This window comes from Actinoplanes sp. G11-F43, from assembly GCF_050589265.1.
In the GTDB taxonomy this organism is placed as follows: domain Bacteria; phylum Actinomycetota; class Actinomycetes; order Mycobacteriales; family Micromonosporaceae; genus Actinoplanes.
This window is the reverse complement of record NZ_JBNZCE010000008.1, coordinates 1-113244: the sequence shown is the minus strand read 5'-3', so window position 1 is coordinate 113244 and position 113244 is coordinate 1. Positions and strand designations below refer to the sequence as shown.

At 71.2% G+C, this 113244-nt stretch carries 103 protein-coding genes, 5 pseudogenes and 1 riboswitch (1 of these 109 only partly in view); of the genes and pseudogenes, 68 read left to right on the top strand and 40 right to left on the bottom strand.

Annotation, left to right across the window (positions count from 1 at the left end; translation table 11 throughout):
• From ACQ0O7_RS09640 to ACQ0O7_RS09625, 4 genes are all read right to left on the bottom strand, one after another.
• Positions 1-71: the beginning of a cellulose binding domain-containing protein gene (locus ACQ0O7_RS09640; RefSeq protein WP_430781514.1), read on the bottom strand. It extends 2095 nt beyond the left edge of the window; 71 of the gene's 2166 nt are visible here — the first part of the coding sequence; it begins with the start codon at positions 69-71; the stop codon falls past the left edge of the window.
• Between the two features lie 10 nt (positions 72-81).
• Positions 82-1686, bottom strand: a complete 1605-nt coding sequence (locus ACQ0O7_RS09635; RefSeq protein WP_430781513.1) for a glycoside hydrolase family 27 protein — start codon at positions 1684-1686, stop codon at positions 82-84.
• Positions 1686-3071: a glycoside hydrolase family 43 protein gene (locus ACQ0O7_RS09630; protein ID WP_430781512.1), complete on the bottom strand. Its 1386-nt coding sequence runs from the start codon at positions 3069-3071 to the stop codon at positions 1686-1688. The genes ACQ0O7_RS09635 and ACQ0O7_RS09630 overlap by 1 nt, the downstream gene beginning before the upstream one ends.
• 100 nt (positions 3072-3171) lie before the next feature.
• Positions 3172-4065: a PaaX family transcriptional regulator gene (locus ACQ0O7_RS09625; protein WP_430781511.1), complete on the bottom strand. Its 894-nt coding sequence runs from the start codon at positions 4063-4065 to the stop codon at positions 3172-3174.
• Between the two features lie 159 nt (positions 4066-4224).
• Here ACQ0O7_RS09625 and ACQ0O7_RS09620 point away from each other — a divergent pair, with 159 nt between their 5' ends.
• From ACQ0O7_RS09620 to ACQ0O7_RS09610, 3 genes and pseudogenes are all read left to right on the top strand, one after another.
• On the top strand, positions 4225-5256 hold the full coding sequence (locus tag ACQ0O7_RS09620; protein ID WP_430781510.1) for an arabinan endo-1,5-alpha-L-arabinosidase: 1032 nt from the start codon (positions 4225-4227) through the stop codon (positions 5254-5256).
• A gap of 11 nt (positions 5257-5267) precedes the next feature.
• A pseudogene (locus tag ACQ0O7_RS09615) lies at positions 5268-5426 on the top strand (family 43 glycosylhydrolase); the annotation flags it as partial.
• Positions 5427-5847: 421 nt separating this feature from the next.
• Positions 5848-6057, top strand: a complete 210-nt coding sequence (locus ACQ0O7_RS09610) for a family 43 glycosylhydrolase (protein WP_430781508.1) — start codon at positions 5848-5850, stop codon at positions 6055-6057.
• Between the two features lie 218 nt (positions 6058-6275).
• Here the strand turns inward: ACQ0O7_RS09610 and ACQ0O7_RS09605 are convergent, their stop codons facing one another.
• Positions 6276-6722: a hypothetical protein gene (locus tag ACQ0O7_RS09605; protein ID WP_430781507.1), complete on the bottom strand. Its 447-nt coding sequence runs from the start codon at positions 6720-6722 to the stop codon at positions 6276-6278.
• A gap of 215 nt (positions 6723-6937) precedes the next feature.
• On the opposite strand from ACQ0O7_RS09605, the gene ACQ0O7_RS09600 reads away from it, so the two are divergent.
• The 3 genes from ACQ0O7_RS09600 (at position 6938) to ACQ0O7_RS09590 (ending at position 10242) form a co-directional block, all read left to right on the top strand.
• Positions 6938-7270, top strand: coding sequence for an ArsR/SmtB family transcription factor (locus ACQ0O7_RS09600; RefSeq protein ID WP_430781506.1), 333 nt, complete (start codon positions 6938-6940; stop codon positions 7268-7270).
• Positions 7271-7477: 207 nt separating this feature from the next.
• Positions 7478-8926 carry a Y4yA family PLP-dependent enzyme gene (locus ACQ0O7_RS09595; RefSeq protein WP_430781505.1) on the top strand — a complete coding sequence of 483 codons (1449 nt, stop codon included), beginning with the start codon at positions 7478-7480 and terminating at the stop codon, positions 8924-8926.
• On the top strand, positions 8923-10242 hold the full coding sequence (locus ACQ0O7_RS09590; RefSeq protein ID WP_430781504.1) for a pyridoxal-phosphate dependent enzyme: 1320 nt from the start codon (positions 8923-8925) through the stop codon (positions 10240-10242). The genes ACQ0O7_RS09595 and ACQ0O7_RS09590 overlap by 4 nt, the downstream gene beginning before the upstream one ends.
• A gap of 58 nt (positions 10243-10300) precedes the next feature.
• On the opposite strand, the gene ACQ0O7_RS09585 is transcribed toward ACQ0O7_RS09590, so the two are convergent.
• Positions 10301-10711 (bottom strand): Fur family transcriptional regulator, encoded by a 411-nt coding sequence (locus tag ACQ0O7_RS09585; protein ID WP_430781503.1) that lies wholly within the window; start codon positions 10709-10711, stop codon positions 10301-10303.
• 191 nt (positions 10712-10902) lie between these two features.
• Between ACQ0O7_RS09585 and ACQ0O7_RS09580 the strand changes: the two genes are divergently transcribed.
• The 3 genes from ACQ0O7_RS09580 (at position 10903) to rpmF (ending at position 12836) form a co-directional block, all read left to right on the top strand.
• Complete coding sequence (locus tag ACQ0O7_RS09580; protein ID WP_430781502.1) at positions 10903-11673, top strand: class I SAM-dependent methyltransferase; 771 nt, start codon at positions 10903-10905, stop codon at positions 11671-11673.
• 101 nt (positions 11674-11774) lie between these two features.
• Entirely contained in the window at positions 11775-12185 is a 411-nt protein-coding gene (locus ACQ0O7_RS09575; protein WP_430781500.1) for a Fur family transcriptional regulator, read from the top strand.
• Positions 12186-12647: 462 nt separating this feature from the next.
• Entirely contained in the window at positions 12648-12836 is a 189-nt protein-coding gene (gene rpmF, locus ACQ0O7_RS09570; RefSeq protein WP_430781498.1) for a 50S ribosomal protein L32, read from the top strand.
• A gap of 211 nt (positions 12837-13047) precedes the next feature.
• Here the strand turns inward: rpmF and ACQ0O7_RS09565 are convergent, their stop codons facing one another.
• The 6 genes from ACQ0O7_RS09565 to ACQ0O7_RS09540 are packed head-to-tail and all read right to left on the bottom strand — an operon-like array spanning position 13048 to position 21220.
• Positions 13048-14769, bottom strand: a complete 1722-nt coding sequence (locus ACQ0O7_RS09565; protein ID WP_430781496.1) for an ABC transporter ATP-binding protein — start codon at positions 14767-14769, stop codon at positions 13048-13050.
• Positions 14766-16409 (bottom strand): ABC transporter transmembrane domain-containing protein, encoded by a 1644-nt coding sequence (locus ACQ0O7_RS09560; RefSeq protein ID WP_430781495.1) that lies wholly within the window; start codon positions 16407-16409, stop codon positions 14766-14768. The genes ACQ0O7_RS09565 and ACQ0O7_RS09560 overlap by 4 nt, the downstream gene beginning before the upstream one ends.
• Entirely contained in the window at positions 16406-17440 is a 1035-nt protein-coding gene (locus tag ACQ0O7_RS09555; RefSeq protein ID WP_430781493.1) for a FecCD family ABC transporter permease, read from the bottom strand. Before ACQ0O7_RS09555 ends, ACQ0O7_RS09560 begins: the two co-directional genes overlap by 4 nt.
• Positions 17437-18435: a FecCD family ABC transporter permease gene (locus ACQ0O7_RS09550; protein WP_430781492.1), complete on the bottom strand. Its 999-nt coding sequence runs from the start codon at positions 18433-18435 to the stop codon at positions 17437-17439. The genes ACQ0O7_RS09555 and ACQ0O7_RS09550 overlap by 4 nt, the downstream gene beginning before the upstream one ends.
• A gap of 41 nt (positions 18436-18476) precedes the next feature.
• Positions 18477-19448, bottom strand: coding sequence for an ABC transporter substrate-binding protein (locus ACQ0O7_RS09545; protein ID WP_430781491.1), 972 nt, complete (start codon positions 19446-19448; stop codon positions 18477-18479).
• Positions 19445-21220 carry an SIP domain-containing protein gene (locus ACQ0O7_RS09540; RefSeq protein WP_430781490.1) on the bottom strand — a complete coding sequence of 592 codons (1776 nt, stop codon included), beginning with the start codon at positions 21218-21220 and terminating at the stop codon, positions 19445-19447. The genes ACQ0O7_RS09545 and ACQ0O7_RS09540 overlap by 4 nt, the downstream gene beginning before the upstream one ends.
• A gap of 125 nt (positions 21221-21345) precedes the next feature.
• On the opposite strand from ACQ0O7_RS09540, the gene ACQ0O7_RS09535 reads away from it, so the two are divergent.
• A complete protein-coding gene (locus ACQ0O7_RS09535) occupies positions 21346-22821 on the top strand; it encodes a helix-turn-helix domain-containing protein (protein WP_430781489.1) in 1476 nt (491 codons plus the stop codon).
• Here ACQ0O7_RS09535 and ACQ0O7_RS09530 read toward each other — a convergent pair whose 3' ends face one another.
• Positions 22822-23298: a hypothetical protein gene (locus ACQ0O7_RS09530; protein ID WP_430781488.1), complete on the bottom strand. Its 477-nt coding sequence runs from the start codon at positions 23296-23298 to the stop codon at positions 22822-22824.
• 344 nt (positions 23299-23642) lie between these two features.
• On the opposite strand from ACQ0O7_RS09530, the gene ACQ0O7_RS09525 reads away from it, so the two are divergent.
• A complete protein-coding gene (locus tag ACQ0O7_RS09525; RefSeq protein WP_430781487.1) occupies positions 23643-24155 on the top strand; it encodes a cyclophilin-like fold protein in 513 nt (170 codons plus the stop codon).
• Positions 24152-25396 (top strand): multidrug effflux MFS transporter, encoded by a 1245-nt coding sequence (locus tag ACQ0O7_RS09520; protein WP_430781486.1) that lies wholly within the window; start codon positions 24152-24154, stop codon positions 25394-25396. Before ACQ0O7_RS09525 ends, ACQ0O7_RS09520 begins: the two co-directional genes overlap by 4 nt.
• 35 nt (positions 25397-25431) lie before the next feature.
• Here ACQ0O7_RS09520 and ACQ0O7_RS09515 read toward each other — a convergent pair whose 3' ends face one another.
• The gene (locus tag ACQ0O7_RS09515; protein WP_430781485.1) at positions 25432-25662 is read right to left on the bottom strand and encodes a hypothetical protein; all 231 of its coding nucleotides are present in this window, start codon (positions 25660-25662) and stop codon (positions 25432-25434) included.
• Positions 25663-25766: 104 nt separating this feature from the next.
• Between ACQ0O7_RS09515 and ACQ0O7_RS09510 the strand changes: the two genes are divergently transcribed.
• A complete protein-coding gene (locus tag ACQ0O7_RS09510; RefSeq protein ID WP_430781484.1) occupies positions 25767-26894 on the top strand; it encodes a DUF3500 domain-containing protein in 1128 nt (375 codons plus the stop codon).
• Positions 26895-26940: 46 nt separating this feature from the next.
• Here ACQ0O7_RS09510 and ACQ0O7_RS09505 read toward each other — a convergent pair whose 3' ends face one another.
• Positions 26941-27768: an aldo/keto reductase gene (locus tag ACQ0O7_RS09505; protein WP_430781483.1), complete on the bottom strand. Its 828-nt coding sequence runs from the start codon at positions 27766-27768 to the stop codon at positions 26941-26943.
• A 108-nt stretch (positions 27769-27876) separates the two neighbouring features.
• Between ACQ0O7_RS09505 and ACQ0O7_RS09500 the strand changes: the two are divergent.
• The 3 genes and pseudogenes from ACQ0O7_RS09500 to ACQ0O7_RS09490 all read left to right on the top strand — a co-directional run.
• A pseudogene (locus ACQ0O7_RS09500) lies at positions 27877-28563 on the top strand (PA domain-containing protein); the annotation flags it as partial.
• Positions 28564-28632: 69 nt separating this feature from the next.
• Positions 28633-29295: pseudogene (locus ACQ0O7_RS09495) on the top strand (M28 family metallopeptidase); the annotation flags it as partial.
• Between the two features lie 47 nt (positions 29296-29342).
• Positions 29343-30350: a lysylphosphatidylglycerol synthase transmembrane domain-containing protein gene (locus ACQ0O7_RS09490; RefSeq protein ID WP_430781481.1), complete on the top strand. Its 1008-nt coding sequence runs from the start codon at positions 29343-29345 to the stop codon at positions 30348-30350.
• A gap of 210 nt (positions 30351-30560) precedes the next feature.
• Here the strand turns inward: ACQ0O7_RS09490 and ACQ0O7_RS09485 are convergent.
• Positions 30561-30710, bottom strand: a pseudogene (locus ACQ0O7_RS09485) (MarR family transcriptional regulator); the annotation flags it as partial.
• Between the two features lie 305 nt (positions 30711-31015).
• Positions 31016-31717, bottom strand: coding sequence for a hypothetical protein (locus ACQ0O7_RS09480; protein ID WP_430781480.1), 702 nt, complete (start codon positions 31715-31717; stop codon positions 31016-31018).
• Positions 31718-32255: 538 nt separating this feature from the next.
• On the opposite strand from ACQ0O7_RS09480, the gene ACQ0O7_RS09475 reads away from it, so the two are divergent.
• From ACQ0O7_RS09475 to ACQ0O7_RS09460, 4 genes are all read left to right on the top strand, one after another.
• A complete protein-coding gene (locus ACQ0O7_RS09475; protein ID WP_430781479.1) occupies positions 32256-33080 on the top strand; it encodes a helix-turn-helix domain-containing protein in 825 nt (274 codons plus the stop codon).
• Between the two features lie 111 nt (positions 33081-33191).
• The gene (locus ACQ0O7_RS09470; protein ID WP_430781478.1) at positions 33192-34049 is read left to right on the top strand and encodes an ABC transporter ATP-binding protein; all 858 of its coding nucleotides are present in this window, start codon (positions 33192-33194) and stop codon (positions 34047-34049) included.
• Positions 34046-35107: an ABC transporter substrate-binding protein gene (locus ACQ0O7_RS09465; protein ID WP_430781477.1), complete on the top strand. Its 1062-nt coding sequence runs from the start codon at positions 34046-34048 to the stop codon at positions 35105-35107. Before ACQ0O7_RS09470 ends, ACQ0O7_RS09465 begins: the two co-directional genes overlap by 4 nt.
• Complete coding sequence (locus tag ACQ0O7_RS09460) at positions 35104-37155, top strand: iron ABC transporter permease (RefSeq protein WP_430781476.1); 2052 nt, start codon at positions 35104-35106, stop codon at positions 37153-37155. Before ACQ0O7_RS09465 ends, ACQ0O7_RS09460 begins: the two co-directional genes overlap by 4 nt.
• Before the next feature lie 32 nt (positions 37156-37187).
• Here the strand turns inward: ACQ0O7_RS09460 and ACQ0O7_RS09455 are convergent, their stop codons facing one another.
• Complete coding sequence (locus ACQ0O7_RS09455; protein ID WP_430781474.1) at positions 37188-37337, bottom strand: hypothetical protein; 150 nt, start codon at positions 37335-37337, stop codon at positions 37188-37190.
• A gap of 174 nt (positions 37338-37511) precedes the next feature.
• Between ACQ0O7_RS09455 and ACQ0O7_RS09450 the strand changes: the two genes are divergently transcribed.
• The gene (locus tag ACQ0O7_RS09450; RefSeq protein WP_430781473.1) at positions 37512-37928 is read left to right on the top strand and encodes a PRC-barrel domain-containing protein; all 417 of its coding nucleotides are present in this window, start codon (positions 37512-37514) and stop codon (positions 37926-37928) included.
• Between the two features lie 72 nt (positions 37929-38000).
• Complete coding sequence (locus tag ACQ0O7_RS09445; protein ID WP_430781472.1) at positions 38001-38231, top strand: hypothetical protein; 231 nt, start codon at positions 38001-38003, stop codon at positions 38229-38231.
• On the opposite strand, the gene ACQ0O7_RS09440 is transcribed toward ACQ0O7_RS09445, so the two are convergent.
• A complete protein-coding gene (locus ACQ0O7_RS09440; protein WP_430781471.1) occupies positions 38228-39265 on the bottom strand; it encodes a LacI family DNA-binding transcriptional regulator in 1038 nt (345 codons plus the stop codon). The genes ACQ0O7_RS09445 and ACQ0O7_RS09440 overlap by 4 nt on opposite strands.
• A gap of 241 nt (positions 39266-39506) precedes the next feature.
• On the opposite strand from ACQ0O7_RS09440, the gene ACQ0O7_RS09435 reads away from it, so the two are divergent.
• From ACQ0O7_RS09435 to ACQ0O7_RS09395, 9 genes and pseudogenes are all read left to right on the top strand, one after another.
• Entirely contained in the window at positions 39507-40367 is an 861-nt protein-coding gene (locus tag ACQ0O7_RS09435; RefSeq protein ID WP_430781470.1) for a carbohydrate ABC transporter permease, read from the top strand.
• On the top strand, positions 40364-41185 hold the full coding sequence (locus ACQ0O7_RS09430) for a carbohydrate ABC transporter permease (protein WP_430781469.1): 822 nt from the start codon (positions 40364-40366) through the stop codon (positions 41183-41185). Before ACQ0O7_RS09435 ends, ACQ0O7_RS09430 begins: the two co-directional genes overlap by 4 nt.
• A 56-nt stretch (positions 41186-41241) precedes the next feature.
• Positions 41242-42501: an ABC transporter substrate-binding protein gene (locus ACQ0O7_RS09425; RefSeq protein WP_430781468.1), complete on the top strand. Its 1260-nt coding sequence runs from the start codon at positions 41242-41244 to the stop codon at positions 42499-42501.
• Complete coding sequence (locus ACQ0O7_RS09420) at positions 42498-45587, top strand: family 78 glycoside hydrolase catalytic domain (RefSeq protein ID WP_430781467.1); 3090 nt, start codon at positions 42498-42500, stop codon at positions 45585-45587. The genes ACQ0O7_RS09425 and ACQ0O7_RS09420 overlap by 4 nt, the downstream gene beginning before the upstream one ends.
• 25 nt (positions 45588-45612) lie before the next feature.
• Positions 45613-46218, top strand: a pseudogene (locus ACQ0O7_RS09415) (family 1 glycosylhydrolase); the annotation flags it as partial.
• A 224-nt stretch (positions 46219-46442) separates the two neighbouring features.
• Positions 46443-46778 carry a family 1 glycosylhydrolase gene (locus ACQ0O7_RS09410; protein ID WP_430781466.1) on the top strand — a complete coding sequence of 112 codons (336 nt, stop codon included), beginning with the start codon at positions 46443-46445 and terminating at the stop codon, positions 46776-46778.
• Between the two features lie 40 nt (positions 46779-46818).
• The gene (locus tag ACQ0O7_RS09405; protein ID WP_430781465.1) at positions 46819-47586 is read left to right on the top strand and encodes a FadR/GntR family transcriptional regulator; all 768 of its coding nucleotides are present in this window, start codon (positions 46819-46821) and stop codon (positions 47584-47586) included.
• 89 nt (positions 47587-47675) lie between these two features.
• Positions 47676-48902, top strand: coding sequence for a D-mannonate dehydratase ManD (gene manD / locus ACQ0O7_RS09400; RefSeq protein WP_430781464.1), 1227 nt, complete (start codon positions 47676-47678; stop codon positions 48900-48902).
• Positions 48903-49014: 112 nt separating this feature from the next.
• The gene (locus tag ACQ0O7_RS09395) at positions 49015-49875 is read left to right on the top strand and encodes an alpha/beta hydrolase family protein (RefSeq protein WP_430781462.1); all 861 of its coding nucleotides are present in this window, start codon (positions 49015-49017) and stop codon (positions 49873-49875) included.
• A 19-nt stretch (positions 49876-49894) separates the two neighbouring features.
• Here the strand turns inward: ACQ0O7_RS09395 and ACQ0O7_RS09390 are convergent, their stop codons facing one another.
• Positions 49895-50221, bottom strand: a complete 327-nt coding sequence (locus ACQ0O7_RS09390; protein ID WP_430781460.1) for a CU044_2847 family protein — start codon at positions 50219-50221, stop codon at positions 49895-49897.
• A gap of 30 nt (positions 50222-50251) precedes the next feature.
• Positions 50252-54307, bottom strand: a complete 4056-nt coding sequence (locus tag ACQ0O7_RS09385) for a trypsin-like peptidase domain-containing protein (protein ID WP_430781459.1) — start codon at positions 54305-54307, stop codon at positions 50252-50254.
• A gap of 111 nt (positions 54308-54418) precedes the next feature.
• On the opposite strand from ACQ0O7_RS09385, the gene ACQ0O7_RS09380 reads away from it, so the two are divergent.
• The 3 genes from ACQ0O7_RS09380 to ACQ0O7_RS09370 all read left to right on the top strand — a co-directional run bounded on the left by ACQ0O7_RS09380 (position 54419) and on the right by ACQ0O7_RS09370 (position 57571).
• Entirely contained in the window at positions 54419-55039 is a 621-nt protein-coding gene (locus tag ACQ0O7_RS09380; protein ID WP_430781458.1) for a pyridoxamine 5'-phosphate oxidase family protein, read from the top strand.
• 85 nt (positions 55040-55124) lie between these two features.
• Positions 55125-56201, top strand: a complete 1077-nt coding sequence (locus ACQ0O7_RS09375; RefSeq protein WP_430781456.1) for an FAD-dependent oxidoreductase — start codon at positions 55125-55127, stop codon at positions 56199-56201.
• A 140-nt stretch (positions 56202-56341) separates the two neighbouring features.
• A complete protein-coding gene (locus ACQ0O7_RS09370) occupies positions 56342-57571 on the top strand; it encodes a neutral zinc metallopeptidase (RefSeq protein ID WP_430781455.1) in 1230 nt (409 codons plus the stop codon).
• A gap of 328 nt (positions 57572-57899) precedes the next feature.
• Here ACQ0O7_RS09370 and ACQ0O7_RS09365 read toward each other — a convergent pair whose 3' ends face one another.
• Entirely contained in the window at positions 57900-58214 is a 315-nt protein-coding gene (locus ACQ0O7_RS09365) for a DMT family transporter (protein WP_430781454.1), read from the bottom strand.
• Positions 58215-58224: 10 nt separating this feature from the next.
• A riboswitch (guanidine-III (ykkC-III) riboswitch) is annotated at positions 58225-58291 on the bottom strand.
• Positions 58292-58639: 348 nt separating this feature from the next.
• On the opposite strand from ACQ0O7_RS09365, the gene ACQ0O7_RS09360 reads away from it, so the two are divergent.
• The 8 genes from ACQ0O7_RS09360 to ACQ0O7_RS09325 all read left to right on the top strand — a co-directional run bounded on the left by ACQ0O7_RS09360 (position 58640) and on the right by ACQ0O7_RS09325 (position 64249).
• Positions 58640-59293: a GntR family transcriptional regulator gene (locus ACQ0O7_RS09360; protein WP_430781453.1), complete on the top strand. Its 654-nt coding sequence runs from the start codon at positions 58640-58642 to the stop codon at positions 59291-59293.
• 67 nt (positions 59294-59360) lie between these two features.
• A complete protein-coding gene (gene rraA, locus ACQ0O7_RS09355; protein WP_430781452.1) occupies positions 59361-59828 on the top strand; it encodes a ribonuclease E activity regulator RraA in 468 nt (155 codons plus the stop codon).
• A 28-nt stretch (positions 59829-59856) separates the two neighbouring features.
• Complete coding sequence (locus ACQ0O7_RS09350; RefSeq protein WP_430781451.1) at positions 59857-60474, top strand: hypothetical protein; 618 nt, start codon at positions 59857-59859, stop codon at positions 60472-60474.
• Positions 60475-60494: 20 nt separating this feature from the next.
• A complete protein-coding gene (locus tag ACQ0O7_RS09345; RefSeq protein ID WP_430781450.1) occupies positions 60495-60833 on the top strand; it encodes an ArsR/SmtB family transcription factor in 339 nt (112 codons plus the stop codon).
• Complete coding sequence (locus tag ACQ0O7_RS09340; protein ID WP_430781449.1) at positions 60830-61495, top strand: SRPBCC domain-containing protein; 666 nt, start codon at positions 60830-60832, stop codon at positions 61493-61495. The genes ACQ0O7_RS09345 and ACQ0O7_RS09340 overlap by 4 nt, the downstream gene beginning before the upstream one ends.
• Complete coding sequence (locus ACQ0O7_RS09335) at positions 61488-61850, top strand: iron chaperone (protein ID WP_430781447.1); 363 nt, start codon at positions 61488-61490, stop codon at positions 61848-61850. Before ACQ0O7_RS09340 ends, ACQ0O7_RS09335 begins: the two co-directional genes overlap by 8 nt.
• A gap of 626 nt (positions 61851-62476) precedes the next feature.
• Positions 62477-62968 carry a hypothetical protein gene (locus tag ACQ0O7_RS09330; protein WP_430781446.1) on the top strand — a complete coding sequence of 164 codons (492 nt, stop codon included), beginning with the start codon at positions 62477-62479 and terminating at the stop codon, positions 62966-62968.
• 78 nt (positions 62969-63046) lie between these two features.
• Positions 63047-64249 (top strand): cytochrome P450, encoded by a 1203-nt coding sequence (locus ACQ0O7_RS09325; RefSeq protein WP_430781445.1) that lies wholly within the window; start codon positions 63047-63049, stop codon positions 64247-64249.
• Here ACQ0O7_RS09325 and ACQ0O7_RS09320 read toward each other — a convergent pair.
• Together ACQ0O7_RS09320 and ACQ0O7_RS09315 are read right to left on the bottom strand one after the other, a co-directional pair.
• A complete protein-coding gene (locus ACQ0O7_RS09320; protein WP_430781444.1) occupies positions 64239-65420 on the bottom strand; it encodes a glycosyltransferase in 1182 nt (393 codons plus the stop codon). The two genes, ACQ0O7_RS09325 and ACQ0O7_RS09320, sit on opposite strands and share 11 nt — an antisense overlap.
• 3 nt (positions 65421-65423) lie before the next feature.
• A complete protein-coding gene (locus tag ACQ0O7_RS09315) occupies positions 65424-66293 on the bottom strand; it encodes a TauD/TfdA dioxygenase family protein (RefSeq protein WP_430781442.1) in 870 nt (289 codons plus the stop codon).
• A gap of 135 nt (positions 66294-66428) precedes the next feature.
• On the opposite strand from ACQ0O7_RS09315, the gene ACQ0O7_RS09310 reads away from it, so the two are divergent.
• Together ACQ0O7_RS09310 and ACQ0O7_RS09305 are read left to right on the top strand one after the other, a co-directional pair.
• Positions 66429-67493 (top strand): methyltransferase, encoded by a 1065-nt coding sequence (locus tag ACQ0O7_RS09310; RefSeq protein WP_430781440.1) that lies wholly within the window; start codon positions 66429-66431, stop codon positions 67491-67493.
• 6 nt (positions 67494-67499) lie between these two features.
• A complete protein-coding gene (locus ACQ0O7_RS09305; RefSeq protein ID WP_430781439.1) occupies positions 67500-68654 on the top strand; it encodes a glycosyltransferase in 1155 nt (384 codons plus the stop codon).
• Here ACQ0O7_RS09305 and ACQ0O7_RS09300 read toward each other — a convergent pair.
• The gene (locus ACQ0O7_RS09300; RefSeq protein WP_430781438.1) at positions 68649-72572 is read right to left on the bottom strand and encodes an amino acid adenylation domain-containing protein; all 3924 of its coding nucleotides are present in this window, start codon (positions 72570-72572) and stop codon (positions 68649-68651) included. The genes ACQ0O7_RS09305 and ACQ0O7_RS09300 overlap by 6 nt on opposite strands.
• 386 nt (positions 72573-72958) lie before the next feature.
• On the opposite strand from ACQ0O7_RS09300, the gene ACQ0O7_RS09295 reads away from it, so the two are divergent.
• Genes ACQ0O7_RS09295 through ACQ0O7_RS09260 form a run of 8 tightly spaced genes read left to right on the top strand, consistent with a single transcriptional unit; the run spans position 72959 to position 82523 of the window.
• On the top strand, positions 72959-73897 hold the full coding sequence (locus ACQ0O7_RS09295; protein ID WP_430781437.1) for a polyprenyl synthetase family protein: 939 nt from the start codon (positions 72959-72961) through the stop codon (positions 73895-73897).
• Complete coding sequence (locus tag ACQ0O7_RS09290; protein ID WP_430781436.1) at positions 73891-74865, top strand: UbiA family prenyltransferase; 975 nt, start codon at positions 73891-73893, stop codon at positions 74863-74865. Before ACQ0O7_RS09295 ends, ACQ0O7_RS09290 begins: the two co-directional genes overlap by 7 nt.
• Before the next feature lie 22 nt (positions 74866-74887).
• Positions 74888-76561, top strand: a complete 1674-nt coding sequence (locus tag ACQ0O7_RS09285; protein WP_430781434.1) for a prenyltransferase — start codon at positions 74888-74890, stop codon at positions 76559-76561.
• Positions 76558-77817: an FAD-dependent oxidoreductase gene (locus ACQ0O7_RS09280; protein ID WP_430781433.1), complete on the top strand. Its 1260-nt coding sequence runs from the start codon at positions 76558-76560 to the stop codon at positions 77815-77817. Before ACQ0O7_RS09285 ends, ACQ0O7_RS09280 begins: the two co-directional genes overlap by 4 nt.
• A 23-nt stretch (positions 77818-77840) precedes the next feature.
• Positions 77841-78815, top strand: a complete 975-nt coding sequence (locus ACQ0O7_RS09275; protein ID WP_430781432.1) for an aminotransferase class I/II-fold pyridoxal phosphate-dependent enzyme — start codon at positions 77841-77843, stop codon at positions 78813-78815.
• Positions 78812-80128, top strand: a complete 1317-nt coding sequence (locus ACQ0O7_RS09270) for a glycosyltransferase family 2 protein (protein ID WP_430781429.1) — start codon at positions 78812-78814, stop codon at positions 80126-80128. Before ACQ0O7_RS09275 ends, ACQ0O7_RS09270 begins: the two co-directional genes overlap by 4 nt.
• Positions 80129-80132: 4 nt before the next feature.
• Positions 80133-81314, top strand: coding sequence for a nucleotide disphospho-sugar-binding domain-containing protein (locus ACQ0O7_RS09265; protein WP_430781427.1), 1182 nt, complete (start codon positions 80133-80135; stop codon positions 81312-81314).
• 24 nt (positions 81315-81338) lie between these two features.
• Positions 81339-82523, top strand: coding sequence for a cytochrome P450 (locus tag ACQ0O7_RS09260; RefSeq protein WP_430781426.1), 1185 nt, complete (start codon positions 81339-81341; stop codon positions 82521-82523).
• 113 nt (positions 82524-82636) lie between these two features.
• Here the strand turns inward: ACQ0O7_RS09260 and ACQ0O7_RS09255 are convergent, their stop codons facing one another.
• Positions 82637-82975, bottom strand: coding sequence for a hypothetical protein (locus ACQ0O7_RS09255; protein WP_430781425.1), 339 nt, complete (start codon positions 82973-82975; stop codon positions 82637-82639).
• Between the two features lie 273 nt (positions 82976-83248).
• On the opposite strand from ACQ0O7_RS09255, the gene ACQ0O7_RS09250 reads away from it, so the two are divergent.
• From ACQ0O7_RS09250 to ACQ0O7_RS09240, 3 genes are read left to right on the top strand one after another with little or no spacing between them, the layout of a single operon-like run.
• Complete coding sequence (locus tag ACQ0O7_RS09250) at positions 83249-83746, top strand: SigE family RNA polymerase sigma factor (protein WP_430781423.1); 498 nt, start codon at positions 83249-83251, stop codon at positions 83744-83746.
• Positions 83747-83750: 4 nt separating this feature from the next.
• A complete protein-coding gene (locus ACQ0O7_RS09245; protein WP_430781421.1) occupies positions 83751-84947 on the top strand; it encodes a hypothetical protein in 1197 nt (398 codons plus the stop codon).
• Entirely contained in the window at positions 84944-86533 is a 1590-nt protein-coding gene (locus ACQ0O7_RS09240; protein ID WP_430781420.1) for an ArnT family glycosyltransferase, read from the top strand. The genes ACQ0O7_RS09245 and ACQ0O7_RS09240 overlap by 4 nt, the downstream gene beginning before the upstream one ends.
• Here the strand turns inward: ACQ0O7_RS09240 and ACQ0O7_RS09235 are convergent.
• From ACQ0O7_RS09235 to ACQ0O7_RS09215, 5 genes are all read right to left on the bottom strand, one after another.
• On the bottom strand, positions 86530-87519 hold the full coding sequence (locus ACQ0O7_RS09235) for an MsnO8 family LLM class oxidoreductase (RefSeq protein ID WP_430781419.1): 990 nt from the start codon (positions 87517-87519) through the stop codon (positions 86530-86532). The genes ACQ0O7_RS09240 and ACQ0O7_RS09235 overlap by 4 nt on opposite strands.
• Before the next feature lie 267 nt (positions 87520-87786).
• Positions 87787-88647 (bottom strand): hypothetical protein, encoded by an 861-nt coding sequence (locus ACQ0O7_RS09230; protein ID WP_430781418.1) that lies wholly within the window; start codon positions 88645-88647, stop codon positions 87787-87789.
• A gap of 102 nt (positions 88648-88749) precedes the next feature.
• Positions 88750-88929, bottom strand: a complete 180-nt coding sequence (locus tag ACQ0O7_RS09225; RefSeq protein ID WP_430781416.1) for a hypothetical protein — start codon at positions 88927-88929, stop codon at positions 88750-88752.
• Between the two features lie 43 nt (positions 88930-88972).
• The gene (locus ACQ0O7_RS09220) at positions 88973-90229 is read right to left on the bottom strand and encodes a hypothetical protein (RefSeq protein WP_430781415.1); all 1257 of its coding nucleotides are present in this window, start codon (positions 90227-90229) and stop codon (positions 88973-88975) included.
• A 120-nt stretch (positions 90230-90349) separates the two neighbouring features.
• Positions 90350-90772, bottom strand: coding sequence for an SMI1/KNR4 family protein (locus tag ACQ0O7_RS09215; protein WP_430781414.1), 423 nt, complete (start codon positions 90770-90772; stop codon positions 90350-90352).
• Between the two features lie 78 nt (positions 90773-90850).
• Here ACQ0O7_RS09215 and ACQ0O7_RS09210 point away from each other — a divergent pair, with 78 nt between their 5' ends.
• Both ACQ0O7_RS09210 and ACQ0O7_RS09205 read left to right on the top strand, forming a co-directional pair.
• On the top strand, positions 90851-91222 hold the full coding sequence (locus ACQ0O7_RS09210) for a YciI family protein (RefSeq protein ID WP_430781413.1): 372 nt from the start codon (positions 90851-90853) through the stop codon (positions 91220-91222).
• A complete protein-coding gene (locus ACQ0O7_RS09205) occupies positions 91210-92499 on the top strand; it encodes an RNA polymerase sigma factor (RefSeq protein ID WP_430781412.1) in 1290 nt (429 codons plus the stop codon). Before ACQ0O7_RS09210 ends, ACQ0O7_RS09205 begins: the two co-directional genes overlap by 13 nt.
• A 4-nt stretch (positions 92500-92503) precedes the next feature.
• Here ACQ0O7_RS09205 and ACQ0O7_RS09200 read toward each other — a convergent pair whose 3' ends face one another.
• Positions 92504-94429 carry a Xaa-Pro dipeptidyl-peptidase gene (locus ACQ0O7_RS09200; protein ID WP_430781410.1) on the bottom strand — a complete coding sequence of 642 codons (1926 nt, stop codon included), beginning with the start codon at positions 94427-94429 and terminating at the stop codon, positions 92504-92506.
• A gap of 55 nt (positions 94430-94484) precedes the next feature.
• Here ACQ0O7_RS09200 and ACQ0O7_RS09195 point away from each other — a divergent pair, with 55 nt between their 5' ends.
• Positions 94485-95525, top strand: a complete 1041-nt coding sequence (locus tag ACQ0O7_RS09195) for a CobW family GTP-binding protein (RefSeq protein ID WP_430781409.1) — start codon at positions 94485-94487, stop codon at positions 95523-95525.
• A 4-nt stretch (positions 95526-95529) separates the two neighbouring features.
• On the opposite strand, the gene ACQ0O7_RS09190 is transcribed toward ACQ0O7_RS09195, so the two are convergent.
• The 3 genes from ACQ0O7_RS09190 to ACQ0O7_RS09180 are packed head-to-tail and all read right to left on the bottom strand — an operon-like array spanning position 95530 to position 98965.
• Positions 95530-96174: a hypothetical protein gene (locus ACQ0O7_RS09190; RefSeq protein WP_430781408.1), complete on the bottom strand. Its 645-nt coding sequence runs from the start codon at positions 96172-96174 to the stop codon at positions 95530-95532.
• 44 nt (positions 96175-96218) lie between these two features.
• The gene (locus tag ACQ0O7_RS09185) at positions 96219-98666 is read right to left on the bottom strand and encodes a hypothetical protein (protein ID WP_430781407.1); all 2448 of its coding nucleotides are present in this window, start codon (positions 98664-98666) and stop codon (positions 96219-96221) included.
• Complete coding sequence (locus ACQ0O7_RS09180; RefSeq protein ID WP_430781406.1) at positions 98663-98965, bottom strand: type VII secretion target; 303 nt, start codon at positions 98963-98965, stop codon at positions 98663-98665. The genes ACQ0O7_RS09185 and ACQ0O7_RS09180 overlap by 4 nt, the downstream gene beginning before the upstream one ends.
• Positions 98966-99068: 103 nt before the next feature.
• On the opposite strand from ACQ0O7_RS09180, the gene ACQ0O7_RS09175 reads away from it, so the two are divergent.
• Positions 99069-100037: a MerR family transcriptional regulator gene (locus ACQ0O7_RS09175; RefSeq protein ID WP_430781405.1), complete on the top strand. Its 969-nt coding sequence runs from the start codon at positions 99069-99071 to the stop codon at positions 100035-100037.
• Here the strand turns inward: ACQ0O7_RS09175 and ACQ0O7_RS09170 are convergent.
• Positions 100029-100940 (bottom strand): GTP-binding protein, encoded by a 912-nt coding sequence (locus ACQ0O7_RS09170; RefSeq protein ID WP_430781404.1) that lies wholly within the window; start codon positions 100938-100940, stop codon positions 100029-100031. The genes ACQ0O7_RS09175 and ACQ0O7_RS09170 overlap by 9 nt on opposite strands.
• Entirely contained in the window at positions 100924-102111 is a 1188-nt protein-coding gene (locus ACQ0O7_RS09165; RefSeq protein WP_430781622.1) for a GTP-binding protein, read from the bottom strand. Before ACQ0O7_RS09165 ends, ACQ0O7_RS09170 begins: the two co-directional genes overlap by 17 nt.
• 244 nt (positions 102112-102355) lie before the next feature.
• On the opposite strand from ACQ0O7_RS09165, the gene ACQ0O7_RS09160 reads away from it, so the two are divergent.
• The 3 genes from ACQ0O7_RS09160 (at position 102356) to ACQ0O7_RS09150 (ending at position 104588) form a co-directional block, all read left to right on the top strand.
• The gene (locus tag ACQ0O7_RS09160; RefSeq protein ID WP_430781403.1) at positions 102356-103315 is read left to right on the top strand and encodes an SGNH/GDSL hydrolase family protein; all 960 of its coding nucleotides are present in this window, start codon (positions 102356-102358) and stop codon (positions 103313-103315) included.
• Positions 103316-103800: 485 nt separating this feature from the next.
• On the top strand, positions 103801-104328 hold the full coding sequence (locus ACQ0O7_RS09155; RefSeq protein WP_430781402.1) for a transposase family protein: 528 nt from the start codon (positions 103801-103803) through the stop codon (positions 104326-104328).
• A complete protein-coding gene (locus ACQ0O7_RS09150; RefSeq protein ID WP_430781401.1) occupies positions 104325-104588 on the top strand; it encodes a transposase family protein in 264 nt (87 codons plus the stop codon). Before ACQ0O7_RS09155 ends, ACQ0O7_RS09150 begins: the two co-directional genes overlap by 4 nt.
• A 43-nt stretch (positions 104589-104631) precedes the next feature.
• Here the strand turns inward: ACQ0O7_RS09150 and ACQ0O7_RS09145 are convergent, their stop codons facing one another.
• A complete protein-coding gene (locus tag ACQ0O7_RS09145) occupies positions 104632-105261 on the bottom strand; it encodes a VOC family protein (RefSeq protein ID WP_430781400.1) in 630 nt (209 codons plus the stop codon).
• A gap of 43 nt (positions 105262-105304) precedes the next feature.
• On the opposite strand from ACQ0O7_RS09145, the gene ACQ0O7_RS09140 reads away from it, so the two are divergent.
• From ACQ0O7_RS09140 to ACQ0O7_RS09120, 5 genes are read left to right on the top strand one after another with little or no spacing between them, the layout of a single operon-like run.
• Positions 105305-105778 carry an NUDIX hydrolase gene (locus tag ACQ0O7_RS09140; protein WP_430781399.1) on the top strand — a complete coding sequence of 158 codons (474 nt, stop codon included), beginning with the start codon at positions 105305-105307 and terminating at the stop codon, positions 105776-105778.
• Positions 105766-106659 carry a class A beta-lactamase gene (bla, locus tag ACQ0O7_RS09135; RefSeq protein WP_430781397.1) on the top strand — a complete coding sequence of 298 codons (894 nt, stop codon included), beginning with the start codon at positions 105766-105768 and terminating at the stop codon, positions 106657-106659. The genes ACQ0O7_RS09140 and bla overlap by 13 nt, the downstream gene beginning before the upstream one ends.
• 54 nt (positions 106660-106713) lie before the next feature.
• On the top strand, positions 106714-108915 hold the full coding sequence (locus ACQ0O7_RS09130) for an AAA family ATPase (RefSeq protein WP_430781395.1): 2202 nt from the start codon (positions 106714-106716) through the stop codon (positions 108913-108915).
• Complete coding sequence (locus tag ACQ0O7_RS09125) at positions 108912-110144, top strand: McrC family protein (RefSeq protein WP_430781394.1); 1233 nt, start codon at positions 108912-108914, stop codon at positions 110142-110144. The genes ACQ0O7_RS09130 and ACQ0O7_RS09125 overlap by 4 nt, the downstream gene beginning before the upstream one ends.
• A 1-nt stretch (position 110145) precedes the next feature.
• Complete coding sequence (locus ACQ0O7_RS09120) at positions 110146-110373, top strand: hypothetical protein (protein WP_430781393.1); 228 nt, start codon at positions 110146-110148, stop codon at positions 110371-110373.
• Between the two features lie 46 nt (positions 110374-110419).
• Here ACQ0O7_RS09120 and ACQ0O7_RS09115 read toward each other — a convergent pair whose 3' ends face one another.
• Complete coding sequence (locus tag ACQ0O7_RS09115; RefSeq protein WP_430781392.1) at positions 110420-110815, bottom strand: hypothetical protein; 396 nt, start codon at positions 110813-110815, stop codon at positions 110420-110422.
• 22 nt (positions 110816-110837) lie between these two features.
• Entirely contained in the window at positions 110838-112847 is a 2010-nt protein-coding gene (locus ACQ0O7_RS09110; protein WP_430781390.1) for a hypothetical protein, read from the bottom strand.
• A 107-nt stretch (positions 112848-112954) separates the two neighbouring features.
• Between ACQ0O7_RS09110 and ACQ0O7_RS09105 the strand changes: the two genes are divergently transcribed.
• Positions 112955-113107, top strand: coding sequence for a hypothetical protein (locus ACQ0O7_RS09105; RefSeq protein WP_430781388.1), 153 nt, complete (start codon positions 112955-112957; stop codon positions 113105-113107).
• Positions 113108-113244 lie beyond the last annotated feature (137 nt).

Below are 113244 nucleotides of genomic sequence, written 5' to 3'. Positions count from 1 at the left end.
GTGGCGACCAGGACTCCGGCGGCGAGTGTGGCCGTGGTCCCGGCGGCCAGGAAGGCGGTGCGGTACGACATGGTGGTCACCTCAGATCCGGGTCCATCGTTGATTGGCGGCGGCCGAGCAGGTCCACAGGATGACGGTGGTGTTGTTGGCGGTGGCGGCCCCGTTGACGTCCAGGCACTTGCCGGACTGCACTCCGCTCACCGTGCCGTCACTCTGCACGGTCCACTGCTGGTTGGCGCCGGAGCCGCAGGTCCAGAGGATCACCCGGGTGCCGTCGGCGGTGCCGTTGTTCTCGGCGTCCAGGCACTTCCCGCCGATCCGCAGCTGGCCGGAAGCCTCGGTGACGACCTGGGTGACGCCCCCGTTGCAGTCCCAGATCACCGCCGCGGCGTTGTCCACCGGGGCACCGCCGAGCACGTCCAGGCACCGTCCGGAGCCGGCGCCACGGAGGCTGAACGTGGTGGTCGGGGTGGTGTCGCCGGTGCGGACCCGGTACATCACGACGCCGTGCGGCGGGACCGTGGCACTGATCGCGCCGGTGGTGTTGCGCGACGCCTTGGACCACACGTCGAACAGCTGGTAGCCGCTCGCCGCGGGCATCCCGATCTCGGCGGCGGTGGTGGACACCGTGGCGGTGCTGTTGGAGCGGTTGAGCAGGGCGACCGCCCCGGAGCCGTCGCTGAGGGTCTTGGCCCACACCTCGGTCGAGCCGAAGTCACGCACCCGCTGGGCCTGCCGGCCGAGGCTGTCCTGGTTGACGGCGAGCACGTCCGGGTTGGTGAGCACGGTGCGTACGTCGGCGGGCATGGTGGTGATGTCGTTGCCCGCGATCAACGGGGCGGCCATGATCGCCCACATGCTGAAGTGGGCCCGGTTCTCGGTCGGGGTGAAGGTGCCGCGGACGCCGACCTCCAGCATGTCGGGGTCGTTCCAGTGCTGCGGCCCGGCCCACGGGTGCAGCGGCGCCTGGACGTCGAGGATCTCGGTGACACCCATGAAACAGTCGCCGGTGCAGCCGCTGGTCCACCGATCGGTGATGTCCTCGGTGGTGCGCCACATGTCCGCGATCGGCCCCCAGTCGTAGGTGGGCCCGGTGTTGGAGTGCACGCTGTTGGAGTTGATCGAGTAGACGATCGGCCGGCCGGTGGCCCGCAGCGCGTCACGCATCTTCGTGAAGCCGGCGATCTGATCGTTGAGGGTGCCCCACGGTGAGCACCAGTCGTATTTGAGGAAGTCGACACCCCACGAGGCGAAGGTGTTGGCGTCCTGCTGTTCGCGGCCGAGTGCCCCGGTGGAGCCGCCGATGGCGTTGAAGTACTGGGCGCAGGTCTTCTCCCGGGGCGCCTGGTAGATGCCGAACTTCAGTCCCCGGGCGTGGATGTAGTCGCCGAGGGCTTTCATCCCGGCCGGGAAACGTACCGGATCGGATCGCAGGTTTCCGCTCGCGTCACGGGTGGTGGCCTGCCAGCAGTCGTCGACCACGACGTACTCGTATCCGGCGGCCTTCATCCCGGAGGAGACCATGGCGTCGGCGGCGGCCTTGATCTTGGTTTCGTTGATGTCGCAGCCGAACGTGTTCCAGCTGTTCCAGCCCAACGGTGGCCGGACGGCGGGGCTGCCCGGCGCGGCGGTGGCCGGCGCCGGGACGGCCAGGAGCGCGGCGACCAGGACGACGATTCGCCACATCAGGACACCCGGAAGGTGGCGTCTTGGCGGTCGGTGGCGGCGGTGCCGATCGGGTCGATGCGCAGCACGTAGCCGGAGTGCCGCAGGTAGCGGTCCGGGACGTTGTACGAGCGGAACGACGACCAGGATCCGTCGGCGAGTCCGGCGACCCGGGTGAAGGTGGCGTCGGCGCGGAACGTGGCGGTGTTGTCGTTGGTGTCCAGCCGGATGGCGTAGTTGCTGTGCCGCAGGAAACGGCCGGGGTAGTTGACCGATTCGAACGAGACGCCCGACGCGGCGGCCAGGCCGGGCACCATCCGCCACAGCTGGTCCTGGTGTGGGTCGAACGGGTAGGCGTCGATGCGGCCGATGCTGTCGGCGTGGCGGACGAACCGATCCGGGAAGTTGTACGACTTGAGCCGCACCCACGCCGGCAGTCCCCAACGGCTGACCAGGCCGTCGTACTCGGCGCTGGTGATCCCGGTGATCGAGCCGTGTTTGGCGTTCAGCGGCGGGGTGTAGTCGCGCTGGTTGAGCAGCGTCCACGCGCTGCCGCCGATGTTCGACGACGACCAGGCGTAGTAGTCGTTGTTGACCGGGCTGAACGAGTCGCCCCACAGCCGCCAGCCGCTGCCGGTGTTGTTCTTGATCAGCAGCGGGGCCTCGATGGCGTTGCCCTGGCGCAGGCCGCCGGTGTAGTTGCTGTAGGTGTTCGGGTTGCCGCTCGTCGACCGGGCGCCGTAGAGCAGGCCGTCGGCCATGTTCTTGTAATACATGTAGAAGGTCGAGCCGTCGGCCACGATGTCGGCGTCCAGCACCGGGTAGCCGGGGCTGAAGTACACCTGGTTGGTGGTCACCGTGCGGAAGTCCGACGTGTAGTTGACCATGAAGACGTCCTGGCCGTTGTTGGCCGAGTAGACGATCGCGTACTGGTTGCGGGTCGGCACCCAGAACGCGGTGGGCGCCCAGGTGTGGGTGTTCAGGCCGTGCATCCGGATCCGCCGGTAGCCGGTGAAGCTGCGCAGGTCGGCCGAGTCCCAGACGTGCAGGTACTGGTTGTTCTCGGTGAAGATGCGCCCGCGCAGGTCGGTGGCGAGCACGACGAACGTACCGTCCTGTTTGCGCAGGATGAACGGGTCGCGCAGGCCGAGGGTCCCGGCGGTGGGGGTGGCCACCGGGTTGTTCTGATTCAGCGGCAGCCAGTTCAGGCCGTCCTGGCTGACCGCCAGGTGCAGGGCGTAGCTGTCGCCGCTCTGGTTCGGGGTCTCCTTGAAGTAGCCGAAGACGTAGGCGGAGTTGGCGGCCTGCGCCGCCGACTGACCACCGAGCAGGGTGGCGCCGCTGGAGGCGGTGGCCAGCGCTCCGGCGGCGGCGAGGCGGGTGAAATCTCTGCGGGACAAAGGCACGGGGCTGCCTCTCTGGGGATGTGGGCTGCGGTTACCGTCGCGTTTCGCGAGCATGAACCGGCTGTTTCCCAGGGAGTGTTATCGCTCACATGGATGGATGTCAAGGTCTCAGCAGTCCGGCCACCGTGTTCGCGCGGATCTCCGGCGCCGAGTCGGTGGAGTGCGCGGCGGCGACCGCCCGCACGTGCCGCTCGGCCGGCCCGGCCAGCCCGTCGTAGAGGGCGGCGAACACCTCGCGGGCCGGGCGCCGCAGCCAGCCGGACGGCAGCAGCTTGTCCGGCAGGCGCGGATCGATCGTGGAGAACTGCCGGTAGGCGTCGATCAGCTCGGTACGGGCCCGGACCGCCGCCGCGCCGTCCAGTCCGTCCGGGGTGACCGGGCGCCAGCGGTCGAGAAACGCCTCGTACCGCCCGGCGATCGCGGACAGGTCCCAGGCCTCGATCGGATCGCGGCCCGGCCCGGTGGCCAGCTCGACGTGCCGCGCCCGGAACACGGTCACCGCCTCGGGGAGCACGTCCGGCTCGGTGAACTCGCGCGGGGAGATCCACAGGGCGTCGTACAGCGGCGCGAAACCCATCCATCGCAGCTGGTCACGCAGGGTGCGGCGGGCCATGACCGCCTCCTGCGGCAGGGAGAACGCGACAAGGGTCCACCGGCCGTCCCAGGTCTCCGCGTCGTCGCCGTAGGACGCCACCCAGCGCCCGCCCACCCGCAGATCGGCCACCGCGGCGGGGGAGAGGCGGTAGCGGGTGCGGCGGCCCTGCCGGTCGCTGTCCAGCACGCCCCGGCGGGCCAGGCGGCTCAGGGCAGTGCGCGCGCCGGCCGTGCTCACCCCCGACTCGGCCAGCAGCGCCACGATCGCGGCCGACGGCAACCAGGCGCCGGTGTGCACGGTGTAGTCGGCCATCAGGGTGACGGTCAGATCCTGCGGTGATCCCCCGGCCTGGCGCCGGGGCAGCCGGAGGACCTGCTCGATGTCGAACGGGTGACTCACCGTCCGACTCTAACTTTCATTGACACTTTTGTGTACGGGGGGCACAGTGGATGCCGCATATCCCCATGCAGAGCGCCCGTGTGAGCGCTAACATCCATCTGCCTGTGCTCCGTCGTGGTCCCCCAACCCGGCCGGAGGCAGGCGTCGAGTGGAGGGTTCATGTCCCGAAACCGGATTCCCCGCCGGGCGATGCTCGTCATTCCGGTCACTGCCGCACTCACCGCGCTGTCCGCAGCGGTGGTGCACGCCCAGCCCGTCGTCCCCAACGCCGCCGTCGCGGTCGCGGCGACACCGACCACACCACCCGCGTCCTACCCCGGGCCGGGTGTGGTGACCGGCGCCGTCGGCACCCACGACCCGACCATGGTCAAGACCCCGGCCGGCACCTACATCGTGGCCCAGACCGGGAACAACATCCGGCTGACCACGTCCACCGACCGGACCGCGTTCCGGGAGGCCGGCGCGGTGTTCCCCAACGGGGCGCCGTGGACCACCACCTACACCGGCGGCAGCCGCAACCTGTGGGCGCCGGACATCTCCTACCGCAACGGGCAGTACTACCTCTACTACTCCGCCTCCACCTTCGGCTCCAACCGCTCGGCGATCTTCCTGGCCACCAGCCCCACCGGCGCCTCCGGCAGCTGGACCAACCGTGGCCTGGTCATCGAGTCGAACACCTCGAACAACTACAACGCCATCGACCCCAACCTGTTCGTCGACGACGCCGGCCGCTGGTGGCTCAACTTCGGCTCGTTCTGGTCCGGACTCCAGCAGATCGCGATCAACCCGTCGACCGGGCTGCGCGCCGACGACAGCCTCCGGCTCATCGCCGGGCGCAACGGCGGGGCGATCGAGGCACCCCACATGATCAAGCACGGCTCCTACTACTACCTGTGGGTGTCGTTCGACCGCTGCTGCCAGGGCGCGGCCAGCACGTACCGGATCATGGTGGGCCGCTCCACCAGCCCGAACGGGCCGTTCGTGGACCGTAGTGGCAAGACGCTGAACTCCGGCGGCGGCACCCAGGTCCTCGCCGGGCGCGGCAGTGTCCACGGCCCCGGCCACCAGGCGGTCTTCACCGACACCGACGCCGACGTGCTCGTCTACCACTACTACGCCGACAACGGGGCGTCCCGGCTCGGGATCAACCTGCTCGGCTACGACGCGGCCGGCTGGCCGTTCGCCTACTGAGAGAGCCGGCGATGCGAAGCCGCATCCTCACCGTGCTGCTCGCCGCGGTCGGCACGGTCGCCGTCACCACCCCGGCGTCCGCCGCGGTCATCCAGCCCGGTGTGCCGTACGTCCTGGTCAACCGCAACAGCGGCAAGGCCCTCGAACTGTGGGAGCGGTCCACCGCCGACGGCGGCCGGATCTCGCGGTACCAGGACCCGGACGGCGCCAGCCAGCAGTGGCCGCCGATCACCCTCGGTGGCTTCACTGATCCGATCAAACGCGGCGGGCCGGACCCGTGGCTGCGACACCACAACGGCTACCGCTACCTGGCCACCACCACCTGGAACTCCACCGTCACGATGCGCCGGGCCACCACCCTGGCCACCGCCCCCGACCAGGTCATCGCGTGGGCCCTGGACGCGAGTGTGCTCAAGGTGGGCGGCAGCCTCTATCTGATGGCCACCTACAACGCGGGGCGGCTCCTATGGGCGGTCCAACTTCATCCAGCGGCTGTCCAGCCCGTGGACGCTGACCGGATCCCGGTCGCGGCTCAGCTCGCCGACCCTGTCGTGGGAGCGGCAGACCGGCGCGGTCAACGACGCCGACGGGGTGTTCGCGCCCGGCCACAACGGCTTCTTCAAGAGCCCGGACGGCACCGAGGACTGGATCGTCTACCACGCCAACGACTCGGCCGGCGGCGGCTGCGACATGAACCGCTCCACCCGGGCCCAGAAGTTCACCTGGAACGCCGACGGCACGCCCAATTCCGGTACGCCGGCCCGGCTCGGCGTCGCCCTGAACAGCCCGTCCGGTGAGTGATTGACCGATCGGGCGATCCGGACCCCGGCCGGGGATCCTCACCCCGGCCGCCGTCCGACCTGCCGGCGCCCGGCCCCCTGTGATCGGGGTCCGGGCGCCGGGCCGGATCGTCGTGGTGCCATGGCCCGTCCCGGCTCATCGGATGAGGTGCGGCCGGCCATCACCCGCGACAAGCCTGTCGCGGCCGGGGGTGGCGTTCCCCGTCACGCTCCGAATCGTCAGTGCTCGTCGTAGTGGCCCTGGTGGGCGGCGTGGTGGTGGCCGTCGTGCACATAGTCGACGTGGTCGCCGTGGCGCACCGATGTGTGCCCGCAGTCGGTGCCGTGCACGTGCTCGTGCGTCTCTGCCGGGATGTGTGTCTCGGAGCTGCACTCGTCGTAGTGGCCGTCGTGGTCGGCGTGCACGTGACCGTCGTGCAGGTAGTCGACGTGGCCGTCGTGCTGGACGGAGACGTGCCCGCAGTCGGTGCCGTGCACGTGCTCGTGTGTCTCGGCGGCGGTGTGCGCCTGCGGGGCGCATTCGTCGTAGTGCCCGTCGTGCGCGTGATGGCGGTGGCCGTCGTGCAGGTAGTCGAGGTGACCGGCGTGTGCGGAGGTCGCGTGCCCGCACCCTTCGCCGTGCACGTGCTCGTGGGCGGTGTGCACCTCGTGCAGCATGGTGGTCATGGTTGCTCCTCTGTTCTCGGGCTCGATCCGACAGTAACATGCTGACATACGCATATTGCAAAGTAAGCATGTTGGCTGCTCGGATACTGCTTCTGATGCGTCGAGTGATGAGATGCGAGACGATCCCCGCGAGTGCGGTCCCCGGGCGTGAGTGGCGCGGCCGGGTCAGGACGGCCGTGGTGACGCTGGACCGATGCTCATGAAAGCATGTTCGCATGCAAGGATTCGCCATGGACCGGTATGCGGCGGCCGGGGACCTGTTCAAGGCACTTTCCTCGCCGGTTCGGCTCGCCATCGTCGACCTGCTCGCCGGCCAGCCGCGGTTCGTCCACCAGCTGGTCGAACTGACCGGGCTCACGCAGCCGCACGTCTCGCAGCACCTGCGGGTCCTGCGCCATACCGGGGTGGTTCGCGGCGTCCGGCAGGGTCAGGAGATCGCGTACACGTTGTGTGACGACCACGTCGCGCACATCGTGCGTGACGCGCTGGCGCACAGTGGTGAGGGCTGTGCGGTGCGGCCCGAGGGTGAGGCCGGACCGGCCGCCTGAGACTCGCCGGCAGCCGTTCCGATGACTGTCGGCGGGTCAGGAGATCCGGAAGGTGGCGTCGGAGAGGCGGCGCCGGCCGGCTCCACTGTGGACTGAGGACATGCTCATGATTGCATGGAGTGATCAATCGATCACTTTAGGGTCATGATTTTCTTGGTTTCCGGCTGAATCCTCGATTACGTTGGGCGGGCCGGACCGGGGAGAGTGATGGCGCTGAAGCTGCAACCGCGTGTCGAGGGTGACCTGAGGCTCCTGCTGACGGAGCACGATCTGCTTCACCGGCTGGCGGACGGGCTCGGTTCCCCCCTCAATCTGGTGCTGCCCGATCAGGTGGTCCGCAACGTGCACGGCTTCCGTGAGGTCTACCGCGAGCACCACCTCAGCGGCGGCGTCTACTTCGCCCACAAGGCCAACCGGTCCCGTGCGCTGATCCGCGGGCTGGCCGCCGCCGACGCGGGCATCGACGTGGCCTCGCTCGGCGAGCTGCAGAGCGCGCTGTCCGCCGGGTTCCGCCCCGAGCGGATCATGGCCACCGGCCCCAAGAGCCGGGAGTTCCTCTGGCTGGCCGCCCGCACCGGCGTCACCGTCAACGCCGACTCGGTCACCGAGCTCGACACGCTGGCCGCCATCGTCGCCGCGCACGGTCTGCCGCGGGTCCCGGTGCTGGCCCGGCTCTCCGGATTCGTCTCGGCCGGCACCAACGTGCTCACCCGTACCAGCCGCTTCGGCATCCCGGAGGCCGGTCTCGATGATCTGTGGGAGACCCTCACCGCCCATCGAGACCATCTCGAATTCCTCGGCGTCGCCTACCACCTGGACACCGTCGCCCTGCCGGAGAAGGCCGTCGCCCTGGACGGCTGCCTGTCCGCGATGGACCAGGCCCACGCCCACGGCTTCCAGCCCCGCGTGATCGACATCGGTGGCGGATTCGGCGTCAGCTATCTCGCCGACGGGTCCGAATGGGAGGCCTGGACCACCGAGCTGACCGCGGCCGTCCTGGGCCGGCGGCCACCGATCACCTGGCACGGGCACGGCTACGGCCTGCGCAACGAGGGCGGCACCGTCCGCGGGTCGCTCAGCGTCTATCCCGCCCACCGGGCCGTCAGTGGGCCCGGCTACCTCGGGCGGCTGCTCGCCACCGGATCGGCCCGGCATCATCGCCCGCTCGGTGCGCTGGTGCTGGACAGCCTCTACGACCTGCACACCGAGCCCGGCCGGGCGCTGCTCGACCAGTGCGGAGCCGTGCTGCTGCGCATCGAGGAGGTGCGCGACGACGGCAACGGGGAGACCTTCGTCCGGGTCGCCGGCAACGGCACCGACGTCGGGCTGGAGCCGCACGGCGTTCTGATGGATCCGTTGCTCGTTCCGCGTGGCGCGCCCGGTCCACCGGAGCCCGCCGGGGTGTACCTGACCGGCAACCTGTGCCTGGAGTCCGACCTGATCACCCGCCGCAAGGTCTGGCTCGCGCACCGGCCCCGCCCCGGTGATCTGCTGGTCTTCGCCAACACGGGCGGATACCTGATGGACTTCGGCGCCGGCGGCGCGCTGATGCAGCCCACCGCTCGTACGGTCGCGGCGTTCCGCTCCGGCGAGACCTGGCAGTGGTGTCTGGACGAGCAGTACTGGCCCGTCACGGGCCGGGAGGAGGGCAATTGAGGTACGACAGCATCACCGACGTCATCGGCGACACCCCGCTGGTACGTATCGATCCGGCCGTCCACGGTCTGCGCAACATCGATCTGTACGCCAAGATGGAGCTGCTCAACCCGTTCGGGTCGCTCAAGGACCGGCCCGCGTGGAACATGGTCCGGGGCGGCCTGAGCGACGCCGCCGCGAACGGTGACACGATCGTCGAACTGTCCAGCGGCAACACCGCCAAGGCGCTCGCGATCATCGCCGGGATGCACGGGCTGCCGTTCCGCAGCGTGACCAACCGGATGAAGGTGCCCGCCGTCAAGGACCTGCTGCTGTTGCTCGGCGCCCAGATCGACGAGCTGCCCGGCCGGTCGGAGTGCCTGGACCCGACCGACACCGAGGATCCTCTGACCCGGATGTACCACACCGTGTCGCAGGCCGGCGGCGGCTACCTGCACACCGACCAGTACTTCAACGAGCGCAACGCCGAGTCGCACGCGCTCGGCACCGGGCCGGAGATCATCGCTGATCTCGACGGCCGGGTGCCCGACTACTTCATCGCCTGTGTCGGCACGGCCGGGTCGTCCACGGGGGTGGCGCGGGCGCTGCGGGAGAAGGACCCGGCCGTCACCGTGGTCGGGCTGGTCGCGGAGAAGTCCGATTTCATCCCCGGCATCCGCACCATCGACGAGGTGCAGGAGGTCGGGCTCTTCGATCCGGACGTCTACGACAGCATCGAGCCGATCAGCTCGGCGGAGGCCATCGACGGGCTGCTGACCCTGGTGCGCCGGTGCGGGACCCTCGCCGGGCCGACGGGTGGTGGCGCCTACCAGGGGGCGGTGCGGTATCTGCGCGGCATCGACGCGGAGCTGACCGAACGGCGTACCGCGGTGTTCATCGTCTGTGACCGGGTCGAGGTCTATCTCGGCTATCTGCGGGAACGGCGTCCCGACCTGTTCGGGCAGGCGGCGCGCCCGCATTCGGTCGCCACCCTGACCGATGCCGAGCTGGCGGCGGCCACCACGATCGGTGTCACGGACGCTCAGGACTGGATCGGCAGGGAGAACCCGCTCGTCGTGGATCTGCGCAGTCCGTTCGCCTACCGGGCCCTGCACATCGACCGGTCCGTCAACATCGTGGACGACCTCTTCGGCGAGATGCTGCACGGGGGCCTGCCGTTCACCAGTCGGCAGCCGGTGCTGCTGGTCTGCCCGGTGGGGGAGAAGTCGGCACGCTACGCCGCGCTGCTGACCAGGATGGGCCATCCGGACGTACGGTCGCTGGACGGTGGTGTCATCGCCTGGCGCGACGAGGGAGCGCCGTTGGTGCGGGACTGAGGTGTCCCCGGCGGCCTACCGTGCTGGGGCCCTGGTCGAGGGCGCGGATGGCCGATCGTCAGATCTGGTGATCGGTGTCGGCGCATGACCCGCACGTACCGAAGATCTCGACGCTGTGGTTGATGTCGGTGAAGCCATGGACCTCGGCCAGCGCGGTGGCCCACTGGTCCAGTGCCGGACCTGTCACCTCGACGGCACGCGAGCAGTGGCGGCACATCAGGTGGTGGTGCTGGACCGGACTGCAGTGGCGGAAGATCTGTTCCCCGGTCGACGTGCGCAGGGCGTCGACCGTACCGTCCTTGGTCAGAGCCTGCAGATTGCGGTAGACGGTGGTCAGCCCGATCGGGAGCCCCTGGCTGCGCAGCATCGTGTGGACCGTCTGGGCGCTCAGGAACTCCTCACTGCCACTCAGGAGTTCGCGTACCTGCTGGCGGTAACGTGTGTGCCGCCGTCGCTGAGTGTCTGACATGGATTTCCTGCCCCTCCATGGGGTGACGACCTGACCGTTGGTGAGACCTCCTCATCTTCTTGGAAACGGTTTTCATTGTAAAGCGGCTTGGTGGCGGCCGTCCTGTCCTCGCAGCCCGGCGGCGCCTTATTGAAAACGGTTACCGTTATAGTGGGCGCGTTGATCCGACCGTCCGTACCCCGAGGTTGCCGATGTTGTCACTCCCGGAAGCGTCCGTCGCCGTACCCGCCCTGGACCGCGCACTCGTCGACCGATGGCGTCGCGGCTGGGACGAGGTGATGGCCGGCTTCCTGCCCTCGGTGCACAGTTGCGAGACGGCGATGCTGGCGGTGGCCGAGGCCGTCTGCGGCCCGGCGCCCGCCCGGGTGCTCGACCTCGGCGGCGGCCCGGGCGTCTTCGCCGAGCGCATGGCCACCCGCTGGCGGGGCGCCGACGTCGCCCTGCTCGACCTCGATCCGGTACTGCTCGCGCTCGCCGCCGCCGGGACCGGTGGCCGGCTCGCGCTGCACCGGGGCGATCTCGCGGCCGGCTGGCACGCCGGCGTCGCGACCGCCGGATCGTACGACGTGATCACCGCGGTCATGACCATCCACTATCTCGACCAGGGGCAGGCCCGTGAGCTCTACCGCACCGCCCGGACGCTGTTGCGCCCGGGCGGCCTGTTCATCGTCGCCGACCTGATGCCGGAGCCGGGACTGACCGGCGTGATGGGCCGGCTGCACCCGGCGGCCGACGACGCCGCCGCCGGGCTGGCGTGGACCCGGTGGTGGGAGCAACTGCGCTCGCACGCCGCCCTGAAACCGCTGATGGACCAGCGGGCGGAGATCTTCGGAAAGCGGGCTCCGGCCGAGTTCACCGCTCCGGTCGACTGGCATGCCGATGTCTGTCGCGACGCCGGATTCGAGGAGGCCGGTGTCGTGTGGCGCTGGGGGGCCCACGCCGCGCTCGCCGCGGTGGCGTAGCGGCATCGGCGCGGCGCCTGTCCGGACATCATATGGTCACCATTGCATAATTGGAGGCCGCCGCGGCACCGCGCGGCCCGACCAGTGATGGAGTTGCCGCCGTGAAGACGCTGCCGACCGCGACCCGCAGTACTCGACAGCGGGCCGACATCAAGGCTCTGCTGGAGGAGGTGGACGGTGCGCACAGCGCGCAGCAGCTCTATCTGATGTTGCGGGACCGCGACGTCAAGGTCGGTCTGACCACTGTCTACCGCACTCTGCAGATGCTGGTGGACGCCGGGGAGGCCGATTCCACCCGTCTGCCCGGCGGTGAGCAGCTGTTCCGGTTGTGCAGCCCGACGCATCACCACCACCTGGTGTGCCGCACCTGTGGCAAGACCGTCGAAGTGGCCGGTCCGGCGGTCGAGCGGTGGACCGACGAGGTGGCCGCGGAGAACGGCTTCACCGACGTCGGGCACACCATCGAGATCTTCGGCACCTGTGGTGAGTGCACCGCGCGCCGTCAGGGATAGCCACACGACGACACGGAATGGGCGAGGGCGGTGCTGCGGTCGCCGCCAGTTCGCGGCACCTGACGGAAGGCCTCAACTGGAGGGGCGACCGTACGGCGCGTTGCGGCTCCACATACAATGAAAACCGTTATCGTTTGTATGTGATGGAGTCCGACGTGAAGCTCTGCCCCTTCCGCGCCGGCGGTACCCGCCACGGAGCATCGGCATGACCGGCCCGCACGGCGTTCCCGTGGTGCTGGTCAGCGGCGTTCGGGAGAGCGCGATGCCCTCGGCCCGCATGTCACTCCAGCTCGGGTTGCCGGAGGCCGTGTCGGTCCGGCACACCGTTGCCTGCTCACCGATGAGGAACTGATGACCCGCGGCCGGTCCTGGAACCAGCCGTGGGATGGCCTCGAGCCCCGGCTCGGGCCGATCACGCAAGCTGCCTGACCCCCTGTAACCGAACCGACCGAAGGAGCACTGATGGCTGTCCCGAAGCGGAAGATGTCCCGCAGCAACACCCGTTCCCGCCGAGCCAACTGGAAGGCGACCCCGACCGAGCTCGTGCCGCTGCACGTCGGCGGCACCACCTACCGGATCCCGCGCCGGCTCGTCCGCGCCGTGGAGCGCGGGTACATCGACCTGAGCACCCTGACGCCGGCAAGCCGGTGACGTTCGCCCGGAATGGATCCGGGCAGGACGTGAACACCACAGCGCGGAACGGTACGAACAGGCCGCGATGGTGGAATCGATGAGCGCACCCCCTGACCACCTACGTCTACCCGGTCTTCCAGCGATGACTGATTCCTCATGGTCCACCGCATTCGCCCGGCGGTCGCCGGGCGGTCCGGTGTGCCGCCTGGGCCGCGCGGCCGGGGCAGGGCTACCCGGTTTCGGTGGGGCCGACGGGCGTACCGGCGCGGGGTCGGAAGGTTTGCCAGGTCTTCCACAACTCCGCGTAGGTGCCGTCGGCGGCGATCAGGGCCTCGTGGGTGCCGGCTTCGGTGATCCGGCCGTGGGAGAGGACGATGATGCGGTCGCAGGCGGCGGCCTGGGACAGGCGATGGGCGATTATCAGGGACGTACGGCCGGCCAGGGCGGCCTCGGCGGCTCGATCCAGGGGGCCCGCCTGGGTGGAGCCGGCCTCTGCGGTGGCCTCGTCGAGGATGGCCAGTCGCGGGTCGGCCAGGAGCAGCCGGGCCAGGGCCATCTGTTGCGCCTGCGCGTCGGTCAGCGGGAGTCCGCCGTGGCCCACCACCGTGTCCGGCGACAGATCCGGTAGGCCGGTGGCGTCCAGAGCTGTGCGGATGTCGTGATCGGTGGCGTCCGGCGCGGCCAGGGACAGGTTGTCGCGGACGGTTCCGGCGAATACGTGCACCTCCTGAGTGATCACCACGGTGTGGTCGGGGCGGGTCACCGTTCCGGATTCGGGGCGGTGGATGCCGGCGATCACGGCGGCGAGGGTGCTCTTTCCGGCGCCCGAGGGGCCGACGACGGCGACGCGTTCACCGGGCTCGATGTCCATGCTGGCGGCGGTGAGTACGGGAGGAGCATCGCCGTAACGGAAAGTGATGTCGCGGAGATGGACAGCCGTGGTCGCCGGGGCGGACCGTGCTGGCGTGGTGGGGATCAGGACGACGCCGATCATGCGGTTCAGGGAGGCCAGGGCCGACTGGAGGTCGTCGATCACGTACAGCAGCTGGTTGACCGGGCCCAGCAGGCGCAGCACGACGAGCATGGCGGTTGTGGCGGCGCCCACCGTCGACGTTCCGTGGTCGATGAGGACGAAGCCGACTATCAGGACGGTGGCCAGGCTCAGGCATTCGCCCAGGTTGAGGCGGGCGCTGAGCATGCTCTGCACGATCCGGGCGCGCAGTGAGCGCACCGCCACCGCCCACGACGCGCTCATCACCGCGCGGTGCCGCTGGTCGGCCAGCCCGAATCCGAGCACTGTGGCATGGCCGCGCTGGGATTCCAGGATCTGCTGGGCCCGGGCGCTCATCGCCGCGCGTTCGGCGCGGTACACCTGCGGGCCGGTGCGCAGATACCACCGCATGGCCGGCAGGTAGACCGGGAGAACCACGACGAAGGCCGCCGCGTACGGCCACTCCAGCGCGGCCAGCCCGCCCAGTGACACGACGATGGTGCAGGCGGTGACGGTGAACGCCGGGATCACCGCGGGGGCGGCGTCGGCCACGGCGGTGACGTCGTCGCTGGAGCGGGAGATCAGGTCGCCGGTGCCGGCGCGTTCGACGATGTGCTGGGGGAGTGTCATGGCCCGGCCGATGAGGCGTTCACGCAGCGTGGCGAGGATGGTGTGGTAGGTCCGGGTGGCGAGCACGATGGTCACCGCGGTGCCGACCGCGCCCAGGATCGCCGCGAGCGCCATGACGGCGGTGACGATCAGTACCGTGCTCAGGTCGGCGGTGCCCGCCCGCACCCGGTCGACGAGATGTCCGACGGCCACCGGTGGGATCAGGTCGATGCCGGTGCTGACGATGCCGAGCACCCCGGTCGCGGCCAGCCGCAGCCGGTGGCCGAGGCTGAGACGCCACAGCTCCGCAGCGGTCTCCCGGCCGGTCGCCACCGGAAGTCCGGCGCTCATCGCGTGGCCGCCGGCAGCTCGATGACCCGGTCGCAGGCGGCGAGCAGTGCCGGGGCGGAGACGATCAGGAGTGTCGACCGGCCCCGGCGGATGTCGCGCAGGCGGCCGGCGATGGTGTGTTCGGTGACCGAGTCGACAGCTGTCGTCGGGTCGTGCAGCACCAGCACCGGCGCGTCGCCGGCCAGGGCGCGGGCCAGTGCGACCCGCTGGCGCTGGCCGCCGGAGAGCCGGTGCCCGCCCGCACCGACCGGCATGTCGAGATCGGTGGCGAAGTCGTCGCACGCGGCCGCCCGTAACGCGGTGTGAGCTTCGGCGGGCAGGTTGTCCCGCAGGGTTCCGCTGAACACGGTCGCCCGGTGTGGGGCCACGGTGACCCGGGACCGGTATTCAGCCCTCGGTGCCGGGATCCCGTCCAATCGGACCGGGACATCGTCGGCGGCCCACGGATCCAGTAGCGCACCGGCGAGCCGGGCCGCCGTCCGGTCATCGGCCAGGACTCCGACGAACTCTCCGGCGCCCACCTTGATCGCTGTGCCGTCCGGCATGGACACCTCCAGTACGGGAAGGGCCGCCACCTCGCCGGACCCGGTCGTGCGGGGGCCGTCGCCCGGCAGGGCGTCGCGGATGCGCCCGGCCGCGGCGCGGGCCCCGGCCAGGTTGGGGATGGACAGGTTCGCGATCGACTCGATCTGCGGCAGCAGCGCCTGGGTGAGCCCGGCCGCGGCGATCAACTGGCCGATGCTCAGCCGCCCGTCGACGGCGAGCCAGCCGGCCAGGCCCAGCACGGTCGCGACGAACACGCCGGTGACCACCCCCGAACCGGTCAGCAGAAGACCCAGCGATCCGGCATTACGTGAGGCGCCGGTGAGTGTCTCCCGGCTCGCCTGCCGGTACCGCCTGGTCGCCTCGGCACCCGCCCCGAGGCCCTTGACGACCCGGTATCCGGCGACCAGGTCGGTGGCCCGGCCGACGGTGGTGGTCAACAGCTGCTGATAGGCGCGGGTGTCCCGGGAGAACCGCCCGCTGAGCCGGCCCATCAGCCAGACCGCGGCCGGCGCCCCGACCAGCACCGCCAGCCCGAGCAGCCAGTGCGCCGCCACCAGCGACACCGCGATGAACCCGATGGCGGCGATCCGTGCCACCGGCATGATGCCGAGCAGCACCCCGTTGGCCAGCCGGGCCACATCGCTGGTCATCACCGAGACGACACCACCGTCCGGCGCCCGGGTGCCGCCGTGCAGCACCCCGGCCGACAGCGTGTGCCGGAGCCGGTGCTGCACCAGCTGCACCGCGTAGGCGGTCAGCCGCAGGGACAGCTTCGCCGCCGAGGTCAGCGCGATGTATACGCCGATCAGCACGCCGAGCCACAGCGCCAGCCGGCCGGGGTCGCCGGTGGCCAGTGCCCGGTCGATCGCCAGGCCCATGATCACCGGGACCGCCGCCTCGCCGACCTGCCAGACGATCGCCAGCAGCATCGCGGGCACACTGACCCGCCGCACCGACAGGATCACCCGCAGCAGGAACCCCGGTGCCGTCTCGTACGGCCGGACGTCGAGCGGTTCGGCGGGCGTGTCCAGCAGGACCGGCAGCCGGCGGGTCAGCGGCCCCCGTCCCAGCCCGGCCGGGTCGGCGGATCTCACAGGCGCCTCCGGGCCTCGGTGAGCAGCAGCCGGCCGAGATAGCCGCCGCCGAGCATGACGGTGATGATGCCGACCGGCAGGGGAGTGGGCGCGACGTGCTGCGCCAGGTGGTCCGCCGCCAGGCACAGCAGCGCGCCGACCAGGGCCGCCGGGCCCAGAGTGATCCCGGCGGTGCGGGCCAGCCGCCTGGCGATCTGCGGCGCGACCAGGGAGACGAACGCGATCGGGCCGGACGCGGCGGTGACCGTCGCGGTCAGCGCCACCCCCACCACGATCAGGGCGAGGCGGGTGGCCGGGACGCGTACCCCCTGGGCGGCGGCCGCGTCGTCACCCAGCTCCAGCTGCCGCATCGGCCGGCTCAACAGTGCCGCCGCCAGCAGCAGCACGGCGATGCAGGCACCGCCGATCACCACGCGATCCCACGACATGCCGTTCAGCGATCCGGCACCCCACGCGGCCGCGGCCATCGCCTGCTCCAGTTCGGCCTTGAGGATCAACCAGGTGTTCAGCGACTGGAGCATGGCCGAGACGCCGATCCCGACGACGATCAACCGAAAACCCCGGACCCCTTGCCGGTACGCCAGCAGGTACACGACCAGGGCGGTGGCCATCCCACCCGCCAGCGCACCGGCGACCAGCTGCGTGTACGTGCCGTCGACCACCAGGATCACGATCAGCGCCCCGGTGTACGAGCCGTGCGCGAAGCCGATCACGCCGGGGTCGGCGAGCGGGTTGCGCAGCATCGACTGGAAGACCGCCCCGGACACCCCGAGCGCGGCGCCGAACACCACCGCCGCCGCCACCCTCGGCAGCCGCCACTCGACCACGATGTCGTGCACGAGCCCGGTCTGGCCGCCGGCCAGGGCGGAGAGCACCTGGCCGGGGCCGAGCCGGTACGAGCCGGTCATCAGCGCGAACACCGCCAGGCCCGCCACCGTCAGGGCGAGCACCGAGCAGACCACGACCGTACGCCATGCGAGCTGGACCGCGACCCCGCGGCGCCGCAGCACCAGGGTCCGCCGCCCGTTCACAGGCCGCTCACGTTCCGGCGCCGCACCAGCGTGATCAGCACCGGGGCGCCGACGAACGCGGTGATGACGCCGACCGGGATCTCGTTCGGGTGCATGACCAGGCGGCCGAGGACGTCGGAGGCCAGCAGCAGGATCGGGGCCAGCAGGACGCTGTAGGCGAAGATCCAGCCCTGGTGCGGGCCGGCGATCCAGCGCGCCACGTGCGGCACCATCAGCCCGACGAAACCGATCGGCCCGGCCAGCGCGGTCGCCCCACCGGCCAGCAGGGTCAGTGCGATGACGGCCAGCACCCGGATCCGGGCCAGCCGGACGCCCTGGGCGGCCGCCAGGTCATCGCCGAGCGCCATCGCGTCGAGCGGGCCGGCCACCACGACGGCCAGGATCAGCGCCACCACCAGGAACGGCAGCAGCGGCCACACCAGGTCCAGGGGCCGGCCCACGATCGAACCGGCGTTCCAGGCCCGCATCGCGTCGAACGCGTCCGGGTTGGTCAGCTCCAGGGCCGACCCGGCGCCGCGGAGCACCGCACCCACACAGACCCCGGCGAGCACCATGACCACCGGTGACCGCCCCTGCCGGGTCGACCCGAGGGCCAGCACCATCAGGGTGACCAGCAGCGCCCCGGCGAACGCGAACCACATGTAGCCGCCGATGTCGCGGATCCCGAGCACCCCCACGGCCACCGTCACCGCGAACGAGGCGCCCGCGTTGATGCCGAGGATGTCCGGGTCGGCCAGCGGGTTGCGGGTCAGCGCCTGGATCAGCGCGCCACCGACCCCCAGCGCCGCGCCCACGGCCAGGCCGACCATGGTGCGCGGCAGCCGGTAGTCGCGGATCGCGAAGTGGTCGATGTCGGCGGCCGGATGGAACAGGGCGTCCCACACCACCGACGGCGCGATCGCCGTCGACCCGACCAGCACGCTCAGCACCAGCAGGACCAGCAGCGTCGTGACCGCGACGGCCAGACCGATCAGACGCCGGCGCGGTCCGGGCACCGTGACGGCACCCGGACCGGCCGGACGTGCGGCGAGCGCTGTCACTCCTTGGTGGGCAGGGTGGCCAGGGCGGCGTCGAGCGAGTCCAGGTAGCGCAGGACCGGACCGTACGAGTTGTTGCCGGGGCAGAACAGGCCGAGCGCGCGACCGGAGCCGACGGCGGGCAGCGCCTTCCACGTGTTGCTCTCGGCCACCGGCGCGAACGGCTTGGTCGGCCGGCCCTGGGCGTCCACCGGGTAGGTGATCACGTCGTACTCGGAAAGGCTCTTGATCTGCTCGAACGGCAGGGACGTCCAGCCCAGCGGGTCGGCGCCGGCGGCCGCTCGGGGGAAGTCCATGTCGATGTCGCCCTGGGCGATCTCGACACAACCGAAGTCGGCGATCGAGAACGTGCCGGGGTCGGAGCTCTCCCAGCGGTCGACGTTGACGAACTTCGTACTGTCAATGATCTTGCCGTAGGTCTGCTGGATCTTGGCGACCTTGGCCTCGAACTCGGTCTTCTGCCCGGTCAGTCCGGCCGACACGTTGCCGGCCTCGGCCAGCCCGCCGGCCAGCTCCTTCCACTCCACGTCCAGGCCCCAGAAGACGGTCGGGGCGACCGACTCCATCTGCTTCTTGATCAGCTCGAACTCGCTGGCCGGGAGCTGCGCCAGGATCAGGTCCGGCCGCAGGCCGGCGAGCTTCTCCATGTCGACCTGGTCGCCGCTGGAGCCGAGGACCGTGGCCTTGTCGTACGTGGCCTTCTGCTCGGCCGGGATCAGACCGAGCTCGGAGGCGGAGATCTCGGTGACCCCCACCGGCGTGCCGCCCATGTCGATCAGCGGCAGGGTGGTGTTGCCGATCGTGACGATCCGCTGCGGCGCGGCGGGGATCTCGATCGTGCCGTTGCCGGCGGTGACGGTGCGCTTCTCCGCGGCCGCGGGCGCGCCGGTCTCCTCGCTGTCGCCGCCTCCACAGGCGGACAGGAAGAGTGTGGCGCTGAGCAGGGCGGCAGCCCATCGCAGGGATCTCATGACTGTTTTCCTTCGTTGGTGACGAGTTCGTAGACGGTGGTGCCCCAGCCGACGCTGTGCCGTGCGGCGTGGGCGAGGCCGGCCCGGGTGATGACGGCGTCGAGCTCGGCAGCGGTACGCAGCCCGGAGCCGTGCACGGTGAGGGCGAGCAGATCCGCCTCACCGTCGTGCTCGTCGTCGCCCCGGTAGGTGTCTTCGATCAGCAGCACCCGGCCGCCGGGCAGCAGGTTCCCGGCCGCCCGGCGCAGGGCGTGGGCGGCATCCGCGTCGGGCAGGTTCTTGAACGCGCGGATGACGAACACCACGTCGGCCGGCGGGCTCGGCTCGAACACCGACTGCTCGACCACATCGACCCGGGCACGTTGCGCCTCGTCGGGGATGGTGTCGGGCAGGTCCCGGCGCAGCCAGTCGGCCTGTGCGGGCAGTGCGCAGATCGTCACGCGCAGACTGTCGTGGGTGGCGACGAACTCGCGGGCCTGCGCACCGGCGCCACCGGAGTGCAGCACCAGATGCCTGACCCCGTCGAGCAGCCCGGACTTGGCGATCGGCTCGGCCAGGGTGGCCTGGAATCTCGCCAGGCGATCGAGGTAGCGGTCCTCGTAGCTCTGCTCCGCGCGGACGTCGGTGAAGGTCTGGCCGGTGACCGTGCGGTAGGAGGCCTGCCCGGTGCGGATCGACTCGGTGAGCCCGAGGAGGCCGAGCATCTCGCGTCCCACCACTCCGGCGGGGTGCAGGCGGTCGGCCATGAAGTCGAGGGTCAGCACCTCACCGACCGGGGTCAGGCCGTAGTGGCCCGGTCCGGTTTCGGTCAGGACGTCGAGGGCGTGCAGGTAGCGCAGCAGTTTGCCGAGTGCCCGCCGGTCGGCTCGCACTTCGCCGGCCAGATCCTCGATGTCGTTCATTCCGCGGGAGATCAGCTCGGGGACGCCCAGCTCGACGGCGGTGCGGATGGCGATCGGCGCGACCAGTTCGGTCAGATCGTGCAGCTTCTCGAACGGGGTCTGGGTGCGTGGCAGGGTGACGATGTCGCCGCGGCGCCAGTAGCCGGTGAACTCGATGTCCGTTTTCGGCATGCCCCGGTCCTCGACCAGATGGCGCCGGATGTCGCGGACCGCCGAGTGCTCCCCGGCGATCCAGGCGAAGGGGCGGCCATCCCACCAGCCGAGGTTCGTGACCGCGTCCGTGAGGGACGATTCGAGCCAGGTCACCTCGACGCCCGGCAACTCGCGCAGCTGTTGACGATGGCCCGGCTCGGTGATCTGGATGAGCACCCGCGCCCGGAGGCCCGGGCCGGCCTCGTCGAGCAGCCGGCCGATCGCGGGCAGTGCGGTCTCGTCGCCGGCCACCAGCAGCCAGTCCGCCCCGGTCGGCAGGGCCAGGGAACCGCCGGGGCCGGCCAGGTGGACGCGGTCACCCGGCTCGGCGCGGTACGCCCAGGTCGTCGCCGGGCCCACGCCGTGCTTGACGAAGTCGACGTCCAGTTCGCCGGTCTCCGGATCCCAGCGGCGTACGGTGTAGACCCGCGACAGCGGCGGCGGGTTCCTCGGCACGTCGATACCCGTCGCCTGCTGCACCGGCAGCACCGGCTCGGTCTGGCCGGGGCGGCAGAACGCCAGCCGGATGCTGTCGTCGAAACCCGTCGACGCGAAGGCCGGCTGGGGGAAGCCGTTGGCCGAGGTGAACGCGCCGAGCTGGGCCCCGGCCAGGGTGACCCGGCGCATCCCCGGGGTCAGGTCGGCCACCCGGACGACGTGGACCTCCCGCAGGGTCACCGGTCGTACGGTCAGTTGGCGTGCGGTCTTCGGCATGCTGCGGTGAAACCCTTCGTCTCGGCTGCCGATAAGGTTAGGCTCACCTCACCTCCGATGTTGTGCGTAGATCGCCATATAGTTAGGACGTGGAACCGCCGGCGATCCCCCCGATCCGGGCCAGCGGCTCCTGGGATCAAGCCGAGCACCTGCTGTTCTGGGTGCGTACCGGCACGGCACTCCTCGGCGTGGAGGGCCATCCGGAGTTCCGTCTCACCGCCGGTGAAGGCGTCTGGATCCCGGCCGACGTCGGCAACCACTGGACGGTCGTCACCGAACCGGGCACCGTCGCCTTCCCCCTGCTCATCCACCCCAGAGCCGGAGCCTCGTCGCAGCCCCGGCGCTTCGCGGTGCCCGACGGCTGGCAGGACTGGCTGATCCAGCACTTCAACCTGGGGGTCACGCCACTCACCGGGCACGGATACTCCCAGGACGTGCTCACCGGTCTCTTCCACGGCACCGGGGTCGCGCCGCCGCCCATGCCGCGCGCCCGCGGAGCCCGGCAGGTCGCCGACGAGTTGGTGCGGAACCCCGCACTCGCACACACCGTCACCGCATGGGCGGCCCGGGTGCCGTCCAGCCCGCGCAGCCTGCTCCGCGACTTCCGCGCCGACACCGGGCTGACCTTCGAACAGTGGCGGGTCCGCTGCCGGCTGAACGCGGCCGTACCGCTGCTGGCCGCCGGATACGGCGTCGACCAGGTCGCCGTCCGGGTCGGGTTCACCAGCCGCAACGGGTTCACCCGGGCCTTCAAGCAGCAGTACGGGTCGACACCCCACGAGTTCAGCCGGGCACTCACCCCGGCCGCGGCGTTGCAGGCCGACGACCTGGTCACGATGGTGCGGCGCACCGCACCCGCGGCACTTCCGGCGACCCGCACGGCCGTGCACACCAACGACACCCATGTGTTGTGCTGGGCGTACCGGGGCAGCGGCTACCTGGACACCGCCGACCGCCGCTACGAGTGGGGCCGGGGCGGCGCCATCTGGATCCCGGCCGGCCTGGAACACACCACCGGCGTCCACGAGAACTCGATCACCCTGCCGCTGGGCAACGCCACCACCGACGACCTGCGGTTGACCGAGCCGTTGCAGGCCCAGTTCTCCCCGGCGTGGGACGACCACCTGATGTTCTGCTCGATCAGCGCCCGGACCCCGGTGCGCCCCGAGGGCTACGACCCCAGCCGTGTCCTGGACCTGTTCGCCGATCAGGTGGCCGCGCAGCGCGCGTTGTCGGTGCCCATGCCGACCGACCCGCAAGCTCGGGAGGTCGCCATGGACTACTTGAGGCGCATAGGCAGGCCAGGAGCCGAGGCGCCGCCCGGCGTGAACCGGGCGTTCCGCGAACAGACCGGCATGACCCTGACCAGGTGGCGTTACGCGGCCCGCATGCGAATAGCCCGGGACCTGCTGACCGGCGGCGCCAAACCGTCAGCCGTGGCACGCCGGGTCGGTTACGCCCACCTGCCGACGTTCAGCACCGCCTTCTCCCGCTTCCACGGCCTCTCCCCGCGCGAATACCAGGACCGGGAGACCAGACCCGGACCGGCATCGCGTACGCCGTGATCAACGCTCGTGACCGCCGGCCCCCACGGCCGGTGACGACGCGGCCCAGGAGGCCAGCAGCCGCAGCGCGTCCTCGGTCGGCGAGCCCGGCCGGGCGGCGTACACGGTCATGGTGAGGTCGGGGTCGGCGCGCAGATCCATGCTCTCGTAGGCCAGTTCGAGGTCGCCGACGACGTGGTGGTGGAAGTGCTTGACGCCGCTGCCGTGCGTGCGGACGTCGTGGGCGCCCCAGCGGCGGCGGAAGTCGTCACTGCGGGTGGACAGCTCCCCGACCAGGTCGTGCAGCCCCTTGTCGTGCGGATCCTTGCCGGCGGCGGTGCGCAGGTTGGCCACGCTCATGTCGGCGGCGGCGTCCCAGTCCGGGAAGAAGCGGCGGGCGGCGCCGTCGAGGAAGGTGAACCGGGCGAAGTTCGGCGGGACCGCCGAGCCGGCGTGGTTCGGCGCGGTCGCCGAGCCGGCGAAGAGGTCGCTGTACATCGCCCGGCCGAGATGGTTGGCGGCGAGCAGATCCGAGCGGTTGTTGCCGACGAGAGGCCCCGGCGAGGGCGCCGCGTTCGAGTTTCGCGTAATACTCCACGCTCATGCCGGCCAGCGCGGCGACCTCACTACGGCGCAGGCCGGGCACACGTCGCTGCCCGGCGGCCGGCAGCCCGGCGCGCTCCGGGGTGATCCGCGCACGGCGGGAGGTGAGGAACTCGCGAACCTCGACTCGATTGTCCACGCCTCGACGGTACGACCGATCCGGCCACCCTACGGTGTACTGGGAGTACACCCATCAGGAGTGACTTCTCCCCGCCGGGCCGCACCGGTGTGCTTGCCGCATGACCACGATCGCCGCCGTTTCGCACCGGGTCGCCGCCGCACTCCTGGCGGCTGCCGTCACCGCCGTGCCGGCCGGGTGCGCCATCCGCCCGCAAGTCCCGGAGACACCGCCCGCCGCGCCGGGCCCGGTGCCGTGGACGCCGCTGGTGCTGCGGTTCGGCGACCGGGTCGCGACCGCGACGCTGCACGACACCCCGGAATCGCGGCAGCTGGTGGCGATGCTGCCGGCGGACGTCGACATGAAGGACGTGTGGGCACAGGCCAAATCGGGACGCCTGCCCGGGGAGTTGACGGTGACGAGCAACGCCGTCGTCCACGACCCCGTCGCCGGAGACGTCTACCTGTGGCCGCGCAGCGGGGTCGTCGCCGTCTACTACGACGACCTCGGTCAGACGGTGCCCGACCCGGGTCTCGTCCGCCTGGGCGTGATCAGCGCCGGCCTGGACTCGCTGGCCGCCGCCGGCGAACGATTCACCGTGCGCATCGAGCCGGCCCCGGCGGACGGCGCGTGACCGCCACCGGCGAGGCCCGGGTCGAGGACCGGCCCGAACCGCACGGCACGCGCCGGGCCGGGCTCACCGCCGGCCTGGTCGCCACCGTGATCGCGCTGACCGCGATCGCCCCGCTGGCCACCGACATGTATGTGCCCGCCTTCCCCGCGGTCGCCGCCGATCTGTCGGCGACCGCGACACAGGTGCAGCTGACCCTCACCACCTTCTTCGTGGGCATGGCACTGGGCCAGCTGATCGGCGGGCCGGTCTCCGACCAGCGGGGCCGGCGGCGCCCGCTGATCGCCGCGATCCTGCTGATGAGCGCCGCGTCGATCGTGTGCGCTCTCGCCCCGTCGACCGGAGTCATGATGGCTGCCCGGTTCGTACAGGGCTTCACCGGCGGCTGGGCGATGGTGGTCGGCCGTGCGGTGATCGTCGACCTGGCCACCGGCGCCCGGCTGGTCCGCGTACTGAACCTGGTCGCGGGCATCGGCGGGATCGCACCCGTCCTCGGGCCGCTGCTCGGCGCGGTCATCCTGCAACTGTCCGGCTGGCGGACGTCCTTCTGGGCGGTCGCCGCCATGGGGGTGGCCATGACGGCGGCCGTGGTGATCGCGGTACCGGAGTCGCTGCCGCCGGAACGCCGGCACCGCGGTGGTCTGCGGGCGTTCGCCGTCGCCGGCCGGCAGGTCCTCGGCCGTCGCCGCTACGTCGGGTATCTGCTGGTCAGCGGATCGGCGATGGGTGCGCTGTTCGCCTATGTCGCCACGTCGGCGTTCATCCTCCAGTCGATGAACGGCATGTCGCCGATCGCCTACTCACTCGACTTCGCCGCCAACGCCGCGGGCATGACGGTGGCCGCCCTGATCGCCGCACGTCTGGCCGGGCGGGTCGCCACCCACCGGGTGATCCTCACCGGGCAGATCGCCGCGCTGGGCGCCGGAGTGGCGATGCTGGCCGGCGCGCTGTGGTTCGGAACGCCCCTGCTCCTGGCGGTGCTGTGCTTCTTCGTGCTGATGACCGCCCAGGGGCTGATCGGCCCCAACGGCGGGGCGCTCGCCTCCGCCGAGGTGCCCGAACATCCCGGCACCGGCTCCGCGGTCCTGGGCTTCGTCCAATGGGTGGCCGCCGGTGTGATCGCCCCGATCGCCGGGCTCGGTGGCGAGCACACCGCCGTTCCGATGGCACTGCTCATGATCGGCGGGGCCGGGCTGTCCATGCTCGGGCTGCTGGTGCTGGCCCGGCCATCCACCACCGGGTGACGTATCGGCCCGGCGGGACCGGACGGCGCTCCCGATCACCGCCGGCGGTCGACGCCAGGCAGAGGGCCGGCCTTGATCGCGACCTTGTCGTCCAGCGTGACGGTCCGGCCGGAGATGGTGATGACCAGTGCGTTCGTCTGGCCCGGCCCGGCGATGAACCGGACGAAGGCCCCGTTGGCGCCGGCCACCTCGGCTTTGGCGGTGGTGGCCGCCTGTGCCGGTGCGGCGAACAGGAGCGAGCCGGTCACGATCGCGTGAATGAACATCCGATCCCCCGATCATCGTCTTATGTCGACCGGAGCCTATGGGGGCGGTGCCCCCGATCGGGGTAGACGGCTGATGAACACTGTCCCTCCCGGAAGGATGACCGATGAACCCGGCACAGCGGATGACCGACGCCGCCACGGCGTGGCTGGACCGGCTCGACGGCGAGCAGCGGGCCGCCGCCCAGTTCCCGTGGCCGTCCGAGGAGGAGCGGCGCCGGTGGTACTACACGCCGACCGATCACGGCGGGCTCGCCCTGGCCGGCATGCGGGCCGCCCAGCAGAGCCTCGCCATGCAGCTGCTGGCCGCCGGGATGTCCCGGGCCGGGTTCGTGACCGCGTCGACGATCATCGGCCTGGAGAACGTCCTCGATCAGGCCGACGGCTGGAATGTCGGCTGGGAGCGGGAACGCGGCCGGGATCCGCAGCTCTACTGGCTGCGCGTCTTCGGTGAGCCCGGCATGGACCGGCCGTGGTCGTGGCGGTTCGGTGGCCATCATGTCTCGGTCCAGCACCTGATCCTGGACGGGACGGTCCAGGCCGGCACGCCGTGTTTCCTCGGCGCCGACCCGGCCGAGTCACCGCTGCTCGGCGGGCATCTGCTGCGTCCGCTCGGTGCCGCCGAGGATCTGGCCCGCGACCTGGTCCGGTCTCTCGACGACGCCCAGGCCGGCCGGGCCGTGATCAGCCCGGCCGCCCCGGTCGACATCGTCGGCGGCAACCGTTCCGAGATCCGCGACGGCGACCGGCTCATCCCGCTGCCCGACGTGTGGCGTGGCGAGTTCCGGGATCCGCGGCTGCGTGAACGGCTCGCCGCGGCCCACGACGAGGCCGAACGCAAGGCCGGTTTCGGCCCGGAACACCATGAGGCGGTCGCGCTCACCACCGTGCCGAAAGGCGTGCCCGGCGCCGACCTGACCGCCAGCCAGCAGGAGATGCTGCGCGCGCTGCTGGACGTGTTCATCGGCCGGATCCCCGAGGAACTCGCCGAACGGGAGGCCGCCAAGTTCGCCGGGGACCGCATCGGCGGGGTGCACTTCGCGTGGGCTGGCGGCGTCGAGCGGGGACAGCCGCACTACTACCGTCTGCAGGGGCCGCGCCTGCTGGCCGAGTACGACAACACCCAGCGCGACGTGAACCACGTACACACCGTGTGGCGCGACCCCGGCGGCGACTTCGGCGCAGACGTCCTCGCCCGTCACCTGGCCGCAGCGCACGTTCCGCCCGCGTGGTGAGTTCCGGCGCGGAGCGGACCGGAACTCACCACGCGCGGTACGCCCGTCAGTGACCGAAGACGTCCGAGTCCTCGACCACCGACTCGCCCTGGTCGAGGGCGTCCAGGGCCACCATCTGCTCGGCGGTCAGGGTGAAGTCGAAGACGTCCAGGTTCTGCCGCAGCCGGGCCGGATCGGCCGACTTCGGGATCGGCAGCAGGCCGGCCTGCACGTGCCAGCGCAGCACCACCTGCGCCGGGGTGCGCCCGATCAGCTCGGCGATCTCGGTGACCACCGGCAGATCCAGCACCGGGACGCCCTGCCCACCGAGCGGCGACCAGCTCTCGGTGACGATGCCGTGCGCGGCGTGGAAGGCGCGGGCGCCGGCCCGGGTGGACACCGGGCTCAGCTGGATCTGGTTGACGTCGGGGGCCACCCCGGTCGCCGCGATGATCCGCTCCAGGTGGGCGGGCTTGAAGTTGCTGGTGCCGATGGCCTTGACGGTGCCGGTCTCCAGCAACGCGACCAGACCCTCCCACGCCTGCACGTACCGGTCGTGGCCCGGGTTCGGCCAGTGGATCAGCAGCAGGTCCAGGTAGTCCAGCCCGAGCGCGGCCAGACTCCGCTGCGCCGCCTCGGCGACCAGTTCACGCCCGTGCCACTCCTTGTTGAACTTCGAGGTGACGAAGATTTCGCTCCGCTCCACCCCGGAGGCGCGAAGACCGCGCCCGACACCGACCTCGTTGCCGTACGCCTGGGCGGTGTCGATCAGGCGGTATCCGGCGGTCAGGGCGTCGGCGACCACCCGCTCGGCGTCCGTGTCGTTCAGTGGCCACGTCCCGGCCCCGATCCGCGGGATCTCGGCACCGTGCAGCAACTTGATCTTCTCGGTCATGGGCAAAGCCTACGGACCACCCCGCGATCACCTGATCGGACCATCCCTCGCATCGACGGACCGCGATACGTTCAGGGCGACTGAACACTCAACACGTGGGGAGAACTCATGCGCGGGAGAACACTCGTCGCGGTCGCCGCGGCCCTGACCCTGGTCGTCGCCCAGCCCGCACCGGCCAGCGCCGGACCACTCGACGACGTGCTCGCCAAACTGCTGGTCAAGCAGGTCAGCGGCGCGAGCGCCAAGAAACACCTGGACGCTCTGCAGCGCATCTCGGACGCCAACGGTGGCAACCGGGCGGCCGGCACCTCCGGCTACCGGGCCTCCCGCGACTACGTGGCCGGCAAACTGCGGCGGGCCGGATACCACGTCACGCTCGATCCGATCAACTTCGTCGAGTCGTGGACCGAGGACAGCCCGCCGGTGCTGGACGTCACCGCGCCGACGAGCAGGTCCTTCGTACCCGAAGAGGATTTTCTGACCTTCCAGCCCTCACCCGCCGGGGACGTGACCGCGCAGGTGCAGGCGGTCGACCTCACCCTGCCGCCGTCGCCGGAACCGTCCTCGACCAGCGGCTGCGAGACCGCCGACTTCGCCGGGTTCGTGGCCGGCCGGATCGCCCTCGTGCAGCGCGGCACCTGCGCGTTCGTCGACAAGATCCGTAATGCGGCGGCCGCCGGGGCCTCCGGGATCATCGTCTTCAACGAGGGGCAGCCCGGCCGCACCGACGCCTATCCGCTCGACCTGGGTGAGTGGCGGGCCGGCATCCCGATGGTCTTCGCCGACTTCGCCGTCGGCAACGAACTCGCCGCGACACCCGGTGTCACCGTCCGGCTCAAGGTCGACTCGACGCTGACGCTCGGCACGGATCACAACGTGATCGCCGAGACCAGGCTCGGTGACCCGCGCAACGTCGTCATGGTCGGCGCCCACCTGGACAGCGTCCCGGAAGGCCCCGGCATCAACGACAACGGCTCCGGTACCGCGGCGATCCTGGAGACCGCGGAGAAGATGAGACACTTCCCGGTCCGCAACAAGGTGCGCTTCGCGTTCTGGGCGGCCGAGGAGATCGGGTTGCTCGGCTCCGACCAGTACGTCGCGGACCTGACCGCCGCCCAGCGCGACCGGATCAAGCTGTACCTCAACTTCGACATGGTCGCCTCACCCAACTACGCGATCAAGCTGTACGACGGCGACGACTCCGACCAGGAAGGCTCCCCGGCCGGGCCGTCCGGATCCGCGCAGATCGAGAAGCAACTCGAGGCCTTCTTCGACTCCCGCGGCATCGGCCACGTCGGCACCGACTTCGACGGCCGCTCCGACTACGGCGCGTTCATCGCCGTGGGCATCCCGGCCGGTGGCATCTTCACCGGCGCCGAGGGCATCAAGACCGCGGAGGAGCAGGCCCTGTTCGGTGGCACCGCCGGAGTCGCCTACGACAGCTGCTACCACCAGGCCTGCGACACCATCACCAACGTCAACCTGACCGCGCTGGACGTCAACACCGACGCCATCGCCGATTCGGTCGCCCGCTACGCCGTCAAGAGGTTGACTGCGTCGTAGATCGTCGAGTCGTGTCAACAACAGCGCAACAACCTACTCGTACTCGCCGCCGCCCGTCCTGGTGGAGGGTGGCCGCCGCGCTGTTGTTGACCGCCGGCGCGTTCGAACTGGCCCGCCGGCAGTTCCCGGAACTGTCGGCGCTGTCAGTCGCCGCGCGCATCATGAACCCGTGGTGGGCGCTGCTCGCCGTCCTCGCCGGCACCACCTCTCAGCTGGCCTTCTCCTACCAGCAGCGGGCCCTGCTCGCCGCCTTCGACGTGGACCTGCGAAGACGTGACGCGATCGCCCTGACCTACAGCGGCGGCGCGATCAGCATGGTGGCACCGGCCGGCGCCGCGGTCTCGGCCGCCTACACCTTCCGGCACTACCAGAAACGAGGGGCGACGGCGGCGGTGGCCACGGTGGTCACCCTGCTCTCCGGTGTCATCTCCGTGCTGTCACTGATCATCTTGTACGGGGTAGGCCTGCTCGTCGCGGTCCTCCTGCCGGCGGTGAAGTGGGAACCCGCCGGCACCGACGCCCTGATCGTCATGGCGGTGATCGCCGCCCTGACCGTCGTGGGCTGGCACTTGCGGCGGGTCGGCGCGCGGCTGCTCACCCGATGGGCGGTCACCGCCCGGCTGGTCGTGGAGATCCGGCGGGCCACCCGGGCCGCGCGTGCGGTGCGTGGCCGGGAGTGGGCGGTGGTGACCGCGTACGCCGCCGGGAAGTGGGCTCTTGATCTGGCCTGCCTGATGGCGGTGGCCGCCACGTTCGAGGCCGACATCGGCTGGCTGCGGCTGGCCGGCGTCTACCTGACCATGCAGGTGGTGCGGCAGGCGCCGCTGACTCCCGGCGGCATCGGCCTGATCGAGGCGTCCCTGCTGGCCGGCCTGGTCACGGCCGGCGCCACCACGGCCACCGCCCTGGTCGTCGTGCTGTCCTACCGCCTGATCACCTTCTGGCTGACCCTGCCCGCCGGCATGGCCGCCCACCTCTACCTGGGTGCGGCCCGTCCCACTTCTCAAGCCGTCGGGTGAGCGGCGCGCAGGGCGGCGATCCGGGTGGTGATCTCGTCGGCGTCTCCTTGGCCGCGGGCCAGGTGAACAGGCCACCGGAGACGACGTCGATCGGCAGGTCGGGGTGGCGGGCGGCGACCTCACGGATGGTGGTGGCGAAGCCGTGGCACCAGCCGCAGTAGGCGTCGAAGACGTAGACGAGTCGCAGGGGAGATCCTGCCGGTCACCCGGGTCGTCCGAGCGCTCCACCAGCCCGCCCGCCTCCATCCGGTCCACCAGCCGGGTCACACCCCCGGTGGTCAGCACCTGCTCCTGCCCGAGCGCGCGCATGGGCAGCCCCGCACCGTCGGACCGGCCGAGGATGAGCAGCACCTCGTACATCAGGTGGCTGATCCCGCACTGCTCCTCCAGGGCCCGGCCGAGGATGTACTCCAGACGGTTCGCCGCCCCCAGCAGCCGCCCGAACCCGAGCACCAGCTCGTCGTCCGCTGCCTGCGAGAAGTCTCTGCCTCTGAGCGTCACTTCTTGCAGGGCGGAGAACCCTTGCCGTCGTACGTGCCCGGCTCCTGGTGGAAACCGGCCACGAGGCGGCCCGCTCGCCGTGGGCCTCCCGGACGTTCATCACCGTCAGGGAATGAAGGACGCTTCCCCGGAGCCCTTGGATCGGACCGAGCGTTGACCGGCACTCACCATTCGCCGGCGCTCTCGTACTTCTGAAGGAGCTCAGCCCTTTCCCGATCACCGAGGGCACTAGCCAGGGCGCCGCTGCTGAGACCATCACCCCTCAATCGGAGGAGTTCAGTCCCTTCCCGATCTCCGAGGGTGAGGGCGTGACCCGCGGTGCCGTGGTCGCCCGGTCGGCTGATGCTCGCGGCGGCGCGTTTGCCCGTACCCGTACCTGTTCCGGTGCCTGTCCCGGTCCCGCCGCCGTTGCCACTGCCGTTGCCACTTCCGTTGCCGTTGCCACTGCCACTGCCGGTGCCGCAGTTGCAGGTACAGCTGACGTTGTCAGCCAACTGGTCCTTCGCCCCGAGCCCGATCGAGACGGCATCTGGCGTCACCCACGCGTCGAGCCCCGCGCCAACCGTGCCTCCGGACGTGGTGAGACGGAGGGTGTGAGGGGCCGACTGCTCGATCTGCAGCACACCGATGCCACCGGCCGCCGGCCGCCGATCACGCCCGGCGATCAGCCCAGGATTCCCCATGGGGTCATCCGCCAGCAGGGCTGTACTCAAAGTGTCGGGCCGGATCGGCCGGACCGGGCCGGGGCCGACATCCGGTGTGTCGGTCGCGCTCGACAACGGCGGCAGCCCGTCCGCCTGAGCAGCACCCGGAGTGAGCAGCAACGCCCCCGCGACGATCCCGGAGGCAACCAGAAACGCGTGCATGACAGATCTCCTGACGATGTCCTCACTGGATACGCGATCGACGCTATTCCCGCGGGTCACCACCGGGACCGGAACCCGCAATCCCGCACCCCACCTGGCGTCCCGGCACCCCACATCGGCACTGACGGCAACCCGGAGACGCGGAACAGTCACCCCCGCATGGCCCTTTCGGGCCATAGTCTCCAGCCTAGGCACCCGCCCGCCGCAGGCGAAGTCCGCGCACGGCAAACATCCCCGGCCGGTCAACTGAGGCATACTTCCGTGCCGGAGCCCCATTTCGCGCCGCGTCGTATCGGAGGGCCAGTATCCGGCCGGATCGGTCCCGGAATTCCTGCCGCGGCACCGGATGGGCGATGCCGTGCGGCTTCAGCGCCCGGGTCGGAGCGACACCGGATATCCTGCACCGGCGATGAGAACGCGTGCTTCCATGACGGCTAATAGGGCTGCAGGAGTCGCCGTACGCTATTGCCGGGTTCGTCCTGGTCGATGAAATCTCGGCGTTTCGGTGCGTTGTCCGAATGCGCGTAGGCTCGCCGCCATGACCGTGGAGGCTTCCGGCGATCTCGGGCTCGGCGCGTGGCGCCGGGACCCGGGCACGGTGGTGCGCCGGGATGTGGGGCTGCCGCTGGGTGACCCGGTTCCGGCGGCGATCCTGGCCGAGTCGGAGACGCCCGGCGCGGCGACCGAGTGGGAGCCGCACACGCATCCGGTCGACGAGCTGGTGTGGGTGCGCGGCGGGACGATGACCTCGCGGATCGGCAACCGGCTGTTCACGGTTCCGGCTGGGTCGGGGCTGTGGCTGCCGGCGGGCACCGTGCACGGTGGCCGGGTGACCGCGGGCGCCGAGTTGCATTACGCGTTCTTCGCGCTGGGGCGGGCGCCCGCGGTGTTCCGTGGGCCGGCGCTGGTCACCATCACTCCGCTGCTGGACGCGCTGCTGGTGCGGCTGGCCCGCCGGGACCTGGAGGTGGGGGAGCGGGAGCGGACCGAGGCGGTGGTGTTCGACGTGCTGGAGCCGGCCGGGCGGCAGTTCGCGCTGGACCTGCCGGGTGATTCGCGGATCGATGTGATCGCCGAGGCGCTGCTGTCCGATCCGGCGGACCGGCGGGGGCTGGAGGAGTGGGCGGATCAGCTGGGTGTGAGTGATCGCACCATCACCCGGGCGTTCCAGTCGGCGACCGGTCTGTCGTTCGCGCAGTGGCGGCAGGCGTTGCGGGTGCACCGGGCGCTGGCGTTGCTGGCGGAGGGGTCGGATGTCCGGGATGTGGCCGAGCGTCTGGGTTACGCGCAGCCGAGCACGTTCATCGCGGCGTTCCGGCGGGTGCTGAAGGTGACGCCGGGGGCGCTCGCCAAACGCGGGTGATGTCCGGAATCCCGTATCAGGTGTCGTGACCTCGGGATTGCCGACAAGTTGATCATCACCTAGCCTCGATAAGGCAAGGCAACCCTTACCTGAGGATGCCACTGTCCCGGGATGCGGAGCCGAACCATGCCCACCACCTCAGTTCTGCATGGCCGCGACCTCCTGCTCCGGTACGGGCGGACCACCGTCGTGCACGGCGTGTCCACCGTGCTGGAACCCGGCCGGGTCACCGCCCTGGTCGGCCCGAACGGCAGCGGCAAGTCCACCCTGCTGCGGGCCCTCGCCCGGCTGCACCCCGTACACGACGGCGAGATCACCGTCGGCCACCCGCCCCGGCCGGTGGCACAGCTCAGCTCCCGTGACTTCGCCCGCGAGGTCACCCTGTTCACCCAGTCCCGGCAGGCCCCACCCGGCCTGACCGTCCGCGAGGTGGTCGCCTTCGGACGTCACCCGCACCGGCGCCGGTTCGCCGGACCCGGCCCCGACGACCAGGCCGCCGTCGACCGGGCCATGCGCCTCACCGGCGTACAGGACAAGGCCGGCCGGCCCGGCGGCGAACTCTCCGGCGGTGAGATGCAGCGGGTCTGGCTGGCCGCCTCGCTCGCCCAGGAGACCGGCGTCGTCCTGCTCGACGAACCCACCAACCACCTCGACCTGCGCTACCAGATCGAGACCCTGGACCTGGTCCGCGACCTCGCCGACGAGCACGGCGTCGCGGTCGGCATCGTCCTGCACGACCTGGACCACGCCGCCCGCGTCGCCGACACCCTGCTGCTGCTCTCCGCCGGCCGCGTCCACGCCGCCGGCGACCCCCTAGAGGTGCTCACCGCCGAGAACCTCAGCGCCGTCTACGGCCTGCGAGTCGAGGTCGGCACCGACCCGCTCACCGGCCGCCTGCGCATCGACCCCGTCGGACGGCACCCCGTCCGCTACCGCACCACCGTTTCCGGAGAGAAGAAGTCCGCATGATCACTTTCAGCCGTCTCGCGGCCACCGCGGCGACACTCACGGCGGTCGCCGTCACCGCCTCGGCCTGCGGGACCACCGACGTCGCCGAGGTCACCTCCGCCGCCTCGGCCGCCCCCGCCTCGCAGAGCTGCGCCGACGACACCACGACCACCGCCACCGGCCCGGTGGAGATGACCGACGGCGTCGGCCGCACCGTCAAACTCGACAAGCCCGCCCAGCGCGTCGCCGTCCTGGAATGGCAGCAGACCGAAGACCTGATCACCCTCTGCGTCAACCCGGTCGCGGTGGCCAGCCCGGACGGCTACCAGCAGTACGTCACCGCCGAGAAGCTGCCCGAGGGTGTGGCCAGCGCCGGCGAGCGCGGCGAACCCGACCTGGACGCCCTCTACGCCTCCAACCCCGACCTGATCGTCATGGAGGTCTACAAGGCCGACGACGAACTGCTCGCCAAACTGGAGAAGCGCGGCGTGCCGGTGCTGGCCACCGTCGGCGCCGACGCCAAGGGCCAGATCGCCAACATGAAGAAGGTCTTCTCCATGATCGGGCAGGCCACCGGCCGTACCGAACGGGCTGATCTGGTTCTGAAGGACTTCGACGCGCACTTCGCCGCGGCCAAGGAGAAGCTCGCCGCCGCCAACGTGCCGGCCACCAAGTTCCTGTTCTTCGACGGCTGGATCGAAGGCGCCAACGTGGTGATCCGCCCGTACGGCAAGGGTGCGCTCTTCACCGAGATCGGCGAGCAGCTCGGCATGACCTCGGCCTGGACCGACGAGATCAACTCGGCGTACGGCAGCGGCGGCGTCGACCCGTCCTACGGTCTCGCCCAGACCGACATCGAGGGCCTGACCGCCGTCGGTGACGCCACCCTGTTCTACGCCAACGACGGCACCGCCGAGAACTACGTGACCGAACTGGAGAAGAGCCCGATCTGGAAGGCGCTGCCGTCGGTCAAGGAGGGTCGCGCGCACTCCTTCCCGAACAGCGTCTGGGGCGCCGGTGGACCCAAGTCCAACGAGCAGGCGATCGACGCGTACGTGAACATCCTGACCTCGAAGTGACAGAACTCCGCGCCCGTCGCGGCGTCAGCGGGGCGGCCGTACTGGCCGCCCTGCTCGTCGTGGTGATCCTGATCGGTCTGTGGCACATCACCCAGGGCACCTCCGGCGCCGGCGTCACCGACCTGCTGCGCTACCTGGCCGGCGCCCGCGACGACATCGGCGGCGTGCCGATGACCGACCTGCTGGCCGGCTCCCGTCTGCCGCGCCTGCTCGCTGGAGTCGCCGTCGGGGTGGCCCTCGGCGCGGCCGGGGCACTGCTGCAATCGGTCACCCGTAACACCCTCGCCGCCCCGGACACCCTGGCCGTCACCGCCGGCTCCTACTTCGCGCTGTGCGCGGTCGCCGCGTTCGGGCTGGCTGTCCCGGTGTGGGCGTCCGGCGCGGTCGCGTTCGCCGGTGGTCTGCTGGCCGCCGCGCTGGTGCTCGGACTGGCCGGCACCGCGGCCGGGACCGGCACCACCCGGCTGATCCTGGCCGGGTCGGCGGTGGCGATGGCCCTCGACGCCGGTGCCGCCACCCTGCTGATCCTGTTCAAGGAGAGCACCACCGGCCTGTACGCGTGGGCCAACGGCTCCCTCGCCCAGCTCAACCTGGACGCCGCCACCCGGGCCGCCCCGGTGATCGTCGCCGCGCTCGTCGGCGCGGTGCTGCTGGCCCGGCGGCTCGACGTGCTCGGCCTCGGCGACGACACCGCCGCCACCCTCGGCGTGCCGGTGCGTGGCACCCGGATCATCGCCGTGCTGTGCGCGGTCCTGCTCACCGCCATCGCGGTCACCCTCGCCGGGCCGATCGCGTTCGTCGGGCTGGCCGCCCCGGTCGCGGTACGCCTGGCCGCCCGCAAAGTGTCCGCGCTGAACCGGCACGGCTTTCTGATCCCGGCGTCCGGGCTGGCCGGGGCGCTGCTCGTGCTGCTCGCCGATGTGGTGCTGCGGGCGGTGCTCGGCGCGCAGGCCGCCGCGTCGATCCCGACCGGTATCCCGACCGCGCTGTTCGGTGCGGTGGTCATCGTCGTTCTCGCGATGCGGTTGCGGGACGTGGGCGTGACCCCTCGGGCGTATGTCGCGGTACGGTCGGCGCGCTGGTTCCGCACCGTGCTCGCCGTCGCCGTCGTGCTGCTGGCCGGCGCCGCCGTGGTGGGGCTGCTGTCCGGGACCCTGATGCTGCGTACCGGCGATGTGCTCCTCTGGTTGCAAGGGACCGCGCCCGATCTGATCGCCCTGTCCCTCGACGACCGGGCGCCCCGGGTCGCGGCGGCGATCACGGCCGGGGCAGCATTGGCGCTGGCCGGGACGGTGGTGCAGGGGACGGTCCGCAACCCGCTCGCCGAGCCCGGTGTCCTCGGGATCACCGCCGGAGCCGGTCTCGGTGCGGTGGCCGTGGTCACCTCGGGGTGGGGCGGACGTCCGGTACTGATCACCCTCGCCGTGCTGACCGGGCTGGCCACCTTCGGGGTCATCGCCCTGCTGGCGTGGCGCGGTGGGCTGCTGCCGGACCGGTTCCTGCTGATCGGGATCGGCTGCGGTTACGCCCTCAGCGCGGTCAGCACGTTCCTGCTGCTGCGCGCCGACCCGTGGGACACCCCGCGGATCTTCACCTGGCTGTCCGGAACGACCTATGGCCGGGAGTTCGGTGACGTGCTCCCGGTGGCGGTGGCCCTGCTGGTGGCGGCGCCGGTCGTGTTCGGCATGCGCCGCCAGCTGGACCTGTTGACCATCGATGAGGACACCCCACAGATCTTCGGCGTACGCCGGGAGCACACCCGCCTCGCCCTGCTGACCGTGGCGGCGGTGGTGGCCGCGGTCAGTGTGGTGGCCATCGGTGTCGTCGGGTTCGTCGGCCTGGTCGCCCCGCACCTGGCCCGCGCCCTGGCCGGCGTCCGGCACGGCCGGATCATCCCGGTCGCGATGGTCCTCGGCGCCCTGTTGGTCTGCGTGGCCGACACCCTCGGCCGCACCGCCATCGCCCCGTCCCAGATCCCGGCCGGCCTGATGATGGCGCTGGTCGGCGCCCCGTACTTCGTGTGGCTGCTGCACCGCTCCCGCGGCTGATCCCATCCGGCCCCCCCGGTGGATCGGCTGCTTCAGGGGCGGACCTCGCCCTGGCCGATCGTCACGAGTGCGCAGGCCAGCAGGGCGAGACCGGTGACGATCAGGCCGCCTTCGCGGAACAGGGAGCCGGTGAGTGACACGAGCAGACCGGTGGTGGCCAAGCCGGTGACGAACGTACGCATCAGCACTCCTTCGACGGGTTCGGCCCCCCACGCTCGTACCGGCCGATGGTGTTCTGCCGTCGATGGGACGACGATGTCGTGACGATTGTGAAAATAGGACTGTCATGGGTTCGGGAACTGTCCGTCACGGCAGGCCGGGAGGGTGGGGATCGGGACGAGCTGGGGAGGACGGGTATGAACACCGAATCCGGGATTCTGATGCGCCTCGGGGACAGCGGCCAGATGCTGGCCGACCAGGATCAGGACATCCGCGGCTACCGGGTGGTCGACCGGGACGGCGTCGAGATCGGCAAGGTCGACGACCTGATCATCGACCACGGGCAGCGGAAGGTGCGGATCCTGCGGGTCCGGCACGGTGGGCTGTTCGGGGTCGGCGGGACGTCGCTGTTCCTGCCGGTGGAGACCGTCGAGCACGTCGCCGAGGGACTGGTCATGATCGGCCGGTCGCGGGTGCAGGTCGCCAAGGCGCCCGAGTATGACCCGGATCTCGTCGACCGGGACGAGAGGATGGGTGCGCTGTACGACTATTACGGATACGCGCCGTTCGGTGCGCCCGGCTATCTTCCGCCGGCCCGGGGGCTCTTCCGCTGAGATTTGACTTGGACGTCAGTCGGGTTGATGATCATCGGCGCTCCGATACCCGCCGCTACCAGGGATGACGCCATGAAGAACACTATTGCGAACGCGCCCGTCAACGGCGCCCTGGTCGCTGTCACCACGATGGTCGTCGTCAGCCCGTTCGCCGTGGCGCGGGACTGGGGTGCCGACTCCTGGGCTCTGGCGGCAGGCGTCTGTGCGGTGGCCGGTGTCACGTCCGCGATCGTGCAGGCGGGCCGCAACCGACGGCTCGACGCCTCGGCCCAGCAGGCGCGGGCGGCCGGCGAGACCGCCTAGCCGCTGCCCAGGGCGGTGGTGGTACGCCGTACCACCAGGGTGGGGGAGAGTTTGATCTGGGCGGTCCGCCGGTCGCGCTGATCGATCCGGTCGACCAGCAGGCGGGCGGCGTTCGCGCCCATCTGCCGCCCGTCCTGGTCGACGCTGGTCAGCGAGATCGGGCCGAACGCGGCGAGGGCGCTGTTGTCGTAACCGGCCACCGAGATGTCGCCGGGCACCGTCAGCCCGGCCTCGGCGAGGGCTTCCATCACCCCGAGGGCGACGACGTCGGCGCCGGCGAAGATGGCGGTGGGCCGCCGCGGCCGGTCGAGCAGCAGACGCGCCCCCCGGTAGCCGCCGTCCTGGGTGTAGGTGGTCGACGCGATGTCGATCTCGGCGTCGAGGCCGTGGGCGGTCATCGCCTCCCGGTAGCCGCGGGCGCGCTGGGCGTTGGGCATCTCGGCGAGGCGGAGCCGGTCGGTCTCGTGGTGTTCGATGTGCGCGATGCGCCGGTGGCCGAGACCGACGAGGTGGTCGACGACCAGGGCGGCGCCGGCGATGTCGTCGTCGGTGACGCTGTCGTACGCCGGTGAGGAGCCGTGCCGCCCGACGACCACGGTGGGGACGCTGCGCGCGACCTCGGTGAGCCGGCTCTTGGCCGAGACCGGGGCGATCAGGATCAGCCCGTCCATGCTCCGGTCGATCATCGCGTCGATGACCCGGGCCTCGGCTTTCTCGCCGTTGCAGCCGGGGGCGAGCAGCACCTGGTAGACGGTGTCGCCGAGTTGGGCGGTGATGCCGTCGAGGATGTCGGCGAAGAACAGGTTGCGCAGATCGGGCAGCATCACGCCGATGGTGTAGGTCTGCCCGCGCAGCCCCCGGGCGGCGGCGGACGGCCGGTAGCCGAGCTCGTCGATCGCCTTCTGCACCTTGGCGCGCATGGCCGGGCTGGCGCCGTACGCGTTGCGCAGCACCTTGGACACCGCCGTGGTGGACACCTGGGCGTGCCGTGCGACGTCGACGATGGTGATGCGACGGGGCGCCGGCTTGTCCACCTGATCTCCTCACGGTTGGGCGTCGAGTAGAGCCTACGTGTAGTGAAACGTTTTCCACGCCGGAGGTCAACAGCGGTTCCGGGCGCTGTCGAACTTCTTAGACGCGCACCTCTTGACGCTGTTCGCCACCCGCTCGTAAGGTCGGCGAAACATTTGGAAAACGTTACCCACATCACCTTCGAGGCCGTGGTGGCCCACTACTGCCACCTGCCTATGAAACGATTCAGCAAGGTGGTCAGTCGTGACAAAGCCACCGTGGTGGTTCACCGTTCCGGCACTACTGCTGTTCGCCTTCGTGGTGCTGGTCCCCAGCGCCCGCGGCGTCTACTACGCCTTCACCGACTGGGACGGCCTCGATCCCGACTTCGCCGTCATCGGCCTGGACAACTTCACCGCCATCGCCGACGACCCGGACGCGCTGCGGGCCATCGGGCACACCCTGCTGATCGCCGTCGCGATCACGGTCATCCAGAACGGCGTCGGCCTCCTGCTGGCCCTGGGCGTCAACACGGCGATCAAGAGCCGCAACGTCCTGCGGGTGTTGCTGTTCGCCCCGGCCGTGGTCACCCCGATCGTCACCGCCTACCTGTGGCGCAACCTGCTCGCCCCGGACGGCGCGGTCAACAGCGTCCTCGGCCTGTTCGGCGTACCGGGAAAGAACTGGCTCGGCGATCCCGACCTGGCCCTCTGGATGATCGTGCTGGTGGTGGTCTGGCAGTTCGCCGGCTACTCGATGGTCATCTTCGTGGCCGGCCTGCAATCGGTGCCCCGGGAGATCTACGAGGCCGCCGCGATCGACGGCTCCGGCCCGGTCCGCCGGTTCTGGTCCATCATCCGGCCGCTGCTGGCGCCCGCGATCACCATCAACCTGATGCTGTCGATCATCGGCGGGATCAAACTCTTCGACCAGGTGTACGCCCTGACCGGCGGCGGCCCCGGCCACGCCACCGACACCATCAGCACGCTCATCTACAAGGACGCGTTCACCCTCGGCGAGTTCGGCTACAGCATCGCCCTCGCCGTCGTGCTCACCGCCATCGTCGCGGTCGCCTCCGCCGGCCAGTACGCCGTCCTCAACCGCAACGAGAAGGCGGCCTCATGAACCGCTACACCGGCCGGACCCTCGCCCTGGAAGTCGTGATGATCGCGGTCGCCGTGGTCTTCGCCTTCCCCGTCTACGTGCTGGTCAACCTGGCACTGCGGGACCCGTCGGACACCTCCTCGCCGATCAGCCCGACCGCCTCCCCGACGCTTGCCAACTTCGCACAGGCCTGGTCCGAGGGCGGCCTCGGCGGCGCCCTGATCAACAGTGTGGTGGTCACCGCGGTCAGCGTGGTGATCGTGCTGCTGGTGTCGTCGCTGGCCGCCTACCCGCTGGCCCGGTCCACCGCGCACTGGTCCCGGGGCACCTTCCTGCTGATCATGCTGGGCCTGGTCCTGCCGTTCCAGCTGGCCGCCCTACCGCTCTACCAGACCATCCGTGACCTGGGACTTCTCGGCTCGGTCTGGTCTCTGGTGCTGTTCTACGCCGGACTCCAAGTCCCCTTCACCACCTTCCTGTACGTCGGATTCCTGCGAGCCCTGCCCCGCGACTTCGAGGAGGCGGCCACCATCGACGGCTGCACCCCGATCGCCACGTTCCGTTTCGTGGTGCTGCCGATGCTCAAACCGATCACCGTCACCGCGCTGGTGCTCAACACGGTCAGCGTGTGGAACGACTTCTTCACCCCACTGCTCTACCTGTCCGGCAGCGACCAGCAGACCATGCCGGTCGCGGTGGCCGGATTCGTCGGCCAGTTCGTCTCCGACTGGAACCTCATCTTCGCCGCCCTGCTGATCAGCATCGTGCCGGTCCTGGCCGTCTACCTGGCCCTCCAGCGCAGCATCATCAACGGTTTCGCGGGAGGGCTGAAGGGATGACCCCTCCACCTGCCCGCCGGAAAACACACCTTCTCCTACCCGTACAGGAGAGTTTCATGAAGATCCGCAGTCTCACCGCCCTGGCCACCACCTCCCTGATGCTCGCCGCGTGCAGCAGCGGCACCAACTCCGCCGCCGGCGGCGACGGTGACAACCAGACCCTGACGATCGCCTCGGTCGACCAGGGCTCCATCGAGAAGGTCGTCGACGCGTTCAAGGCCGCCAACCCCGGTGTCACCGTCAACCTGACCACCAGCGGCGCCGACCAGTACCAGCAGCAGATCCGCACCCAGCTGTCGTCCGGCACCGCCCCCGACGTGATGACCGTCTGGCCCGGCAACGGCAACCCCGGCGCCACCTATGTCATCGCCAAGCCCGGCTACCTGCTCGACCTCTCCGACCGGCCGTGGGCCGCCCGGCTGCCGGACGCGGTCAAGCAGGTCGCCCAGTTCGAGGGCAAGACCTACAACGCGCTGTTCGGGCTCAACGGCATCGGTGCGGTCTACAACGACGAGGCCCTGGAGAAGTCCGGGCTGACCGCTCCCACCACCTGGACCGGCCTGCTCGAATTCTGCGGGGACGCGGCCGGCCGGGGCACCCCGGCGTTCGCGCTGGGCATCCAGGACAACTGGGTCACCCAGATCGCCCTGTACGCCCTGACCGCCACCACCGTCTACGGCCCCGACCGGGAGTTCGACACCAGGCTCGCCGCCGGCCAGACCACCTTCGCGAACTCGGCGTGGACCACCGCGATGGCCAAGTACCAGGAGATGAACACCGCCGGCTGCTTCCAGAAGGACCCGCTCGGCACCAGTTACGAGGCCAGCCAGACCCTGGCCGCCACCGGCAAGACCCTCGGCATCATCCAGGGCAACTGGATCGTCGGCCTGCTCAAGGAGAAGAACCCGGACGGCACGTTCACCATGAAGACCCTGCCGGCCACCGACAACCCGGCCGAGTTCCTGATGCCGGCCGCCGCCGGAGCCGGATACGGCGTCAACGCCAAGGCCGAGAACAAGGAACTGGCTCTCCGGTTCGTCGACTACGTGATGTCCCCGGCCGGCATGAAACTGTTCAACGAGGCCCAGGGCAGTCTGCCCACCCTCCCGGACGCCGGCACCGCCGTCGACCCCGGCCTGGCCGACCTGTCCACCTTCGTCACCGAGAACAAGACCGTGCCGTTCATGGACCAGCTCTGGCCGAACGCCAAGGTGCAGCAGACCATGCTCAGCGGCTTGCAGGAGGTCTTCAGCGACCAGGCCACCGCCGCTGACGTGCTCAAGGACATGGACACCGACTACCAGGCCGGATCATGAAGCGGCGTACGGCACTCGGGCTGTCCCTGGCCGTGCCCTCCGCGACCGTGCTGACCGGTGGCCCCGCGCAGGCCTCCGCCGGGAGGGTCCGGGTGATCGGGTTGCGGGTCGACGGCCGGCCCGGTCATCCGCTCGGCCTGGACTCGATCACGCCGGTACTGAGCTGGCGTTTCGCCGAGACCACATCGTCCGCCGCGGACCGGCAGACCGGTTACCAGATCCGGGTCCGCGACCTCGGCAGCGACCGGATCCTCTGGGATTCCGGGAGAGTCGCCTCGGCGGTCCAGTCCGGGGTGCCCTACGGCGGCCGGGCCCTACGATCCCGGCAGCGGCTGAGCTGGCAGGTCCGGGCCTGGGACGCCGCCCGGAGGGCCACCGGCTGGAGTGCGCCGTCCACCTTCGAGATGGGCCTTCTGCGCGACGAGGACTGGGGCGACGCCCGCTGGATCGAGTATCCGGGCCGCACCGAGACCCAGCCGATGCCCCTGTTCGCCCGCCGGGTCCATGTCGATCCCCGCAACCGGATCAGGCATGCGCGTCTGTACGTGTCCGGCGTCGGCATGCACCTGGCCACCGTCAACGGGTCGACGGTGACCGACGAGGTCCTCGCCCCCGGCTACGCCAACTACCAGCTCTCCGCCGAGTACCGGGTCTACGACATCACCGCTCGACTGCACAAAGGCGACAACACGATTGGTGTACGCGTGGGCAACGGCCCCGCCTACGTGCGCCGCGGTGTCACGAACCCGGCCGTCGGACGGAACGCGCCGTACTCGTGGTGGCAGAGCCAGCTCAAGGGCAGCGGCACCAGCACGACAGCCGTCCAGGCCGGGGCGACCACGGTCGGGCTGAGCAGCACGACCGGCTATCACGTCGACGGCACGATCAACATCGACACCGGTGACGCGGGCGTCGACCTGGAGTCCCGCACCATCACCGCGATCGATGCCGGCACGATCACGTTCACCCCCGGCCTGAGCAGGCCGCACCCGGCCGGGGTCACGGTCACCGGCTCGGGCAACAACGTCGCGGCCAGTGACGCCAGTGCGGGAGCCGCCGTCACACCCCGGTTCATCGCGCGCCTTGAGGTGACGTACACCAATGGGAGGGAAACGGTGATCGTCAGCGACCGCGAGTGGCGCACCGCGCTCGGCCCACTGACCACCGACGCCTGGTATTCCGGCAGCGACCACGACGCCCGCCGCGAGCAGCCCGGCTGGGACCGGCCCGGCGCCGACCTGACCGCGACCGCGAAACGCCGTGACGGCACCCCCACCGGCTGGATCCCGGCCGGGATCGCCCCGCCACCGAACCTGGCCACCCGCCTGGTCGGGCGCACCGCCCCGCCGATCACGATCGCCGAGACCTTCCGCCCGCGGACGATCACCAACCCGGCACCCGGCACGTGGGTGTTCGATTTCGGTCAGAACATCGTCGGATTCCCGCAGCTCAAGATCCGGGACGTGCCGGCCGGCACCACGATCCGGATCGCACCGGCCGAATCGCTGGCCGCCGACGGCACGGTGGACCAGGCGTCCCTGCGCGGCGGTGGCGGCAGCCGGGGCGTCGACCTGTTCAACACCTACACCACCGCCGGGCTGCGCGGCACCGAGACGTGGCGGCCCGACTTCAACTACTTCGGCATGCAGTGGGTGCAGGTCACCGGCCTTCCGGAGGGCTACCGGCCCACCGCGGAGACGATCACCGGGCTCCGGGTGCAGGCGGACACCCCGGTGGCCGGGTCGGTGACCACCTCCAACGCCCGGATCAACCGGATCCACGAGATGGCCTGGTACTCGTTCGCCGGCAACATGATGAGCGTCTTCACCGACTGCCCCGGCCGGGAGAAACTGTCCTACCCGGCCGACTACACCATGCCGATGGGGTCGATCCACCGCGACTTCGACCTGTCCGCCTACCTGCGCACCCACCAACGGCATCTGGTCGAAGGGCAATCAATCGCGGACACCCCGATGGCCGGCAACGTGGCGCTGAAGACCCCCGTCTACGACTGGGGCTACTCCGGCCGCTTCGGCGACGAGATCAACTGGGGCAACGCGATCATCCTGGTGCCCGGGTTCCTGCGGCAGCTCTACGGCGACACTCTCACGGCCGGCCGGTACTACGAGCCGATGGTCCGGTTCGCCGACTACATCCAGCGGCAGAAGGCGGTCGGCAACATCGTCGACGCGGCCCTGGCCGACTGGGTGTCCGCCGAACCGGTCTCCGGGCGGATCACCGGCACCTGGGGCTACCACATGATGGCGGCGGACCTCGCCGCGCTGGCGGCGGACCTCGGCAAACCCGCCGACGCCGCCCGGTACGCGGCGCTGGCCGCCGACATCAAGACGGCGTTCCACACCACCTTCTGGGACCCGGCGCGCAAGCTCTACGCCGACAACGGCGCCGTCTCCCAGACGGCGCAGGCCCTCGCCCTCGACGCCGGGCTGGTGCCCGAGACCGAACGGCAGGCGGTCCTCGACGGCCTGGTCGCGATGATCTACGCGTTCCATCCCAGCGGGGACGGCCCGCACTTCAGCGGCGGCACCATCGGCATGGCCCCGACCGTACGGGCACTGTCCGCCGGCGGCCGTGACGACGTGCTCTGGGACCTGATCCAGGAGGACGAGCAGCCCGGTTACGGCTATTTCATGGAGTCCACCGTCGCCAACCCGGGCGGGATGACCACCGTGGGGGAGCGGTGGAACCGGGGCGACTCCAAGAACCACATGATCCTCGCCCAGATCGAGGAGTGGTTCCACGCCGGCCTCGCCGGCATCCGGGCCGCGGACGGCTCCATCGCCTACCGTGAGCTGGTCATTCAGCCCAAGGTGGTCGGCGACCTGACCCACGTCAAGGGCCACTACACCACCCCGCAGGGCACCGCCCGGTCGGAATGGCGGCGCGACGGCGACCGGATCCGGCTGACCGTCACCGTGCCACCCAACACCGCCGCCACCGTGTACCTGCCGACCCTCGGCCGGGCACCGGGCGACACCCCGCGCCGGGCGAGGTTCCTGCGCACCGAGGGCGGCTACGCCGTCTATCAGATGCCGTCCGGCACCCGCACCTTCACCACCCGCTGACACCATTCCAGGGAGAGGATCCCGCGTGCGTCCACCCGACGGCTTCCTGTGGGGCAGTGCCACCTCGGCCCACCAGGTCGAAGGCGGCAACACCAACAACGACTGGTGGGACTTCGAACACGACCCGGCGACGGCCGCGGTCCAATCCTCCGGCGACGGCATCGACCATCTCCACGCGTACGCCGAAGATTTCGCCCTGCTGTCGTCCCTCGGGCACAACGCACACCGCCTCTCCCTGGAATGGTCCCGCCTCGAACCGGCGCCCGGCGAGTTCAGCCGCGCCGCCGTCGGCCACTACCGGCGGGTGCTCACCGCGCTCGCCGGCACCGGGATGACCGCCGTCGTCACCCTGCACCACTTCACGCTGCCCCGCTGGTTCGCCGCCCGCGGTGGCTGGCTCGCCCCCGACGCGGCCACGGTGTTCGCCCGTTACTGCCGGTTCGTCACCGCCGAACTCGGGCACCTGATGCCGCTCATCTGCACCATCAACGAACCACAGATGATCGCCCTGCACGGCTATCTGGAGGGTTACCACCCGCCCGGCATCGCCGACCCGGTGCTGTGGAAACGGGCCGGTGGGGCCCTGCTGGACGCCCACCGCGCGGCCGTCGACGCGGTCCGGGCCACCGGTGACGCCCCGGTCGGGCTGGCCGTCCAGCTGCCGCTGCTGGCCCCGGCCCGCGACGACGACGCCTGTCAGAGCCGGTACGAGCTGATGCGCTACGAGATCGTCGACCGTTACCTGGACGACCCCGGCGGTGACTGGCTGGGTGTGCAGTACTACCGCAAGCAGTGGGTCGACCCGGCGTCGCCCACCGGGTTCGCGGCCCGCCGACCGGGGTGCCGCGCACCCAGATGGGCTGGGCGGTACACCCCGACGGCCTGCGTCAGATGCTGCACCGGGCGTCGAGGACCGGCCTTCCCCTGTACGTCACCGAGAACGGCATCGCCACCACCGACGACACCGAGCGCGTCGCCTATCTGGAGTCGCACGTCGCCGCGATGCGGCAGGCCATGGCCGAGGGCGCCGACGTGCGCGGATATCTGCACTGGTCGGCGTTCGACAATTTCGAGTGGAGCGAGGGATACCGCCCCCGGTTCGGCCTGATCGCCGTCGACGACGACTTCAACCGCCTGCCGAAACCCAGCGCCCACGCCTTCGCCCGCCTGATCCGCGACGCGTCGCCCTGACGGTCCGGCCCGCCGCGCCCGGTCTCGTATCGTTGCGGGCATGCGTTCCGCTGAGCAGTCTGAGTCCGTGGCCGCGCCGGCGCTGCGGGGGCTGCTGACCGAGCGCATCGCCCGGCAGCTGGAGCAGGAGATCCGTGCCGGCACGCCGGCGGCCGGAGCGAAACTGCCGTCCGAGCGGGAGCTGGCGCAGCGGTTCGGGGCCAGCCGCAACGTGATCCGGGAGGTGCTGCGGCGCCTCGAAGCGCAGCACATGATCGACGTGCAGCCGGGGCGTGGCTCGTTCGTCAACGAGACGCCGGCGCCCGGGGCCGGGGCGTACGACGCGGTCTACCGGGCGGACCGGCCGACCGTGCGGCAGCTGATCGAGGCGCGGATCCCGGTCGAGGTGGAGATCGCCGGGCTCGCCGCCCAGCGAGCCACGCCCGCGCAGATCGCCGCGATCGAGGCCGCCCATCAGCGCATCCTGGAGGCGCCGGACCCGGCCGCGAAAGCGCGCGCGGATCTGGGGTTCCACGACGCGGTGGCGGCGGCGAGCGGTAACCCGGTGCTGCGGGTGATGCTGTCGTCGATCGGCGAGATGATGTTCGAGATGATGCTGCGGTCCAACTCGGACCCGTCGATCGGGCAGCCGGGGGTGCCGCACCATCCGGAGATCCTCGCGGCGATCGCGGTGCACGACGTCCCGCTGGCGCGTGAGCGGATGCGCGAGCACCTGGCGCTGGGGTTGCGCACGTACGGCGCGGATCTGGACGTGAGTCTGGACGTGATGGCCACCCGGCATCTCGACCGGTTGCTGGACGGCAGCTGACGCCTTGCCGGCCGGAGCAGCCGTTGCTACGGTCCAACTGGTACTACCAGTTGGACCAGTTGGTTCGTTCGAGGCTCCGGGAGGCACAGATGAAGATCATCGACGCCGTCGTCATCGTCACCAGTCCGGGCCGCAACTTCGTCACGCTGAAGATCACCACCGACGACGGGGTCACCGGGCTCGGCGACGCCACCCTCAACGGCCGGGAGCTGGCCGTGGTGTCCTACCTGCGCGACCATGTCGTCCCGCTGCTGATCGGGACCGACCCGCACCGGATCGAGGACACCTGGCAGTCGCTGTACCGCGGCGCCTACTGGCGGCGCGGGCCGGTCACCATGGCCGCGATCGCCGCGGTGGACGTGGCGCTCTGGGACATCAAGGCCAAGGTGTGCGGGCTGCCGCTCTACCAGCTGCTCGGTGGCGCGTCCCGAGAGCGGGTGCGGGCCTACGGGCACGCCAACGGCCGTGACATCCCGGAGCTGCTCGACTCGGTGCGGGCCCGGCTGGCCGAGGGCTACCGCAGCGTCCGGGTGCAGACCGGGGTGCCCGGCCTGAAGACCGTCTACGGCGTGCACGCCGGCACCGCGATCGCGCCCGAGGCCGGCGGCGCCCGGATCGACGCGCGGGCGCTGCCGGTGGTGGAGGACTGGGACACCGTCGCCTACCTGCGGCACCTGCCGGCGGTGCTGGAGGCGGTCCGGCAGGAGTTCGGGCCGGACCTGCCGCTGCTGCACGACGCCCACCACCGGCTCACCCCGCAGCAGGCCGCCCGGCTGGGCCGGGAGATCGAGCGGTACGACCTGTTCTGGCTGGAGGACTGCACCCCGGCCGAGGACCAGACGGCGCTGCGCCTGGTCCGCCGGCACACCACCACGCCGCTGGCGATCGGCGAGGTGTTCAACTCGGTCTTCGACTACCAGACGCTGATCGACGAGCGGCTGATCGACTACGTCCGCTCGGCCGTCACCCACTTCGGCGGGGTCAGCCCGATGCGCAAACTGTTCGACTACGCGGCGCAGCGGCAGATCAAGAGCGCGATCCACGGGCCGGAGGACATCTCACCGGTGGGCATGGCCGCCGCGATCCATCTGGACCTGGCGATCCACAACTTCGGCATCCAGGAGTACTCCGGCTACACCGAGCGGACCCACCAGGTGTTCCGGCACGCGTTCACCTTCACCGACGGTCACCTGCACCCGGGTGACGCCCCGGGGATCGGTGTGGAACTCGACGAGGAGATGGCGGCGGCACACCCGTACACCCCCGCCTACCTCCCGGTGAACCGTCTGGCCGACGGCACCGTCCACGACTGGTGACCCGGTGAGGGCAACGTTGCCCGCTCTCCTTGCCTCCCATTCAATAGATATCTATCGTTCTCTAGGGATGGATGGGCATCGTTGCCCATCCTCGACGAAGGAGGACGAGCAGATGAACACCCGTCTCCGCCGCATCCTGACCGCCCCGGCGCTGGCGATGGCGGTGCTCGGCGCCGCCATCGCGCCCGGCCCCGCCTCGGCCGCCGGGCCCTACGAGCGCGGCCCCGCCCCGACCGCCGCCAGCGTCGCCGCCGTCACCGGCCCGTTCGCCACCGCCTCCGTCCCGGTCGCCCGCGGCAACGGCTTCGGCGGCGGCGTCATCTACCACCCCACCGACACCAGCCAGGGCACCTTCGGCGCGGTGGCCATCTCACCCGGCCTCAACGGCACCTGGTCCGGCATCGCCTGGCTGGGCCCGCGACTGGCCTCACAAGGCTTCGTGGTGTTCGGCATCGAGACCGACAACCTCAACGACAGCCCCACCAGCCGCGGCACCCAGCTGCTCGCCGCCCTCGACCACCTGACCCGCGCCAGCACGGTGCGCACCCGCGTCGATCCGAACCGGCTCGCCGTCATCGGTCACTCGATGGGCGGTGGGGGAGCTCTGGACGCGGCACTGCGCCGGCCGGCGCTGCGGGCCGCCATCGGCAACGCGCCGCATCTGCCGTCCGGCAGCCTGGCCGCCGACCGGGTGCCGACCCTGATCTACGCGATGCAGAACGACACCCTCGTCACCCCGGCCCGCCTGACCAGCCTCTACAACACCGTCCCGGCGACCACCGAGCGCGCCTACCTCATGATCACCGGGGCCGGCCACAATCACATCGGACAGCCGAGCACCGTCCTGGCCCGTACGATGATCCCCTGGTTGAAGGTCTTCGTGGACGACGACGCGCGCTACCACCGGTTCCTGTGCCCGCTGTCCGACTCCTCCGGGATCTGGCAGTACCGCAACAGCTGCCCGCTGATCTGAGACGCGCCCGCCGGCGTCGTCAGCCGATGTAGGTGCGGTCCCACTCCAGTTTCACCGTGAAGTTTGCCTCGCTCGTCGCCTTCGCCACCACGACGCCGGCCTCGCCGGTCACCTTCACCCCGAACTCGACGGTCACCCGCTCCGGCGGCTGCGCCATCGACCGGATGCTGTCGCGGATCGCCTCGGCGGCCGGGCGGATCCGGCCGATGGCCTCCTGCAGGGTCTCCGACGCCTTGCCGACCACCTCGGTGCCGCGGCCGACATGCTCCAGACCGCCCGCCTCGTCGGCGACCTCCACATACACCGCGCCGCCGTCGTCCAGGGGCATCACCACGACCTGTGTCATGGCGCCACTGTATCGACAGATCTCAACCGCTCACGAGCACGGCGGGTCCGGGTCGCCGCCCTCGGTCCGGACCCGGGCGGCCTCATCGGGGGTGAAGGGGCGGGAGCTGAGCGCGCACAGCCGGTCGAACCAGGCTTCGGGGTCCAGCGGTATGGTCAGCTCGCCGGCGCGGGCCGGGGCGGTGAGCGTTCCGCCGGTCAGCGTCCACGGCAACTGCTCGGCCGGGCTGGTCGCCTCGCCGACGCGCTGGCCGGTGCCGACGTCCCAGAGCTGCGCGCCGGCCAGCGGACTGTAGGTGTGCGTCACCAGCAGGCCCTCCGGAGTGAATCCGAGCGGGTGGGCGTCCTCGCTGTTCGGGATGGGACGCTGCTCGGCGGTGGCGAGGTTCCACACCCGTATCTCGCTCGGCGTCGTGATGCGCAACGCCAGGCGGGTTCCGGTGGCGTCGAACGCCGGCACGGTGAGACCCGGCGGAATGTCCGTGTCGACGGTCTCGACGGCCCGGCGTTCGGTCAGGCTCCAGATCCGCAACGGGCCCGACTGATCGGCGACCACCACCTGATCGGTGTAGCCGGGGCGAACCGGCCCGAGAATGGTCTGCCCGACCTCCAGCTGGGTCGGGGTCTTGTCCGGGGAGAGCGTCAGCGGTGGCGCCACGGCCGTGCCGGTGGTGACGTCCCACCAGGTGAGGATGCCCTCGAAGAGCACCGCGACCCGGTCCGGGCCGGTCACCGCGAGGGTGACGTGGCGGCGCCCGAAGGTGTCCGGCAGCTTCACGGGGGAGCGCGGCAGGTCGATGCGATGCAATTCGGTGAGTCCGGGCAGGCCGAGGACGACCACACCGCCGGGCCGGCTGACCACCAGGTGGCGGCTGTCCGGAGTCATCGCCGTGTCCGGGTTGTCCCGGATGTCGATCCGCCGCCCGGCCACCTGCCGTCCGGTCACCGGGTCGACGATGCGCAGTTCACCGTCGGTGTCCGCGGACAGCCAGTACCGGCCGTCCGGAGTTCGGTGCCAGTCGATGTTGATCGAAGAGGTCTCCGGGTCCATCGCCGGGGGGATCCGGTTGCGGTACAGCATGCCGTTCCACACGCTGAACACCAGCAGATCCCCGCCCGGTCCGCCGACCACGGCGCGCGCCGGTTCGCTGTTGGCGCTGTCGTTGTAGAACACCGAGGGCAGCTGGCCACGGTGGGTGCGTCCGGTCCGCACGTCGATCAGGTCGGTCGGGAAGCTGGGCCTCTCGAGGCGGGCCGACGAACCCTCCAGCACCCGCATACCGCCCTGGAGCCTCGGCCGTGACAGACATGAATCCACGACCATCGTGCGTCTCGTGCGGCCGGTCACGATGTCGCGGATCCGCATGTTTTCGAGGTCGTCGTCGCAACTGACCAGCACCGCACCGTTCTCCGCGACCGTGAAGGAGTCCCCGGGGTAGGTGCGCCGGACCGAGCCGGTGCCGAGATCACGCACGAGCACGGCGTCGAGCCGGTGCTCGATCAGAGCGTCCGGGCCTCCGCCGAACCACACCTCCACGGTGCCGTCGTACCGCGGCCGGAACCCGGTCCGGACCGCGGTGCCGGTGGGCAGATCCCACACCCGTACGTCCGCCTCCTTCCGGACGCCGCCGAAGCGCAGCACCAGGACCCGGGAGCCGTCCGGGCTGAACCGGACGCTGTTGACGCCGAACCGGTCCGGCTCACCGGCGGGTTCGATCGTCTTCGGTGTGGTCGGCTCGGTCAGGTCCCAGAGCGTGACCTCGCCGTCGCCGGCCGCCCCGACGACGAACCGGCCGGTCGGGTCGATGTCGAAACGGTCGTCCCGATCCGCCCCGGTCAGGGCCACGGGCACCACGTCGGCGCCCCGCAGCCCGGTCAGCACGACCGGATCCATCCAGCCGGTGACCAGGGCGACGTCACCGGTGTCGCCGGTGCGGATCCGGTCGGCGACCCCGTCCCACAGCCCCTGCCAGAGCCGGTCCACCGGGTTCAGCGCGCCGAACTGGGTGAACAGCGCCCCGTACGCCTCCGAGGTCGGCCCGGCCCGCCAGGCAGCCTGCGCGAACTGCAGCGCCGCCGACGGATCGGTGACGCGCAGCCGCTGCGAATAGGCCGCGAGTTGCCGGGACGCGGCCAGCCGCAGATCGGCGGCGATCCGGTCGTTGCGCCGGTCGGCGACCACCGCCAGCACCCCGGCGACCAGGGCCAGCACCGACACCACGGCGAGCAGGCCGCGCAGCAGACGGGTGCGCCGGCGGTCGCGGGCGTGACTGGTGGTGATGAAGGCCCGGTCCGGGACACTGATCTGGGACGGGCGTTGCGCCGCCCAGTCGCGGGCGGTGGCGAGTGCCGCCCCGCGCAGCAGCCCGCCCGGGTCCCGGCCGCCGCGCTCCCAGCGCTGGCGGTCGGTGCGCAGCTGGTCGTGCCAGGCGAGGAACTCCCGGTCCTCGGTGAGCCAGCCGATGAGTTCCGGCCACGTCTCCAGCAGTGCCTGGTGGGCTGGTTCGGCGTACTCCCGGCCGTCGCCGGCCGACGTGAGCACCACCAGACGGCGGGCGGCCAGGGTCTCGACCACGGCGCGGCTGGCCTGGTCCAGGCCGGTGAGCTCGAGGGGGCGGCGGCGGAAGCCGTCGCCCTCCTCGGCCGGGCGGGCCATCCCGGTGAGCACCGCACGGACCCGGGCGTGATCGGATCCGGACAGCCGGGCCATCACCTGCCGGGCGTGGTTGGCCAGCGCGCCGGACACCCCACCCACTTCGCGGTACGCCTCCGCGGTCACCGTGTGGAACCGGCGCCGCTGCCACAGCTCGTCCAGGGTGAACTCGATCAACGGCAGCCGGCCCGGCTCGCGGCCGGCGTCGCGCAGAATCGTGTCGACCAGACCGTCCTCGAACGCCACATCACCGGCGGTGACGGCGGCCCGCAGTTCGTCCGGGCTCATCGGCGCGACGATCTCCGTGGCCGCGTCGCCGAGCACGGCGGCCGTCTCGGCGTCCATCACCTGCTCCAGGACACCGGCGCGCAGCGTGACGGCGACCGTCAGCCGGGTGGTGCCGTCCGGATGCCGGGGCACCGACCGGGCGAGTCCGCCGAGCAGCAGCAGGATCGCCCGGACCCGCGGCAGCGGCTCCTCCTCCAGCTGGTCGACGAAGAGCAGGATCCGGCCGTCACCCGCGCGTGCGGTGAGCGCGGCGGCCGGCGAGGGTTGCGGGCCGGCCAGACGCCGCAGCAGGGCTTGCGGGCTCTCGTCCGGAGCCGGCCGCGCCGTGACCACCTCGGCGCCGTCGGCGCGCAGCGCGGGGATCACGCCGGCCCGCATCACCGACGACTTACCGCTGCCGGACGGGCCCATCAACAGCAGCACACCGTGGTCGCGGAGCAGGGTGGCCAGGCGCGCGGTGAGGGCTTCGCGTCCCTTGAAGACCGCGGCGTGTTCCTCGGTGAAGGCGCGCAGGCCACGGTACGGCGACGTCTCGGTGTCGTCCGGCGGTCCCAGCTGTCCGGGGAAGTGGCGGAACAGGTCGGCGACCGGGACGGCCTTGACGGTACGGGTGCCGCGGATCACCGAGACGACCATGGCCACCACGGCGCCGGTGCGGGCGCTCCACACCGGGGAGCCGCTGAAGCCGCTCTCCACGGGTGGATCCCCGTCCATCGTGCGCAGTTGCATCCGCCCGCCGTCACCCGGGTCGACGACCACGCCGACGACGCTGTCGACGCCGCCGCCGGAGCGGCGGACCGCGTACCCGGAGATCCGTACCCGCTCCTCGAAGGCGACCGTGACCGGATGCAGCCGGGCCGCCGTCAGCTCCGGTGGTGGCGTCAGCCACAGCAGGGCGCTGTCACCGCTGTCCGCGACGGTCAGCGGCGTCCAGGCGGCCACCGTGGCGGTCAGCACCCGCTCGCCGAAGGCGACCGTCACCTCGGTGTCCGGCGGCTGCTCGGTGAATCCGGTGCCGAGGGCGGTCAGCAGCACATGGGTGCAGGTCACCACGTATCCGGGGGCGACCAGGAATCCGCTGCCGGCGAACCGTCCGTCGCGGTCGAGGACGCGGGCGACGGACACCGGCGCGCGGTCCTGCGTCACTGACCACCCCCGCGGCACGAATCCACTTACGGTGACCAATGTAAAGGGTCGCCGGCGGTGCCCACGGCATGAGCGGACGTCGATGGGCGTGTCGCTGACAGAATGCAGATCATGGGGAAGACACATGAGCGGATCTCCGGCCGGCTTCGTGAGTTCATCGAGGCACAACCGATCTTCTTCACCGCGACGGCGCCGCTGTCCGGGTCGGGGACGGTGAACCTGTCGCCGAAGGGACTGACCGGATCGTTCGCCGTCGTCGACGAGCTGACCGTCGCGTACCTCGACTTCGCCGGCAGCAACGCGGAAACCGTGGCGCACCTGCGCGAGAACGGGCGCATCACCCTGATGTGGTGCGCGTTTCAGGGGCCGCCCGACATCGTGCGGATCCACGGCCGCGGCGAACCGGTTTTCCGTGACGACCCGCGCTGGTCAAGCCTCACGTCCTACTTCCCGGCCATCGACACCACGCTGCACGGACTTCGAGCGATCATCCTGGTGCACGCCGACCTGATCCGCGACACCTGCGGCTACGCCGTGCCGTTGATGACCTACGACGGCGATCGTGATCTGCACGCCAAACGCTTCTCCCGCGAGGACGACGCGTCGCTGAGCGCGTACTTCGAGAAGAAGGAGTTCATCGCGGCCAGCCTGGACGGTCTGCCCGGCCTGCCACTGCCGCTGCCGCCCACGCCGCTGGACGTCGTCGGCCGCGACGGGACGCAGCGGTCATGACCGACGGATCCGGCCCCGTGGTCGGCATGAGCCAGGACACCTTCCGTTGAGTTGAAGCCCGGTTCACGTTCTACCGTCGGTTGCCATGAGCCACCTGGACGTTGCGATCGTCGGTGCCGGGGCGGCCGGGGTGTACACCGCCGCCGCTCTGCGAGACGTCGAGCCCGATGTGCGTATCGACGTCTACGAGCGGCTTTCCAGCCCGTACGGCCTGGTCCGCCATGGGGTCGCCCCGGACCATCCGGACCGGATCGCCCGGCTCACCGCGGGCCTCGACGCGGCGTTCGCGGCCAGCGGCGCGCGGCTTCTCGGTGGCGTCGAGATCGGCACCGACATCACCGTTGCCGAACTGCGGGAGAGGTACGCCGCGGTGGTGATCGCCACCGGCGCCCGGCACGACGCGCCCCTCGACCTGCCCGGGCCCGCCACGTTCGGGGCCGCCGACTTCGTCGCCTGGTACTCCGGCCATCCGGACGCCCGGCCGGACTGGCCGCTGACCGCCGAGTCGGTCGCCGTGATCGGGGCCGGCAACGTCGCCCTGGACATCACCCGGATGCTCGCCACCGTCACCGGCGGCTTCGCCGGCAACGCGGTCCGCGACATCCATCTGTTCGCCCGCCGCGGTCCGGCCGACACCCGGTTCTCCGCCTACGAGCTGGGCGAGATCGGCGACCTGGCCGGTGTGGACGTGGTCGTCGATCCCGCCGACCTGGTCCCGGACCGGCACATGGAACGGATGACCAGGCAGTTCCCGCCGGTCCGCAAGGTGGTCGACATCCTGCGGGAATGGTCGATGCGCCCGCTCCGGTCCGGGTCGCGGCGCGTTCACCCGCACTTCTACCGGCTGCCCGCGGCGGTGCTCGGCGCGGACCGGGTCGAGGGGTTGCGCACCGAGCGGGCGATCCCCGACGGGTACGGGCGGGTCGACGGCTCGGGGGAGTACCACGACCATCCGGTTCAGGCGGTCTACCGGGCCGTCGGCTACGTGGCCGTACCGCCGCCGGGTGTGCCCTGTGATCCCGCCACCGGAGCCATGATCGAACAGCCGGGCCTCTACGTCACCGGATGGGCCAAGCGCGGCGGGGTCGGCCTGGTCGCCTCCACCCGCGCCGAAGCCGCCCAGACCGCCCGGAAGATCCGGCACGATCTCGTACGCCGGTGAGGGAACCGTGCCACGTCCCGCCCCCGCGCGGGTCGCCGTGATCGGCTGAATATCTTTCGGGAAGTGTGGGTAACGGCGCGCGCATGCGAACCATGCGGATGATATTGGCAGTCCTGCTCCTCGGACTGACAGGTTGTTCGGTGACGACGCAGGAGCGGGCGGTGGCACCCGGCTCCGCTACCGGGGACGTGGCGATGCTCGCGCTCTCCGACGTCGAGCGGTTCTGGTCCCGGCACTTCCCGTCGATCGCCGGCGGCGCCACCTTCGAACCGGTCCGGGACCTCCATCCCTACACCGAGAGCGACCCGCCGCCGGCCTGCGGCCCGGAACCGGTCGCCTACCAGCCCAACGCCTTCTACTGCCCGGCCGGCGACTTCATTGCGTGGGACGCCCAGAACCTGATCCCCGAGTTGGAGGAACAGTTCGGCCCGCTGTTGACCGGCGTCATCATGGCCCACGAGTACGGTCACGCCCTGCAGTCCCGCCTCGGCCGGCTGGGTGAGCCCACCATCGTTCTGGAGCAGCAGGCCGACTGCTTCGCCGGCGCCTGGACCGCCGACGTCGTCGCAGGCCGCTCCACCGCCTACGACGGGGTCACCCCGGACCAGCTCGACAACACTCTCGCCGGCCTGCTCATGCTCCGCGACCAGCCCGGCACGTCAGCCACCTCACCGGACGCGCACGGCAACGCCTTCGACCGGATCCGCGCTTTCCAGGACGGCACCGAACGGGGCCCGGCCGCCTGCGCCGTCTACGAGGGCACGAACATCCCGGTGACCCAGGTCCCGTTCACCAGCCCGGACGACGCGGCGAACGGGGGCGACCTGCCCTACGCCGAAGCCCTCACCGCACTCGCCCGCGACGCCCAGTCCTACTGGGCCCGCGCCTACCCCCGGCTCACCGGCGAAGCCTGGAAGCCACTCGAGGTCACCGCCCACCGTGGCGAGGCTCCCGCCTGCGCCGACCCGGACATGGTCGCTCTCGGCCACGCCTTCTACTGCGTGGAGGGTGACTTCGCCACCTTCGACACCGCCGTCCTCGGCCCCCGCCTGCATCGCACCATCGGCGACTTCGCGGTCGGGATGCTGATCGGCGACCTCTACGCCCGCGCCGTCCAGAACCGCCGGGGAGCCGTCACCGGCGACCGGGCCGGCCAGCTCGCCGCCGACTGCCTGGCCGGCACCTGGACCCACGACATCCTCACCCGCGACGACCCGGCCCAGGGCCTGCTGCTCTCCCCGGGCGACCTGGACGAGGCGGTGGCCGCCCTGCTGGTCCTGGGCCGCGCCGGCGACGGCTCGGGCACCACGGCCTTCGAGCGGATCGCCGCCTACCGCTCCGGCGTCATCGAAGGCCTCCCGGCCTGCTGAGCTCAGAACGGGCCGGCCCGCCGATCCGGTGCCGGGTGGGGGTGAACAACGCGTTCCCGCCGCGCACCGACGACCCGGCCGTGCGGAGCCGGTGACGGCCATGCTCCCGTGCATGACGGCGGGAACTGATGAGGAACGCGTTCAGCACCGAAAGTCATGCGTGGCGGGAGCTCACCACGGACTGGCAAGCTCGCGGAGCTGGTCCGCCGGGGAGACGCCGGCGAGGGCCGGTCCCGTACAAGGTGGTTCCCGGGAGTCGTCCCTCGGGCCGGATGGTCGCGGCGCTCAGGCCGGGCGCCGGGAAAGACCGCCCGGCCTGAGCGTGTCGTCAGTGGACGGCTTTCAGCCCGACGACCCCGCCGATGATCATCAGCAGGAAGACGATTTTCAGAGTGGAGACGGGTTCGGTCCCGGTCGTCATGGCGTAGACGACGGTGAGGACGGCGCCGATGCCGACCCAGACCGCGTAGGCGGTGCCGACCGGGAGGCCCCGCATGGCATACGCGAGTCCGGCCATGCTGGCGACGAGGGCGATCCCGAAGACCACGGTGGGTGCGAGCCGGGTGAACCCCTGAGACTTGCCGAGCGCGGTGGCCCAGACAGCCTCCAGGACTCCGGAGGTGATGAGAACGATCCAGTACATGACGGGCTCCAGCGGGCCGTCTTGTCGCTCGCCGGGTACGGCACCCCTCGTCCGGAAGCCGTCCTGGACGGCTCTGCAGCCACTCTCTCACACCCCGACCGCTCACGCCGGGTCTCGAAAGTCACACCTTCCGTGGTTGGCGGTGGGTGACGGCAGCGCCGTTACGACGTACGCCGCCGGAAAGGTTCGCGGGTGTGTCCGGTGTCGCCCTCCGGAACCTCCCGGATCAGCTGCGGCAGCAGGCGTTGGTGGTGCCCAGGGTGAGCAGCAGGATGCTCGGCCGAGCGGGTCGCCGTCATCCTGCCCGACGTGTTCGCGATGCGTTCCCGGAGATCGCCGAGGTTATAACCTGAGCTCCTCAGGATCCTGAGACAGGGCTGGTCTTCGCTTCTGAGCGGCGTGAACTGCTCATGTAGGTTATAGGCGTGCAATCCACGAAGGGCGACTTCGCCTACGGGCGGCTGCGGGAGATGATCCTGTCCGGCGGGTTCCAGCCCGGCGCCGTGCTCAACCAGGCGGAGCTCGCCCGGACCATCGGGCTCAGCACCACACCCCTGCGGGAGGCCCTGCGCCGGCTCAAAGCCGAGGGCCTGGTCGAGCTCGACGCCCACCGCGACGCCCGCGTCACCAGCCTCACCGGCGAGGAGGCCCGCGACCTGCTGGAGATCCGGATGTCGCTGGACCCGCTGGCCGCCGCCCTGGCCGCCGAACGCCGCAGCACCGCCGACATCCGCGAGATGCGCGAGGCCGCCGACGGCCTCCAACCGCTGCGGCACCGCCCCCGCTTCGCCGACCTGGTCGCCCACCGCCGCTTCCACACCGCGATCTTTTCGGCCTCGCACAACGAGATCCTGATCAGCACCCTCGACGCGCTCTGGGACAAGGCCGACCGCTACCGCCGCCTCGCCCTGGAGACCGGACGCACCCAGGACGAACGCGACCAGAAAGCCGCCGAACACCGGGAACTGCTCGACTGTGTGATCAACCGGGACGCCACCGGCGCCGCCGCCGTGATGCGCCGGCACATCGACACCAGCCTCGGCGCCGAAGCCGCCTCCCGGCTGGATGTCACGCCTTGAGCTTGCCGCTCCCGCTCCTGGTCCACACCGCCGTCGGCGGTCTGTCCCACCCTGAGAGGAAGAACGAATGACCAGTACCGCCGACCTGTACGACGAATACGGCGACCGGCTCGAATCCTGCGACACCCAACTACGCCAGTACGGGGGAGTCGCCACCTTCGCCGGCCCGGCCGTCACCGTCTCCTGCTTCCAGGACAACGCCCTGCTCAAATCGGTGCTCCAGGAGCCGGGCGAGGGCCGCGTCCTGGTCGTCGACGGCGGCGGCTCGGTGCACACCGCACTGATGGGCGACCTCATCGGCGCGCTGGCCGTCGACAACGGCTGGTCCGGCGTCATCATCAACGGCGCGGTCCGCGACGTCGCCGCCCTCCGCGAACTCCCGGTCGGCATCAAGGCTCTCGGCTCCAACCCCCGCAAGAGCACCAAGACCGGCGCCGGTCACCGCGACATCGCCCTGTCCTTCGGCGGTTGCCGCTTCACCCCCGGAGCCCGGGTGGTCAGCGACGACGACGGCATCGTCGTCCTGCCCGCCTGACGACCGGCAATCGTGGAAGGAGCCGGCGGTGGACACGGTGGATCAACTGGTCTCCCGGGCGGATCCCGCCTACCGGCGGTGGCTGGCGGAGGTCACCGGCGATGTCGCCGCCGACTCCACCGGACTGTCCGTGTTCGGCCGGGGATCCCTGCTGGAGCGCAACACGACGTACGGCATCGGCGCTTGGCTCGTGGGTCATCTCATGATCGGCCAGGACGGGGACCGCGGATACTTCCTCCGATGCGACGGCGACGGCGGCCCGGTGCTCTCGGCTGACCTGGGGGCTCTCGGCTCCGCGGACCTCGACGTCGTCGCGCCCACCTTCGAGGAGTGGCTGCGTTCCGGTTTCGCCCTGCCGTCCGGGCCGGAGCCGGACATGCCGCTGGTCGCTGACGTCTACGTGGACGAGATCCCGGCCGACGGGGTGGCGCTGCTGATGCGGGCTCGGAGGCTGCTGGGTGCGGATTGGCCGGTCGCGGAGCTCCGGAGCATGCTCGCCGCCCAACCGTTCCTGGCAGTCGAGTCTGCCCAGCCCTGGCGGGTGCGGGGCCGGCTCGAATCCGCCCCGGAATTACGGCAGCACCTGTTCTATGCCGCTGACGAGGGCCTGAAAGCCATCTGGGCGGGGTCCCCACTATATAACTGAGACTGTTATATAGTGGGCACGTGGAAGCGCTCGCTGTGTTGGCCGATCCGGTTCGCCGCCGCATCGTGGAGTTGCTCGCGGGCAGTGAGGTGCCCGCCGGTGAGATCGTCGACGTGATGGGCGCCGAGTTCGGGCTCGTCCAGCCGGCCACCTCACGCCACCTGCGGCGACTGCGTGAGGTCGGCCTCGTGCGGTCACGTCCGGACGGCACCCGGCGGCTGTATTCCCTCGATCCCGGCGCCCTGCGGGACGTCGACGCGTGGCTCGGCCAGTTCCGAGGGCTGTGGAGCAGTGCCCTGTCGGCCCTGGACGCCGAGGTGCGCCGGGGAAAGCCCGCGGCACGAGACGGGGCCGCATGAATGTCGCCGCCGAGATCAACAGGGTGATCCGCAAGATCGCCACCACGGGCGAGTCGCATCAGGTCGTTCTGGAACGCGTCTTCGACACCGACGCCGCCGACCTGTGGGACGCGTGCACGGACCCTCAGCGGCTCTCCCGCTGGTTCGAGCCGGTCCATGTCTCCGGGAGTCGCTACACGCTCACCGGAAGCGGCACGGAGGGTGACATCCGGCGATGTGAACCAGCCCGGCGCCTGGCGATCACCTGGGAGTACCAGGGCGACATCAGCTACGTCGACGTCGACCTCATCCCGGCCGGGGGGCGGACCATGCTCCGCGTGACCCACCACTGCCCGCCCGGCGACCACTGGGAGACCTACGGCCCAGCGGCGACCGGTGTCGGCTGGGAGGCGTGGCTGCGTGCTCTCGCGCCGCACCTCGCCGGCGACCCCCGATGCGCCCCCGAGGAGAGGGAGCGGTTCGCGCGTACGCCGAATGGTCGGGAACTCACCCGCCGGGTGGCGAACGCCTGGGGCGTCGTCGACCGGGACCAGGGAACGCCGGGCACCGTCGCCGATGCGCGAGCCCGGCGGACGTCAGCCTTCTACCTGGCGGCGCACGCGGCCATCGGGACTGCGGCGACCGCACACTCAGCCATCCGAAAGGACCGAGACCATGGGTAAGACCGCGGCGAGCATCGATGAGTACCTGGACGGGGTCAACCCAGATTTCCGGGCAGAACTGGCCCGGATTCGAACACTCGTGACTCAACTCGTCCCCGGCGTCGAAGAAGTCGTCAGCTACCGCATGCCCACACTGAAGTACAAGGGCCGGGCACTGGTCTACTTCACCGCGTCCAAGAAGCACATGAGCTTCTACCCGTCGTCCTGGGCGATCGAGGAGTTCAGGGACCGGCTGACGAGCTACCGGACGACGGAGCACAGCATCCAGTTCACCCTGGAGAACCCGCTCCCCGGCGACCTGATCGAGGACCTCGTCCGCTACCACGCCCACCAGATCGACATCGACCGCAAGTAGCCCGGCAGCTCACCGGCCGCAAGCCGTACACCTTCCTCGGCCCGTCCGAATCGGCGACCGACGTCTTCACCCCGGAGGTGGTCACCCGGCTGCAGGACATCAAGCGGGCCCACGACCCGCACGGCGTCTTCCGCGCGAACTTCCCGGTCCACCCGTGAACGCCGGCCCACGCTCGCGACCGTCGCCCAGATAATCACCAACGGTGCCTGGTCAGCGGCCAGGCCGCGCGGGCGCCGCGATCACGAAACGGCTCGACCACACAGGACGGGGACCATCTGACCGCCGTTTCCGCCTCAGAGTCGTCTCCTGGCAGTCCCATGTGCGGCGAAGAGGCCAGCGCCGCCATCGTCGATCCGTTGCCATGTCGCGGGGGCGCCGTGCCGGGAGGAGGCTCCCGCGATGCCGGTTGGTGGACTGCCCGTTTCTGGCTCTCCTCAGTTCACCGGTGACAACCCCAGCGATCAGCCGGGCGACACCGCGGGGCTGCCGTCGATCGACAGTTCGATTGGCGGCAGCCTCGTCGTTCGTTGTCGGCTGACGGGATTTCGGGTACTCCAGCCCTGCCGGACGGCGCGGGTCGGGCCTTACCGTGACAGGAACGGTTGTCCCGACGTGGTGAGGCGGCCATGGATTCTCTGTCGGCGTTCGACATTCTCGCCCTGCACCCGCGCGTCGCCGATCTGCCCGGTGACTGGCTGCGGCAGCTGGCCCGGCACGCCTGGCCGGTCGAGCACGATCCCGGGCACCGGCTGTTCCGGGCCGACGCCCCGGCCGACCGGCTGTGGATGGTCTACACCGGGCACATCCGGCTCGATTTGTACGTGCCCGGCCGCGGCTATGTCGAGGTGGACCGCTGCGCGGAGATCGTCGGGCTGGCGGCGCTGATCCCGCCGTACCGCTGGGAGTTCGGCGGTCTGGTCGGTGAGCGGTTCCACGCCTTGGAGTTCCGGGCGGCCGGCCTGCTCAACCTGTTCGCGGAGAGCCCCGACCTTGGTTGTGTGATGTACGCGCGCCTGCTCGCCGCCGCGAACGCCGGCCTGCGCTCGGCCCGGCAGCGCCTGACCGGGCTCACCACGCATCCGGGACCCGGTGACACCGGGCTGCCGGCGCGAGCCTGAAAGACCCGCCGGTCCGTATACTGTGGACGTTCCGGAGCCGGGTGATCGCCCGGCCGCGTCGCGTACTGGCGGGAGCCGATGGGCATCGATCAGCAACCCCGGTCCTATCCCTTCGAGGTCTTCCAGGGCGAGCTTCCCGACGAGCTGCTCGACATGGTCGAGCACCGGCCGGTCAGCCGGGTCGTGCTGCCGGACGGGCGGGTGGCCTGGCTGGTGCTCGGCTTTCCCGAGGTGCAGGTGGTCCTCTCCGACGCGCGGTTCGTGCGGGGCACCCCGCCGCCGGAGAAGGCGTCCGGGGAGACGCCCGAGGGTGCGGCCGCCTGCCCGGTCACCGGCCGCACCCGGGAGCTGAGCATGAACGGGACGGACCACACGTCGTTGCGGCGGCTCGCGTCCCGGGCCTTCACCGCACGGCGGATCGAGTCGTACCGGCCGAGGGTGCAGCAGATCGCCGACGAGCTGGTCGAGGCGATGGCGGCGACCGGGCCGGGCGCCGACCTGATCTCCGGGTTCGTCGCACCGCTGCCGGCCCTGGTGATCTACGAGGTGCTCGGTGTGCCGGCCGCCGATCGTGGGCGGTTCGACGCGTGGATCGCCGAGATCAATTCGATCACCGCGTACGGCAATCCGGACTCGGCCCGGGCGGTGGCCGAGCTGCGGGACTATCTGGCCGGGCGGCTGGAGGTCAAACGGGCCGACCCCGGCGACGATCTGATCTCCGCCTGGCTGGCCGAGCAGCAGACGGCCACCCTCACCGACGAGGAGATCATCGGACTGTGCCTCGGGGTGCTGATCGGCGGCCGCGAGATCAATTCGATAAGTGCGGGCATGCGCGCGCTGTTCCTGCACCCGGAGCAGTTGGCCAAGTTGCGGGCGGACCCGGCACTGCTGCCCGGCGCGGTCGAGGAGATCCTCCGCTACACGTCGGTGAGCAGCATGTTCCTGGTGCAGACGGCGCTGGCGGACGTGGCACTCGGCGGCGAGCTGATCCGGGCCGGTGACGCGGTGATGGCCCTGCCGTGGGCGGCCAACCGGCATGGCGAGTTCTTCCCGGAGCCGGGCGTCTTCGACATCACCCGCGTACACAATCCGCATTTGACCTTCGGGCATGGCCCGCATTTCTGCCTCGGTGCGGCGCTCGGCCGCCTCGAGTTGGAGATCGCGATCGGTACGCTGCTGCGGCGTTTTCCGGGCCTGGACTCGGCGGTGCCGATCGACCGGTTGCCGTGGCGTCAGGAGCGGATCAACTGCGGTATCCGGGAGTTCCCGCTCACGTGGTGAGCCGGCCCGCCGACCGGCCGGCGGGCAGCGCGGACTCGATCAGCGCGGCGGCGGTGGCGGCGCCGTCGGTGACGTCGGCCGGGCCGGGCGCCGGCAGCGACAGCACCTCGGTGATGGTGGCGGCGATGCCCGTCGCCGTCCACTGCTCCCGGGGCAGCCATCGGGCCCGGTCCAGGGCGGCGAGCCGGGCCGCGTTGTCCGGCCGGTCCAGCCCGTCGGCGAGGACCACCTGCCGCGCCCCGGCGGCCATGGCCCGCGCGGTCGTGCCGATCCCGCCGTGGTGGACCACCGCCGCGGCGTGCGGCGCCACCCGCGGGAACGGCAGTCGCGGGAACCAGCGGACACCGGGCGGCAGGGTGCCGGGCACCAGATCGCGGTGCCGGGCCACGAGCAGGGCGGGACGGCCGACGTCGGCGAGCGCGGCCACCAGCCGGTCGTAGTAGTCCCGGTCGAGCAGCCGGCCGGTGCCGCCGGTGACCAGCAGCGGTGCCGGGCCGTCGAGCAGGCCGGGTGGGAGTTCACCGGTGACGGCGCCGTCGGCCAGGACGAACCCGGCGAGCCGGACATGCTCCGGGGCGGGCCGGGTGGCGTGATCGAACCAGCCGGGCCAGAGACCGACATGGCGGTCCGCGGACCACATCCACCGCGTCCAGTCCCCGACCGGTGGCAGGCCGACATCGGCGCGGGCGGTGGCGATCCGGTCGGCGAGCACCTGTTCGTACAGCCAGCCGACCCTCGGCAGGTGGCCGACCTGCCAGGGGGAGTGGAACAGGCAGACGGCCGGTGCGCGCAGGGCTTCGGCGGCGATCAGCACCGAGTGCACGGCCAGCGCCGTGCCGACCAGGACGGTGTCCTCCGGTTCGTGCCGCCGGATCAGCTCGGCCACCTCGAACCGCAGCTGGGTGAAGAGCCCGGTCCGGTGGTAGTGGTGCCGGAAGTCGAGGATGTCCGTGGAGTGGTGCTGGCGGGCGGCGTCGGCCAGGTGGGCCTCGTACTCGGCGACCGTGTCGACCGGCACGAACTCCAGGCCCGCGCCGGTGACAGCCGGGCGGTAGTACTCGTGGGTGAGCACCACGGCCCGGTGGCCCCGGGCGTGGAGCGCGTGACCGATCCGGACCACCGGGTGCACGTCACCGTCGGTGCCGTGCACCACGAACAGGAACAGGGCCATCCGTCAGTAGTTCTCGACGGCGTTCACCCGGGCCGGCCAATACCGCTGTCCGGGCGGCGCCTGGTAGTGCGGCCAGCGCGGCGGATTGCCGGACGGGGTGTCGGCCAGCACCGTCACCCGCTGGCCCCGCCGCGGCCGGTCGTAGTCGTTGACCGCGTAGTGCATGGTCACCCGGTTGTCCCAGACGGCGATGTCGCCCTCGCTCCAGGCGTACCGGCACATGAACTGGGGTTGCTCGGCGAAGCTGAACAGCAGGTCCAGCAGGGCGTCGCTCTCGGTGCGGGTCAGCTGCGGGATGTGCGAGGTGAACAGCCGGTTGACGTACAGCGAGCGGCGGCCGGTCTCCGGGTGCACACGGACCACCGGGTGTTCGGCCCGGCTGCTGAACTCGGTGCCGATCCGGATCATGTGCACGGCGGTGAGCCCGTCGAGGAGGTCCCGCAGCGGGGCGGAGAGTTGCTCGTACGCCAGGTACTGGTTCGTCCAGATGGTGTCGCCGCCGCTCGGCGGGCACTCGACGATCTGCAGGATCGAGGCGAGTGGCGGGTGCTCGTGGAAGGTCATGTCGGTGTGCCAGACGTCGACCTTGCCGCCGGCCTCGGAGTCGATCACCACGATCTCCGGGTGGCCGTCCAGCCGGGGCAGGTAGGGGTGCAGCTCGACCTGGCCCAGCCGGGCCGCGAAACCGATGTGTGCCCGCGGTGACAGGCCGGTCTGGCCGGGCAGGAAGATGACCAGGTTCTCGAGCAGTAGCCGGTGCAGTTCGGCGAAACCCTCGTCGGTGAGGTTTTCCAGGTCCACGCCGTGCACCCGGGCGCCGAGCGCACCGGTGACCGGCTGAACATCGAAGAGGGTGCTGGCAGAAACCGTCATCAAGGCCCTCCAGAAGGGGCTGCTGGTGTCCTGCCGAAGGAGTATTGCAGACCCGCGGCGGTAGTCCGCAAGGGCACGATGACGTGGGGAAGTCGACCTTGACTGACCTACGTGGACACTGAAAGCATCGATGCGATGAGCGCCGATCGACCGATCACCACCCCTGAGTCGCCGATCATTGAGCCGCCGATCATCGAGTCGCCGATCGCGCGGCTCGGCCGACTCACCGACCTGGCCACCCCGTTCGCCGTCCGGACCCTCGCGACACTGCGGATCCCGGATCTGATCGCCTCCGGGATCACCGGCCTCGACGAGCTGGCCACCGCCGCCGGGGCCGACTCCGACGCGCTCGGCCGGCTGCTGCGCTACCTGGCGCACCGCGACGTGCTGACCGAACCGGCACCGGGTGTCTTCGCCCTCACCGACATCGGCGAGCAGCTGCGCGACCACGGCCCCGGCGGGCAGCGCGGCTGGCTCGACCTGGACGGGCTCGGCGCCCGGATGGACCTGGCCTACGCCGGGCTGCCGCACTCGATCCGCACCGGCAAACCGGCCTACGAGACGGTCCACGGCCGTGACTACTGGGCCGAACTGGACGCCCGACCGCAGCTGCGCGCCTATTTCGACGCGCTGATGCTCAGCCAGCAGCACCTGACCGCGCCGCAGGTCGCCGCGCTCTACGACTGGACGACGGCCGAGCACGTGTTCGACGTCGGCGGCGGCAGCGGGGAGCTGCTGATCCGGGTGCTGACCACCCACCCGCATCTGCGCGGCACGTTCGTCGACCGCCCGATCGCCGCCGCCGCTGTCACCGGCCGGCTCGCCGACGCCGGGCTCGCCGACCGGGCCACCGCCGTCACCGGCGACTTCTTCGCGCCGCTGCCACCCGGCGGCGACGTCTACGTGGTGTCGCGGGCGCTGACCGACTGGTCCGACGCGGACGCCACCACCATTCTGCGCCGATGCGCGGCGGCGGCCGGGACCGGTGGCCGGGTGCTGATCGTCGAGGTGCTGCCCACCGAGCCGCACGTGCCCCACCTCGCCCCGTTCGACCTGCAGATGCTGGTGACCGTCGGTGGCCGCGAGCGCGGCCTCGACGACTTCCGCGGGCTGGCCGCCGCCGCGGGTCTCGGCGTCGCCACGGTGCTGCACGGCCGGGACGGGCTGGTGCTCATCGAATGCGTACCGGCCGGCGCCTGACACCCCGTGCGCCTGCTGCTGACCGCCCAGCCGATCTACTCGCATCTCGTCCCGGCGGTGATCCCGCTGGCCCGGGCCGCGATCGAGGCCGGACACCAGGCCGCGGTGGCCACGGCGGCGTCGATGTCCGGGCTGCTGGCCGCGCACGACGTGCCGCACCTGGTCCTGCCGCACCTGCCGGATCAGGAGTCGCTGCGTGCCGACCCGGCGCTGGGTGACGCGTTCGGCATGCCGCGGGAGGTGTTCGCCCCCGGCACCCGCACGGTGCTGCCGGGAGTCTGGGAGCAGATCGCGCGGGCGTACGCGGGCCCGATGGCCGACCGGGCGGCAGCCGACCTGATCGACCTGGCCGGCCGGTGGAAGCCGGACGTCGTCGTGCGTGAACCGGCCGAATACGGCGGCTACCTGGCGGCGCAACGGCTCGGCATCCCGCACGCGCTGCTGGACATCGCACCGATGGCGGCCCGGGACCTCCCGGTCGTGGCCGACCTGCTCGCGACGACACCCGGCCCGGTGCGGGGGCACCTGCACGCGGGCCTGGTGCCGCAGCAGTGGTATCCGGCGGACCTGCGTACGGCGCGGGCCCGCTCGTACCGGCTGTCACCGCCGGTGTCCCGGGTCGACGCCTGCTGTGCCGCGCTGCCCGGCGACCGGCCGCTGGTGGTGGTCAGCCTCGGCTCGCTGATGCTCAGCCTGCCCGGTGTGGACGCGCTGCTGCCCACCCTGGTCGCCGCCCTGGGCCGGCTCGGCTGCACGGCGGTGCTGTCGCTCGGCGGCCGGCCGGAACTGGCCGCCCTGCTGCCCGAGCCGCCCGGCTCGGTGCACGTCATGCCGTTCATCGCCCAGCGCGCGCTGCTGGCCACCGCGGACCTGTTCGTCACACACGCCGGGTTCGGCGCGGTGGGCGAGGCGATCGCCGCCGGTGTGCCGATGGTGGCGTTGCCGTTGCTGGCCGACCAGCCCGGCAACGCCGGCCGGTGCGCCGAGCTGGGGCTCGGGCTGCGGCTGCCCGCGGACACGGCCACCGCTGGTGAGATCGCCGGCGCGTGCGCGACGGTGCTGGCCGACCCGGCGTACCGGTGGCGGGCGGGGGCCATGCAACGCCGGATGCTCGCCGACCCGGGCCTGGACGCGCTGGTGGCCGACCTGGCCCGGTTATAGGCCGCCGGTCCGCCGGTAACCGGCCACCACCGGGCCGATCTCGGCCACCACGTGCGGGCGCAGCATGTGCTCGTGCCGCGCGTCGACCTCGTGGTTGATGATCCGGCCCCGCACGTGCGGCCGCCAGTAGTCGATGGTCTGCAGATTGATCGGCACGCTCTGCACGGCGGTGAAGAAGAGCAGATCACCGTCGTACGGGCCGGGCCGGTAGGCACGGGCCGCCCGCAGCTGATGCCCGGTGACCCGGATCAGCGCCTCGATCCGCTCGGTGCTCCAGTCGGCCAGCGCGCCACCGGCCGCCTTCAGCAGCCCGGCCACGTGCGCGTCGGCCAGCGGCTGCCCGTCGAGCATCGCCGGGTCGTAGCCGAAGTCGGTGAGCACCACGTCGAGCATCACCCGGCGGTGCTCCTCGGTGTGCAGCAGTGGATCACTCGGGTACGAGTCGAGCAGTGCCACCATCTCCACCGTGCGTCCCCGCCGGGACAGTTCGGCGGCTGTCGCGTACGCCAGCAGCCCCCCGAACGACCAGCCGAGCAGATGGTACGGGCCGTTCGGGTGGGCCGCGCAGATCGCGTCGGCGTGCTCGGCCGCCATCTGCTCCATCGTGCCCAGCGGGGTGCCCGGCTCGGCGATGCCCCGAGCCTGTAGCCCGTACACCGGATGGCCCGGGTCGATGTGCCGCAGCAGCACCGAGTAGCACCAGCTCAGCCCGGTGACCGGCGGCAGGCAGAAAAGCGGCACCCCGGTTCCGCCGGTACGCAGCGGCAGCACCGTGTCCAGTGCCCCGCCGACCCCGGCCGGGGCGGATTCCAGCCGGGCGGCGAGCCGCGCCACGGTGGGATGTTCGAAGACCGTCCGCAGGTCCAGTTCCGCGCCGAGCACGGCCCGGATCCGGCTGGCCAGCCGGGCGGCGTGCAGGGAGTGGCCGCCGAGGTCGAAGAAGTCGTCGTCGATGCCGGCCCGCGGCACCTGCAGCACCTCCTCGACCAGGCCGCAGAGCACCACCTCGACCTGGTCGCGGGGCACCCGCCCGGCCGGTGCGGCGCCGAGGCCGGGGTCCGGTAGCGCGGCCCGGTCCACTTTGCCGCTGCCGGTGAGCGGCAGGGCGTCCAGGGTCATGATCGTCGCCGGGATCGTCGCCGCGGGCAGCCGGGCCTCCAGGTGGGCGCGCAGCACCGGCTGGTCCGGCACGGCGGTGTCCGGGGCGGGCACGAGGTAGGCGACCAGTCGCGGTTCGCCGTCGTGGTCCGGCCGGGCCACGACCACCGCCTGCCCGATCGCCGGATGCCCGGTCAGCGCGGCCTCGATCTCGCCCGGTTCGATCCGGTTGCCGCGGATCTTGACCTGGTCGTCGGTACGGCCGAGGAACAGCAGGGTGCCGTCGGACAGTTGCCGGGCCCGGTCCCCGGTGCGGTACATCCGGTCGCCCGGCGCGCCGAACGGATCGGCCGGGAACGCCGTGGCGGTCAGCCCCGGACGGTTGAGGTAGCCGTCCGCGACCTGACTGCCGGCCAGGTAGAGCTCGCCGGGGCTGCCGGGCGGGACGGGCCGGCCCGACGCGTCGAGCACGTAGCAGCGGGTGTTCCAGCCGGGACGCCCGATCGGCACACCTTCGGCCGGGTCGTACGGCTGGTCGCAGTCGAAGCCGGTGACCGCCACGGCGACCTCGGTCGGGCCGTACAGGTTGTGCAGCCCGGGGCCGAGCACACGGGTGTACCGGGCGGCCAGGTCGGCCGGCAGCACCTCGCCGATGCACAGCGTACGGCGGATCGTGGTGCAGCCTTTCGCGGCGGGCTCGTCGAGGAACTCCCGCAGCATCGACGGCACGAACCCGGCGGTGCTCACCCGTTCCCGGGTGATCAGCGCGGCCAGGTAGGCCGGGTCACGGTGACCGCCCGGCCGGGCGACGACGACGGTGGCACCGTGCAGCAGCGGCCAGAAGTACTCCCAGACCGACACGTCGAAGGTGGCCGCGGTCTTCAGCAGCACCCGGTCGTGCCGGTCCAGCCCGAAGCGCCCGCTCATCCAGGCCAGGTGGTTGACCAGTGCGCGGTGCGGCAGTGACACGCCCTTGGGCCGGCCGGTGGAGCCGGAGGTGTAGAGCACGTAGACCGGGTCGCCGGGCCGCAGCGGGCGGGCGCGTTCGGCGTCGGTGACCGGGCCGCCGGACCGCTGGGCGAGCGCGGCGGCCGTTTCCGGGTCGTCCAGGATCAGCGCGGTGGGCCCGCCGGGCAGATCGGTGTAGCGCAGCCGGTCGGTGACCAGCAGGGCCGGCGTGGCGTCGGCGAGCACGAACGCGACGCGCACCGGGGGATAGGAGTCGTCGATCGGCAGGTAGGCGGCGCCGGACTTGAGCACCGCGAGCAGTGCGGCGACCTGCGCGGCCGAGCGGTGCAGGGCGACGGCGACCAGCCGGCCGGGCCCGGCGCCGCGGGCGATCAGTTCCCGGGCCAGCCGGTTCGCCCGCGCGTCCAGGTCGGCGTAGGTGACCTCGCCGTCCTCGGTGACCAGTGCCACGGCGTGCGGGGTGGCCGCGGCCTGGGCGGCGAGCAGCGCGGGCAGGACATCGTCGGGTACCGGATGCCGGGTGTCGTTCCAGTCCGCCAGTACCTGCCGGAGTTCGGCGGGGCTGAGCAGCGAGGCCTGCCCGGCCGGGGTCCGCGGGGCCTCGCTGAGTTCCAGCAGCAGGCGGATCAGCCGCTGCTGGTGTGCTTCGACCTCGTCGGCGGTGTACCGGTCCGGGTTGGCGGTGACGTCGATGCGCAGCACCCCGTCCAGGTCGCCGCGCAGTTCCAGCGACAGATCGTCGATCGGCCCGGACTCCAGCGCGCGGCCCTCCACGGTCAGGCCGGCCGCCGTGGCACGGTACGTGAACGGCATGACGTTGACCGACGGCCCGAAGACGCGGTGCCCGGCCGGGAGCTCGGCACGCACCTCCTCCAGGGCGAACCGCTGGTGGCGCAGCACCTGCCGGAGCTCCTGGCCGGCCTGGTGCACGAGGTCGGCGAAGACGGTGCCCGGCGTGACGTGCAGGCGTACCGGCAGGACGGTCATCATCATCCCCGGGGTGATCTTGGCGGTCCGGCCCCATCGGCCGGCGACCGGCACGCCCAGGATCACGTCGGTGGCGCCGGTCATCCGGTGCAGGTAGACGGCGGTGACCGCGACGACGGTGGCGGCCCACGCGGCCGGGGTGACGGCGGCCCGCAGCCGGGCCATCTCGCCCGGTCCGGGTTCGGTGCGGCGGCGCAGCACCCGGTGTGCCGGGCGGGCCGGGCCGGGTGTGCGGGCCAGCGTGACGGCCTGCGGGATGCCGGCGAGGCGGCTCTGCCAGTACGCGCGGTCGTCGGCGTAGGCCGGCCCGGCCCGGTAGGCGTCCTGTTCGGACCAGTACCGCCGCAGCGAGCCGATGGTGCCGTCCGGCGGGTCCCGCCGTTCGACCGCGGCCGCGTAGGTCTCCAGCACCCGGGCGGCGACGAGCTGGTAGGCGAAGCCGTCCAGGGCGACGTGGTGCAGACGCAGGTAGAACAGGTGCCGGGTGGGGGAGACGGTGATCAGTGCGGCGCTCACCAGCGGGTCGCCGTGCATCCGGACCGGTTCGTCCAGGCGTGCCCGCATCCACGCGTGCGCCCGCGAAAGCGCGTCCGGAAACTCCGCTAAATCCACCTCGACAAATGAATATCGGGCATCTTCGGCTATTCGCTGAAATGGTGTTCCATCTGCCTCGCGAAACTCCAGGCACGCCGCCTCGGTCGCCGCCAGAGAGCGGTGAACGGCGCCCGCGAACAGATCCGCCCGCATGTCGCCGCTGATCTCCAGGTAGCCCGCCACACTGAATGCGGGATTTCCCGGATCCAGCTGCTGGCCGAACCAGATGCCGGACTGCGTCGCGGCCAGAGGCCGCCAGTCTCGGGACATGTTTCTCCCACCTCGAGTGCGCGGCAGTCGCCACCCGCACGGCCGTCGCCGCACGATACTGAGCACCGAAGGCCCGCCGCGTCAAGCCTGGCAGTCGACGTAACACGCTTGCAAAAACAGGTTCCACAGTGGATCTCGCAGGAAGGTTCGCAGGTCGCTCCGGCAATGCCCGGTCGATGGGCGGACCTGGCCCCGGCTCACCCTTTACAGTGGACCTTAACCCGGTGTAGCGTGCTGATAACTGACCGCAGGCAATGTGAATAGCCATTTCCAAATAGCGCCTCCGCGATCGGAAAAACGCAATGTCAATCGTTGCCGGACCTGATTCCCGCGATTTCATGGAAACCCTCACCGCGAGCAGTTCCTGGCAGCTTCTGCATCAGGAGATGGAACGCCGCCGACCGGTCACCCCGGACGAACCGGACGCGATTCTGCGCTACGCGCTCCTGCCCGCCGGCAAGATGATCCGGCCGATCATGACGCTGCACTGCGCGACAGCGGTCGGCGGCGACCCGCAGACGGTGCTCCCGGCCGCCCTCGCCCTGGAGTACGTGCACGTCGCCACCCTGGTCCACGACGACATCATCGACAACGACGACGTCCGCCGCGGCCGGCCATCGGTGCCCGCCGCCTACGGCACCCCCAACGCCATCATCGCCGGGGACCAGCTCATCTTCGACGCGTTCGCCGCCATCACCGCCTGCCGGGACTCCGGGTTGCCGGCCGCCGGCATCGTCACCGCCGTCACCGCGCTCGCCGAGGCCGGCGCCGCACTCTGCCGCGGCCAATCGCTGGAATCCCGGCTCACCGGTGACCTCACCGTCGGCGCCGAACCCTATCTGGAGGTCGCCCGGCTCAAGACCGGAGCGCTGTTCCGCGCCGCCTGCCAGGTCGGCGCCGCACTCGGCGGAGCGGACCCGGCCACCACCGCGGCACTGGCCGACTACGGCGAACAACTCGGCATCGCCTTCCAGATCCGCGACGACCTGCTCTCCTACACCGAGCGCCCGGACCTGATCGGCAAGTCCACCACCAGCGACCTCAGCAACGGCCGGGCCACCCTGCCGCTACTGCTGGCCTGGGCGGCCAGCACACCCGACGGCCGGGCCGCACTGACCGGCGCGCTCCAGGACAAGACAGCCGACGAGGCCACCGTCGCGCTGGTCACCGACGCGGTCCACGGCACCCGGGCACTGGACCGCTCCTACGCCCTGGCCGCCGACTACGCCCGCCGGGCCCACGAGCGGCTGGCCGTACTGCCCCCGTCCGCCAGCACCGACGTCCTCGCCGCGGTGCCGGGCTGGGCCACGGCCCGCCGATGGTGAACACCCTGCTGGCCCACCTGCGCACCTGGCGGCCGTACACCCTCTGGTACATCGGCCTGGTCGGCCTCGCCGGCGCCGGGCTGACCGGCACCGGCGAATGGTGGCGGCTCGCCGCCGCGTGGGCCGCGCCGACCGTCGGCTGGATCGGCGGGCACTACCTCAGCGACTGGTTCGACCGCGACCTCGACGCCATCGCCAAACCGCACCGGCCCATCCCGTCCGGCATGCTGCCCGCCCGCACCGCCCTGACCTGCGGCATCGTCTGCCTGACCGCGGTGGTGCTGCTGTCGATCGCCGGTGGCTGGCGCACCCTGGCCGTCGCGGTCGCCGCCGCGGCCGCGATCATCTCCTACGGCTACGTCCTGAAAGCCCGGGGCATCGCCGGAAACCTGGTCCGCGGACTGCTGGGCGCGCTCACCCTGCTCTACGGCGCCGCCCTCGGCGGATCCCTCACCGGCTGGCCGCTGGCCCTGCTCGCGGCGGCGTTCTGGGCCCACGACACCGCGTCCAACCTGGTCGGCACGATGCGCGACGTCGACGGCGACCGGGCCGGCGGCTACCGTACGGTGCCGGTGCGGTTCGGCATCCGGGCCACCTTCGCCCTCGCCCTCACCCTCTACACCGTCACCCTCGCCGCGGCCCTCGCCGCCGGCCTGGCCGCCGACCCCGGACCACGCCGGCTCGCCTTCCTCGCCGGACTGGCCCTGACCGCCCTGGCCGGCACGGCGGCCTTCGCCGTCATCGGCCGCGGCACACCCGGCCTGAGCCCCGCCGCCGCCCTGCGCGCCCACGCGATCCTGGTGCTGGAACGGGTCTGGTTCGCCGCCACCGTCGTCGCGCTCGGCACGGGCATCGTCCCGGCACTCGTCCTGGCCATCCCCCTGCTGATCGTCACCTGGTGGACCCAGGGCGTCATGCGCAGCGGATACGAGTTCGGGACCCGGGCACCCGAGCCCGCGCACCGATAGCACCTCGAGAGGAAGCAGCGGCATGTCACCAGTTCTCGCCGATCGCGTCGGCCGGGCCATCGCGGACGGCGCCGAGGAACTCTTCGGCCGGCAACGCCCGGACGGCGCGTTCACCGACGACCCGCCCGGCTCCACACTCGGCACCGCCGGCGCGATCACCGCCCTGCACGCCGCCGACCCGCACGGCTCCGCCGCCCTCATCGACGGTGGCCTGGCCTGGCTGCGCGCCCGGCAACTGCCCGACGGCGGCTGGGGCGGCGTCGACGGCGCACCGGCCGAACCCGTCGCCACCTCGGTCGCGGTCGCCGCCCTGCACCGCATCGCACCCGGCGACGCCGGCGACGCGGTCACCGCCGGGCGCGACTGGCTGGCCACCCACGGCGGCGTCGAAGCGGTCACCGACCCGGCCGTCAACCACCTCTGCCGCCAGTTCCTCGCCCTCGCCGGCCTGCCGGAAGCCGGCACCATGCGCCGCCTGCCCCTGGAAGTGGTCCACTCGGACACCATCCGCCGCCGGCGCGTCTCCTTCCGGACCGCCCCGTTCCTCGCCCTGGCCCTGCTGCAATCCGCCACCGCGCCACCCGGCCCACTGCGCCGGCTCACCCAGCGCGGCGCGATCCCGGTCGCCTTGCGGCTGCTGCGCACCATCGACGCCCACGAGAACCACACCGGCGACTTCAGCGAGGACCCGTGGCCGGCCGCCCTGGTCTGCCTCGGGCTGTCGATCTCCGGGCACCTGCCCGGCGTCGTCGCCGGCACCGCCGGATTCCTGCGCCGATCGGTCCGCCCGGACGGCGGCTGGGACGCGGTCACCAACCTCGACCTGACCCGGTCCGCGTTCGCCGCAACCGGCCTGATCGCCGCCGGATACGCCACCGACCCACGCCTGAACGCCACCCGCGACCTGCTGCACCGCACCCAGCAGAGCACACCGTTCGACGTCCTCGGCGTCCCGGCCGGCGGCTGGAGCTACTGCTGCGGCCACGGCTGGCCGGTCACCCTGGAATCCGCCGAGATCCTCACCGCGCTCGCCGGACTGCCCGGCGCCGCCACCGACCCGGCACTGCGCTCCGGCCTGGACTGGCTGATCGGACGGCAGGACACCCGGGGCTCCTACAGCCTGTGGGTACGCGACACCCGGCTGGCCAACGACGGGCCCTGCCCGGCCATCACCGCCCAGGGCATCACCGCGCTGCGCGAAGCCGGCCACGACGTGTCGAGCCCACCGGTGACCGCCGCCGCCACCTGGCTGCTCACCCAGCAGCGCCCGGACGGCACGTTCGAGAACCTGTGGTACCGCGACCACACCTCCGGCACCGCCATGGTCGTCGACGCGCTCGTCCTCGCCGGCCACGCCGGCCACCCGGCCGTCGCCAAAGCCCGCGACTGGCTGCTGCGCACCCAGCTCGCCGACGGCACCTGGGGGCCCGGCGACGGCAGCCCCGGCTCGGTCGAGGAGACCGCCTGGGCCCTGCACGCGCTGCTGGCCGCCGGTGAGCCGGCCGGGCCGGACAGCCCCGCCGACCGGGCCGCCGGCGCGCTGATCGACGCGCAGCGCCCCGACGGCGGCTGGCCGGCCGCCCGGGTCTGCGCCTACATCCGCCACCACATGCACTACCCCAACGGCGCCATCACCCGGGCCCTCGCCCTGCGCGCCCTCGCCGCGTTCCGCCGCGCCCAGGAGACCACCGCATGACCGACACCGACGTCCTCATCTGCGGCGCCGGAGTCGGTGGGCTCGCCGCGGCCCGCGCCTTCGGGGCCGCCGGGCTGCGGGTGATCGTCACCGACCGGCGCGCCACCCCACCCCGGGTGGCCAAAGGCGAACTACTGCAACCCGAGGCGGTACGCCTACTCCAGCAGTGGGGGACCCTGCCGGCCGCGGTGCCCGTCGACCGGCTCGCCATCCGTGACCCGGCCGGGCGGATGCTGCTGCCACTCGACTACTCCGTACTCGGCGGCGACCACCGGCAGATCCTCTGCGCCGGCCACCCGGCCATCCTCGCCGCCCTCGCCCACGAACCCGACCCCGGCGTCGACCTGCGCCTCGGCGTCCCCGTCCAGGGACTGCTGCGGGCCGCCGGCGGCCGGGTCACCGGAGTCCGTGCCGGTGGCGCCGAGATCACCGCCGGGCTGGTCGTCGCCGCCGACGGGGTGTCGTCCACACTGCGTGCCGAGGCCGCGATCCCGGTGCGGCGCAAGCCGTACCCGCACCGGCTGGTCGCCTTCGAACTCCCCGGCGCCGCCGTCGAACCGGAGGTCACCGCGTACCTCGCCGATCGTGGCCTGCGCCTGGTCTACCCGCTGCCCGGCGGCCGGGCCCGGCTCTACGTCCAGGTCCGCCCGGAGGAACTGCGCGAGGGGGCGTTCCGCGACCCGGACGCCTGGATCAGGGCGCTGCTCGACGAGGTGCCCGCGCTGGCCCCGCTCGGCCCGGCCCTGCGCACCCACCTGGACCGGCGGCAGAACCTGGCCGTCCAGCGCCTGCGCACCCCCCGCCTCGGCGTGCCCGGCCTGGCCCTGGTGGGCGAATCCGCGCACGCCGTGCACCCGATGGCCGCGCAGGGCATCAACAGCTCCCTCGCCGACGCCGCCGTCCTCGCCGAACTCACCGCCGCCGCGCTGCACGCCCGCGACACCGCCGCCGTCGACGACGCCCTGCTCGACTACCAGCGGCGACGGCTGCCCCGGCTGGACCACACCGCGACGGTCAGCCACAACGCCGCCCGGATGCTCACCACCACCGGCGGCGCGGCCCGCCTGCTCGGCCGCCGGATGATGCGGCACACCGCCACCAACCGGCGGCTGCTGCGCCTCACCACCGGCAACATGTCCGGCGTCGAACTGCGGCCGCTGCGGCCGGTCGACCGGCTCTACCAGTTCGGCCTGCTCACCGACCGGCACGCCGGCCCCGCACCCGCACACCCCGCCACGAAAGGCGCAGACCGTTGACGGCCACCACCGCGGACCTGTCCATGAACGAGACGCCCCACCCACCACCGCCGGCCCTCGCCGCGCTGATCACGGCGGGCGCGGGCCGGCTGCACCGCTACCCGTCCAACACCGCGGCGCCCCTGATCGGCGCGCTGGCCGGACGGCTCGGCGTCCCGGCCGGGCAGGTGCTCGTCGGCCCCGGCTCGGCCGGCCTGATCCAGCACCTGATCCAGTCGCTCGGCCCGGCCCGCACCGACGTGCTGGTGCCGGCGCTGTCGTTCGAGGCCTACCCGCTGCTCGCCGCGAACGCCGGCGCCCGGCCGGTCCCGGTCCCGATGGCCGGCCTCGACCAGGACCTGGACGCCACCGCCGCCGCGATCACCGGCAACACCCGGTGTGTGCTGCTGTGCAACCCCAACAACCCGACCGGCACGGCGCTGCGCCGCGACACCCTGGAACGGTTCCTCGACCGGATCCCGCCCGGGGTGCCGGTCATCCTGGACGAGGCCTACCGCGAATTCGTCACCGACCCCGACGTGCCGGACGGGGTGGACCTGGCCCGCGGGCGCGGCAACGTCTGCGTCACCCGCACCTTCTCCAAGGCGTACGGGCTGGCCGCGCTGCGGATCGGCTACGCCGTGGTGCCCGAGCCGATCGCCGGGCCGGCCCGGATGACCGGCGCCGTCTTCTTCCCCAACACGTTCGCCCAGGACGCCGCCCTGGCCTGCCTCGACCCGGCCGTCGAAGCCGAGGTCACCGCCCGGTGCACCGCCCTCGCCGCGGAACGCCGGCGGCTGGCCACCGAACTGTCCGCGCGGGGCGTCCCGGTCGCCGACAGCCAGGCCAACTTCGTCTGGCTGCCGCTCGGCGACACCGCCGAGGAGTTCACCGCCCGCTGCGCACAGGCCGGGATCCTGGTCCGCGGATACCCCGGCGTCGGGGTACGGGTCACCGTCGGCACCGCCGCCGACAACGACCGGCTGCTGGACACCGTCACGGCGGTGGCGCCCCGATGACCACACCCGTCCTCAGCGTCTGTGTGCCGGCGTACGGCAACGGGCACCTGCTCACCCGCACCCTGGACGCGCTCACCCGGCAGAGTCTGCCCACCGCGGCGTACGAGGTGATCGTGGTCGACGACGGCAGCGAGCCGTCCCTGGAACCGATCGTCACCGCGTACCTCAATGAGTTGCCGTTGACCCTCATCCGCCAGGACAACCGGGGCCGGTCCGCGGCCCGCAACCGGGCGATGGCCGCCGCCCGCGGCCGGGTGTTCGTCTTCCTGGACGCCGACCAGGCCGCCGACCCCGGCCTGCTCCAGGCCCACCACGACTTCCACGCCACCCGCGGATTCGGCCCCGGCGTGCTGCTCGGCCGGGCGATCACCGCGGACTGGGCGGTGATCGGCGCGTTCACCCACGGCCAGACCCCCACCCCGGCGATGGCCGACGCCAGCCGCGGCGACGTCCGGGACTACCTGCTGCGCCTGCCGCACTTCCGGGCCGGGCTCGGGCGCGCGCCGTGGATCTGCGCGCACACCAACAACGCGTCGATCGACCGGGCCACGGCCGAGGCGGTCGGCGGCTTCGACGAGGCCCTGACCACCTGGGGCGGCGAGGACAACGAGTTCTTCTACCGGGTCTTCCGCCACCACGACCGGGACCCGAAACTGTTCGATGTCGGCGACGACGCGATCAGTTACGACCTGCCACACTTCCGGCTGTGGCCGCTGCTGATGGCCCAGCTCGCCGACAACTTCCGGCAGATCTTCCACAAACATCCGCGGTACGACGTCGAACTGTTCACCCTGCCCGGCCTCTGGACCACCACCCTGCGCCGGATCACCTGGTTCGAGGACGCCCTGACCGCCGCCCGCACCCACCGGCTCGGCCGCGCCGACCTGCTGCCCGGCACGCTCACCGACCGGCTGCGCGGCACCGGCGCCCTGGTCATCGGATTCGGCGCGGACCGCCTGGACCTCGGACCGGACGCCGCCGTCTTCGACCACGACACCCCCGCCGGTGGCCGCAACCGGCACCTCGCCGGACTCGCCGTGCCGGAACCCGACGGCCGGTACGCGGGAGTCGTCGCCGTCGACCTGTGGCGCTTCCTGCCGCCCGAGGACCTGGCCGTCCTGGTCCTGGAGTCGCTGCGGATCGGCGGCCGGATCGACCTGGTCGCCACCGGCACCCCGGTCACCGCCGCGGACCTGCTGCCCCTGCCGTTCGCCGACGACCTCGACTACCTGCGGGACACCGTCGCCGGCCACCTGCCGGTCCGCGTCAGCGACCACGACGGCGCCCGCGTGCTCACCATCGGCGGCGAGTGACACCATGCGGGTCCTGATGGTCACCTGGGGCTGGCGCACCCACTTCCTGCCGCTGGCCCCACTCGGCTGGGCGCTGCGGGCCGCCGGCCACGAGGTCCGGGTCGCCTGCCAGCCCGGACAGGCCGCCGCCGTGGTCGAAGCCGGCCTGCCCGCGGTGCCGGTCGGGCCACCACTCGACTTCGCCGACGTGTTCCGTGGACAGGTCGGCAGAGTCGCCACCCGGGAATCCTTCGACAACGGCCCGGACACCGCCCTGGACGGGCTCGCCCCCCAGGTCACCGACGACGGCGGCACCCTGCGGTTCGCCGACGTGATGGTCGACGACCTGATCGCGTACGGCCACCACTACCGTCCCGACCTGGTGCTCTACGAACCGTTCAACATCGCCGGCGCACTCGCCGCGGCAGTCCTCGGCGTACCGGACGTCCGGCTCCTCTGGGGGCCGGACTCCACCACCGAACTCCACCTCGACGAGGAGAAACTGATCGGGCCGCGCGCCCGGCGGGTCGGCGCCGACGGCGTGCGAGTCACCGGCACCCTCACCCTCGACCCGTGCCCGCCCGCCCTACAGGTGCCGGTGACCGGGCCCACCCGGCCGATCCGGTTCGTGCCGTACAACGGCGCCGCGGTCCTCCCGGACTGGCTGCGCCGACCGGCCGACCGGCCCCGGATCTGCCTGACCTGGGGCACCATGATGGCCGAACTCGGCCTCACCGACCGGATCAGCGTCGCCGCCACCGCCGAGGCGATCGCCGGACTCGACGCCGAGATCGTGCTGGCCCTGGCACCCCGGCACCGCGACACACTCGGGCCGCTGCCGGCCAACGTCCGGATGCCCACCGGGCATCTGGCCCTGCACCTGCTGCTGCCCGGCTGCGCCGCCCTCGTGCACCAGGGCGGCGCTGGATCGCTGATGACCGCGATGGCCTGCGGCGTCCCGCAACTGGTCGTACCCGCCGTCACCGACCAGCACTTCAACGGCGAACGACTGGCCCGGGCCGGCGCCGGAACCGTCCTCGCCGACGGCGACGAACACCCGGAGGCGATCCGCGCCGCACTGTCCCACCTGCTCACCGACCCCGCGACGGCCGCCACCGCCGCCGCGCTCGCCGCCGAGAACACCGCCCGCCCCGCGCCCTCAGCCGTCGTACCGGTGCTGGAGGACCTCGCGGCCGCCGGCCGATGACCGTGCCCCTCCAGGAGGAACACCGTGACCGAACCACTGCCGTATCCGCTCGCGCCCGGCCCGTCGATCCACCACCCGTCCCCGCAGATGACCGACCTGCGCGGACGGTGCCCGGTCGCGCCGGTCGTGATGCCCGGCGACACCCCCGCCTACCTGGTCACCCGGTTCGCCGACGTCCGGCAGGTGCTGGTCGACCCACGGTTCAGCCGCCGGGCCGCCGGTCAGGCCGGCGCCCCCGCACAGGAACTCGGCGAGCTGGAGACCGACTCACTGATCGGCATGGACCCGCCCGAGCACAGCCGGCTACGGCGGCTGGTCTCCCGAGCCTTCACCCCGCGCCGGGTCGAACAGCTGCGCCCCCGGGTGGCCGAGCTGGTCGACGAACTCATCGACCGGATGATCGGCCTGCCCCGGCCGGCCGACCTGGCCACACTCTTCTCCACCCCACTGCCGGTCCAGGTGATCAGCGAACTGCTCGGCATCCCGGAACAGGACCGGCACCACGCCAAACAGTGGTCCGACGCGATGATGAGCGACTGGCGCGTCGACCCGGTCGGCACCCGCGCCGCCCTCGACAGCTTCGCCGCACTGATCGCCGCCCGCCGCGCCGACCCGGCCGACGACCTGATCACCGCCCTGATCCACGCCCAGGAACAGGAGGACAAACTCACCGAACACGAACTCGTCTCGATGACCGTCGGCGTACTGATCGGCGGCCACGAGACCACCACCAACCTGATCAACATGGCGCTGCTGACCCTGCGCCGGCACCCGGACCAGTTCGCCTTGCTCAAACAGGACCTGAGCCTGATCCCGGCGGCCGTCGAGGAACTGCTGCGCTTCATCCAGCTCGGCGACACCGGCGTCATGCTGCCGCGCATCACCACCGAACAGGTCGAACTCAGCGGCGTCACCCTGCCCGCCGGAACACCCGTGCTGGCCGCGTTCGTCACCGCCAACCGGGACCCGGCCGTGTTCCCCGACCCGGACCGCTTCGACATCCGGCGCACCCCCAACAACCATCTCGGCTTCGGCGCCGGCCCACACCACTGCCTGGGCGCGCCGCTGGCCCGGATGGAACTGCAGGAGGCGCTCCGCGGCCTGCTCACCCGCATGCCGGACATCGAGGTGGCGATCCCCGACGAGGACCTGGTCTTCAAACAGGGCCTCGCCGTACGCTGCCTGACCGCCCTGCCCGTCACCTGGTGAGAGGGCCGGCCGCTCTCGGCCGGGCAGGGTGACGACCCGGGCGGCTGTCGTCATGGGCGGGAGGCCCCACCGGGTGGGGCCTCCGCGCTGTTCCCGGCCCTACCCCAGCGGAATCAGGTGATCGTGCCGGTCGACCCGGTGCGGCAGTTCGTCAACTCGAGTCGATACCAGCTGTGCACCCCGGTGATGCGCTCGCCCCACTCGCCCACCGTGGTACGCGACCGCACGATCTGCCAGTTGTCGGTGTCCCGGACCCGCCAGTCACACAAGTTCAGTGCGGGTGTGGTGATGTGGATCCAGATCACCCCGTCGCCGGCGGGGACGGATCCGGTTTCGCAGCCGCTCCATGGTGCGACACAGAATCCGGTTGCCGCCTGTGCGGGCTGGGCGGTGACGGCGACGGCGACGAGGGTGGTGAGGGCCGCGGCTGCGGCGTGGAGACGTTTTCTCATGGCAACCTCTTCTTCGCTGGTGGCGTCGAGGTCGAACCCCGGTTGTGGGGAAGTGTCGGCGGGGCGCCTGTCAGGGGTCTGCCGAGAATCTGTCAGAGGCCACCACCCGGAACCCGTCGGCCAACCGGCTGGGCTCACCGCCAGGTCCGGCGGCCAGACCACCGATGCCCGTCGTCGACCCGGCCGCCGCAACGGCGGTTGACCGGAAACCTTGCCGGATCGTGCAACAGTTCGCGGGCTTCGAGCGTGTTGGACGGACGGTGGAGGTGATCGATGGTCGACGGCTTCGAGTCGTTCGTCCGTGACCGTATGAGCGCGCTGGTCCGATACGGCTACGTGCTCTCCGGTAACCCGCACGACGCCGCCGATCTGGCCCAGGAGGCTCTGGCCCGGCTCGGCGAGCGCTGGTCGCGGGTGCATGCCAAAGGCGACCCCGAGGGGTACGTCCGGGCCACCATGGCCCGGCTGCACATCAGCTGGTGGCGGCGCCGGCGCCGGGAGCATCCGGTGCGGGTGCTGCCCGAGGAGGTCTACGACGACTCGGGCCTGCTCGCCGCCGACAGCGACATGGGGTTGTGGCGGGCGGTGGCGGGCCTGCCGCCCCGGCAGCGGGTGGTGCTGGTGCTGCGCTACTTCGTGCAGCTCACCGACGAGGAGATCGCCGATCAGCTGGGTGTCTCCCGGGTCACCGTCCGCACCCAGGCGTCACGGGCCCTGGAGAAGTTGCGGCAGGCCGACGACTTTCGCGTCGCCGAGTTGAGCGGGAGGTAGGGGCATGCGCCGAGATGTCGAGGGGGACCTCACCCGGGCTCTGCGGGCGGCGTTCGACACGACGCCGCGACTGGCGCCGGACTTTCCCGAGGCGGTCCGCCGCCGTCGCCGGCAGCGGCGCCGTCGCCGGGCCGGGGTGTTCGGGGTGTTCGGCGCGCTGCTGGCGTTCACCGCCGCCGGCGTGGCTACGGTCCAGCCGGCCGGTGACACCGTGGCCGATTCCGGTCAGGCGCCGGATGTTCGGACGATGTGGCCGGAGGCGATCGTCACATTGCCGCCCCTGCTGCCCGGCAAGCAGACCTACACGGTCGACGCCGCGCTCGGTGCCGGTCTCTACCTGGCCCAGCCCACGGACGGCGCGACGGTGCTGCTGGACGCGAACACCGGGCGGACCCGGCGGCTGGGCGGTGACTTCCCGCGACCTCAGGCCAACGGGTACGAGATCACCGAGCGCCACATCGTCTGGTCGGCTCCGGCAGGCGACGGCCTGAACGTGTACGCCCAGGCGCGGGACGGCTCGGGTGAGGCGTTCGATCTCGGTCACCTGCCGGACACCGATGTGTCGGTCACCGAGACCGGCGGGGTCTTCCACGCGGTCGCGTCGACCAAACACGGCAACAACTGGAGTCTGCGGATGTACCGGCTGGCCGCCGGGGCGGAACCCGTCCCGGTGCCCGGCGGCGACGGGCACGTGCTGGTCGACGGCCCGTGGGCGGTGCGGGGCCTGCCGCAGCCGGGCGCCGCGAACCGGTTGCCGCTGACCTGGGGCCCGAACCCGAGCCTGGCCCGGGTGCTGACCGAACCGCGGACCGCGCCCGCCTACTGGAACGTCAACACCGGTCAGCGGGTCACCCCGGCGGTCCGCGCGCCGATCCTCAGCTGCACCGCCGCCGCCTGCATCGGGCACGACGACGGTGTGCTGGTGTCCTGGAACGCCGACGGCACCCACGAGATCCGGGCCGCCGGCGTGCCGCTGGACCCGCGGGACCGGGCGGACGTGTTCTTCAGCAGCACCGGCCGGTTCGCACAGGTGGCGACCCGGACACCGCGCGAGTCGACGGCCACGGTGACCGGCAACCACGTCTGGGACCGGGCCACCGGGGAGCTGGCCACGGTGCGCGGGCAGATGTCGTACGACGTCATCGATCTGGGCACCGAAGGTGGCCGTGTGGTGCTGGACCTGACCCGGGTCGTGTCTTGACCGTCGCCCTCACCCGCGCGGAGCCGACCCCGCGCCTGGTCACGATCGTGCGCTGGCTGGTCGTGATCCTTCTCGGTCAGATGGCCACCGTCATGATCGTCACCGCGGTGCAGCAGACCCCGACGATCGACGAACCGGTGTACGTCGGTACCGCCGTCACCTACCTCGACCAGCACAGCCTGCGCTACAACCCGGAACACCCGCCGCTCGGGAAACTGATCATCGCGGCCGGGCTGGCCCTGGCCGACCCGCGGATGGACCCGGGATTCGACGGCAACCAGAGCGAACTGGGCCGGCACGTGCTGTACGAGGCGGGCAACGAGCCGGGACTGCTGATGCTGCTGGCCCGGGCCCCGATGATCGTTCTGACGCTGCTGTTCGGCCTGGTGGTCTTCGCCTTCGCCCGCGACCTGACCAACCCGGCCGGCGGGCTGCTAGCCCTCAGCCTGTACGCGTTCTCCCCAGACGTGATCACGCACGGCTCGCTGGCCACCCTGGACCTGCCGGCTGCCGGGTTCCTGCTGACCGCGGTGTGGCTGACGTGGCGTGCCCGGAATGCCGGGCCGTGGCCGTACCTGATCATGGCCGGGGTGGTTCTCGGGTTTGCCCTGGCGACCCGGGCGAGTGCTCTCCCGGCCGTACCGGCAATCATGGGTCTGGCCTTCTGGGGTGTCCGCAGATGGCTCGCGCCACTGGTGGTGGCGGTGGCGGCGACCGCTGTGGTGTGGCTGAGCCATCTGGCCGTCGATCCCGGGCTGCACTGGGTGACGCCGGACGGGCTGCCCGACATCCACGGGTGGCGGTCGGTGCTGACCGATCTGCTGCCGTTCCCGCAGGCGTACCGGGACGGCATGCGCCTGCAATTCGGCATGGAGGACACGACGTTCCGGGGATTCCTTTTCGGTCAGCGGTACGAAGGGGCGCGCTGGTACTACCTGCCCGCGGCGCTGCTGGTGAAGACGCCGCTGGGGATGCTCGCGCTGTGGGCGGCGGCCGTCGTCGCGGTGATCAGGCGCCCGGCCGCCGTCTATCTGCTGGCACCGCCGGTGCTGCTGCTGGCCGTCGCGATGACCGGGGCCCGCAACTACGGCACCCGGTACGCGATCGTCGTCCCGTTGTTCCTCGCGGTGGCGGCGGCCGGGCTGGTCGTGGTGCGTCACCGGTGGGTGTCGGCGGTCGCGGTGGTGCTGGCGGTCTCGGTGGCGGTCAGTTCCATCAGCACGTTTCCGTACTATCTGCCGTACTCCAACGAGGCCTTCGGCGGCACCGCCCACACCCACCGCAACCTGCACGACGCCAACGTCGACTGGGGGCAGGACCTCGGCCGGCTGGCCCGCAGGCTGCGCACCGAATACCCGGGGGAGCCGGTGTGGCTGGTCTACAAGGGAGCCGGGGTGCCGCAGGCGTACGGGATCACCGCCCGTGATCCGCTCCAGGTGCCGTCCACCGAGGTCCGTGGCCTGCTGGTGGTCTCCAACAGTGCGGTGGCGCTGGCCCGCGGCCCGCTCGCCGGACTACTGGCCAGCAGCGGCGCCCCGATCGACCAGGTCGGCCACTCGATGAGCATCTACCGCCGGGAACCCTAGGAGAAGAGTTTCGCCAGGGCGGCGTCCGAAGCGGCCAGCGCCGACCTGTCGAACGTGCTGCCGGAGGCGACCAGCTCGGCCGCCCCGGTGCGCTCGACGAGTTCGGCCAGACGGCTCTCCACCTGCGCGGACGTCCCGGCGATCGCGGCCGCGGCGGTCTGGTCGAGGTCGCGCTGCTGGCGCGGGGTGCGGTGCGCGGACCGGGCCACCGCCACCGGCTCCAGCGGCGGGAACGCCCCGGTGGCCCGGCTCTGCGCCATCGCCCACGCCTCCGGCAGCAGCAGGTCGGCGGCCTCCCGGGCGGTGTCGGCGATCAGCACGTCGAGACTGATCGCCACTCGTGGCTCCGGCTGCTGCCCGCTGGGCCGGAAGGCGCGCCGGTACTCGGCCAGGGCGGCCAGGCCCGGCTCCGGATCGCCGGCCACCCCCAGCAGCGGCCCGCCGACGATCACCGGCAGCCCGGCCTCGGCGGCGACCCGCAACCCACTGCCGGTGGCCAGCACGAACAGCGGGACCGCACCGTCCGGCCGGGGATGCAGGGTGACCTCGGCGGTCCCGTCGAAGTAGCCGCGCAACTCCGCCAGGTCGGCCGCGAAGTCGTTGTCGCGCTGCCGCAGCGCCCGCCGCACCGGGGCGGTGAAACCGGGGGAGCGGCCCAGCCCCAGATCCACCCGGCCGGGCGCGAACGCGGACAGGGTCGCGAACTGCTCGGCCACCACGATCGGCTGATGGTGCGGCAGCATCACCCCGGCCGAACCCAGCCGGATCACCGAGGTCGCACCGGCCGTGGCGGTCAGCAGCACGGCGGGCGCCGACCCGGCGATTCCGGGCACGCTGTGGTGTTCGGCAACCCAGAACCGGGCGTACCCCAACTGCTCGGCGTGCACCGCCCGCGCTACGGTCTCCCGCAGGGCCTGCGGCTCGCTCTCCCCGGCGCGGATCCGCGATCGGTCCAGCAGCGAGACGGTGAACTCGGTGTTGATCACACAGATGTCCAGCGTCGCCGGGCCGAGCCCGCATTCCCTCCGGTTGTGCGGCTCACTGCCTGCCGAGCAGCGCGCCGACACCGGCCAGGTAGTCGAGCGGCGGTGTGGTGCGGACCAGCAGGCGCTGCAGGATGAACCCCTGGACCAGGCTTGAGCACGGCGGCGCCGACGTGCTCCGGATCGATGCCGGGGGAGAGGCGGCCGGTCTGCTGCCGGCGGCGGGCAGGCCGGCGAAGGTGTCCGGGGCGATGTCGGTGACTGCCGTGATCAGGTCCTCCTTGCTGGATGCGACGCTACCGCCGGTGCCCGGCGGGCGGTGAGACCCGCGGCCAGCAGCAGGAACGCCGTCATCATCAGCGCCGCGGTCAGGGCGGGCACCGGCGCCGGCATCGACAGCGTCGGCAGGATCATGCTCCAGCCGAACAGCCCGGACTCGCCGTGCACGGAGAACGGCAGCGACACCGCGCCGATCCCGGCGTCGATCAGCGGCAGCGCGGCCAGCGCCGGTAGAAACGCCCCGGCCGCGCCCAGCCGGTGCCCGTCGCGGGCCAGCAGGGCGGTGAGCGTGAGAGCCGCCAGAGCCAGCACGACCCCGGGCAGAACGGCCAGGACCACAGCGGTCACCGCGTCCCCGGTGTCGGCCTGCCCGTAGCTGCGCTCGGCGTTCTCGTCGCGGACCCCGAGACCGATGACGATCACCCGGTACGCCGCGTACCCGGTGATCAGGACCGCCATCGTGACCGTGATCCCGAGAACCGCCCACGACGGCCGGGACCCGCGCCACCACACGACGGCCAGCAGGATCAGCGCGACGATCGGCGCCCACGAGCCGGCGGCGGCTGCCTCGAACCCGGACGGCACGTCGACGCCGTCGGAGGGCTTCAGCACCTGCCAGGCGTACCCCGAGGTGGACGGGGGTGGCGGGATCGTGCGGACCGCGTCCACCAGCAGCACACCCAGGGCGGCCGGCAGCGCCCACCGCGGCGACCGGGGCCCGGCCACCAGCGCGTAGACGAGCAGCACGGCGAGACACACCGGTTCCGCGAACCGCCAGACCGGTGTGGCGAGCAGGACGTCGGCGACGTGGGTCAATGCCAGCAGGACGGCGGCGGCTAACAGGTACGGCATGCGACGTATCGTGTCAGATCAATACCGTAGGCAGGTGGGGGCGTCACCCGGACCGGTCGGTCGAGCGGCTCAGGAGAGATTCCGCGCGGGCCTCCGGCATGGTCAGTCCGACCGATCGTCCGGGTCCCTGTCCTCTGCGACGCCGGCCTCGTCGTACGGCCCGGTCCGCAGTGTCAGGTCGAACCACAGCCGGCCGGCGTCGTCGATCCGGCCGGTCCAGGCGAACTCCTCGATACGGTGCCCGTCCGGCCACGGGTTGCCGGGAAACCAGATCCTGCCCACGATGATCCGGCACGGTACACGGCCGCATCGTCCGGGACACGGTTCAGGACTCGATGGAACGCTGTCCCTCGTCGCCGCGCAGCTTGCGGAACCGGCCGGCGATGCCGCTGGAGAGCATGCCCGTCACCGAGCCGGCCTTGCCGAGGGCCACGCCGCCCATGGTGAGAGCCGCGTCGAGGCCCTTCGCCCCGGTCTCCAGGACGCTGTCGCGGACCTCGGTGGCCGCGTCCACCCACTGCCGGGCCTGCGACGACCGGCCGCCGGTCTCGATGCCGAGCCGCCCGCGGAAGTCGTGGATGCCGGCCGCGGTGTGGTTGTTCGCCTGGACGACGGTGGGTGAGCTGATCGGGTTGAAGAGGACCTCGGCGTTGGCCCGGCTGATCGCCGTGTTCATGCGTTCCAGGAGACGTTCGGTGCTGCGGGCGATGACCTGCAGCCGGTTGTGGCGGGCGGTCCGCAGCCCGAGGCGGTGCCCGTCCAGTTCCTCCGGCGAGGCGTCCAGCACCCGGTCCAGCTCCAGCACGGCGATCGCGTCCTGGAGCAGGAAGCAGCGGGCCAGCACGGCGAGCCATTCCCGGACCTTGGTCTTCGCCTCCTGCGCCGTGGTGGCGAGATCACCGATCGCGGTCTGCCGCTCCAGTTTCTCGGCGTAGGCGTCGAGCTGCCGTAGCGCGTACGCCTGGGTCTCGGCGATCGTCGCCGGCGCGGTCTGCACCTTCGACCACATGATGTCGTCGACCCGGCCCCGCGTCTCCCGCAGCGTCATGGTCTCCTCGATCATCAGGTCTGTCCCGATCATCCGGGAGAGCGCGGCGTCCTTCTGGGCCCGCAGCACGTCGTCGACCTTCTGATCGATCGAGGCGAGATAGTCGGTGATCTCGTCCATCTTCTGCTTGGCGGCGACCTGCGCCATGATCCCTCCGACGCCGGCCAGCACCGCCGGGTTGGCCAGGAACGACCCGGGCCCCTGCGCGAACTCGACGAAGCCCCGGATCTGGCCACTGTCGCCCTTCAGCACACCGGTGAAGAGCCCGGACTTCGAGCTCTCCCGCAGGCCGTATTGTGCGACGAGGTGCGCCGACTGTTCGGAGAGCTGCACCCAGCGACCGGATTCGGCGGAGATCTCCGAGCCGGCCCGCGCCAGCGCGGACCCGAGACTCGCGACCGACTTCAGCCGCGGCAGCCCGAGATCCTTTGAGGCCGGCAGCCCTTCGGAGAGCAGGAACCGTTCGACATCCGTCGACCTCCCGATGACCGCCAGGCCATCACCGTCGCTGATCAGCTGAATCTCGGCGTTCATCGCCCGCTCCCCCCGGTGGCTTTCTCGCGGCCGAGGCTAACGGCGGGCGCGCGTCAGGATCATCCTCCGGCCCGGCAGTTTGCAAAGACTTCCAGAGGATCCACACCATCTCCGGTACGCCTAATCCCCGCCGCGTTCAATCAGGACAGTCGGGCCCGGCGGCAGTAGCGCGTCCAGGGCGTGTTCGAGGACGACGGCCTCGTTCTCCTGGTGCAGCCAGAGCACGGGGCGTGCGCCGTCGTCACGGCCGGGTGCGAGAAACGTGTTGCCGCCCGCGTCGTAGGCGAAGGGGATCAGCCCGGTCAGCCGCGGTGCGGCGCCGACCAGTGCCGCGTACGTTCCGGCCAGCGACGTCTCGCCGGCTCCGATCGGGAAGTATCCGTGCACGCCCAGCGGGTGCGCCTCATCGGTGGTGGGCCAGCCGCCGTTGTGATGGCGGTAGAAGGCCCGCAGCAGCGCCGGAAACGTCACGCCGAGATCACGCTCGACCTGCCGCAGCATCGATGCGGTGACCGGTGGCCCTTCGTTGTGCCATGCGATCACCTCAGGTGAGGCTCCTGACGATTTCGGCCGGGGTGGGTCGTCATCCTGGTGTCAGTTAAGCATGTAAGGAGAAACGTCATGCGTTACGCGCTATTGATGCACTACGCCGAGCCGGCCGCCGGTGAGCTGGACGAGGCGGTCATCGCCGAGGCCCGGCAGGCTTTCGACGTCTACGCCAAAGCCCTCGAATCGGCCGGGGTCCTGCTCGTGGCGGACGTGCTGCAGCCGACGGCCGCGAGCACCACTGTCACCCGCCGCGAAGGTGGGCTGCGGGTGCAGGACGGGCCGTTCGCCGAGACCAGGGAAGCTCTGGCCGGGGTGTTCCTGATCGACGTGCCGGATCTGGACGCGGCGATCGGCTGGGCGGAGAAGTGCCCGGGCAGCCAGTGGGGTGTCATCGAGATCCGGCCGGTGGCGACCGCCTTCCTGGACGGGCGGTGGTCGGCCTGACCGCCGGCGACGCCGGCCGTGCCGGGCCGGCGGTGCACGCCGCCGGCCTGGCCGCCCGGGAGAGCCGGGGCCGGCTGCTGGCTCTGCTGTCGATGGCCGGCAACGACATCACCGCGGCCGAGGACGCGCTGGCCGACGCCTTCGAGCAGGCGCTGCGCACCTGGCCGGACCGCGGTGTCCCGGACAACCCGGACGCCTGGCTGCTGACGGTGGCCCGGAACCGGCTGCGGGACTGGTGGAAGTCGGCGGCGGCCCGCCGCAACGTCGAGCTCGATCCGGAGCGGGACGCCCCGGCGTACGTCCAGGAACCGGTGCTGGATTCGATCCCGGACCGGCGGCTGGAACTGATGCTGGTCTGCGCCCATCCGGCGATCGACCGTACGATGCACACGCCGCTGATGCTCGACACCGTGCTCGGGTTCACCGCGGCGCAGATCGCCGCCGCGTACGCCATACCGGCGGCCACCATGGCGACCCGTCTGGTCCGGGCGAAGAAGCGGATCAAGGTGGCCGGCATCCCGTTCCGGCTGCCCGACCGCGCCGACCTGCCGGCCCGGATGGCCGCCGTGCTGGAGGCCGTCTACGGCGCCTACGTCATCGACTGGGCCACCACCGGTCCGCAGCCGCGCACCCTGCCGACCGAGGCCCGCTATCTGGCCGAGATCCTGACCGGGCTGGCCCCCGGTGATCCGGAGGTCCACGGGCTGGCCGCGCTGGTGCAGTTCTCCACGGCGCGGGCCGGCGCCCGTACCGCGAACGGCCTTTTTGTCCCTCTCGCCGAGCAGGACACCGCGCTGTGGGATTCCGGCCTGATCGGCCGGGCAAACGATCATTTACGGACTGCGTACGCGTCCGGCCGGCTCGGCAGGTTCCAGATCGAAGCCGCGATCCAGGCGGTGCACTGCGCCCGCGCCCGCACCGGGACCACCGACTGGGTGACCCTGCTGGACCTGCACCGGCTCCTGCAGACCGTCGCGCCGTCGCTGGGCGGTGCGGTCGCGCTGGCCGCGGTGACCGCCGAGGTGGACGGCCCGGCGGCAGGGCTGGACCGGCTGGGTGAAGTCGGTGCCGGTGAGCGTTTTCAGCCGGCCCGGGTGCTGCGGGCACACCTGCTGGAGCGGCTGGGGCGGACCGGCGAGGCCGTCACCGCGTACGACGATGCCATCGCTCTCACCCACGACCCCGCCGAGCGTGCCTTTCTGGAGCGCCGCCGTGAAGCCGTATCCGAGCAGCCGGGCGCGTCCAGGACGGAGACGCCCTGGACGCGCCCCGGCTGACCGATCAGGGCAGCAGCGGCTGGAACACCGGCGGGCCGGCCCGGTCCGCCGACGGTGCGGTGGCCACCTCCGGCGCCGTCGCACCCGGCTTCGGCAGTGTTCCGGCCAGCGGCAGGGTGAGCGCGCTACCGCGCAGGTCGAGGGTGATGGTCGCCCCGGTCGACTGCGGTGACGAGTACTCGTTGTCGCTGGCCTGCACGATCAGCCCGAGCACGTGCCCGGCGGCCACCCGCTGGTCGGTGGCCTGCAACGGGACGGTCACCGAGTACCACTTCCCGGGCCGCAGCGGCGTGACGAACCGCAGCGACACGTGGTGGGCGGCGTCCTGCCAGCCCCGGGCGAGGATCGACAGGTCGTTGGTGACCACGTCCTCCGCGGTGTCCCGGTAACAGGCGTCGTCCAGCGCGGTGGAGTCACCCCAGCACGACTCGGTGGTCAGCGTGGTGATGCCCTCACCACGGCCCTCGTGGTTGACCCGGGTCGCGGTGCCGTAGTCGACCAGCCGGGCGGTCAGCTCGGTGGTCGGCTTGTCGACCTTCACCCGCAGCGTCACCGACGGGGAACCCGACACCCGGACCTCGCGGGTCAGCGGCGCGGACAGGAAGGCGACCCGGCCTCCGACCGGCGTGTTCGGCGCGGCCACGGCGGCCCGCTCGCTCAGGGCGGGGTTGTCGGTCCACGTCCGCGAACCGCGTGCCGGGCCGCCACCGAGCGTGCCGGTCACCCCGTCGCCGTCACCCAGCGTCACCCGTACCGGGCGAGCCGCCGCGGCCGGCCAGGTCCGCTCGGACACCCAGGCGCCCGGCCCGGACGCGATCGTCACCGCGGGCTCGCGGTCGATCCCGTTACGCAGCCCTTGCAGGTAGCGATCGAACCACCGGTGCAGCAGGTCCACCCACTCGGCGCGGCGGATGTCGAACGGGTCGACGTGCCCCTGCTGGAAGAGCAGGGCCTTCTTGGGTACGGTCAACCGGCCCCACCACCGGGCGAACTGGTCGGTGGTCACGTTGGTGTCGTTGAGCCCGTGCGCGATCAGCACACTGGCCCGCACCTTGCGCGCGTCCGGCCGGTAGTCGCGCTCGGCCCAGTAGGCGTTGAAATTGCCGGTGGCGTCGTCACTGCCCTCGTCGAGCTGCCGGACCACCGGCGCGCACGTCGTGCCGGGACGCCCGTTGACCACCCGGTGCAGATACTCCGGGTAGTCGGGGGAGCGGAGCACACCGTTGTAGCGCTGGTAGTCGTACCAGCTGGAGATCGCCCCGATCGGCACGATCGTCTCCAGGCCGCGCACCCCGGTCGCGGCGACACCGTTGGCGACCGAGCCGTCCCAGGACTTCCCGATCATCCCGGTACGCCCGTCGGTCCAGCCGGTGGCGACGGCCGGGGTGCCGTCGGCGTACGTGGCGGTGGCCCGGCCGTTCAGCCAGTCCACGACGGCCTTGGCGCTGAGCACCTCCTCGCGCCCGCCGACGTCCATGCAGCCGGTGGACCGGTTGGTGCCGGCCAGGTCGGCGGCGACGAAGGCGTACCCGCGTGGCACGAAGTAGTTGTCGTAGAAGAGCGGCTGCCCGGTGATGACACCGTTGGCGTCGTACGTCTTCAGTTCGCTCTCGTTGCCCCGCCCGCAGCACGAGTAGTAGGGCGAGGCCTCCAGGATCACCGGAACCCTGACCCGCCGGTCCGCGGCCTCGCGCGGCCGGACGATGTCGACGGCCACCCGGTCGGGCACCCCGTCCTGGTCGTTGTCGAGCGAGGTCCGCACCCAGACGCTCTCCCGGACGGCGTTCGCATACGAGTAGACCGGCACGGTCTCCCCGCCCCTGACATGCGGTTTCCCGGCGGCGGAGGCCGGGGTGGCGGCGATGGCCAGGGCCGCGCCGACCCCCACCACGAGGGCTGCCGCGAGCCCGCGAGTTCGAAGTCCAGACATCAACGCATCGTAGATCACCGATGTTTCCATCGGGGGCGTCCGTAGAATCCACGACATGACCGGTACGCGGATCAAACCCACCGGCCGGGTGCCGGTCATCGGCCTGACCGGTCATCTCGGCGCGGGCAAGACCAGCCTGCTCAACCATCTGCTGCGCTGGCCCGGCGCCCGCCTGGGCGTGATCGTCAACGACTTCGGGACCCTGAACGTGGACGCCGCCCTGGTGGCCGGCCAGATCGACGACGCCGAGGCGATCTCCGGCGGCTGTGTCTGCTGCCTGCCGGACGCCGGCGGCCTCGACGACGCGTTGCAGCGTCTGTCCCGGCCCCGACTGCGGCTGGACGCGATCCTGGTCGAGGCCAGCGGGGTGGCCGAGCCGGTCGGCCTGGCCCGCCTGATCGGCCAGAGCGGAGTCAGGAACATCCGCCCGGGTGGCCTGATCGAGGTGATCGACGCCGTCGAACACTTCCGGACCGTCGACCGGTGGCCGGACCCTCCGGTGCGCTACGCGGCGGCCACCCTGGTCGTCATCAACAAGGTCGACCTGCTGCCCGCGGATGAGCGGGACCGGGTGGTGGACCGCATCCGTGAACGCGTCCGGCACCGCCACCCACAGGTCCCGATCGTCATCGCGCGACACGGCCGCATCGACCCCGCGCTGGTCTTCGACACCGCGGCCGACGAGGACCCGCCGGACGAGCTGCCCCTGGCCCGCCTGATCCGCGACCAGTCCCGCGACCACCAGGACCACGACCACGCCCGCTCGGCCGCCACGCCCCTGCCCGGTCCGGTCTGCCCCGACGCCCTGATCGACCTGCTGGAGGATCCACCACCAGGGGCCTACCGGATCAAAGGCCGGATTGCGGTACGGGGTAACCGAACCGACCAGGGCTACCTGGTGAACGTGGTCGGCACCCAGATCCACGTGGCCCCGCTCCCGGCCCCGCCCTCATCCGGCGAACTGGTCGCGATCGGCATGGACCTGGACCAGCAGTCCACCCGGAAACGCCTCGACGAGGTGACGAACGCCCCGGCCGACCGGCCCCACCCGGCCGGCCTCCGCCGCCTACACCGCTACCGCCGGCTCAGCACCTGACGGGTCAGGGCTTGTGCTTGGCGAACTCTGCGCAGTCGTCGCCGTACTTCGGCTCCAGGTCCACGTGGTTGTCGAGCCGGCCGTCGGCGACCCAGCGCTGATCCGGGGTCTGCTCCATCAGGTACGACTCCAGGATGGCCCGCTCCTCGCGCACCTTGGCGCCGGTCTCCTTGGCGCCGTGCCAGTAGCCGAGATCGGCGCAGAACGTCACCATCACCTTGCCGGAGCCGGCCGGCTCGCTGCCCATGTATTTGATCCAGATGGGTCCGACCGAGGGGTTGTCGACCGGCTTGGGATCGGCGTACGGCGCGAGGAGTTTCTGGTAGTACCGGTCGCTGTAGAGCTGTCGCCCGACCTGGATGATCGGCGGCCAGTCGGTCGCCTGGAACAGCCAGTAGTGCAGGACGAGGGCGCGCCGGGCGGCGAGGACCTCGTCGGTCTCCGGCGCCCCGGACGGCTCCCAGGTGATCGGCAGATCCTTCGTGCCGTCCATCGGCAGTTTCTGGTACGCCTCCTCGGCCGTCATCACCGGCCCGGCCGCGCTCGGCGGCGCGGCCGACGGGGTGTCCGCGACCGTGGGCGTCCCGTCGTCGGAGCAGCTCGCCGTCGTGAGCCCGACGGTCACGGCGAGGGCCGCCGCGATGAACACTTGCCGACCGTTTCTCACCTGTGGACTTCTCCTGCTCATCGATGTCACGAAGGGCTCTTGCCCTGGACGATGCCGGCCGCCGAGTCGTAGCCGTTCTGGTAGTAGTTTCCCGCGGCGGTGGCGGCTTTGCCCACCGTGTTCGTCCCGGCCAGGTCCCGCCAGTCGTTCCAGGCGTTGGTCTCCGGCCGGCCCCAGTCGGTGGTGGGCTTCGGCTGACCGTCGACCAGCAGCTGTGCCGGCAGGTCGAGTTCGCCGCTTTTGTAGAGGGCCATCTCGGCGATGCCGACGGCGGTCTCCCGGCCGCCGCTGAGCATGCTGCCGGCGTTGAAGGCGCCCACCCCCTGATGGTCGGCCTGCTGCGCCTTCTCGATGTCCTCCATCACGTTGCCGATGAAGCCGTTGGCCAGGTCCCCGGCGCCGGGCACCGGGATCCGGTCGGTGGCCGCGCCGACGACCGCCTCGACGAGCGGGCCCGCGATTCGGAAGGTGCCCTCGACCTTCTTGTTGTGTGCCTCGTCGATCGCGGCGATCTCCGCCTTCTGCGCCTCGGTGAGCCCCAGATCGAGGGCGCCCATCACCCGGCCGTAGTTGTTGGAGACGACCTCCATGCCGGCGATGTTCTGGTCCAGGGTGGCGCCCGGGGTCCGATTGCCGGAGGCGATGTCCAGGTAGTTGGTCGCGGCGTAGGTGGCCTCGGCCGCGGCGATGGTGTGGTACGCGCCCTGGTCCTTGCCGACGTCGGCCAGGAACCGCACCATGTCCGCCTGGTCGACGTCGATGGACCTGGTGTCGTTGACCGGATGCCCGTCGGTCAGGTTGAGGTTCACGTCGTAGATGTACGCCGCCACGATCTGGCCCATCGAGTCGCGCAGCTGTGGGTGGATGAAGTCGGTCGACCGCAGGTCGGTGGTGGTGCCGGCCTTGCCGGGCTCGGAGTGGTCCCGGTTGGCGCGGCCCTGCGCCTGCTCGTCGGCGTTGGTCTCGTGGATGATCGACTCGACGAGACGCCGGGACTCCGGGCCGTCCTGGTTGGTGGTGGCCTGCACCAGGGCCTCGCCGAACCGGTCCAGGGCGGGGTTGGTCTGGTAGGCGTCGCCGTTGGTCATGAGTTCGGCGGTCCAGCCGGGCCCGCCGGGGACGTCCACGGTCGCCGTCCAGTCCCGGTCGGTGAGCAGGTAGTCCAGGCGCGGCAGCCGGCCGTCGGCGGGACCGTCGGCGCTGAACGTGGTGGTGCCGGTGAGCAGGTCCCGGGTGGCGTCGCCGTTGCGCGACAGGGCGTCCATCAGTGAGCTGACCGGGTCGTACCCGGCGGGTGCGGTGTTGTTGTCGTGATCCTGCGTCCAGTCCAGCCGGACGTTCTCGCCGCGCGCCTCGGTCCACAGGGCGCCGTCCTTGCCCTTCTCCATCTCGAAGTCGACCATGTCGCCGCCGACCGTCGACAGGAACCCGGCGTCGTAGTCTCCGGTGCGCAGCAGCGGGCCGAGCAGCTGATAGCCGTAGACGTTCTCCAGCCGCCGTCCGGGACTGTACGGGTCGCCGATGTCCATCTGGCTGCGTCCCGCGGTCATCAGGTCGCTGATCCACTGACTGGACAGCTCGTACTGGCCGGGAACGTAGACCTCCCCGCGCGGGCCGGTCCGGGTGCCGGTCGGCTCGGTCGCGTTGTCCAGCATGATGCCGAGGCTGCGTTGCAGGTCACCGATGGTGTCGGCGGTGCCCCGGTCGAACAGCCAGCCGTCCTCGTCCTTGCCCGGCCGGTCCAGCTGGTGGAGCGCCAGCTGGCCGTTGAGCTCCAGCAGGCCCTTGGGCCCGAGCGTGGTGAGGAAGTGGTGCGAGAAGTCCTTGTCCTGCCCGTACTCCTTGAGCAGCGTCGACAGCTCGCTCAGCTCTTCCGGCGTGGCCTGGTGGTTCGGGTCGCGCAGCCGTTTCGCCAGTTCCTCGGCCCGGGAGTGCCCGGCCGGCCGGGCCGCGGCGAGACCGGCCGCGCTCGTCGGCACGTTGCTATTGATGATCGCGGCCGTCGCGTCGTCCTGTGCCCGCGCCGAGTCCACCACCGACCGTAGCTGGCCGAGCAGCTCACCGGTCTCCCGGCCGGTCCGGTCCAGGTTGCCGCCCAGGTACGCCGACGCGGGCGCGGTGATCGTGACAGCCGCCGTGTCGACGGTGTACCCGCTCTGCTGAGCCGAGGCGATCACACTCTCGGCCTGACCGCGCAGACCCTTCATCGCGTACGCGTGCTGGTCGAACGCGTCGGCCAGGCGCTTCGCCGGCGGGTAGGCGTCACTGACCGCGGTCCGCAGCGTGTTCGCCTTCTCCCGTGCCGCCACCGACCCGGTGCCGCGCGGCCAGATCTCGCTGATGTCGCGGGTGCCGTTGATCAGGCCGTCCGAGGTGTCGTCGAGGCCCAGCGCCAGCTGATGCCAGACCTGCGAGGCGGTGTGCCACGGCCCGGCGTCGAACCCGAGCAGATCCTGCAACGTCAGGCCGCTCATCGCCCGCCCTCCCGCAGTTTCCGCGCGTTCGCCGCGTCGGCGGCCTCGTACTCCTGCGCCGAGGTGACCAGGCTCGCGCTGTAGTCGTCGATCTGCTCGGTGAGCTTCCTCAGCCCGGCGGTCCACACCTGCTCGGCGGCTTTGGCCGCGGTGGCGGCGGCCGATCCCGGCTGCCCGGCGGGCGCCAGCCCGGTCCCGGCCACCCGCACGGTCTCCCGCAACGTCGCGGCGGCGTTGCCCACCTTCCCCCCGATACCTCGCAAACCGTTGATATCAACCTCAAAGTCCCCCGGTTGCACCGGCGCCCCCTCCCCAGATGCGAACCTGCACCCTACCGAGATCACCTCGCCGCCCGGCGGGAGGCCTTGCATCTCCAGTGGCTTGAGATCGCAGACTCGTGGTGTGGACATCAACGAGCTCTATTCGATCGGGGCGGTCGCGCGGCGGACCGGGCTGAGCGTCAGCGCGGTGCGCTACTACGCCGACGCCGGGATCGTCGAGGCGACCGGCAGCACCGCCGGCGGAAACCGGCTGTACGACGTGCGGGCCATCGCCCGCCTGGAACTGGTGCGCACGCTGCGGGAACTGGACGCCGGGCTGGACGAGATCCGCCGGGTGCTGGCCGGTGAGGCGACGCTGGGGGAGCTGGCCGAGACCCATCTCGCGCTTGTCGAACAGCAGGAGGGCCGGCTGCGGGCCCGGCGGGCGGTGCTGCGCACCATGGTCCGGCAGCAGTCGACGGCCGAGCAGGTGACCCTGATGCACCGCCTGGTCGGGCTCTCCGACGAGGAACGCGACCGCATCATGGAGGACTTCTGGGCCGAGGTGGGCGCCGGGATCGTGGTGCCGGACAAGCTGATCGACTGGTGGCGCCAGTCCCGCCCGCAGCTGCCGGAGCAGCCGTCGGTCGGCCAGCTGGAGGCGTGGATCGAGCTGGCCGATCTGGTCGGTGACCGCGCCGTACGCCTGGCGGTCCGCCGGGAGCTGGAGGAGGTGTGCTCCACCGACGGCGGGCAGATCATGTCCTCACCGGCGATGCTGGACGCGTTCGAGGAGGCGGGCCCGATCGGTGAGGCGGCGATGGCCGCCGCCCGCGAGGGCGAACCCGCCGACTCGCCGCGGGCCCGCAAGATCGCCGACCAGTGGGCCGAGTGGCTGCTCGCCCTCCTCGGCGGCGCGCCGGACAGCCCGCAGTTCCGCCGCGAGTCCGGCGACAACATGCTGGCCGCGGAGCAGATGGAACGCGAGGCACAGGCGGAGGCCGGCGACTCGCCGCTGGACCGCTACCAGGCCCTGGTGACCACGATCAACGGCCCGCCCGAGCAGTTCCCGTACGCCTGGCTCGCCGCCGCCCTGCACGCCTCAGCCTGACAGCCACCGCAGGCCGAACGGGTCCGGATAGCCGCGCCACACCTGCTCACCGCGGGACAGCTCGTCGTCGGTGAGCAGGCAGGCGGTCAGGGTGCGGTGCACGTGCACCGGGTCGAAGTCGATGCCGATGAACGCCAGATGCTGATGCCGGTCCTCGTAGTACGGGTCCCACTCGACCGTCGCCGCCAGACAGCGCTCCGGGTCCACCTCGTCCCAGTGCTCGGTGGGCAGCCGGCCCAGCCAGCCGCTGTGCGGGCCCAGGGTGAGACCACCGGACGACTCCCACGTCCACACGATGTCCGGGCGGCTGGCCAGCCAGAAGTGCCCGCGCGAGCGCAGCACCCCGTCCGTCACCTCGTCCAGCGCGTCGTGCAGCCGCTGCGGGTGGAAGGGACGACGAGCATGGAAGACACAGGACACCACGCCGTACGACGGCAGCGGCTCGTGAATCCCGACAGCGTGACCGCGCAGTCCCCGGGTGACCGCGTCGACGATCCGGCCCCGGGAGGTGGGCGGCCACGGTGCGATCCGCCGTACCAGCGTGCGCAGTTGTTCGGCCTCCCATTCGTCGTCGCCTTCCGGGCTGCCTTCCAGGACCACCGTGTCGGCCTGTTCGATCTGCCGGCTGACCAGGTCGCCGACCCGTTCGTCGTAGAGGGCGTCGAGCAGCAGATCGGCCGGCACCACGGTGGTGATGTCCGGCGGGTCGCCGGGCCAGGCGGCGCGGACCTGGTCCGGTTCGCAGTCGTCGGGCACCACCACCAGCAGTCCCCGCCCGCCGGTGGGCAGCACGCTCAGGTCGTCGACCAGCACGATCCGCCGGCCGGTGGCCATCCGGTGGGCGACCTCGGCGGTGGCGTGCGGCCAGAACCCGCACAACACCAGGTCAGTGCTGGTGGACATGGTCGTCCTCCCAGGCCGGGAACGGGTCCGGCAGAACCCTCCAGTCGTCCGGCCCGACAGCCAGTTCGGCCGGGGTGAGCAGGCAGTTCCGCAGCCCGGCGCGCAGCTCGTCGACGGGCAGCCGGGCCCCGATCAGCACCAGCTCCTGACGCCGGTCACCGAACTGCGGATGCCAGCGTTCCCGCAGCTCGGCGGCCTCCTGCGGATCGTCGGGCCAGATCCCGGACGCGGCCACCGGCACTCCGGCCGGGTCACACCGTCCGTGCGGGCCGGCCTGGGACCAGAGGGCGATCATGTCCGGGCGGGTGGCGAGCCAGAGGAAACCCTTCGAGCGGAGTACGCCGTACTCGTCGATCGCCTTCGTCAGGAAATCCCACAGCCGCTGCGGGTGGAACGGCTCGGCGGCCTGGAAGAGCAGGCTGGCGATGCCGTACTCGACGGTCTCCGGAATGTGCTCGCCGTTGAGTTCGGCGACCCAGCCGGGCGCGGTCTCGGCGGCCGCCATGTCGAAGCCGCCGGTGCCGATCAGCGCGGTGGGGGAGACCCGCCCGAAGGTGGCCCGGATCTGCCGGGCGCGCGGATTGAGCCGGGTGATCAGGGCTTCGGCCCGGGCGAGTTCGGCCGGTGACACCAGGTCGGTCTTGTTCACCACGATCACGTCGGCGAACTCGATCTGGTCGACGAGCAGGTCCGCGATCGTACGATCGTCGTCCTCGAAGGCGGCCAGCCCGCGCGCCTCCAGGCTCTCCCCGGCCTCGATCCGGGCGATCAGATGCGGCGCGTCGACGACGGTGGCCATCGTGTCGAGCACGGCCAGCTCGGGCAGGAAGGTGAAGGTGGCGGCCACCGGCATCGGCTCGGAGATGCCACTCGACTCGATGATCAGGTAGTCGAACCGCCCCTGCCCGGCCAGCCGCGTCACCTCGTCGAGCAGGTCGTCGCGCAGCGTGCAGCAGATACAGCCGTTGGTCATCTCGACCAGGCGTTCCTCGGTCCGCGACAGCCCACCGCCGTCACGCACCAGCGCGGCGTCGATGTTGATCTCACTCATGTCGTTGACGATGACCGCGACGCGCAGCCCGTCCCGGTTGGCGAGCAGGTGGTTGAGCAGGGTGGTCTTACCGGCCCCGAGGAACCCGGACAGCACGGTGACGGGTAGGCGTACATCGATGGTGGTAGTCGGGGTTGACGGACCTGGAACAGCCATGCCGATCATCTTATTAAAAACGGTTTTCATTTCAACTTGAGGGTGGGCCGCCGGTGAACCACCTGCCCCAAAGGCGCCAAGGGCCGCCGCAGCGGTCTGTTCCCCGCCGGGTTGCCATCCGGGAGCGACACCCGCCGACCGGGTCAGTGATCGGCCCGGGTGCGCCGATAGCCCATCCGTAGGCATCGGCACTCCAGGACGGGACCAGATGACGCGAAACCGGCTCGGCATCTTCGCCGCCTCACTGGCGGGGCTGCTGCTCGCCCCCGCCATCCCGGCTCCGGCGGCAGCCGCACCCGGCCCCGCGCCCCTGCGGATCATGCCGCTCGGCGACAGCATCACCGTCGGTGTCGGCTCACCCGGCAAGAACGGCTGGCGCGCCGACCTGCAGAGCCGCCTGCGCGACGCCGGGGTCCGCACCGACTTCGTCGGCTCCCAGCGGGAGGGCACCACCGGCGACCGGGACCACGAGGGCCACGGCGGCTGGACCATCGAACGCCTGGCCGGCATCGTCGACGAGTCACTGGCCGCCGCCAAACCGGACGTGGTGCTGCTGCACGCCGGCACCAACAACATCACCCGCGCCGACAACCCGCTCGCGGCCGCCCGCAAACTCTCCGACCTGATTGATCAGATCCGGACAGGCGCACCCAGGGCCGAAATCTACGTAGCGACGATCGTCGGCACCACGGTGGCCTCCGAGGTGGCCGCGAACCAGGCGTACAACACACTGATCCCGGCGATCGTCGCGCAGAAGGACGCCCAGGTGCACCTGGTGGGCCAGTCTACGGTGGCCGGCCTGGACATCTACGACCGTCACCACCCGAACGAGTTCGGCTACCGCAAGATGGCCCACAACTGGTACCAGGCGATGCGCCGCACCACCCACCCGCAGTGGCCGACAACGGTCAACCCGTACCGCGCCCGCAAGGCGAACCTGTGCCACGCCCGCAGCCGCACCCAGCGCGAATGCCGCACCTGGAACCTGCGCCGGGTGATCGTCTCCCGGACCGACGGCCGCACCGTCACCGAGAACCGCTGGCAGACCACCCGCACCTTCCACGAGCAGGTCCGCACCTGGGTCCCCGGCCACCACAAGAAGCGCACGTGGGTGCCTGGTCGCTACGAGACCCAGACCCGCAAGGTCAACCGCTGGTCCGACTTCTGAAAGACCCCGCTTCGGTACGCCCGTCGGCCCCACAGAAATCGGGTCGCCAGCCATCGTCCCCGCGACGCCCGCGCCACACCGGACCGCCCGGCGACCACCGGGCGAATGCGGCCCACAAGGTTTCCCGCAGCCCGTCGCTGGCCCACACGGTTCCCCGTCGCCGCCCACACGGTTCCCCGTCGCCGGCCTACACGGTTGCCCAGAGCGGCCCGCACGGTTTCCCTGAGCCGCTCACCCAGATCTTGGCCGATTCACCCCCGATGTGAGCTTTCGCCTCAACCGCCGGGCTCCTTTGCGGTGAAGAGCTTTCGTGGTCGAGGAGGGCCATTCAAAAGTAGGTTGATGCTCGCAGATGTCACGGTGCGTGACCGTCGGGGCGGGCGTGATCGAGCGCACGGCGTCCTAAATAGACACGGCGGCCGGATCCCAGATAGATCAACTTTGTGTGGAAGATGATCGAGGGCCAGCCGCCGCGCTGTGAAAGTATGACAGGACTCCCGACAGACCGGCTCGCCGACCTGACCGGCCGGGTCCGTGAGATCGTCGGTGACGAGTGGGAGAAACCCGCGGTCGGGCGACCGCACGTGTTACCGCTGTCCACAGCGCTGGTCGCGGTCCTGTTCGGGCTGCGGCACAACGTGAGCGACGACCTCGTCGCCGAGGTGTTCGGCTGTTCCCAGGCCACCATCACCCGCTACCACCAGATCCTGCAGCCGGTCCTGCGCTGGGTGACCCGGCCCGAGGTCGACCAGCGTCTGGAGCAGACCCGCCGCGAAGGAGTGCTGGTCGACGGGTTCGTCGCCCCGGTCGGCGAACGCGAGGCCTACCACGGCCTGTTCTCCGGCAAGAAGCACATGTGCGGGCAGAACGTGCAGGTCATCGCCAATCTCGACGGCCAGGTCGCGGACGTCGGCGACCCGGTCAACGGCGCCCGTCACGACGCGCGGCATTCTTCATCTCCGGCATCGCCGACCGCTGGAGAGACCACTACTCGGCCGGAGGCCCCGGGATGATCGGCGACTGTGGCTACCAGGGCACCGGTCCGATCACCCCGCACAAGAAGCCACCCGGCGGGGAACTGACCGACAAGCAGAAGGCCTACAACTACAGCGTCAACCGGCTCCGCGCCGCCGTCGAACGCGCGATCAGCCACCTCGAGAACTGGAAGATCCTCAAGACCGGCTACCACCGCATCATGACAAACTTCCCCGACGTGTTACGAACCGTCACTGCCCTGGAGATCTTCAGAACCGCGCTACCGGATTTTGAATGACCCTCCCGCATTGGTCGAGTGCGGTCCGGAAAGTGATGCGCCTTCAGCTCGGGGTGAACCGGGATTCCATGGAGAACGTGATGCCTTCGTCAGTGGAGGCCGAGGCGTTGTGATCGCTGCTCAATGCCAACTGCCATTGTGGGGGCGAGGCGACTGCCGCGCTCAGCCGAAGATCCGCGTGATGCAGGGGCGCGCCGAGCGCGTCGCGGTAGAAGTGGGCGGTCCGGTCCGGGTCGGGGCAGGTCAACACCATGCGGTACGGGGCGTTGCGCAGCCCGGCCGGATGCCGCCAGCCGTGGCCCGGAGTCCGCTGCCACAGGGAGACCACCGCGCCGAACGGGTCGATCAGGGTGGCGATCCGGCCCTGATCGCCGGCGTCGAACGGCGGCACGAGCACCTGCGCCCCCTGCGCGGCGGCGGCTTCGGCACGCCTGTCGGCGTCGTCGACGGCCAGGTAGAAGGCCACGTGCGGGGGTGTTCCGGGCGGGTAGATCGGTGCGGACAGATCGCTGAGGGTGCCGATGGGGTATCCGCCGATGCTGATCACCGTGGCTCGGCGCCAATCGTCCGGGTCGACCGCGCACTGCCAGCCCAGCCGGGTGGCGAGCTGCTTCACCGTACCGGCAAGGTCGTGGGTTTTAAGGTCCATCCAGCAGAAATCCCCGCTCGTCATGGCAGCTAACGTAGTGGTGCGCGGGGCTCGTAGGGTGATCCGCATGGCCATACCGGAGTTCGTCGTCGCATTACGCACCAAAATTGGACATGACCCGCTGCCGTTGACCGGTGTGATCGCGGTGGTCCTCGACGACCGGGACCGGATCCTGCTCGGCCGCCGGTCGGACAGCGGGGACTGGGCGCTCGTCACCGGCTGCCTGGAACCCGGCGAGCAGCCGGCCGACGGGGTGCGGCGTGAGGTGTTCGAGGAGACCGGCGTCGAGGTGACGGTGGAGCGGCTGCTCGCGGTCGAAGCCCTGGACCTGTCGGTCGCCCCGAACGGTGATCAGATCCACTGGCTCGCGCTCGGTTTCCGGTGCCGGGCGGCGGTTTCCGATACCGCCCGGGTCAACGACGACGAGTCCGTGGAGGTGGGCTGGTTCGCCCCGGAGTCGCTGCCCGGGCTGCCTCCCCATCAGGGGCGGTGTGTGGCGCTCGCGCTGTCCGGATCGGGGGAGGCCGCATGGTTCGCATGATCCGTCCGCTGGCCGTGCTGACGGCCGTGCTGCTGGCCGGCTGTGGTTCCCCGCCGGTGGCCGCTCCGGCGCCGGCCCCGAGTTCGGTGGCGCCCCCGGTTGCCGTCGATCTTGGATTCGACGAGCTGGAGGAGCGTTTCGGGGCTCGGCTGGGTGTTCATGCCATCAACACCGGGACCGGTCGGATGGTGTCGTACCGTGCCGGGGAACGGTTCGCCCACGCGTCCACGTTCAAGGCGCTGCTGGCCGGCGTACTGCTGCGCACCCTCAGTGACGCCGACCTGGAGCAGGTCGTGACGTACCGGAAAGCGGATCTTCTGGAATGGGCCCCGGTGACGTCCCGGCACGTCGGCTCCGGGATGCGGGTGGACGAGCTGATCGCGGCGGCCGTCCAGTACAGCGACAACACCGCCGCCAACCTGCTGCTCGACGAGATCGGCGGCCCGAAGGGATTGCAGGAGCAGCTGCGAGCCCTGGGTGACGACACCACGAACACCAGCCGTGACGAGCCGTCGCTGAACGAGGCCACTCCCGGCGACAAGCGTGACACGAGCACACCGAAGGCACTCGCCGAGACCCTGAACCGTCTGGCTCTCGGTGACGCCCTGCCCGTCCCACGCCGGGAGAAGCTGATCGAGCTACTGGTCGGCAACACGACGGGTGACACGTACATCCGGGCGGGTGTCCCCACCGGTTGGCAGGTGGGCGACAAAACGGGCAGCGGCGGCTACGGCACCCGCAACGACATCGCCGTCGCCTGGCCCCCGGGCGGCGACCCACTGGTCATCGCGATCCAGTCCGACCGGGGCAGACCGAACGCCCCCTCCGACGACGCACTGATAGCCGAAGCCACCAGAACGATCGTCGAGGCCCTGCGCTGACCGGTCCCGCGTGGGAGGTCTCCGAACCCGGAGGCTCAACGTAGGGTCCGGTGTATGCGCGACAGCCCTGAGCAGGTCTACGCCCTGGCCGACGAGATCCGGGAACGTTGCCTGCGCGGGCTGGACAGCCTGCTCAGCCCGGGGACACCGGTGTGGACGGCTGCCGCGGCCGACGAACTCGTCGTCCGTTTCGTCAACGCCCCCGACGTCGGCACCGATACCTTCCTGGGAAAGCTACGGGACCAGCTGGCCGGTGCCAGCCCGCAGGCGATCCAGCTGATGGCGGAGCTGGCCGTCATCTACGAGCTGACACCTGTGAACGTCGGTGTGCCGGCCAAACGGCGAATGGTGGAGGGCGTTCTTGCTCTCGCCGGTAAGACCGACCCGTTGCCGGAGCGGGTGCTCGAGGCGTTCACCGGTGGCGTCGCCAACCCCGGCACCTGGTATATGACCAGGCCTGATGTGCAGCTGACGTTCCTCATCCGATGTGTGGTCGCGCTCACCGATCTCGCCGAGGCCGAGCGTGCGGCGGTCACCGCGGACCCATGGCGGTTTCGGGACCTGCTGAGCACGGTGCCGCTCAACAGTGGTTACAACCAGCGCGCGGCACTGCTGCATCTGATGTTCCCGGACACGTTCGAGTCGATCGTCGCGAGCCGGGACCGGGGGCGCATCCTGGACTTCTACGCCGATCGTCTCTCGGCACGTTCGGGCGACGACGACCGGGACATGCTCGCGCTGCGCGGCGCCCTGGCCGATGAACCGGGCGATCCGATTCACTTCTATCGGCCGCCGTGGGACGGATGGCGCACGACGAAGTCCACCACACCGGGATGGCTCGTCCGGGGAGCCAAGGTCCACGGTCGCGACCTGATTCCCGACTGGATCACCGGCGGGTACTGTTCCGTCGCGTTCCCGGACGTGCCCACGATCCCGGCGGGCACGTCGCCCTCGAAGATCAGTCAGATCGTCGTGGCGGCCCTGCCCGATCTGAGCGTCCCGGAACGGCGGGCCACGACCGTCACCCTGGACCGGTTCCTGAACCGGATCAAAGCCGGTCACGTGGTGGCGACCGTCAACGGCGCCGACGTCTTCGCGGGCAAGGTCACCGGTCCCGCCGAATGGGTGGAGTCACCGGACGGGCTGTCGAGCCGCCGGCACCCCGTCGAATGGCTCAACGCCGACCGGCCGATCGTTCGTGCCGACCTCTCCGCCGGGGCCCGGGGCAAACTGAGCGGGCAGAGCGTCGTCACCGACCTGGGGCTCTACGCGGAGGAGATCCTCGCGCTCGCCGAGATCGAAGGGAACACCGGAGGCGGTGAGGTCGAAGAGCCGGCCGGTCCGGTCGCGCTGGAACTCCCCGACCCGACGAAGGCGCTCGCCGAAAGCCTCTTTCTGCCGCGGGAATGGCTCGGCGAGGTCATCGACCTGCTTCGGGAGAAAGGGCAGGTGGTGCTGTACGGGCCGCCCGGAACGGGAAAGACCTACGTCGCCCAGGCTCTCGCGACGTTCCTCACCGAGACGGCGGGCGGTGAACAGCGGCTCGTCCAGTTCCATCCGTCGTACGCCTACGAGGACTTCTTCGAGGGCTTCCGGCCGCGGCCCGGTGACACCCAGGGCTCGATCGTGTTCGACCTGGTGCCCGGTCCGCTGCGGCGGATGGCTGCCCTCGCGGAAGCGGATCCCACCCGCCCCTACATCCTGGTGATCGACGAACTCAACCGGGCGAACCTCGCGAAAGTGTTCGGCGAGCTGTACTTCCTGCTGGAATACCGCAACCAGTCGATCGGTCTCCAGTACTCGCCGGGCGAGGACTTCGCGCTGCCCCGGAATCTGCTGGTGATCGGGACGATGAACACGGCCGACCGGTCCATCGCCTTGGTCGATCAGGCGATGCGGCGCCGGTTCGACTTCGTGCCGTTGTTTCCCGGCCGGTCACCGCTGGTGGCCATGCTGCGCGACTGGCTCACGGCCAACGCGATCCCGGCGACCGCCGCCGACCTCCTGGACACCCTCAACGCCATGCTGGGTGATCCGGAGAGCGCCATCGGACCGTCCTACTTCATGTCCGAGAGGGCGCGGACCGACGCCGGCCTGCAACGCATCTGGCGGACCGCGATCCTGCCCCTGCTGGAGGAACGATTCGCCGGCAGTGGTGTGGACGTACACACGAAGTACGCTCTCGCGCCCCTCCTCGCCCGGGTGAAAGCGGCATCCTCCCCGGCGGACGGCGGGCCGGCCACGGACCGGACATGAGGCGGGTGGATCTCGCCGAGCATCAGCGGACGGCCTTCCCGGGACTGACCGCCGCAACGGCACGCGCCCTGCAAGCCACCGGTGCCGTCCACGTCAGCGGGGCGGTCGGCACCGGTGACATCGTCCTGCAGGCCCACTCCGTCGTCGGCGCGGTGCCGGCCGGCACCGGTGAGGACGCCGTCGAACTGCACATCCGGCCCAAGATCGGGGTGTCGCGCCTGCTCTGGATGCTCGGCCACGCCCGGAACCAGTCCGGGTGGCGGGAGGACGAGGTCCAGGTCGGCACGGACACCGGGCTGGTCGCCGCCATGGCGACGATGTTCGTGACCCGATGCCGCCGGGCCCTCACCGGCGGGATCCTGCACGGCTATCGCGAGATCGAGGAGACTCTCCCCACGCTGCGGGGCAGGCTCCGCGAGGCGGACCAGATGCGGGCACGGCCAGGAGTGCCGCTGCCGCTGGAGGTCCGATACGACGACTACAGCATCGACATACCCGAGAACCGTGTGCTCCGTACCGCCGCCACCCGGCTGCTGGCGATCGACGGCCTCGCCCCGACCGCACGGATGGCACTGACCAGGATCGTTCGTGATCTCGCCGACGCGGCACTGCTCCCGCCCGGGCCACCGCCTCCGACGATCAGCGAAACACGGCTCAACCGCAGGTACGGGCCCGCGTTGCATCTCGCGCAGATCATTCTGCGGCGAAGCAGCCTCGAGGATGCGCCCGGTGCGAGCAGCTCCAGCGGATTCCTGTTCGACATGAACCGGGTGTACGAGGACTGGCTGTCCCAGGCCTTGATGTCGGCGCTGGACGCGATCGGCGGTCAGGCACGCCGGCAGCAGGCACTCGCCTTGGACGACGACGGCCGGGTCGCCATGCAGACCGACATCTCCTGGTGGTCCGGAACGGACTGCCTGGCCGTCATCGACGCCAAATACAAGCGGCTGCAGCCGTCCGGCCCTCGCCCCGAGGACGTGTACCAGGTCCTCGCCTACTGCACGGCCCTCGGTATCCGGCATGGCCACCTGGTGTACGCGGCCGGAACCCCGACACCGGCGATCGTCGTCCGGAACGCGGGCGTTCACATCCATTCACATGTCGTCCCACTCACCGATCCACCGGACCGCATTCTCGCCACCATCGATGACATCGCCGGAAAGATCGCTGCGTCCGCGAGCACACCCATCTCCCGGTATCTGGCGGCGCTAAGTGATGAGAGTGAATGAAATGACCGAGAATGGACCCACCGGCTGGCGCGCGTATTCCGAGCTCGGTGAGCTGATCACCGAGCTCGACCTCGCCGACGAGGACATGGTCCGGGCACGAGAGGCCACCGACGATCATGTCCGCGCTTGGCATCTCGCCAAGGTCCACTTCGGCGACCACGGGTCCGGCTCACGTCAACTACCCGGCCCTGAAGTGAACGGCCGGGGTTCCCGCCTCACGGACCGCTGAACGACCCGGATGCCCGCCTCGGGCGTCCGGGTCGTCTCCGTCGCGACTACAGGTTGTTGATGCGGGCCAGGAGTTCGGCCTCGGTCAGGTTCTCCAGGACCGCGTCCTGCTTGCGGCCCAGGATCTCGATCAGCTTCTCCTTCTCCAGCTTCTTCGCCGCGGCTGCCTTCGCCGCCTGGTCCTCGGCCAGGCGGGTGGCGATCACCTGCTTGACCACGTCCAGCTTCGCTCGCAGCGTCTCCGTCGCCGGGTTGGTCTCGGTGGCCACGAAGGACTCGGTGCCGGCGGCCTTCAACTCGGCGTTCACGGCCTTCGCCACGTCGTCCAGGCTGAAGCCGGACTTGGCGGTCAGCGGAAGGTCCCACAGCTGCTCGGTGGTCAACTGGCCCTTGGTCGACGGGTAGCGGAACTTCTCCCGGGTGGCCTTCTCGAAAACGGTCACTCTGGCCTCTCTCAAAGGGGGTTCAGAACTGGATGCTGATGAGACGGCGCCGGCCGCCGGTCATGGTCACCTTGGCGACCACGGACTCGCGGACCGTGGAGCTGAAACCGAGACCGGACAGCTGGTCCGGGGACGGTTCGCACTTGGTGCGGTCGCCGAGGACCTCGAACACCTTGCGGTGCTGCTGCAGGTCGCCGCGCAGGAACTCGTTGTAGATGCCGCGGGCCGGCTGGTCGTTCACGCAGCCCTTCAGCATGAAGAAGTAGTGGCGGTTGCCGACCTCGTTGTCGTCGAAGTAGTTCGGCGAGTACATGACGGTGGAGACCGGCACGAACTGTTCGGTGGTGATGCCCCACCGCTCCTGGGCGGCGTTGCCCGGCCGCATTCCGTCGGCCGGCTGGAAAGCGGTGATCACGCCACCGGTGACCGTCATCCGGCCCACTTCGACGGTCTCCTTCTGGCTGACTGCCCGCTCGTACCGGAAATTCTCGGTCCTGCCGTTGCTCTCCGTCTCGATCACGAAACCGACGTCGGAGGTCTCACGCTTGCGGAACTGGTTCACCGCGATCCGGTACACGCCGTCGGGCACCTTGGCGGCCCAGGTCACGTTCTCCACCGGCTCGCGGGTGTCCGGTCCGCCCGCGTTCATGTCGACGTCCAGCTTGTCGCGCTTCTCCTGGTACCAGATGTGGGTGCCGTCCGGCTCGTACACATGCAGGTCGAGGTCGTCGTGGTTGAACCAGGACAGGCTCACCCGCAGCTTGCCGGTCACGTTGCCACCGGCCCGCTTCACCCGCTCCTTGATCGAGTCGGTGACGTTCCCGCCGTACGACCATCCGAAGTCGTTGTCCCACTTGAACAGCCGTGGCGCGTCCGGGTGCAGGCCGGTGGTGAGACTGACGAAGTGTGGTTCGTGACTGTTGCCGACCCACAGATCGATGTTCGCCGCACCGGGCAGGATGTCCTTCAGGAAGGTGAGCACCGGCACCTCCTCCGGCTTGGCGTCACGCACCCGCGCACCGGCCGGCCCTGTGGTGGCCGCCTGCATGAGCAGCCCCTCGATGCCGTCCTTCATCCGCGCCTGGGTGTCGTTGTCGACCCACAGCACGTTGTTCACCGACACGTCGGACAGCCGCGCGAACCGGCGCCGCAGCGACTCCTCGACACCCAGTTCGCCGATGGTCCGCATGGCGGACTTGACCATCGCCGGGGTGATCAGTGCGGTCGGCCGCTGGTAGTTCTGCGGTGCCACCTTCGTCTCGAACGCCCGCACCGCCTGCTCCAGCTCGACACCCTCGGACAGATCCCGCACCAGGGTGCCGATCACCGTGTTGCGGAGCCGGGCCGCCGGGCTCGCCGCGTTGGCGAAGACGAACGCCCGCCCGTCGGGGGCCTGCGCCCACCGGTTGCGCAGCGACCGGAACTCGGTCACCGCCCGGCGGTGCTCGGTGCCCCGGTAGAGCGAGTCGCTGTCGATCAGGTCGGCGACGGTGTCCAGAGCCGCCGGGGTGAGCTCCTCCAGACCCCGCTGGAACACCTGCACCGAGGCGTCGAAGGCACCCCGCTCCGCGCCGACGTCCGAGGTGTGGTGCCGCTTCTCCACCCGGCCGTGCAGGTGGTTCCACACCTCGACCCGGCCGTCGCGCAGCGACCGGGTGGTCTTCGCGCCGTACTGCTCCTCACGGGACCGGAACACGCCCGACAGCGGCAGCGATCCGACGAATTCGTCCATCGCCGCGGCGACGACCGAGAAGACCGGGTCGGCGGCGGAAACCCCGGACCAGACGGTACGGATCCGGCCGTCCTGGATCTCGACGACGGTGCCGAAGTGCTTGACGAACTGGCGGCACGTCGAACAGTCGTATTCGGACCGTTCCCGGAAGCGCGGATTGGTGCCGGCGGGGAACGAATCCAGAAACGTGAGCCAGAGCGAATCCCGGTCCAGACCGTCACCGACGACGAACAACTCGCCCTTGCCCATCGCGGACAGACGCGCGCTCACATCCGTCACGAACTGCTGAAAATCGCCCACCGTGGCATCCTCCTAGATCGCCGCCGATCCTATGGAGCACACGCGAGCGGAGAAACGCATTTTCGGCCCGCGCGGCCGCATGTATCGATCAGTGGCATCATCTGCGGGTGATCGAGGCGGAGACGTTGCGGGCGGCATTGCCGGGGGAGTGGCGGGTGCTGGCGAGCACGTTCCCGATGTGGTTGTCCGGGCGGAGGATCAACCCCACATTCGCGTACGGGGTATCGCCCGGCCCGCACTCCGCCTCACCGACGAAGTGAGCTATCGGACCCGGTCGGGCGGACAACGGCGAATCCGGGGCGTGACACGGAGGGTCATTCAAAACCCGGTTGGGCGGTTCTGAAGATCTCCAGGGCGGTGACGGTGCGTAACACGTCGGGGAAGTCGGTCATGATCC

Excerpts from the sequence above, each read along its gene's own strand:
- ACQ0O7_RS09635 (WP_430781513.1), bottom strand. The coding sequence starts at position 1,686 with ATGTGGCGAATCGTCGTCCTGGTCGCCGCGCTCCTGGCCGTCCCGGCG.
- ACQ0O7_RS09620 (WP_430781510.1), top strand. The coding sequence starts at position 4,225 with ATGTCCCGAAACCGGATTCCCCGCCGGGCGATGCTCGTCATTCCGGTC.
- ACQ0O7_RS09605 (WP_430781507.1), bottom strand. The coding sequence starts at position 6,722 with ATGACCACCATGCTGCACGAGGTGCACACCGCCCACGAGCACGTGCAC.
- ACQ0O7_RS09600 (WP_430781506.1), top strand. The coding sequence starts at position 6,938 with ATGCAAGGATTCGCCATGGACCGGTATGCGGCGGCCGGGGACCTGTTC.
- ACQ0O7_RS09595 (WP_430781505.1), top strand. The coding sequence starts at position 7,478 with ATGGCGCTGAAGCTGCAACCGCGTGTCGAGGGTGACCTGAGGCTCCTG.
- ACQ0O7_RS09585 (WP_430781503.1), bottom strand. The coding sequence starts at position 10,711 with ATGTCAGACACTCAGCGACGGCGGCACACACGTTACCGCCAGCAGGTA.
- ACQ0O7_RS09580 (WP_430781502.1), top strand. The coding sequence starts at position 10,903 with ATGTTGTCACTCCCGGAAGCGTCCGTCGCCGTACCCGCCCTGGACCGC.
- rpmF (WP_430781498.1), top strand. The coding sequence starts at position 12,648 with ATGGCTGTCCCGAAGCGGAAGATGTCCCGCAGCAACACCCGTTCCCGC.
- ACQ0O7_RS09565 (WP_430781496.1), bottom strand. The coding sequence starts at position 14,769 with ATGAGCGCCGGACTTCCGGTGGCGACCGGCCGGGAGACCGCTGCGGAG.
- ACQ0O7_RS09545 (WP_430781491.1), bottom strand. The coding sequence starts at position 19,448 with ATGAGATCCCTGCGATGGGCTGCCGCCCTGCTCAGCGCCACACTCTTC.
- ACQ0O7_RS09530 (WP_430781488.1), bottom strand. The coding sequence starts at position 23,298 with ATGTACAGCGACCTCTTCGCCGGCTCGGCGACCGCGCCGAACCACGCC.
- ACQ0O7_RS09525 (WP_430781487.1), top strand. The coding sequence starts at position 23,643 with ATGACCACGATCGCCGCCGTTTCGCACCGGGTCGCCGCCGCACTCCTG.
- ACQ0O7_RS09515 (WP_430781485.1), bottom strand. The coding sequence starts at position 25,662 with ATGTTCATTCACGCGATCGTGACCGGCTCGCTCCTGTTCGCCGCACCG.
- ACQ0O7_RS09510 (WP_430781484.1), top strand. The coding sequence starts at position 25,767 with ATGAACCCGGCACAGCGGATGACCGACGCCGCCACGGCGTGGCTGGAC.
- ACQ0O7_RS09505 (WP_430781483.1), bottom strand. The coding sequence starts at position 27,768 with ATGACCGAGAAGATCAAGTTGCTGCACGGTGCCGAGATCCCGCGGATC.
- ACQ0O7_RS09480 (WP_430781480.1), bottom strand. The coding sequence starts at position 31,717 with ATGCACGCGTTTCTGGTTGCCTCCGGGATCGTCGCGGGGGCGTTGCTG.
- ACQ0O7_RS09475 (WP_430781479.1), top strand. The coding sequence starts at position 32,256 with ATGACCGTGGAGGCTTCCGGCGATCTCGGGCTCGGCGCGTGGCGCCGG.
- ACQ0O7_RS09470 (WP_430781478.1), top strand. The coding sequence starts at position 33,192 with ATGCGGAGCCGAACCATGCCCACCACCTCAGTTCTGCATGGCCGCGAC.
- ACQ0O7_RS09465 (WP_430781477.1), top strand. The coding sequence starts at position 34,046 with ATGATCACTTTCAGCCGTCTCGCGGCCACCGCGGCGACACTCACGGCG.
- ACQ0O7_RS09455 (WP_430781474.1), bottom strand. The coding sequence starts at position 37,337 with ATGCGTACGTTCGTCACCGGCTTGGCCACCACCGGTCTGCTCGTGTCA.
- ACQ0O7_RS09450 (WP_430781473.1), top strand. The coding sequence starts at position 37,512 with ATGAACACCGAATCCGGGATTCTGATGCGCCTCGGGGACAGCGGCCAG.
- ACQ0O7_RS09445 (WP_430781472.1), top strand. The coding sequence starts at position 38,001 with ATGAAGAACACTATTGCGAACGCGCCCGTCAACGGCGCCCTGGTCGCT.
- ACQ0O7_RS09430 (WP_430781469.1), top strand. The coding sequence starts at position 40,364 with ATGAACCGCTACACCGGCCGGACCCTCGCCCTGGAAGTCGTGATGATC.
- ACQ0O7_RS09425 (WP_430781468.1), top strand. The coding sequence starts at position 41,242 with ATGAAGATCCGCAGTCTCACCGCCCTGGCCACCACCTCCCTGATGCTC.
- ACQ0O7_RS09420 (WP_430781467.1), top strand. The coding sequence starts at position 42,498 with ATGAAGCGGCGTACGGCACTCGGGCTGTCCCTGGCCGTGCCCTCCGCG.
- ACQ0O7_RS09410 (WP_430781466.1), top strand. The coding sequence starts at position 46,443 with ATGGGCTGGGCGGTACACCCCGACGGCCTGCGTCAGATGCTGCACCGG.
- ACQ0O7_RS09405 (WP_430781465.1), top strand. The coding sequence starts at position 46,819 with ATGCGTTCCGCTGAGCAGTCTGAGTCCGTGGCCGCGCCGGCGCTGCGG.
- manD (WP_430781464.1), top strand. The coding sequence starts at position 47,676 with ATGAAGATCATCGACGCCGTCGTCATCGTCACCAGTCCGGGCCGCAAC.
- ACQ0O7_RS09395 (WP_430781462.1), top strand. The coding sequence starts at position 49,015 with ATGAACACCCGTCTCCGCCGCATCCTGACCGCCCCGGCGCTGGCGATG.
- ACQ0O7_RS09390 (WP_430781460.1), bottom strand. The coding sequence starts at position 50,221 with ATGACACAGGTCGTGGTGATGCCCCTGGACGACGGCGGCGCGGTGTAT.
- ACQ0O7_RS09380 (WP_430781458.1), top strand. The coding sequence starts at position 54,419 with ATGGGGAAGACACATGAGCGGATCTCCGGCCGGCTTCGTGAGTTCATC.
- ACQ0O7_RS09375 (WP_430781456.1), top strand. The coding sequence starts at position 55,125 with ATGAGCCACCTGGACGTTGCGATCGTCGGTGCCGGGGCGGCCGGGGTG.
- ACQ0O7_RS09365 (WP_430781454.1), bottom strand. The coding sequence starts at position 58,214 with ATGTACTGGATCGTTCTCATCACCTCCGGAGTCCTGGAGGCTGTCTGG.
- rraA (WP_430781452.1), top strand. The coding sequence starts at position 59,361 with ATGACCAGTACCGCCGACCTGTACGACGAATACGGCGACCGGCTCGAA.
- ACQ0O7_RS09340 (WP_430781449.1), top strand. The coding sequence starts at position 60,830 with ATGAATGTCGCCGCCGAGATCAACAGGGTGATCCGCAAGATCGCCACC.
- ACQ0O7_RS09335 (WP_430781447.1), top strand. The coding sequence starts at position 61,488 with ATGGGTAAGACCGCGGCGAGCATCGATGAGTACCTGGACGGGGTCAAC.
- ACQ0O7_RS09330 (WP_430781446.1), top strand. The coding sequence starts at position 62,477 with ATGGATTCTCTGTCGGCGTTCGACATTCTCGCCCTGCACCCGCGCGTC.
- ACQ0O7_RS09325 (WP_430781445.1), top strand. The coding sequence starts at position 63,047 with ATGGGCATCGATCAGCAACCCCGGTCCTATCCCTTCGAGGTCTTCCAG.
- ACQ0O7_RS09320 (WP_430781444.1), bottom strand. The coding sequence starts at position 65,420 with ATGGCCCTGTTCCTGTTCGTGGTGCACGGCACCGACGGTGACGTGCAC.
- ACQ0O7_RS09315 (WP_430781442.1), bottom strand. The coding sequence starts at position 66,293 with ATGACGGTTTCTGCCAGCACCCTCTTCGATGTTCAGCCGGTCACCGGT.
- ACQ0O7_RS09310 (WP_430781440.1), top strand. The coding sequence starts at position 66,429 with ATGAGCGCCGATCGACCGATCACCACCCCTGAGTCGCCGATCATTGAG.
- ACQ0O7_RS09300 (WP_430781438.1), bottom strand. The coding sequence starts at position 72,572 with ATGTCCCGAGACTGGCGGCCTCTGGCCGCGACGCAGTCCGGCATCTGG.
- ACQ0O7_RS09295 (WP_430781437.1), top strand. The coding sequence starts at position 72,959 with ATGGAACGCCGCCGACCGGTCACCCCGGACGAACCGGACGCGATTCTG.
- ACQ0O7_RS09290 (WP_430781436.1), top strand. The coding sequence starts at position 73,891 with ATGGTGAACACCCTGCTGGCCCACCTGCGCACCTGGCGGCCGTACACC.
- ACQ0O7_RS09285 (WP_430781434.1), top strand. The coding sequence starts at position 74,888 with ATGTCACCAGTTCTCGCCGATCGCGTCGGCCGGGCCATCGCGGACGGC.
- ACQ0O7_RS09280 (WP_430781433.1), top strand. The coding sequence starts at position 76,558 with ATGACCGACACCGACGTCCTCATCTGCGGCGCCGGAGTCGGTGGGCTC.
- ACQ0O7_RS09275 (WP_430781432.1), top strand. The coding sequence starts at position 77,841 with ATGAACGAGACGCCCCACCCACCACCGCCGGCCCTCGCCGCGCTGATC.
- ACQ0O7_RS09270 (WP_430781429.1), top strand. The coding sequence starts at position 78,812 with ATGACCACACCCGTCCTCAGCGTCTGTGTGCCGGCGTACGGCAACGGG.
- ACQ0O7_RS09265 (WP_430781427.1), top strand. The coding sequence starts at position 80,133 with ATGCGGGTCCTGATGGTCACCTGGGGCTGGCGCACCCACTTCCTGCCG.
- ACQ0O7_RS09255 (WP_430781425.1), bottom strand. The coding sequence starts at position 82,975 with ATGAGAAAACGTCTCCACGCCGCAGCCGCGGCCCTCACCACCCTCGTC.
- ACQ0O7_RS09250 (WP_430781423.1), top strand. The coding sequence starts at position 83,249 with ATGGTCGACGGCTTCGAGTCGTTCGTCCGTGACCGTATGAGCGCGCTG.
- ACQ0O7_RS09245 (WP_430781421.1), top strand. The coding sequence starts at position 83,751 with ATGCGCCGAGATGTCGAGGGGGACCTCACCCGGGCTCTGCGGGCGGCG.
- ACQ0O7_RS09230 (WP_430781418.1), bottom strand. The coding sequence starts at position 88,647 with ATGCCGTACCTGTTAGCCGCCGCCGTCCTGCTGGCATTGACCCACGTC.
- ACQ0O7_RS09220 (WP_430781415.1), bottom strand. The coding sequence starts at position 90,229 with ATGAACGCCGAGATTCAGCTGATCAGCGACGGTGATGGCCTGGCGGTC.
- ACQ0O7_RS09210 (WP_430781413.1), top strand. The coding sequence starts at position 90,851 with ATGCGTTACGCGCTATTGATGCACTACGCCGAGCCGGCCGCCGGTGAG.
- ACQ0O7_RS09200 (WP_430781410.1), bottom strand. The coding sequence starts at position 94,429 with ATGTCTGGACTTCGAACTCGCGGGCTCGCGGCAGCCCTCGTGGTGGGG.
- ACQ0O7_RS09195 (WP_430781409.1), top strand. The coding sequence starts at position 94,485 with ATGACCGGTACGCGGATCAAACCCACCGGCCGGGTGCCGGTCATCGGC.
- ACQ0O7_RS09185 (WP_430781407.1), bottom strand. The coding sequence starts at position 98,666 with ATGAGCGGCCTGACGTTGCAGGATCTGCTCGGGTTCGACGCCGGGCCG.
- ACQ0O7_RS09170 (WP_430781404.1), bottom strand. The coding sequence starts at position 100,940 with ATGTCCACCAGCACTGACCTGGTGTTGTGCGGGTTCTGGCCGCACGCC.
- ACQ0O7_RS09160 (WP_430781403.1), top strand. The coding sequence starts at position 102,356 with ATGACGCGAAACCGGCTCGGCATCTTCGCCGCCTCACTGGCGGGGCTG.
- ACQ0O7_RS09155 (WP_430781402.1), top strand. The coding sequence starts at position 103,801 with ATGACAGGACTCCCGACAGACCGGCTCGCCGACCTGACCGGCCGGGTC.
- ACQ0O7_RS09150 (WP_430781401.1), top strand. The coding sequence starts at position 104,325 with ATGATCGGCGACTGTGGCTACCAGGGCACCGGTCCGATCACCCCGCAC.
- ACQ0O7_RS09145 (WP_430781400.1), bottom strand. The coding sequence starts at position 105,261 with ATGACGAGCGGGGATTTCTGCTGGATGGACCTTAAAACCCACGACCTT.
- ACQ0O7_RS09140 (WP_430781399.1), top strand. The coding sequence starts at position 105,305 with ATGGCCATACCGGAGTTCGTCGTCGCATTACGCACCAAAATTGGACAT.
- bla (WP_430781397.1), top strand. The coding sequence starts at position 105,766 with ATGGTTCGCATGATCCGTCCGCTGGCCGTGCTGACGGCCGTGCTGCTG.
- ACQ0O7_RS09130 (WP_430781395.1), top strand. The coding sequence starts at position 106,714 with ATGCGCGACAGCCCTGAGCAGGTCTACGCCCTGGCCGACGAGATCCGG.
- ACQ0O7_RS09125 (WP_430781394.1), top strand. The coding sequence starts at position 108,912 with ATGAGGCGGGTGGATCTCGCCGAGCATCAGCGGACGGCCTTCCCGGGA.
- ACQ0O7_RS09120 (WP_430781393.1), top strand. The coding sequence starts at position 110,146 with ATGACCGAGAATGGACCCACCGGCTGGCGCGCGTATTCCGAGCTCGGT.